Source organism: Alphaproteobacteria bacterium LSUCC0719 (assembly GCA_040839025.1).
GTDB lineage: Bacteria > Pseudomonadota > Alphaproteobacteria > Puniceispirillales > Puniceispirillaceae > UBA8309.
This window is the reverse complement of the sequence record JBFPJN010000001.1, coordinates 460,125-575,467: the sequence shown is the minus strand read 5'-3', so window position 1 is coordinate 575,467 and position 115,343 is coordinate 460,125. Positions and strand designations below refer to the sequence as shown.

Sequence of the window (115,343 nt, the reverse complement as noted above, 5' to 3'; positions counted from 1 at the left end):
GGTGGTGGCAAGTCGACCCTGGTGCTGGAAACATTGTGGAAGGGTCTGGCCAGGCGTCTGCACAAGGCGCGCGAAATGCCGGCCGCGCACAAATCCATCACCGGCGCCGAACTTCTGGACAAGGTTGTCGATATCGACCAGTCGCCGATTGGCCGTACACCGCGATCGAACCCAGCCACCTATACGGGTGCCTTTACCCCGATCCGGGAATGGTTCGCCGGTCTGCCCGAAGCAAAGGCACGCGGCTATGCACCTGGCCGCTTTTCATTCAACGTCAAGGGCGGCAGATGCGAAGCCTGCCAGGGTGACGGTCTGATCAAGATCGAGATGCACTTTCTTCCCGATGTCTATGTGACCTGCGATTCCTGCAAGGGCAGACGCTATAATCGAGAGACACTCGAAATCACGTTCCGTGGAAAGTCCATCGCTGATGTGCTTGAAATGACTGTGGAAGAAGGTGTCGAGTTCTTCAAGGCCGTACCGTCCATCCGCGAAAAGCTCGAGACCATGTTCCGGGTCGGTCTTGGCTATGTGCGGATAGGCCAGCAGGCGACGACATTGTCCGGCGGCGAAGCCCAGCGCGTGAAACTGTCCAAGGAATTGTCGCGTCGGGCAACCGGGCGCACCATCTATATTCTCGATGAACCGACAACGGGTCTGCATTTCCATGACATCGCCAAGCTTCTGGAGGTCCTGCAGGAGCTTGTTGATCAGGGCAATACGGTAATCGTCATTGAACATAATATGGATGTGATCAAGACGGCCGACTGGATCATCGATCTTGGTCCAGAGGGCGGTGATGGCGGCGGCATGATTGTTGCCGAGGGAACACCCGAACAGGTTGCCAAAGTCAAGGAATCGCACACCGGTGCCTATCTGGCGCGCATGTTGCCGACAAGGGGATGACCATGCCAAACACCGACACCAGCAAGCCGGTTGTCCATATCGTTGGTGGCGGACTGGCCGGCAGCGAAGCTGCCTATCAGGTGGCGCAGCGTGGCATTCGCGTTGTTCTGCATGAAATGCGCCCTGTCCGGAAAACAGACGCACACCATACGGACGGGCTGGCCGAACTTGTCTGTTCAAACAGCTTCAGATCCGATGATGCTGAGGCAAATGCGGTCGGTGTCCTGCATGCCGAAATGCGAATGCTGGATTCCATCATCATGAGCGAGGCCGACACTCACAAGGTACCTGCCGGTGGCGCACTTGCCGTCGACCGGGATGGATTCTCCCTCGGGGTGCAGACCCGCCTGACCGACCATCCGATGATTGAACTGGCACGCGAAGAGGTAACGGAAATTCCTGCGGACTGGGACAATGTGATCATTGCCACCGGCCCCCTCACCTCGCCCTCACTGGCGCAGATGGTGCGCACGCTTGGCGGCGAGGATGATCTTGCCTTCTTCGATGCCATTGCGCCGATTGTGCATTACGACAGCGTCAACATGGATGTGGCCTGGTTCCAGTCGCGCTATGACAAGGCAACCGATGGCGGCGATGGCAAGGACTACATCAACTGTCCGATGGACAAGCCGCAATATGAGGCGTTCATAGATGCGCTTCTTACCGGCGAAAAGATGAGCTTTCGCGAATGGGAAGAAAACACGCCCTATTTCGAAGGGTGCATGCCAATCGAGGTGATGGCCTCGCGCGGACCCGAAACACTGCGCTTCGGGCCGATGAAACCGGTTGGCCTGACCAACGCTCATGATGGAAGCCGTCCGCATGCCGTGATCCAGCTTCGTCAGGACAACGCCCTTGGCACGCTCTACAACATGGTCGGTTTTCAGACAAAGCTGAAATATGCCGAACAGGTGCGGGTGTTCCAGACAATCCCCGGTCTTGAAGCCGCCCAGTTTGCGCGTCTCGGTGGGTTACACCGCAACACCTTCATCAATTCCCCGCGCTTGCTTGATGTTCAGCTGCGGATGAAAGTCAGACCGACACTTCGATTTGCCGGCCAGATCACCGGTGTCGAAGGCTATGTCGAATCAGCCGCCATTGGATTGATGGCTGGCCTGATGACAGCCGCGCAGATTAACGGCACCAGATGGACGCCACCTCCCGTCGAAACGGCGCATGGCGCCCTGCTTTCGCATATCACCGATGGTGCCGATGCCGATACATTCCAGCCAATGAATGTGAATTTCGGTCTGTTCCCACCAATCGACGCTGCCGCGACAGGCGGCAAGCGCAAGCTTCGGGGGCGTGACCGCAAGCTGGCTTATGCCACACGGGCACTTGAGTCCTTCAAGGAGTGGTCGGCCGGGATGGCAGCCTGAAGCCACACCGCCAGCCAAGCATTTTCCATATCAGCAAGGGGTCGTCTGTGCCGTCGGCTGCTGACATTTCGTGTCGCGCCAGCTGACCAATCATCCAGATCCAGTAATGATGGGGCGTGCGAAGATCGGCAAGGAGGCCGTCATCAAGCCTGTCTGCATGCTGTGATGTCCGGAGCGCCGCGCCGACAAGGCTGGCAGCCGGTTCTGCGGCCCTGTCTTCGGCCAGCATTCCAAAGAAATCATGCCAGCAGCGGTCCGCCCCAAAGGTATCATCGCCCAGCCTGTCCTGCCATAGCGCCAGCTGGGCATGAACCGCGTCGGGGTCCAGATGTCCGCGGCCGATATGGGCAAGAAGCCGTTCCGCCAGCGGGACATTTTCATGGCGACCTGTCTCCAGGGCGTCTGACCACCATTGCAGCCGGATGGCGGCAAGCATCGGCTCGGACGTGACACGTATGGCAAGTTCGGCTTCGAGGGCAAGGCTCAGCCTGTCGGCAAGCAGAGGGCGGGTTTTTGCAGGGGCAAACAGCAGACACAACGCCAGAGACCTGTCCTGGTTGTGCAGAGCCTGCCAGCTGGCTGACATCAGATGGCAACAAGCGCCGCGGCGGCTGCACGTCCCTCGCTCATCAGAACGTTCCAGGTTCGGCAGGCGGCTGGTGTCGACAGCAATTCAAAGGCAACGCCGCGGGCGCGCAACGACTCGCCGAGGCTGGTGAACGGGTGCTGCGGTGCCTCCCCGGCTCCGAGGATCAGCAGTGGCGCTGCCGGATCGCCAAGATGCGGAAGCAGGTCGGCAGCTGTCAGATTGTCCAGCTCATTGGGTGGAGTCCATGCAGTGGCGAGGCGCGGCAACAGAAACAGGCTGCCACTGTGGCGTGTGCCAGACACACGAAATCCGCCGTCGCCATACCCGTGGATGAGCTGGAGATCACTTCCCTCGCCAAAGGTTTTGATATCAACCATGCGGCGGTCAGACGTCCTCGGCCACTGCGCCTGGATCGTCATCCTCATCAAGGTTTCGTTTCAGGTCGAATGAGGCAAGCAAGCCAACGGCGACAAAGATCGACGAATAGGTGCCGATCAACACGCCCCACATCATCGCAAGCGCGAAATCACGAAGCACCGCACCGCCGAAAAACACAATCGCCACAAGGGCCAGCATTGTGGTGACAGATGTCATGACGGTCCGCGACAGCGTTTCATTCAGCGACATGTTCAGGATTTCGCGCTGCTCGTAGGATTTGTAGCGACGCAGATTTTCCCTGACCCGGTCGAACACCACCACCGTGTCATTGATCGAATACCCGGCAATGGTCAGGATCGCCGCTACCGTCGCCAGATTGAATTCAAAGGATGTCAGCGAAAACAGACCAATTGTCGTCAGGACATCATGTGCAAGTGCCAGAATGGCGGCAATCGAGAACTGCCACTCGAAGCGGAACCAGATATAGACCATGATGGCAAGCAAGGCGCAGACAACAGCCAGAATGCCCTTCTCTGCAAGCTCGGCGCCGACCGTCGGGCCGACAAATTCCGTCCGTCGGATATCATATCCGGACCCAAGCGAATCTGTGATCGCCTTGATCGCCGCGATCTGCGCCTCTTCATCGCCTTCCTGACGCTGCACCCGGACAAGAACATCGGTTTCGCTGCCGAACCCCTGAATGCTGATATCGCCAAGGCCAAGCTGATTGAGATCAGACCTGATATCGCCGATATCCGCCGGGCCGTCGGCATTTCGCGCCTCGATGAGAATACCGCCTCGGAAATCAATTCCGAGATTGAGCCCGACAAGCGAAAACAGCGCCACCGACGCAAGCACGAGAAGAGCCGAAAACATGATGGCAGGCTTGCGAAGCCGCAGGAAATCAATGCTGGTTTCGCTGGGAACTAGCTTCAGACGCATCGGTCGTCTCCCTTACAGAACCAGCTGGCGCGGACGTTTGCGCTCGAGCCAGATAATGATCAACATCCGCGTCACCATCACCGCTGTGAACAGCGAGGTTGTAATGCCAATGGACAATGTAACGGCAAATCCCTTGATCGGGCCTGATCCGAAGATATAGAGGAACAGCGCGGCAAACAGAGTTGTCAGATTCGAATCGATGATTGTCGATATGGCGCGGCTGTACCCGCCTTCGATCGCCGCCATAACGCTCCGACCACGCCGCAATTCCTCGCGAATGCGCTCAAAGACCAGCACATTTGCGTCAACGGCCATGCCCATTGTCAGAACGATACCGGCGATACCCGGCAATGTCAGCGTGGCCTGGATGGCTGAAAGGGCACCGAGGATCAGAATGACATTCACCGCCAGCGCCACATTCGCAAGCACCCCGAACAGGCCATAGCTGGCAACCATGTAAATGATGACAAGCAACAGACCGACAAGCGCCGCTATCTCTCCTGCGGCAACCGAATCTGCGCCAAGCCCCGGACCGATGGACCGTTCTTCCATGACAATAAGCGGGGCCGGCAGCGCGCCTGCCCGCAGGATCAGCGCAAGCTCATTCGTTTCGGCGACACTGAACGTGCCGGTAATCTGGCCACTGCCAAAAATCTGTGACTGGATTGTCGGCGCGGACACGACCTTGCCATCAAGAATGATCGCAAAAGGCCGGCCGATATTCGCCCCGGTGACGCGGCCAAACCGCTTTGCGCCGGTCGCGTTGAGGGTGAAACTGACAGCCGGGCGATTGTTCTGGTCAAAGCTTGCCTGTGCGGAGTCCAGCAGCTCGCCACTGACCATGACGCGTTTTTCAACGACATAGAACTGTCCGTCATCACCGTCACTTGGCAACAATACGCTGCCGGGTGGTGTGCGGCCACGGTCGATGGCTTCCTGCGCGCTCATCGACAAGTCGACAAGCTGGAAGGTCAGTTTTGCGGTCCGGCCAAGGAGACGCTTGATCTCCTCTGGATCATCAACTCCGGGAAGCTGGACAAGTATTCTGTCCTGACCCTGGCGCTGAATGACAGGCTCTTTTGTGCCATCAGGGTCGATCCGGCGCCGAATGATTTCCATCGACTGTTCGATTGTCTGTGCCTGCAGCGTTGTCAGGCCAACTTCGTTGAAGAAGATCCGGAAATCCGGAGATTGATCAACAATCTCGAAATCACGACCAAGGTCTGTGAAAATCTGCCGGGCCGCGGCGTTGTCATCATCCTTGCGAAGGGTGACCCGCACCTCGTCATCAGCAACGTCAAGCCCACTGAACCTGATTTTCTGACCGCGGAATTCCTGGCGTATGGTCTCGGCGGCACTTTCCAGACGTTCCTGTGCCACGACATCCATATCGACCCGAAGCAGCAGATGCGATCCCCCCTGCAGGTCAAGGCCAAGATTGATCTTCTGCCCCGGCAGGATGCCGCCACCAAATTCTTCATCTCCCGACAACAGGTTCGGGGCCGCATAGGCGACACCAAGGATGGTGATGAAGATCACAACTAGCTTTTTCCAGCCTTCAAACTTTAGCATGGCGGCGGGCTTTCTTCGCAGATGGATGTGGGCCAAGGCAACGCCACGGCCCCGTCGTCGGTTACGACTTGGCTTCGGTCTTGCCGCGCACGTCGGCGATCATGGTACGGACGACATTGACCTTTACGTCCTTGGCAATCTCGACCTCGATTGTTTCGCTGTCATCAACCGCCTTGATGATGGTGCCTGTCAGGCCGCCATTGGTCACGATCTTGTCGCCGCGTTTCAGGGCCGACAGCATTTCCTTATGCTGCTTGGCACGCTTCTGTTGCGGGCGGATCAGCAGGAAATAGAAGATCACCATCACAAGGATGATAGGCATCAACCCAAGGCCACCTTCGGCAAAGCCGCCGGACTGGGCAAAAGCTGGGGAAATAAGCATGTCGTTTCAACTCCAGACTGCGCTCGAATTCATCGGTTCCGCACCATAAACACCAAGACACGGTTGAGCAATCATCAACGCCACCTGTTTGCATGAAATCGCACCAAAAATGGCTTGCTTGGTAGTTGTTAGCCGTCTCCAGCCCTGTTAGATTTCCGGCATGAACAATTCAGATACCGATTCCGAGTTCCTGCGCCAGCTTTCGCGCATTGCCGATGCACTCGAAAAACACAGTCCCACCGATCCGACAGCCGCCGATGTGGTGCCGGCCGAGGCCTATGTGTGGAACCGCGCCAGTCGGCGTCTTGTAGCGGTTCCGAAGATCAACCGTGTGGAGTTGGGATTGCTGCGCGGCGTCGACCATCAACGCGACAGCCTGCTGTCGAACACCATTGCCTTTGTCAGGGGCTTTGCCGCCAACAATGCGTTGTTGTGGGGTGCCCGCGGCACTGGCAAGTCATCTCTGGTCAAGGCCGTTCACGGCACGGTTACAGAGCGTGGGATGGATTGTGCGCTTGTCGAGGTTCATCGCGAGGATATTTCCGACCTTCCCTTTCTGATGACATATCTGTCACAGCTTGACCGTCGTTTCATCGTCTTTACAGATGACCTGACCTTTGATCATGGCGACAGCAGTTACAAATCCCTGAAAGCGGCGCTGGATGGCGGGGTCGAGGGCCGACCCGACAATGTCATTTTCTATGCAACATCAAACCGCCGGCACCTAATGCCACGGCAGATGATTGAAAATGAAAGATCAACAGCCATCAACCCGTCTGAGAGTGTTGAGGAGAGCGTCTCACTTTCGGACAGATTCGGTCTCTGGGTTGGCTTTCATTCGATTGATCAGGATACATTTTTTGCCATTGTCGAAGGCTATGTCGCACATTTCGGGATCAATACGGCAAATGTCGATGTGCGCCGCGAGGCGCTTGCCTGGTCGATGGAACGCGGATCCCGTTCGGGTCGCGTGGCGTGGCAGTTCATCGTCGATCTGGCCGCACGCACCGAAACCGACCTGACCAAACCGACCTGACGACCCCGGCCTTGCAGGCAATCGCCAGCCTGCCACACCCCTTCAGGCGATCAATGACCGCGGATCGATCGGTTTGCGCGAACGGCGTATTTCGAAATGCAGCTGCGGCGTGTCGACCTTGCCTGTCTGGCCGACGGTGGCGATTTTCTGTCCGGCATCAATGACATCGCCTTCCTTGACCAGCACCTCGCCAAGATGCGCATAGGCGGTGATGATGCCACCATCATGCTTGACCAGGATCAATGTCCCGAAGGATTTGATTTCCCGTCCGACAAAGGCAACGGTACCGCGCGCCGCCGCGCGAACCTCGGTTCCCGCCGCTGCCGCGATATTGACCCCATCATTGTGAACACCCCGCGCCGCCGGGCCAAATTCCGCGACGATTTCACCTTCGATCGGCCAGCGGAAGGGACCGGTTCCCGATGGGGCGACAAAGCGTTTCCTGACTGCCGGGGTAGATGGCGTCGGCGAAATGGTGGCAGCCGCAACGGTCGTGGCGTCAGGCGACACATCAAGAACCGAAAAATCCAGCCTGTCGGGAAGGATCAGACGTTGGCCAACCTGCAATGTGAACGGCGCCTCGATACCATTGGCCTCCGCCAGCTGATACTGGCTGACAGCATAACGCTGCGACAGTGAATAGATGGAATCTTCTGGCCCCACCACATGCACCCGAGGCGGGGTCAGTGTCAGCACCTGCCCGACCACCACCGCATAGGGAGGGCCAATCTGATTGTCCCGTATGATCGAGGTCGGCGGCACCCCGTAGCGTGCGGCGACAGCATAGATATTGTCACCATCGCGCACCGTAACCTTGCCGTTCGGCGGAATGGCTTCCCGAGGCTGGCGAAGCGGTGCGTTGAGTACAGGAGCCGGTGTATCCCTGGTGAGCGAGAGGTTGGGTGCCTTACAGCCAGCCATCGGCAACAGCCCTGCCACCAGCGCCACTGTTGCCAGAGATCGCAAGCTTTGCTGTCGTGGTACCATTGTCTAGTCCTCTACCAACGGAACGAATTTCACAGCAAGAAGTTCCTGTTTTTCAAATCCGGTTTCTGTCCGACGCACCGTGACCAGTTTCTGCGACCGGTCCCGGCCTTCCGGTGCCACCATGATGCCGCCAGTTTTCAATTGATTCAACAGCGCAACAGGAATTGATACCGGCGCGCATGTCAGAATGATCCTGTCAAAGGGCGCGCCTTCGGGCCAGCCGCGCGCACCGTCACCAACTTTGGTCGTGATATTGGTGATTCGCAGCTTTCGAAACTGCGTCTCTGCCTCGACAAGAAGGGGACGCAACCGTTCGATGGAATAGACCCGGCGGCACAGAAAAGACAGGATGGCCGCCTGATATCCGCTGCCGGTGCCGATTTCCAGAACCCGCTCCCGACCTGTCAGCTGCAGCGCTGCCGTCATCCGCGCGACGATATAGGGCTGGCTGATTGTCTGCTCCATCGCAATGGGGAGCGACGCATTTTCATAGGCGTGATCACGAAACGTCACCGGAACGAACATTTCGCGTGGCACCTGCTCGATCGCAGACAGGACATCTGCCTCGACGACACCCATCCCCCGAAGGGTCATGGTCAGCTGTGCTTTTTCCTGTTGAAAGTCAGTCATGCCCCTGCCCGACCGCGAACTTCTGGCAGGATCCATCCACACCCTTGACGGCGGGGTCAGAAATCAACAGCTGTCAGCCCGGCCTGAATGTCGCCTGCGGTGATATCCATACCCAAAGCCGTCAGCGATATCCACCCCTCGTCCATCACCGCACGGTCACTTCCGGGAATTGTCTGCTCTCGGCTCATCAACGGGCCAAGACGATAGGAATTCGGACTCTCACCATCAATCACATGATCCCCGAATTTGTGGCGATCTAGCGTTGCCGGCCTGATGCCAAGAATGTCTGCTCCGCGAACCGGTGGAAAATTGACATTCATCACGGTCCGGTCGGGTATTCCAGCCTCGAGTATTGTGCGGATCACGGTTTCTCCATGGATGATGGCAGCGTCATATTCGGATTCCTCGATGCCACCATTGCGCTGCGACAGCGCAATCCCCGGTACCCCCATCAGCGCCCCTTCCATGGCGGCGGCAATGGTCCCGGAATACAGCACATCATCAGCCGCGTTCATGCCGGCATTGATACCGGACAGAACCAGATCCGGCTTGCCGTCCATGACCCGTGACGTCCCCATGATCACGCAGTCGCTTGGCGTGCCCGAACAGGAAAACCTTTTGTCTCCAAGCGGGGTGATCACCACGTCACGACGCAAGGTAATGGCGCGCGACATGCCGGACCTGTTGCTGTCAGGCGCAATCACCCACACATCATCGCTCAGCCGCAGGGCAATATCATGCAGAATTCTGATGCCAATGGCGTCGACCCCATCATCGTTGCTGATAAGAATCCGCCCGGGCGACATCGAAGAAAATGGAGACATTGGCTACCTCGGCAATACCCTAAAAAAAACAAACAAACTCCGCCTTTCGACACCGGAACCGGGCATCACATCGGCGTGATAACGTCGCATCCCATATAGTCATGCAGGGCTTCAGGAAGACGCACGGATCCATCTTCCTGCTGGCCTGTTTCAAGCACCGCGATCATCGTACGACCCACAGCCAGTCCGGACCCGTTCAGGGTGTGGACATACTGCGTTGATCCCTCCTTGTCGCGGAAGCGGGCTTTCATCCGGCGTGCCTGAAACGGTCCGCAGTTCGAACACGAGGAAATCTCGCGATACTGGCCGCGTCCTTCGTCCTGACCGGGCAACCACACTTCGAGGTCATAGGTTTTCCGGGCACCGAATCCCGTATCTCCGGTACACAGCATCATCACCCTGTAGGCAAGACCAAGCCGCTGCAGGATTGTCTCGGCGCAGCCTGTCATACGCTCATGCTCTGCCGCCGACTGGTCGGGATGGGTAACGCTGACAAGTTCTACCTTTGAAAACTGATGCTGGCGGATCATGCCGCGCGTGTCACGCCCCGCCGCGCCCGCCTCGGACCGGAAACAGGGAGTGTGCGCGGTAAAGCGCATCGGCAGGCTGTCTTCCGGCCAGATTTCATCGGCAACCATATTGGTCAGCGGCACCTCGGCTGTCGGGATCAGCCATTTGTCATCGGCGCGGAACAGATCCTCGCCAAATTTCGGAAGCTGGCCGGTGCCAGTCATCGCCGTGCTGTTGACCAGCACAGGTGGCAGGGTTTCCTGATATCCGAACTCGGAGGTGTGGATATCCAGCATGAAGGCTGCCAGCGCCCGCTCCAGCCTCGCAAGCTGGCCACGAAGAACGACAAACCGTGCGCCGGCAAGCTTTGCGGCGGCGGCAAAATCCATCTGCCCAAGCGACTCGCCAATGGCAACATGGTCACGCGGGGTAAAGTCATATGACGGTATTTCACCCCATTCACGGACCATCTTGTTGTCCGTTTCATCGCTTCCAGCCGGTACATCCATGTCGAGGATATTGGGAAGTCCCAGAAGATGTTCTTCAAGGGCGGCGGCAAGGCCTGCCTCTTCACCTTCCAGACCCGGCATGCTGGCTTTGATGTCGTTAACCTCGGCGATCAGGTCATCGGCATCTTCGCCCTTGCCCTTGCGCATGCCTATTTCCTTCGAAGCCTGATTGCGTCGTGACTGCAATTCCTGAATTTCACCCTGCAGAGCGCGGCGGCGCGAATCTATCTCCAGAATCGCGCTGGCCAGCGGGTCAATGCCGCGGCGCGCCAGTGCCGCATCGAAATCTTCAGGATGGTCACGGATAAAGCGGATGTCATGCATCGGATGGCTCGTTTCAGATGATCAAGGCGGTAGAGATACCCCGGCTTAGTCTGCCGCCTCGTCGGTTGCCTTGGGCGCAATCACCTTCGCGCCAAAAATGGAAATCTCGTAAAGGGCGATAATGGGAAGTGCCAGCATCAGCTGAGACACCACATCGGGCGGTGTCAGGATCGCGGCGGCGACGAACGCGATCACGATCGCAACCTTGCGTTTTTCCGCCAGCCCTTCGGGAGATACAAGCCCTGCTCGCACCAGCAGCAACAGGACAACGGGAAGTTCAAACGCCAGACCAAACGCAAAGATCAACCGCATGATCAATGACAGATATTCGGAAATGCGCGGTTCGATCTCGATCGCCAGCGCACCGTCGGACCCGGCCATTTCAAAACCGACAAAGAAGTTCCAGGCCATTGGCGTGACAATGTAATAGACCATGGCTGCGCCAAGGGTGAACAGAACAGGTGTGGCGATCAGAAATGGCAGAAAGGCACTTTTCTCGTTTTTGTAGAGAGCCGGCGCGATGAATTTCCAGATCTGGATACTCAGGATCGGGAATGTCACACAAATTGACGCAAAGAACCCGACCTTGATCTGGGTGAAAAACCCTTCATGAAGCGCGGTAAAGATCATTCTACCGCCGCCCTTTTCCTCAAGAATTTCAGCAAGTGGCGCCTGCAGGAAGATGAAAACGTGGCTGGCCAGACTGTTGTTCATCCCGCCGCCCGGCATCGGTGCGACGATAATCAGAAACAACACAACAAAGGCAAGCAACGCCACCCCGAGCCGATTGCGAAGCTCAGTCAGGTGTTCGATCAGCGACATTTGTGCGCCACCACCCTCGTTTTGCTGTTCTTCGGCCATAGCTCGTCAGCTCTTGTCCGTCCGTTTGGACTTGTCGTTTTCACTATTGTTGTCTTCAGGCGCAGCGTCACTGTTGGCGTCCGCCGCAATGCGATCACCCGCCTCGGAGGCAAGCGTGCCGATTTCCTTCAAATCGTCGGATGCGCCAGTGCCACTGACACTGTCCTTCATCTCGCGGACGGATTCGCCAACCTTGCCGGACGGGTCGATGACTTCCGCAAGTTCGTCGAGATCACCGGATTTGGCCTTGTTCATGGCTTCTTTGAGATCGGCCACCTCTGCATCGGCCGCAATCTGGTTCATGCCATCGGTGAATTCCCGGGCCATTCGCCGCATCTGCTTTGTCAGATTTGTAAAGCTGCGCAACATTTTTGGAAGCTCCTTCGGGCCGACCACCATGATCAGCACGAAGGCAACAACCAGAAATTCCCAGCCACCAATGTCCAGCATCACGTGGCCCTGTTTAGCTTTTCTTGGCGGCTTTTTTCTTCGCTGCGGCTTTTTTGGCTGGTGCCTTTTTCTTGGCGGCAGCCTTTTTCTTGGCAGCGGCCTTTTTCGCAGGGGCCTTCTTTTGCGGTGCCGGAGTCTCTTCGATGACTTCGACCTCCTCAACCTCCTCGGCCTCGGCTGCTTCGCCTTCGCCTTTCAGGCCGGTTTTGAAGTTGCGCAATCCCTTGCCGAAATCGCCCATAATCGACGACACCTTGCCGCGCCCGCCGAAAAGCAGCAGAACGACCGCAAGTACGACAAGCCAGTGCATGATGCTGAACGTACCACCAAACATTTTGTTTCCCCTGGGTTATGAAGCGGCACGCCTGATGTCCGTGCCGCGCTGGATTCATCGAGAATATAGACAGGGAGTTTAAGATGAACAAGCAATCGTTACGGCCCCTGCGTCAAAGACACCCAGGCCGATGCCAGTCAGCCTCGCCCTGTCCTGTCACCGCCTTGGGGTGTCATTCATTGGCCGGAAAAACAAACGCCTGGGCGGTATCAACAGTTATCCGCACCGGACTGCCGGTCTGCAGCGAATTCAACCCCGGAACCCGCGCATGAAAATGCAGCTCCTTGGTTCCTGTCGGAACCGACAGGTGGATCAGTGACGCGCGCCCCAGAAGACGCGCCTCCATGACAAACGCGTTTGTCTGCGCCTCTGATCCATGCGGTTCGATATTCAGCGCCTCATGCCGGATCACTATGCTCGCCGGATCCCCTTCCCGCATCGAATCCGGGGCCTTGAAATCACCCAGAACCGTTTTGATACAGCCATTTACAACGCGACCTTCAAGTCGATTAACTTCGCCAAAAAACTCCGCCACAAAGGCACTGTTCGGCTGGCAATAGAGATTGACCGGGCGCCCGGTCTGCTGCACCTCACCATCACACATGACAATGATGTTGTCCGACATGAACATGGCTTCTTCGGCGTCATGGGTTACCATCAAGGCCGCTGTACCTGCCGCCTTCAGGACATGCAGCATCTGGTCACGGATCCGTTCGCGCAACCGGCTGTCAAGACCAGCATAGGGTTCGTCCAGCAGGATCACCGATGGCCGTGGCGCCAGCGCGCGTGCCAGTGCAACACGTTGTTGCTGCCCGCCTGACAATTCATGCGGATAGGAATCGGCAAGCGTTTCGATATTCGCCTCGGCCAGCACATCGAGACCGCGCCTCGTCGCCTCACTGCCGCGATTGCGAAGCCCGAACAGAACATTTTCAAGCACCGTCAGATGCGGGAACAGCGCGTAATCCTGAAACATGTAGCCAACACCCCGTGTTTCGGGGGGCACCGCCTGAACAGGATCGGAAACAAGCTTGTCATCAAGCCATATTTCACCTGATTTCGGGCGTTCCAGCCCGGCGGCAAGACGCAGCAATGTCGTCTTCCCACAGCCTGAAGGACCAAGAAGCGTCACGACCTCGCCGGCATCGACGGAAAAGCTGACATCCTTTACCGAATCATTCCCGTTATAGGCATGCGAGATATGGCGAAATTCAAGCATTGATGTTGTCTTCCCCGTCATCGTCGATACCCATGCCGGCATCGATCATGGCTTCTTCAAGAAGATCAGGCTCATCTTCGCCAATCATATCCTCAGCCTCGTCATCGTCGGCTGACACGCCGTCGATCAGCCCACCGATCACCTGTCCCTTGCGCAGCAATCCCGCTGCCTTCAGATCGTCAAGCCCCGGCAGGTCACTCAACGATTCAAGTCCGAAATGATCCAGAAATGCCGGGCTGGTTCCCCAGGTCAGGGGGCGCCCCGGCGTGCGACGGCGGCCCCGCGGCTTTATCCAGCCAAGTTCGAGCAGGATATCGATCGTGCCGCGCGACAGGCTGATGCCACGGACTTCCTCAATCTCCGCACGGGTGATCGGTTGATGATAGGCAACGATGGCAAGCACCTCCAGCGCTGCCCGTGACAGCGGGCGCTCGACCTGACGGTGAGTGTTCAACCTCTCGGCAATCTCGGGGCGGGTGCGAAAGGCAAAGGCATCGCCAACGCGGCACAGCTCAATGCCGCTTGTCGCATCAAAGCGCGCTTCGATCAGTGGCAGCACGGATTCAAGCTCAACACCATCTGGAAGCTGCGCCTGAAGTTCAGGGCCCCGAACCGGTTTTGATGCCGCAAAGATGATCGCCTCGATGGCAGCGGCCCATTGGCTAAGCGAAATCCCGCCCGTCATGCTTGATCCCTCGACCTGAGAAAAAGAGGTGCAAATCGACTGTCCTGACGCAAGCGTACCATTCCTTCGCGCGCCAGTTCCAGCGATGCCACGAAATGAGATGCTGTCGCCGAGCGACGGTCCAGGTCAGTTTTCAGATTGGGTGGCAGAAAGGATTCAAGGACCGTCCATTCGGGAACCTGCCCGACCAGCGCGCGCAGTCTCTGCGCTGCCTCCTCGACCGAAAAGAGCCTCGTTGCGGCAATTGTCAGGGTCCGGTTTTCAACACCCGACTGGATGGCACCGTAACAGGCAAGAAGGTCATAGAGGCTCGCCGTCCAGACAGGTTCAGTGACCGTTTCAAAGGTTTCGGGTTCACCGCGCGCAAACCGCTGATGGCCAAGCCGTGGCAGCGATATCAGCCGTTTGGCCGCCTGCTGCATCGATTCCAGCCGCAACAGCTGATATTTCAGCGCGTCGGTCATGTCGATAACCTCTTCGGCCTGTTCCGGTTCCGGATCAGGAAGAAGAAGCCGTGATTTCAGATAGGCAAGCCATGCCGCCATAACCAGATAATCCGCCGCGACTTCCAGATCGAGGCGTCGTACCGTATCGATGTAACTCAGATATTGTTCGGCAAGCGGCAGAATCGCGATGCGCGACAGATCGACCTTCTGCTCGCGGGCCAGCGACAGCAACAGATCAATCGGCCCCTCAAACCCGTCAAGATTGACGAACAGAGACAGTTGCTCGGGCGCTTCGCGTGGCGGTGCCCCTTCGTCAAATGGCTCGTCGATGGTGTCGGTATCATTCATGCTGGCAGAGTGTCCGCGGTCATCATGATGAAGACTGATTGTCGAATTTGCGAAGGATGCAGTCCTGTCCGGCACGTTTCAGAGCCGAGCAGAGGTTGTCGGCGTCAACCCGCTGAAGCGGCTCGGTAATCACCCGCCAGAAGATACCGTTCTCGCCGGCATCGACCTTCATCGTACCAAGTTCAACCCCGCTCAGACGGGACTGATGCTTTCCCCCAAGCATAGCTGCCTGTTCGCGCGCTGTGGCGGCGTTCCGAAAGGCGGCAAGCTGCACCAGATAAAGCGGCTCGTCACCTTCCACGGCTGGGCCTTTTGGCCGTTTGGATTCGGCGGGCTTGGATTTTGGCATGGATTGCAGCGAGGCCGTGTCTGAGGAGGCGCTGTCCGTTTCAGAACCCTGGGCTCCCGCAATCTGTGTTTCCGTTTGATCAGCGTCGCCAGGCCTGTCTGCCGGCCCTGTTTCGCCCTCTGTTTTGCCGTCTGTTTTGCCTGCTGCACCGGCATCACTGTCACCGGTTTCAGACGGGGTTGCGGTCTGGTCGGTAGCCGAGGCAATCTTTGCCAGATCGACAGGACCATCCGATGTATTGGCATCAGGTGTCTGGACTTTCGGGGCCTGACCATCGGCCGGCACGACAGGTGCAGGTTCAGGCGCCATGACAATTGTTTCATCTGCGGCTTTGGGAAGTGGCGGCATTTCCGGCACATCGGCAGGAGGTTGCAGAATTTCAACATCCTCCTGTTTTTCGACCATGCCGCCAAGCATGCCCATTACCGTACTGTCCGTATGCGGGATTTTTGCACCACCTGGTGATACCGGTTTTTCCCTGAACGGCCCGGGTTCTGCCTTGATCAACACAACATCGGACGCCGGTGTCACGAGCATTGGTTGAAGAATGATCGCGGCAGCCCCGATACCCCCGATAGCAAGCACACCGAAAAGCAGCGTTTTCAGCCAGATACCGCCGCTTTTTCCAGCCGGGTTACGTGCCATTCGCCTTACATTTCCTCTCGTGCGTCGATCGCCAGAACACCAAGGCCCGATCTAATCACCAAAGCCGTTGCCTTGACAAGGCGGAGGCGTGCCGCGGTCAGCTCTGGCGCATCGTCACGGATGAACCGCAGGTCAGGGTTCTCACGTCCGGCGGTCCACAGGGCATGGAAGGCCGCAGCCAGATCCATCAGATAGAAGGCAACACGATGCGGTTCATGCGCGCGCGCCGCAGACACCACCAGCTTCGGCCAACCTGCCAAGTGGCGGATCACCGCCATTTCAGCAGGGTCGGTCAAACGCTCGAGCGCTGCACTGTCTGGCATCACGTCCCCGGTCTGCCGCAACACCGAACTGGCGCGCGCATGCGCATACTGAACATAGAATACGGGATTGTCGCGTGATTGCTCGGTAACCCGTGCGTAGTCGAAATCCAGTGTCTGTTCGCTGCGGCGGGTCAACATGATGAACCGGATCACATCAGCGCCAACGGCATCAATGACATCCCGAACCGTCACGAAGTTTCCGGCACGTTTCGACATTTTCACCGGCTTGCCGTCAGCCATCAGATTGACCAGCTGGCACAGCTGAATGTCAAGCTGACCCTTGTGACCTGACAGCGCTTCAACAGCCGCCATCATGCGTTTCACATAGCCGCCGTGGTCAACGCCGAAAATATTGATCAGCGGACCACCGGTGCGGTCGAGCTTGTCCATGTGATAGGCAACATCCGACGCGAAATAGGTCCAGCTGCCGTCGGATTTCTGAAGCGGCCTGTCAGTATCGTCACCAAATGCCGAAGCACGGAACAGCAGCTGTTCACGTGGCTCCCAGTCTTCCGGTTCCTTGCCCTTCGGGGGTTCAAGAATGCCCCGGTAGACATGGTCGGCCGCCTCCAGCCTGTTGATTGCCGTCTGCACGGCACCATTGTCGACCAACGCACGCTCCGACGAGAACCGGTCCATGTTGATGCCAAGCGCCAGCAGGTCTTCACGAATGCCGGCCATGATGGCGTCGATGGTGAAACTGCGGACAGGTTCAAGCCATTCCTGTTCGTCCTGATCGAGGAAGCTGTCGCCAAATTCCGCTGCCAGGGCCGTGCCTACATCAATCAGATAGGCACCGGGATACAGTCCCTTCGGAATTTCGCCGATGTCGCGTCCCTTCGCTTCGCAATACCGTAGATAGGCGGACCGTGCCAGCACGTCGACCTGCGCGCCGGCATCGTTGATGTAATATTCACGGGTTACCTTCCAGCCGCAGAAATCAAGCAGACTTGCCATCGCGTCGCCAAGAACGGCGCCACGGGCATGTGCCGCGTGAAGCGGACCTGTCGGATTGGCCGACACATATTCAACATTGACCGGCATGCCGCCGCCACTGTCATTGCGACCATAATCGACACCTGCCGCTATGATGGCGTCGATCTCCTGTGCCCAGAGACGCGGTTCCACGCGCAGGTTCAGAAACCCGGGACCCGCGATCTCAACATCCGTGACACCGTCGATGTCGGCCAAAGCCGGTGTCAGCAACCCGGCAAGGTCACGCGGTTTCATCCCCGCCTGCTTGGCAAGAACCATGGCAGCATTGCAGGCGAGATCGCCATGTGACACATCACGGGGCAGTTCAAAGACAACACGGCTCGTATCCAGGCCGGCCGGTAACTTTCCGGACGCCTGAAACGACCCGACAATAGTCTCGAATTCAGCCTCGAATAGGGTGAAAATATTCATGCTTATCTCAGGATAGGGCCAGGTTCGAAAAGACGTTCATGCTCAAGAATTGCATAGCGATCGGTCATGGACGCGATGTAGTCGGCGATGATTCGGGCGCGAACATCCTCCGGCATCGCGTCAATCCCGATCCCCCCGCGGGATTGCCATTCATCGGGCAGTGTGTTGGTCTCGGACATAAACAAATTGAACAAATCTGTCACCACCCGTTTCGCCTTGCTGGTCATACGGTTGACCTTGTAATGACGCCACATGTTGGTGAACAGGAAGCCACGAATGGTTTCAAGATCCGCCGCCATCCGGGAACTGAAGGCAATCACGGGATGTCCGGCCTGACGAATATCGTCGGCGCTGGCGGCTGGCAACGCTGTAATATTCTGTAAAGACTGCCCCAGAAGATCCTGTACAAAAACAGAAATCAGTCGTCTGACAAGCTCATGAGTAAGGCGGGACAAGGGCAGCGAGCCATATCTTGCATCAATGTCGGTCAGAATTGCGTCGACCTGTGGCAAATCACGAATGGCATCTATGTCAAACAGCCCGGCACGCAGGGCGTCATCGAAATCATGCGACAGATAGGCGATGTCATCTGCGAGATTGGCCAGCTGTGCCTCTGCCGAGGGATAATTGCCCAGATCGAGATCGAACCGCGAATCAAGATCGCGGATCGCCGGGCGGATGTCGTCCCGGCCGGCAAGAGGGCCATTATGCTTGACCACGCCCTCCAAGGTTTCCCATGTCAGGTTCAACCCGTCGAACCCCGCATAGCGATGCTCAAGCGCCGTTACCACGCGCACGGTCTGTTCATTATGGTCGAACCCGCCATGCGTCTGCATGGCGCGGCCCAGCGCATCCTCGCCGGCATGGCCAAAGGGGGTATGGCCAAGGTCGTGCGCCAGCGACACGGCCTCCGCCAGATCATCGTTCAGGCGAAGCGCGCGCGCCATCGATCTGGCGATCTGTGCCACTTCGATGGAATGGGTCATACGGGTGCGGAAATAATCGCCCTCGTGATAGACGAAAACCTGCGTTTTATGTTTCAGCTTGCGAAACGCACCGGAATGCAGAATGCGGTCCCGATCACGCTGGAACGGTGTCCGTGCGGCCAGATCGGCGGGTGCGCCCCTGCCCTCGTCCGGTTCAGCGTGAAGCCGTCCACGACTTGCCGGCCCGTGACTGGCATAGGGCGCGAGTTCACGGGTTTCATATCCAGTGGATGTGTTGTCTTGCGACACGGCGGGCCGATCCGGCTATTGGCTGAGGACAGCCGTCAATGTAGGCGCGGAAGGCTGTTTTCTCAATCGGAAAGCGTTTCAAGGCGTGGCATCGCTGCGTCTTGATTTGGGTGTCATGTCACTTCATATTGAAATATGACCGTCACCGGACATCACTGCGGGGAACCCCATGACCACGACAACAGCCACTGCTGAGACACTGCCCGGCTCTTTCGGGTTGAGCGCATCGGCGGCGCAACGGATCCAGAGCATGCTGTCCGGCGAACCCGATGGCAGCTTTTTCCGAGTGGCGGTAAATGGCGGCGGCTGCTCCGGCTTTCAATATGAATTCAGCATCGACACCGCACGGCAGGATGATGATCTGAGCTTTGTCAGCCATGATGTCGAGGTTGTCATTGACGAGATGTCACTGGAACTTGTCGACAATGCAGAGCTGGATTATGTCCAGGATCTCATGGGGTCATATTTTTCGGTCAGCAACCCGAATGCCACAGCATCCTGCGGGTGCGGCACGTCCTTTTCCGTCTGATTCATGCGGATCGCCAGCTGGAACGTGAATTCGGCCAAGGCAAGGCAGGACCATATCCTGTCCTATCTGTCATCAGGCGCGTGCGATGTGCTGCTGATCCAGGAAACCAAGACCCAGGATCAGAATTTCCCGGTTGAGCTGTACCGTGACATTGGCTGGAACGTCGCGTTCCACGGTCAGAAAAGCTATAACGGCGTTGCCATTGCCGCACGCGCGCCCTTGACCGACATCGTCTGCGGCCTGCCGGGTGACGAGGCGGACGAGCAGGCACGCTATATGGAGGCCACGGTCAACGGCGTGCGTGTTGCGACCATCTACCTGCCGAACGGCAACCCGGTTCCCGGACCGAAATTCGACTACAAGATTGCCTGGATGGCGCGCCTGAGGGATCGCGCGGCCACGCTGCTGGAAGACGAAATGCCGGTTGTTCTCGGTGGTGATTTCAACGTCATCCCCCAGGATATCGATTGTTATGACCCTGCGGGATGGGAAGGCGATGCGCTGACCCGCGATGAAAGCCGCGCAGCCTTCTTCCGCATCTGCCATGACGGGTATGTTGACGCGATCCGGGCCTGCCACCCACAGGATGTCATCTACAGCTATTGGGACTATCAGGCAGGAGCCTGGCAAAAGGACAATGGCGTGCGGATTGACCACCTGCTGCTGTCGCCAGAGGCGGTGGACAGGCTGGAAGGATCAGGCGTCGACAAAGGCCCGCGCGGCCTCGAAAAACCGTCGGACCATACCCCTGTCTGGGTTGCGCTTCGCGACTAGCGGTGGCGATTGACCGGTGTGAAGTCGGAAGATACCGGCGAGCGCGGATCATTGACAAACAGATCACCGCCCGGATGCATGCCCGCCCCCTGAACCGCTGATACCGCCGAACAGCGCATCCTGTTCAACAGCCGGGTATTGGCATCGCCAACAGATGGATGCGTGCCGCCATTGGCATCAACAGCCGCCTGCCAAGCCGCGCGGCGTGTTTTCAACACCGACGAATCTTCCAGTTGCGGGCAGTTCAACTCGTTGCTGTTCAGATCGACGATAACCTGGTCGCCATCCTCAAGCAGACCGATTGGCCCGCCAACTGCAGCTTCCTGGCCAACATGACCGATCACCAGACCGACCGACCCACCTGAAAAACGACCATCTGTCATCAGGCCGACAACAATGCCGCGTTCCCGGCACAGCGCGGTAATCCGCGATGTGGAATCCAGCATTTCAGGCATGCCGGGTCCACCGACAGGGCCTTCATAGCGAACCACGATCATGTCACCATCCTGAAAATGATCGGGACTGGTATCGAGCATCTCGAGCAATTTCTGCTCACCGTCGAAAATCCGGGCCGTACCGGCGAAGATATTGTTCTCCAGCCCACCTTCAACACCGGCAAGCTTCAGCACGGCGCTGAATTCCGGTGACAGGTTGCCGCCAAGCACGCGCAGTCCGCCGGTTGGCTTGTAAGGGGTTGCCACGGAATGGATCACATCGCCATCGGGCGCCGGTGGATCAAGTCTGGCAATCTGTTCGGCCAGTGTTTCACCGGTACAGGTCAGCACATCACCGTTCAGCAATCCGGCATCAAGCAGATCCTTGACAAAGACCTGAACCCCACCCTTGGCATCGATATCAACCATCGAGAACCTGCCAAACGGACGGGCATCGACAATCACCGGAACGACATTCTTCGACAGATGATTGAATTCCTCGGCACTCATCACATCCTGCGAGAAATTCCTGTAGCCAGCGGCACGGGCGATTTCCGGCGCATGGAGCATCACATTTGTCGATCCACCAACCGCCATCGCCACAATGATGGCGTTGCGGATTGACTGGCTGGTCACGATGTCGCGTGGTTTGATATCCTTTGCGATCATGTTTTCCAGACAATCGATAAGCTGGTTTGGAAACTCGGTCAGGCGGCGCTCATCCTGCGAGGCGGGCGATACCATATGCAGCGGCTGCATGCCGACAACGCCGATGAATGTTTGCATTGTGTTGTAGGTGAACATGCCACCACAGCTGCCAAACCCGGGGCAGGATTCAAGCGCAATCCGCCGTTTCAGATCCTCGTCCGGGCTGCCGGCAAGCTGGTAGCTGGTGATGATGTCGATCGGCTCGCCAGTCGCGGAATCGGTGCCGGGACGGATTGAACCGTCCGACATGATGATGGCCGGCCTGTTATGCTCAAGAACAGCGGCGAGCGTTCCGACAGGCGGCTTGTCACAGGCGACAACCGCAATCACACCTTCAAGCCCGGAGGCGCTGAGATGTTCGCACAGCGAGTCGTTTGTCACCTCACGCCCGATCAGGGAATAGCGCATTTCCTTTGTGCCGTTGCGAATGCCGTCCGAGGTGGCAATGGTGAATTCCGGCTGCACAAGACGCATCGACATCTTGCCTTCATCTTCACCGATCCGGGCCAGAAGCGCCTGGTGAATGCTGTTCACCTTCGCACTGACCCCAAGATAGCACTGGGAGTCACCCTTGTTGCCGACAACGCCGACAGACGGCTCGTGAATGAGGTCCACAGAGGTGCCAAGTTCACGAGCCACACCGAATGTCTGGCAGTTGCGGCCTGGATTGGTATCGATCAGAACGGTCTTTGAATTTTTCATGTCAGCCCTGGCTGTTTCCAGCTTTCCTGTTCATCCATTTATGTCAGACGGAATGTAAACTTAGGCAGTTTATCCCTATCCCGCAATGTCATCCCGTGGCGATCCCAAAAGGACGATCCCCGAAGACAGAATCACGCAAGCCGTGCCAATGCAGCTTCAAGCGCTCCACGGCGGGTTACTTCCTCGTCAAGTCGACGCCTGTTTTCTGCCACAACATCCTCCGGCGCCTTGGCCATAAAGCCGGGATTGTCCAGCTTGCGTGAAATCTTTGTGATCTCGCCATCCACCCCGGCAATCGCTTTTTCCAGACGCGCACGTTCGGCATCAAGATCCAGAATGTCGGCAAGCGGCAAGCCGATATCAGCGCCATTCACCGTTCCGCGTGCCGTTCCCTTGCCAAAGGTTTCGACCGTTTCCACGCTGCCAAGCCGAGCCAGGCGTAACAGCGCGGCATGGTTGGTTTCGACAGACCGTGCCTGAAGTTCTGAAGCCCCGCGGAGCTGCAGCACTGGCTTTGCTGAAAGCGGCACATTCATTTCAGACCGTATATACCTGATTTCACTGATAAGACTAATCAGGTGTCTGATTTCATCAGGCGCGTCGGTCTCCGCCAGATCAATCACACCAGGCCATGCCTGAGTGATCATCATTTCGCGGCTGGCAAAGATCTTTTCATTCAACTCCTCGGTCAGGTAGGGCATGAACGGGTGTAGCAGCTGCAACGATCCGCGCAGAATGGCGGCAGCTGTGGCACGTGTCTCACGCGCCTCCTCGCCAAGCTGTGGTTTGATCAGCTCAACATACCAGTCGCAATAGGAATGCCAGACAAAGCTGTAGAGCGCGTCGGCGGCTTCATTGAACCGATAGCTTTCGATGGCCGTCGTCACACGTGTGATCGCCTGATTATATTCGGCAACGATCCACCTGTTCACCGGCTCATCAACCGTTGCGAGATCAAAATCGCTACCGCCGCTGGTGCAACCGTTCATCTGCAGGAAGCGGCAGGCATTCCAGATCTTGGTTGCAAAATTGCGATAGCTCTCAAGGCGTGTTGTCGACATCTTGATGTCGCGGCCCTGTGCCGCCATCGCCGCGAGCGTAAAGCGCAGCGGGTCGGCGCCATACTGGTCGATCAGATCCAACGGATCCATGACATTGCCCTTCGACTTGGACATTTTCTGGCCCTTCTCGTCGCGGACCAGGGCATGGATATACACATCACGGAACGGCACTTCGCCCTGCATGGCATACATGCTCATCATCATCATTCTGGCGACCCAGAAAAAGATGATGTCAAATCCCGTGACAAGAACATCCCCCGGATAATAGCGGGCAAGGTCATGCCTGACCCTGTCGGTGTCGTCAGGCCAGCCAAGCGTGGAAAAAGGCCACAGGCCACTGGAAAACCAGGTGTCCAGCACATCTTCGTCACGGCGAAGTTCTACGTCACGGCCGTAATGCGCTCGCGCGGCAACCTGCGCTGCCTCGTCATTCTCTTCGACAAAGATGTGATCATCAGGACCATACCATGCCGGGATGCGGTGCCCCCACCAGAGTTGGCGTGAAATACACCAGGGCTGGATGTTCCGCATCCATTCGAAATAGGTTTTGGACCAGCGTTCGGGAACAAACCTTGTCCGCCCCTCTTCCACCGCCTTGATCGCAGGTTTGGCAAGCTCGGCGGCGTTGACATACCACTGGTCCATCAACCATGGCTCGATAACAACACCTGAACGGTCACCGTGCGGGACAGAGTTCAGAACCTTCTCCTCACGCTCAAGAAGACCCTCCGCCTCCATATCGGCAAGGATCTGGCGGCGTGCCTCATAACGGTCGAGGCCCTGATATTTTTCCGGTATCTCGGGGATGGCTTCCATCTGTGCATGCGCTGTCATCAGATTGATCAGCGGCAGATTATGACGTCTGCCAACCTCGAAATCGTTGAAATCATGCGCCGGCGTGATCTTGACCGCGCCCGAACCCTTTTCCGGATCGGGATATTCATCGGCAATGATCGGAATGGGCCGGTTCGACAGCGGCAGGATAGCCATCCGGCCGACAAGATGCCGGTAGCGGTCATCATCGGGGTGAACCGCAACAGCACCATCACCAAGCATCGTTTCCGGCCTTGTCGTGGCGATGGAGATGAATTCGTCCTCGGTACCCTCAATCCGATATTTCAGGTGCCACATCGAGCTTTCCTGCTCACGCTGCTCGACCTCGAGATCGGAAATGGCGGTCAGCAGCTTTGGATCCCAGTTCACCAGCCGCTTGTCACGATAGATCAGCCCGTCCCGGTGCATCTGAACAAAAATCTTCACCACAGCACGTGACAGGCCTTCATCAAGGGTGAAGCGGTTTCGCTCCCAGTCCGGAGAAGCACCAAGACGCCGCATCTGGCGCTGAATCGTGCCGCCGGATTCGGCTTTCCATTCCCACATCCGCTTGAGAAACGCATCACGCCCCATATCACGGCGATCAATATTCTTTTCGGCGAGTTGACGTTCGACAACCATCTGGGTTGCGATGCCGGCATGATCCTGACCGGGTTGCCACAAGGTGTCGCGCCCCTTCATGCGGTTGAACCTGATCAGCAGATCCTGCAGCGTGAAGGTCAAGGCATGCCCCATATGAAGGCTGCCCGTGACATTTGGCGGAGGCATCATGATGGTATAGGGCGTGGCCTTTGAAGACGGGTCACAGGCAAAGGCACCGCTGGTTTCCCAGCGATCATACCAGCCTTCTTCAATGGCCGTTGGATCGTAAGTCTTGGCGAGTTCGTTATCTGACATGATCGGTTCTGAAACTAATGGGGCGCGGCAATCTATAAACAACCCGCCGGATGATCCGGGACGGACCATATGCGTGAGGCATGATCAATCCTGATCCTGCGGGCCTTTCTGAGCGGTGGTTTTACGCAAATCAGCGCGCTCGCGCAACGCATCTCGTATCTCTGACTGCGAATGCGTCGCAAGCCAAGCGTCAATCTGCGCCCGAACCATCGATTTCAACTCGTCTTCGGGAATGGTAATTCGCCCTTCGGCATCTATCTTGCCCTGCTGCCGGAGCGACTCGGCAAGCAAGGCATGGATTGCCGACTCGGCCTTATCAAGGGAAAAGGATGGTGGGGTGCGGTCGGTGTCGGCCCGCGCTTCGGCCCGGGTTGGACCGGGGCCTGACACCAGATCGGGCGGCGCGCGCAGGATGGCGGCCCGTGGCGGTTGCGTTTCGGCACCCAGCGCCACCTTGTCTGCTTCCTCGGCAAGTCGGGAAATGGTGTCTGTCGGGTCAATGGCCAGCCGCGACGGGCTCCGCCACACAACATCTTCAAGATCGAGAATGCCGACTTCAAGCCCCGTCTCCAGACCGGCCAGACTCTCGCGATTTGCCTCGACAAGGGCACGGATGGCTTTCATTGCCTCTTCAGGGTGATCCGGTTCCCTGTCGTCATTCATATGATCAGGTGCCTTCCTCTGGCCTTGTCATGCAAAACCGCATGTCAGGGTCTTGTCGTCCTGATATCCCAAATGATGCCGTCAACTTCCACGAGCTGCGATGATGCGGGTGCCGTTACCGCGACGGTCTCAATCACCGGTGCCGGCGTCAATATGGGCGCAGCCACAGGCGCCACGGCGACCGGGGCAGCCGGGGCCAAGGCAACCTGAGCCGAGTCAGGGGCTGACGGCGTTGCAGTCGCAGCGGCAGGTATCTGCGCGAGACCCGGACTGACATCGACCGGCACAGACTGGCCACTTGATACGTCGTTGGCTGTCCCTTCCGGCCATTCGATCTCAAGCGGAACCCACCTCTTGAACCGGGGTTCAATGGGTTCCATCCCATCAAGGGGGCCATAGACATCATCCAAGCCAAAGCTGCGCGCCGACAGGGTGCCACTGGCAGCGCGAAGACGGAAACTCGCCATCAGCACTGCATGGTCGGCATTCACCCGCCGCATCTCTGCATCATTGACGTCCTGTTCTGCATCAAGAAGATCGAGCGTCGTTTTCTGACCGAACTGGAATTCATTGTTGATCCCTTCGGCAACAAGTCGCAGCGCCTTCAGCTCCGACTGCACGGCTGCAAGCTGCGCTCTGGCGGTTTCCAGATTGCGGAAGGCATTTCGAACATCAAGGCTGACCTGACGGAAAGTATCGTCACGCCGCAGTCTGGCAGCCTCGAGACTTGCTGCCAGTCCCCGTGATTTGGCGCGGATCGACAGGGTTGGCATCAAGGGCGTTGACAGCTGAAGCTGCGCGGCGAATTCGGTCTTGTCGCTGGCCTTTCCTTCCGCCATCGATTCGGTGGCCTTCAGGGAAAAGGCAACGCTTGGCCTGACGCTGGCAAGCAGGGCGTTGAATTGCTGTTTCGCAATATCAACCGAGAGCCTCGCGACAGTAACCGACGGGTTGTTCTGGCGTGCGGATTCATCCGCCTCGAGAAGGGTCGGCAGAAGGACTCCGGGATCAATGTCACCACTCACCTCGCCAGCTTCGATACCTGTTTGCGTCAGAAAGGCATCCTCTGCATTGCGCATGGCGGTCAGGGCCGCAATCAGCGTTGTCCGTGCCCGTGACAATCTGGATTCGGCCTGTGCCAGCGCCGTCTGGGTTGATGCACCCGCCTCGAGCCGCACGCGGGCGGCGGTAACATGTTCCTCAAGCCGCCCGACATTTGCCCTGTTGAGATCAACTTCCTTGCGGGTTTTCACAACCTCAAGATAGGTGTCGATCGCCTCGATCAGGACCTGTTGCTCCGCAACGCGGTATTTGGCCTCGGCCATGTCGGCCTGGATCTGCCGAAGCTCGGTATTTTCCCTGGTCTGTCCGCCATCATAGAGATTGCGTGACAAGCTCAGCGTGGCGCTGGCGCTCTGTGAGTCGAGAAAACCCGTTTTGCTGGCGTTCGCGGCGTCCTTTTTGGTTTGTGTCCCGGTAACCGTGCCATTTGTGCGCCATTCGGATGTCGACACGGCAACGCCGATATCCTCATGCGCCGCAAGCCAGTCCTGCCGCGAGGACTGCAATGTCAGGCTGTTGCCAAGGGCGGCACGCAGTGCCGTGTCGAGCGATGTAGCCGATACCGGAGAGACCGTTGAAAATAGCAGGAAAATGGCCGGTATAATGGCTCTATGCGAGGCTGATCTGTGCATCTTGTTCCATTTCAAAGTGAACGAATGCCGGCACCCTGCCCCGCCGACAAACTGTTAAAAGACAAATTCGCGCTTTGCGCGGAATTCGTCAAGCAAAGGTACCTGCGCGTCAAACAACGGTTTGCGCGAAAAACCGCTTCCGGCCTTGCGCCACTGGCTGGCAACACCAACCGGGTGACCCGCCGGCCGCCAGACCGCGACAAGCGTGCCGCCAGAAGCGAGTTGTTCAAGCAGCTGGTCCGGTATCGTTTCCACCGCGCCTTCCACGAGAATGCCGTCATATGGCCCTTCCTTGGCGAACCCGTCTGTCAGCCTGCCCTTGATGGCAACGGCATTGTCAATGCCGGTGGCGACAAGTGTTTCCTGCGCTTTTTCAACCAGTTGCGCACGTGTTTCCACGGCAATGACCGAACCCGCAAGCTGTGCCAGAATGGCCGCGCTGTAGCCCGTGCCACAGCCGACCACAAGAATGTTGTTTCCGTCTTCAACTGCGAGCGCCTGTATCATTCGTGCCAGAACCATAGGCTCCATCATGCAGCGGCCGCCCACCACGGGAAGATCCTCGTCGATATAGGCGATAGCCCGCTGATGGCGACCAACAAAATCTTCACGCGGAATTGTCCCAAACGCATCAAGAACCCGGCTGTCGGTAACCTTAGTAGGCCTGATCTGGCAATCCACCATCATTTTGCGCGCCTGCGCGAATTCAGAATCGTCCATGTCCCCCAATCCAATACTGAAAACGGATCATGAACCGGTTATATGGCCATAATCACGCAAAAACAATGGCCGCTTTGGCACCACCACGCCATCAAGCCTGCACCGGACCCGCGGTCTGGCAATGCCCGGGTCACGATCCCTGGCAGAACTCCCGAAACCGTTCCATATTCACTGTCAGTTTTTGTCCAAGAACCGTGCCGGCTGGCAAGCCGACCGTGTCGAATTCCCGGTAATAGCCACATACCGAATGGTTCTGCGATGAATCACAGGTTGTTATGCTGCCGGGCATACTGACCCAGGTACCATCACGGTTCATGTGACCATGGACGGCAATCGCCGTGCCGTTGGCCGTCACCAGCGGTTCACAGAGTTGCCCGCGTCTGGCGGCACTGATCCCGGAGCGTGAATCACAACTCTCGGTGTCCGTGCCTCCCATCCAGTTGGTATAGCGATAGCGTGTCGTATTCGCGCCCTCTCGCCTTATCAGCATGCGTTTGCGATGACCGGTTATTCCCGGTTTCTGATCAAATTCAAAGGACGACGCGGCACTGGCCGGCGCGCGCTGACCGGTCATCATGTCATAGGGATACCCCGCCACCCCTGTGCCCTGCCATATCGGCATGGGTGTTGTCTGCGTCGGCACCTCCCACGCAAAGGTCTGACCCTGCCTGATCACACCGCCGATCCAGCCACTCTGCCAAACGCCGGAACTCCCGGACATCATCACATCCTCAAGATGATCCTGCTCGGCTTCGGACGTGATGGCGGCAAGATAGGATCGCATGCCGCAGGGCGAACCGGTGGATGACTGCGCCGCAACAGTCGCATTGTCAAAATTCATTGGCGGCGATGCCGTGACAAACTCGTGCAGGGAATAGGTGACACCCTCAAAGAACGGCAAACCTCCTATGCCAAATCTGAATGTTATGGTGGCATCTGATGATTGCGGCGAACCGGATATCCGGGATTGTCCCTTTGGCCGATAAAGTGTCTGGCTGATGACCCTGTTCCAGATCCGGGTTTCCAGAGGCAGCGGGCTGCTGAATTTCATCACGCCAATCCGCGGGTACCATGTCGCGGTCACGTCCGGCGGCATGTTGGGCAGATTTGATGCACTCCTCACAAAACCTGACGACTGCCATGTCACAAATTGCATGTCCAATTCACCGTGCAGACCGGGCACATAGTCATCAATCGCGATAAAGGCCGTGGACAATGTGCAATTCGGACTCGCCAATGAAGGTGTGGCTGAGATCGCGCAGAGTTCAGGGCGTTTTTTCACCCGCGTCGATGCCAATGCCTTGGACTCGGTCTTTTGCTGCCTGTTCGGCTGGTTGAGGACTCCCTTCCCGATGGCAAAATTGGCGATGACCGATTCCGGATCGCGGCCAACGACCTTGAAAAAGCCAGCCTGTCCAGGGACGAAAATATCGTCAGAGCGGTTCTGCCAGCCCTGCGCATTCAACTGGGCGGGCGTCCCGAATGGCAGGTCAGGCAGGGTCTTTGATGAACCGGATTCCCACAATTCGTAAAGCAGGTCATTGTCGACATCAAAGAAACAGAATGAATTGTAGGTCGTGGTGTCCGCAAAGGTCCGCACTACCGGTGACTGCCCTTGGGTATTGAACAATGCCGCCGTAGAGGCCACGGACCAGCTCCCTCCGGTCGCGATGGCACCTCCAGAATAGCCTGTCAGCGGAAATCTGGTCACCAGCCCCACGACATTCTGGTCTGCGGCGGGTTCGCGACCATTGATATTCCTGATTTCCGCGACGGCAAGCGATCTTTGCCAGATCCGCAGGTCAGAGATCAAACCCTTGAAGCCACTTTGCCTGTCGGAAAGGTCCCGCCCGATATGCAGAGCTGATTGTGTGGTGGAAATCACGTTTCCGGGCTTGGCCAGACATTCAACGAAATTCAATGGGGTGGCGGCTCCATCAACATACATTCTTGTTGTACTGGTGGTCACATTGCCACCAGCTGATGCCGCAAATGTCACGGCAATATGGTGCCAGGCGCCGTCACGAAGGTCCACTGCCTGCTGGGGGCGCATGCTGGCGCAGTTGAAATTCACCACCGGCACGGCAATCATCTGCGTCCCCTGCCGTACGAGTTCTATATCCAGGCCAAACTGCGATTTCTGGCCATTTCCCCACATCACCACAGTGCCGCGACCCGCGTGGTCGGGGTCCACCCGCACCCAGACCGAAATCGTGCGCGGACCGGCTCCAAGGATCGGAAAATAATCAGACGGGCCATCAGATGTCCGCAGAAACTGGTTGCGACCGTCAAAGCGATACCCGGTTCGTTCATACTGCTGATAGGATTTCAGCCGGAGACAGGCCTTGTCCAACGGCGAACCAGGCACAGAGACCACTTCGACATCGTCCGAGGCCCCCAGCTTCACCTGCACCCGGCGCAGCGCCAGATCGCCCTTTGCGTAATTGTCGGCATGGCTGACCAGAGTGATATTGGATGTTTGTACCTCAAGGATCATTTGCATGATCCCGACGCTGATCAGCGACAGAATGGCAAGGTAGATCATCAGCTCGACAAGGGTAAGTCCCTGCAAAGTGACGTGTTTCCGAGGGCTGGAGTGCCGACAACCGCGTTTGCGTAACAAGGTAATAAACATCTAACAAAACATTATGAAAAGCTGGATAATATCAGCATTAATTAATTAAATATTATCCTTTGGAACAGCCACTTAAAATCAATTTTCATGAATTATTACAAATGGTTCCATAGCACGCCCCGGCCACCAGGGCAGCACAATCAAGCTGTTAAGAAAAGGGACCGCCCCATGTCACAAGACATGTCACAAGACATGCAACATCTGGGCGTCTTACCCACCGGGAAATCGTCCATCATTTCTCAGGATGGAATTGCCCTGCTGTCGGTTGTGCTGATCATCGTTCTGCTGAGCATCATGGCCGCCCCGATGATGGAGGTCACGCGCAAGACACAGGAGCGTGCCATAAAGCAACAGCTGCTGACGGTGCTCAACAAGGAGGCAAAGGAATATCTGGAAATCGGGATCTTTGCGGTTCAGCGAGCCGGTGGCGTCCCGGATTCATTTTCCAGATCGCAATCGGCCAAGCTTCGCGAACTTGCTGTCATATGCGACCGGCGGGTGCGCACCATTGACCCCGATATTCTCGGCGGTGCGCGATTGAGTGACAACACCACCGTGCATAATTCGCAGGTTACCGTCTCCAAGAACCGGCAGGTTGCTCAGTTCATCGTCGAAAAGACCAAGACAGGTGACAATTACCAGCGCTTTGCAATCGTATCCTGTGCCACCGCAAATGACGGCAGCCTTGGCGTCTATGGTGCCGAGATCGCCGCAATGAAACGGTCCTATTACACTCTCAAATTCGGACGTTTCTGACCTCGGCCCGTCACGCACGCCTTTTGATCAGGAGCATGGTTGCGATCCGGAAATCTTCAGCTGGATATCAGCCTGACGCCCTGTACTGCTATCGTTGAAATTCACCCTTTTGAAAATGACAGATTTTCCATCATCCGCGGTGGCGCGGATATTCCAGCCATCCAGGCCACTCCAGCTTTGCATCTGCAAGTTCGGGTCGACCACCCCGTCACCATCCGGGTCATGATTGTAATGTCTCAATTCATAAAGGTTCGTCGCCGCATTCAGGGCGGACGGTGACAGCCTCAGCGGCACAACAATGCCATCGCTTGGTTTCTTCCAGTCCACACTTGATGACAACGTGCCATCCCCGCCTATTTTTGTCGGCAACTTGGGAGACAATTTCGCCGCTTCCAACTGTTCCTTACTCAGCAGCTGACCTGTGTCGGGATGAACCTTGGGAAAGAATTCGGTGGTGTCGTCAAGAAAGGTGAATGGATCGGTCCGGTCCGAAAGAACGCGGTCCTTTTCGATATTGTTCAGCGTAAAGGCAACAGAACCATAGCTATCGTCATAGCTGTCGAACTGGAAAAACAGGGAAAACCTGTTTTCTGTCGTGGGTTTCAATCTTGCAACATCCGCAGCTGGCAAAGAGGTCGAGGTCTGTTCATACAGGAATACGGTGACATGATCTGGGTACTGGATGCCGGGGTGCTCTCTCCAGCGCGATTTCGGGGAAAAGTAAACGTAAGGATAGCCATCCTGCTTCAAGTTGTTGATATCACCATAGCTCACTTTGCTCGCCAAGGCGCATTCGCCGGTGGAATCACCGTTGGGATAACGCCGTTCCAGACCATCCTCACGGTCAAATTTGAATTTGGTGCCGCAATAACCGTAATAGGTTGACGGCAGTTCGTTGCCACAGATGGAGACACTGGTGATATATTGGCGCACCGTGAACTTTCCGGTACTCGCATCAAACTCGCCAAGATCGAACCGGGTGCCGGTCCCACATCTCTGCCCCCCGCAATTGACAGCAACATTGAGGGTGGTGTTATCGGACTGGATCAACGAGCCGCTGCGCATCTTCCCATACAGTTTGTCCTCGCCCATGTACCCGCTTGGCGAGCGGTATTCCAGCTTTTGCAGGGCCAGCCGCACATCCTTGACCGGCCCTTCGAGGGACAGTTTGCGTGAATTCTCCCCCACCAGACGAACAGTGCCAGGCGCATTCGGCAGCGATAGTTTCGATGTCGCCACATCGGTTTTGAGTTCAAGGAAAACATCGGTCATCGGATCATTCGCCAACGCATCGACAAAACTGACGACATTCAGGCCGCCATGCCCGACAACGGCATATTCATCCGGCATTTCCAGCCCGATGCCGGGCGTGGAAAGATCTGGCGGCTCGATCATCGAGGTGTGAAATCTGCCGGGACTGGCCGTGTCATAGGCAACAAAGCGTGGCAATAACACCTGTTTGCCGGTCGTTACACCACGCGACGGGTTCACCCCATCCGCAAGGCAGGCAGGATCATCAACATTGATCGTGGCGATACCTGTAGACTGGTTAATGAAGATCGGTCTGCTGATCGAACAGCGGCCAACCCCATCTTCGATACCCAGGGTCAGAACCACCCCCTTCGCAATCAGCGCGTTCATCAATTTGGCGATGCTGTCACCACCCCTTGTCATACAGTCATGCTTCATCTGGAAGGTGCCGGCACTTACATTGGCGTTTGCAGCAAGGGTGCAGCGCGGATCAATGCCGTCAAAACGACTGATGTTGCCAAACAGCGCAACCAGCGTCATGCCGTCACCATCCTGCAGGTCCTGTGGCAGCTCTGCATCGCTGTAGACCTGTGGCCCTACCGGTTCGGCAAGTGTCCGTGACGAGAATTTCTTGTATATGTGGGCCGCGATGGCTTCGCTTTGCTGTTGATTTGTCAACTGCGTCTGTTCGCCGAACATCGACTGTTCATTGACCTGAATGAATTGCAGCGCCGCCACGCTGATCATGCCAAGAAGCGCAACCGCAACAAGCAACTCGACAAGAGACATGCCACTGTATTCAAATAGTTTTTTTTTCATATTGACATAAAAATAACGATATAAAATGTAAATAAACGGTAAATGCCTTTACCAAATCGGTCAAATATCCGATTGGCCGTGATATCCGGTTGATACCGGCACGCCGGATTCGCGGATTGACGAGGGCAAACACCTGGTTTATCACGCTTGCAGACGGCCCGATGGCAGAGTGGTTATGCAGCGGTTTGCAAAACCGTGTACGTCGGTTCAATTCCGGCTCGGGCCTCCATTTATCTTGTAATGCCTGATAAGTGCCTCCTGGTCGGCAAGCGCGCATGACGTCGCGACCCGGCCCAACCGGCAATCAGGTTACGGTGTTGCCCGCATGCGGCTCCTGATCTCCTTATCCGCGCTTCTGATTTCCACTCTGTTCGTGCAGATGGGCATTGGCGCGTTGCGTCCTTTCGATGCCATTTCCGGTCAGGCCCTCGGCTTCACACCGGTCGAGATCGGTCTTCTTGCATCCGGGCATTTCGCGGGCTTTCTGCTTGGGTGTGTGTTCGGACCGCTGCTGGTGCGGCGTGCCGGTCATTCCCGTGCCTTTGCGGTCATGGCCGGGGCGGCTGTCATATCGATCATTGCGCATCCATTGATACCTGACGCGCTGTTCTGGGCGGCCATTCGGGTGCTGTCCGGCTTTTCTGTGGCTGGATGCTATACGCTGATCGAAAGCTGGCTACAGGCCAAGATCACTAACGATATTCGGGGGCGGGTTTTCAGCATTTACCGGCTTGTCGACATGTCGGGCCAGATCATGGCCAACGCCATCATCGCCACCCTGACCCCGGCAAGCTATGTGTCCTATAATCTGATCGCCATCATCATGTGTCTTGCGATTCTGCCGCTGGCCCTGACACAGAGCAAGGAACCCGAACTTCCCGAGCGTTTCAGCTATCAACCCTTCTTTGCGCTCCGCATTTCACCGCTTGCCGGTCTCGGGGTCGTGGTGGCCGGTCTGTCAACGGCCACCTTTGGCTCCGTCGGCCCGATCTATGCCATCGCAGTAGGGTTGGACCTGTCACAGATAGCCCTGTTTCTGGTTGTATCCACGGTTGGCGGCATGGCCTCGCAACTTCCAGCCGGCATTCTTGCAGACAAGATTTCACGACGCACGGTTCTGCTGGTGTTCAGCATTTTGGCAAGCGCACTGTGTCTTTTGATGATGCTTCCAGTCGCTGACATCACCATTGGCGGGGTGCCGCTTGTCTATGTCATGTCGTTCCTGTTCGGCTTCACGACCTTTCCAATTTATTCGATTTGTGCCGCCCATGCCTCTGATTTTGTTAGTCAAGACCAGATCATCACCCTTAGCGCCTCGTTGATCTTCATGTATGCTTCAGGTGCGATTGTGTCTCCGCTTCTGGCCGGCGTGATTATCGAGCAGTTTGGCGCGTCGATGATGTTCAGCATGATTGCCGTGGCACATATCATGCTGATGCTGTTCACGATCTATCGCAATTTTGTTCGTCCTGTCGAACAGCGTCGCCGCTATGCCTATATACCGCGAACATCAATGTTCATTGCCAGCATCCTTCGCCCCAGACGGCATGGACATGGCAAAACCGGAACCCCGGAATAGCAACCGGTCAGCGGCAGAACCTCGGCCGGTACGGGAATTTTTTACAGTTTTGGCTTTGCCGCCAAAAATGTCGCACCTATATGGGGTGGCAATGCTATGCTTGCCGTAACAACAGGCGGCATCTGCAAGGATGACGATTGAACAGGAACAAGAGATGGAATCGGTAGTGTCGGTCGACGCCAAATCAAATGATCTTTCGCAGGCAGCAGCATCGGTAACCGCTGACAGGTTCCGGTCTGCCATGGGGCATTTTCTGACCGGCGTCACAATCGTCACAACCCGCGGCGAATCCGACATGCCCTATGGGCTGACGGTCAGTTCATTCAATTCGGTGTCACTGGACCCGCCCCTGATCCTGTGGTCACTCGACCTTGGCAATGACCGGGCATCGCTTTTCCGCGCCTCGGCCGGATTTACCGTCAATGTGTTGCCGGCCGGCTGCGAGGATCTGATCAGAACCTTTGCCGCGCCCGACGCCGAACGGTTCGCCGACACGGCCTGGCATTGGGGTGTCACTGGCCAGCCGGTACTGGACGATGCCATTGCGTCCTTTGAATGCCGATTGTGGGCAGAATATCCAGGCGGTGACCATGCAATTTTTGTTGGCGAGGTGATGGATCTCGCCACCCGTGACGGCGAAGCTGCGGCATATTTCAAGGGGCGTCTGGGCACCTATTCGACCTGATGCGCGCCGCCGAGACAACAACTGCGGAACTGGTACTGGCCGGCGGCGGCCATGCCCAGGTTGCCGTCTTGAAATCTCTTGCCATGAAACCGGTTGCCGGTCTTCGCACGACCCTGATCTGTCAGGATGTCAACACCCCCTATTCAGGCATGCTTCCCGGATTTGTCGAGGGTGTGTGGCCGGCACAGGACATCCACATCGATCTTGCACGACTTGCCCAGATGGCCGGTGCGCGGTTTATCAACGCGCGCGTCACCAACATGGATGTCGTCGAACAGCTGGTACATCTTGAAGGTCGACCACCCCTGCCCTTTGACGTGCTGTCCCTGAATATAGGTGGCCAGCCCGACATGACGGCGATTGACGGCGCGGGCGAGCATTGCATTCCGGTCAAGCCGATCGGCAGGTTCCGCGACAGGCTCGAATTGCTTACCGCCGGTGGTCATCCTAGCAGAATAGCCATCATCGGCGGCGGTGCAGCAGGTTGCGAACTGGCACTGGCGCTGTCAAAACGCTGGCTTTCCGCGACCGGAACCCGTCCCCAGATCGACATTTATGCACGCAGCGCAAGGCTGGTTCCCGAAATGCCGGCGCGTGCTGCACGATTGATCTATGAAACACTTGCCGCCGCCGGAATCACCGTTCGCTGCGGCCAGACCGTTACCGGGGTCATGGCAAACGCACTTTATCTGGAAGATGGCAGCCAGCATGGCTTTGACGTCAGCTTTCTTGTCACCGCAGTGGCGCCGCCGGACTGGCTCGCCACCACCGGTCTTGCCCTCGATGATCGTGGGTTCGTTGCCGTCAACAGAACGCTGCAGTCGGTATCTCACAAGCATGTCTTTGCTGCCGGCGATATTGCGACATTGACTGATGATCCCCGGCCAAAGGCGGGGGTCTATGCTGTGCGGGCCGGCCCCGTACTGGCCGACAACCTTCGCCGTTATCTCAATGGCAAGGCGCTTCGTGGCTGGTCGCCTCAAAAACGTGCGCTGGCGATCCTTGGCACTGCGGACGGGCATGCCATCGGCATCCGTGGCACACATGCCAGCAAGTCGCGCCTCTGGTGGTGGGCCAAGAAATGGATCGACCGCCGCTGGATGGCGAAATACACAAAGCTGAAAATGTCGCCCCCGCCGGCGCCAAAGATGTTTCCTGGACTGAAAGAGCGTGCAGCGACACCGACAGACCCGGCATTCGAAGCCATGCGTTGCCTCGGCTGCGGCTCCAAGACCGGACATGAAACGCTTGCCGCTGCGATGCGCGATGCCACAGACAGGGCGGTGGCGCTTGGCGCGGACCCCCGTTTGATGCCGCCAGACGGGGTGGCGGAAGATTCTGCAGTCCTCCCAATCCCTGAGGCCGGCGAACTTGTCCAGTCTATCGACAGCCTTTCAGAAATCGTCAGCGACCCGTTTCTGCTTGGCCGGATCGCCGCCATCCACGCTATGAGCGACATATACGCTGCCAATGCTGTACCGGTCTGGGCCATGGCCAATGTGACCATGGGCATGGCGCGTCTTGATCTGCAACAACACCAATTGACCCAGCTCATGACAGGCGCGCTGCTGGCGTTGAGCGAGGCCGGGGTGCAGCTTGTCGGCGGTCACACGGGTGAAAGCCGTGACCTTGGCCTTGGTTTTTCCATCACCGGGTGGCGACAAGGGCCGCCAACGCCGCCAGCTGCCGACACAGACACCGCCCTGATCCTCACAAAACCCCTTGGCACGGGTGTCATCATGGCGGCGCAGATGCAACTCGCGGCACGTGGTGACTGGGTTGCCGCCGCGACCGCCAGCATGGCACAGGGCAATGGCAGGGCCGCACAGCTATTGGCCGACTACAATCCGGTGATGACCGATGTCACCGGATTTGGGCTGGCGCGCCATGCATTGAACCTGGCCGAGCGGTGCAATCGCAAAGGCGTGCTGATCGAGTTGTCCAGCCTGCCCTGTCTGGATGGGGCCATCACCTTGCTGGACGCTGGCCACCGTTCAACCCTGCATGGCCAGAACAAGGCCGCTGTCAGGCTCGCCGCCAATTCACCGACGTCAGGCATCATGAATATTCTGTTCGACCCGCAGACAAGTGGCGGCCTTCTGGCCGCACTTCCGGCGGTGGACGCCGCGCCGATTGTCGAACAACTGAATAGTGACGGCATAGCGGCCGCGATTATCGGACAGTTTGAAGACACTACACCTGGCCTGCGGGTCAGGGCCTGACAGGAGTACCACCCATGTCACCCCCGATCACCCGCGCAACGACCTGGCTGGACACATCCTGTGACATGATCATCGATGTGCGCTCGGAAGGCGAATTTGCCGAAGATCACATTCCCGGAGCGGTCAGCATGCCGGTGCTGAATGATCGTGAACGCGACGAGATCGGCACCATGTACAAGCAGATCGGCGCGTTCGAGGCAAAACGTCGTGGCGCTGCACTGGTTGCGCGCAATATCGCAGCCCATATCGACACCCGTCTTGGCGATGCACCGCGCGATTTCCGTCCTCTTGTCTATTGCTGGCGTGGTGGTCAGCGAAGCGGGGCCATGGCGCGGATTCTCAGCGAAATCGGGTGGAAGGTTATCCTGCTTGAAGGCGGCTACAAAACCTATCGCAAGGCGATACTGGACGGGCTTGACTCCCTCCCCTCGACATTGCGGGTCATCATGCTGCGGGGCCGAACAGGAACGGCGAAGACACGCATTTTGCGGGCTGCGGCTGAAGCCGGCGCACAAATCATCGATCTTGAAGGTTTGGCAAGTCATCGTGGTTCACTTCTTGGTCCGGAACCGGGCCAGCCCCAACCCTCGCAACGCCATTTTGAATCGCACCTTTTTGCGGCGATGCACCGGCTCGACCCTGCACGCCCCGTCTTTATCGAGGCGGAAAGCAACAAGATCGGTGATCTGCATGTGCCACGCGCCCTGTGGCACCGGATGCGCGATGCGCCGGCGCTGCAGGTTGTTGCGCCATTGGCGGCGCGCGTCAAATTCCTGCTTGCCGATTATGACCATATCATTGCCGAACCGGACCGGCTGAAACCCTTGCTGAGCTGGGTGGTGACGCGCATCGGCCATGAGCGCGTTGACGACTGGCGAAGCTGTGTGGATGCCGGGGATTGGGCCGGCTTTGTCAGACGTGTTCTTGAGGATCATTATGACCCGGCCTATGACCGCTCGGCGGCGGCGCGCCAGCATGCCGATCTTGGTGAACTGGCGGTCGACAGTCTGGATGACAAGGTGATTGCGGGGCTGGCACGCGACCTTGCCGCGCATGTCTGAACCGCATCAGGTCCAGAACATGAAAAAACCCTGTTGCATCGTCGAATTAGTAATGTATAACGCTCCGCAGGCGTTTCCCCGGTAGCTCAGCGGTAGAGCAAGCGACTGTTAATCGCTTGGCCGGCGGTTCGAATCCGTCCCGGGGAGCCAACCTCCTTAAAGCAAGGTCCGTGGACCGTGGTTCAAGTGACTGTTTCCAAACGATTAACGTTCTGGAACAGGAGCTTGTGTTTCCATGGTGTGGGTAAGGTCTCCGGTATACTTTTACAATCGTAACGGCACGTACTACTTCTCTCGTGCGGTTCCTTCTGATCTTCGGTATCGCTTTCCCAAGCGGAAAATCGAGGTCTCCCTTCGTACAAAATCAGAATCCAAGGCTGCCAGATCTGCTGCCGCCCTGTCTGACAGGCTGGAGCGATACTGGGATAGTTTGCGGATGGAAATGATCTATTCGAAGGAGCTTGGCCTGACGGTCCTGCCAGAGACCAGAACGGTGGCGGCTGACAGTTTCAGTTTGACTGACGCGCTGGCGCTCTATCACCGGCTAAAGGGTACAGGTAAGACCAGCCTGTTCTTTGAATCATCAGAGCGAAGCATCCGCTATCTGATCGAATGCCTCGGGCATGACAGTCTGACATCACTCGAGGTGTCAGACGCAGGACGTTTCAGGGACTATCTGTTCGAGCGCGGCATGTCCTCATCATCCGTAAAGCGTGTCTTCTCATCTGTAAGGGCAGTCATCAACCTTGCCATCAGGGAACATGGTCTATCGATGACTAATGTGTTCAGCGGCACCTTCATCCCGGATGATGAGGTAAAGAAGAAGCGGCTGCCGATCCCTACTCCTGATCTGGTCAAGATCCAGCAGGAGTGCATGGCACTGGATGATGAGCCACGCTGGCTTATCGCTCTGATCAGCGACACAGGCATGCGCCTGTCAGAAGCCTGCGGCTTGCCGGCTTGTGACATCCATCTCGATAGCGATACACCCTATGTCGATCTTGTCGAGCATCCCTGGCGACGTCTGAAGACGTCGTCCAGCAGCAGACAGGTGCCACTGGTGGGAGCATCACTCTGGGCAGCGCAGAAGATCAAGGATGCAGGCTCTACCCTCGCCTTCCCAAAATACTGCAGCGACGCCAAGTGCAATGCGAACTCAGCCAGTGCGGCGCTGAACAAATGGCTGAAGCTACGGGTGCCTGATGGATGTGTTATCCACTCCTTCCGACACAGCTTGCGTGACCGCCTCCGTGCCATTGAATGCCCAGCCGACATCATCGATGCCATCGGCGGTTGGACAACCGAAGGCATCGGCCATCAATATGGCCAGGGACACAGCCTTACTGTCATGCATGGGTGGATGAAGCTGATAATAAAATAGTGACCATCGGGTGTCCCCCCAGCCATAAAGCACGGTTAAGCACACACGTTTGCTGAGAGGACTTTGATAACGATGCGCTCAATAACGCTGTCTGTCCAACGAATCAGGCGCGGCATTAGCGCACTATCATTCTAGGGGAAGATCGTGTTCTGCAGGAATGGGGCTACGAACTCTGATGGTTCATTGCCAAAGGCACCCACACACTCTGCAGAACGCGTGCAACTTGGCACATCGCGTCTAGAACATCACTGCGTCACCACCGCACATGAGCGAATGGCTGAGATAGATTCCAAAGTCCAAGAACCGTGATCCTTGGAAACAGTCACTTGAACCACGGTCCACGGACCTTGCTTTAAGGAGGTTGGCTCCCCGGGACGGGGTTCGATGCCTATCCGTGGCGCCATCCAGTAACTGATTCCAGCTATATCAATAGCTTAGCAAGCCGCCCTTACAGGTCAACTGTCAAAACCTTACCTGTAACCTTGCCTGAACCCTCGACCATGGTCCGAGTTCCAAGGCCCAAGCAAAAAGGTCCGTGGTCCACGGACCTTGAGCCGCGGATCGTGGGCTTTGGCTCACAGTCCGAGTTCCGAGCTTCGAGTTCCAAAAGCATCACCGTTGACCAGATCACGCTCCGAGAGCCGCGAAACACGGTTCTATGATCGCGGCGCTTGGAACGTGGCGCATAAGCTTCAGTAACACCCGTCCAAGTGCCGCGTTCAGGGAGCCGAGATCATAGAATCGTGTCACGGTCCAAGGACCGCAAAAAGTGTTGACATTTGCGGCAAAAATGTCGACACTTTTTGAGAAAATTGATTTTAATGCAGTTAGTGAATGATCTTGCAGCAAGATTGGTCAGACAGTTTCATCGGCATTTACCACTCTCCGGATGACTTGGTAGCCGGGTCCTTGGGCGACCGCGCCCTCGCGCTCTTGCGATGGCGCATTCTGAATGGCGTTTTCGTTGGTGGTGACAAGATCCGGGAACAGGTCGTGGCGCGGGAGCTTGGCGTCAGCCGCGGAACGATCCGCGAGGCGACGCGCAGGCTATACGGTGCCGGTCTGGTGGAGATCGACGCGCAGCGTGGCGTGTTCGTGCGCACCTACACACTGGAACAGATCATCGATATCATCGAAGTCCGAAAATCACTCAGCGACCTCATCGCAACTTTGTTCCTTGAGCGCGCTACCGAAGCCGACCACGACCGTATCAAGGCACTTTACGCACGACTTCTGGAATCGAAGGTCACAAGCTATTGCAACGGCGACTACATCACCAGTGTTCAATTTACCGAAGCCTTCGTACGGGCAGCCAACAGCGACCGGGTGTACACGTTGGAGCGTGAAGCCTGGCAGCAAATGCGCATCTTCAAACTATTTCTGAGACGCCAGATCGGGGGGCCTGTCGATTTCGAAGCCTTCAACCGATCAATGTTCGTGCAGGGCACCAAGCACCGGCTGGCACTATACAACGCGATCTCGTCCGGCAGCCGGTCGCAAATCGCCGGTGCAATGCGTGACGCAGCCGACGCCTCGCTTAATCGCGCGCGGGTGCTTTTTGATGATTTTCTTGAATTACGAGGAAGAAACTGGCCATCGCTTGTTGATCGCGCGAGGCCGAAATCACCCAAAATCGACGGATTTCAAGCAACTACCAACATTGGGAGGGAAAACAAATGAAAGCCTTGAAAAACTTCATGCTGGGCGTGGCGGTGATCGCCATGGCGGCCTTTGGTGCGCCTTCTGCGAACGCTCAGGTCGACTTTTCGGGACAAACCATCACAGTCGTTGTGCCCTTTGGCGAAGGCGGCGGAACAACGCGGGTGTTTGGCTACTTGCTGCCATTCCTTGAGCGGCATCTTCCTGGCAACCCACTGGTGCAGATGCTAAATATCCCGGGTGGCGGTTCGATTAAGGGTGCCAACCAGTTCCACAACAACCAACTGGCCGATGGAACCTATCTGCTGGCAACCTCAACCTCTACCGTCGTCAATCAGGCAACGCGCAACTCGCTGGTTGAATACGATCTGTCGGCCTATCAGCCGGTCGTGCTCATCGGTTCGGAGACTCATTGGTTCACCAGTTCGGCCGTTTCGCCCGAGCCTTACGACTTCGGTCCGTTGATCGAGCGTCCGCTGGCGCTTTATGCGCTGAACTCGCCAAGCTCGGCGGACCTGTTCCACGTCTGGGTCTTCGACAAGCTCGGGATCAAAGGCGCAAAGCCGATCCCTGGACTTTCCTCCGGCAACGGGTTCCAGGCCTTTCTGCGCGGTGAGATCCAGATCAGCTCGCATGGCTCGGCAAACTATCTGAAACGTGTGGTTCCCGGCATTGAGAGTGGTGAGTTCAGCGACCTGATGTCACTTGGGCTGGTCCAGGCGGACGGGACGGTTCAGCGCACCCCCTACTCGCCAAACACTCCGACTTTCCCTGAACAGTACGAGCGCATCCACGGCACGCCGCTTGCAGGGGCAGACCTTGAGACATACCTCGCAATCAACGGGATCTGGAACCGGGCCAGCAAGGCATTGTTCCTTCCTACTGATACACCTGCCGACGTAGTGGCTGCCTGGCGCGACGCGTTTGACAAGATCATCGCCGACCCGGAGTTTATTGAGACAGCCGAGGCCAATCTTGGGCCGTCTGACCTTATTATCGGTGACCTCGCGGGAGAAGTCGTTTCAGGCGCCGCTGTTCTGTCGGACACCGCTATCGAGCAGTTGAACGCAGTGTTGGCGGCAAACCGATTCACGTTCCGGATCGAGTAGATAAGAAAACCGCCGGCCGTCATGGCCGGCGGGCCGAACGACGGGTGATTGGTTAATGGAACTGTTCCTAGATGTATTGCTGCGCCTGTTTGAGCCCAGCCATATCCTGTTTCTGCTTGCAGGTGCGGTGCTGGGAATGACCGTAGGTATTCTACCGGGTCTAGGCGGAACCACCGCCCTGGCGATCCTCCTACCGTTCGTGTCGAACTTCGAACCTACGCAGGCGCTTGCGCTGATGATTGGTGTGCTGGCGCCAACGACCACGTCGGACACGTTTCCGGCGGTGCTTATCGGCATACCCGGCACAGCCGGGTCTCAGGCCACCGTGCTCGACGGTTATCCGATGGCGAAACAGGGTATGGCATCGCGGGCACTGAGTGCCGCCTTTCTGTCGTCACTGACTGGTGGTGTCTGGGGCGCAATCATTCTGAGTTTTTCGATTGTTTTCGCAAAGCCAATCATCTTAGCTGTGGGGTTTGGAGAGCAATTCTTATTGATCATCCTTGCACTCGTCATGGTCGGTGCGCTGACCGGTGCCAATATCATCAAGGGGATAGCGAGTTGCGCCATTGGGCTGGTGATCGGTGCGGTCGGGTTGGCCCAAATAACCGCCGACCCGCGACTGACCTTTGACACGCTCTATCTTGTTGAAGGCGTGCCACTAGTGGTCGTTGGGATGGGGCTATTCGCGATTCCCGAAATCGTGGCGCTCTTGCATTCTAAGTCTTCAATTACCGGCGACATGGCGCTGAAAAACCAATGGATGCAGGGGTTCCGCGATGTTCTCAAGAACTGGTTTCTGGTTTTCCGCTGTTCGTCAATCGGGGTGCTCGTCGGCGCGCTGCCGGGGCTCGGTGGCACGGTGGTTGACTGGATTGCCTACAGCCACATGCGGCAGACCGAACGACGCGACACCGAAAAACTGGGCAAGGGCGACATTCGCGGGGTGATTGCACCCGAGTCCGCCAACAATGCCAAGGAAGGCGGCGCGCTGATCCCGACGATCTTGTTCGGGATTCCGGGATCTGGCAACAAGGTGTTGCTTCTGGGCGGGTTCTTGCTGGTGGGCATAGAACCCGGTATCGAGATGGTCACGACCCGGCTGGACCTGACCTACACCATCATCTGGTCGCTGGCGCTGGCCAACATATTCGCGGCGGGGATCTGCATATTTCTCGCGCGCCCGATGGCTAGGATAACGACCGTTCCATACTACATCCTTGCCCCGATCCTGATAGCATTGGTCTTTTTCGCCAGCTACCAGGTTAATCGCGAGTGGAACAATTTCGCCGGCCTTCTTTTCTTTGGCCTGCTCGGCGTCATGATGAAGACCTATGGATGGTCGCGACCGGCGCTTCTAATTGGCTTCTTCCTGTCCTCAAAGATCGAACTTCTGAGCTACCAGACGTCCGCAGTCTACGGCTTCAGCTTCCTATGGCGAACAGGTTCGCTGATCCTAATCGCAGCGACTGCGATTACGCTTTGGTTCCTTGTCCGCCAGAAAATCGGCGGCGAAGAACAGACCACGGACACGCGCGAACAGCGAAACCAGATCTTCCTCACGCTTGGATTTCTGGTTCTTCCCACGGCAATGGTTGCCGGTGTATGGGGGCTTGACCCGCGCGCGTCATTATACCCGCTGATGTTGTCGCTGCTTCTTGCGGCTATGCTGCTTTTCGTTGCCTACGCCCAATATCTGACACGCCGCGCGACGCTTTCTGGCCAGCCGTTGCCGGCATCGATTCTACTTCGCGACGTATTTGCCCATGAGGGGAACCTGGGCGAGATTCTGAAGGAATTCGCCTACCTGCCGCTGTTTCTTCTGATGATCTTCATTTTCGGCTTTCCGATCGCAATGCCTATCTTCATTATCGGCTTTATCAGTTTTCGGAACCCGCGGCATTTGCCGCTGTCGATCCTGCTTGGTCTTGGCCTCTTTGCCATCACCTGGGCGCTCGCCAATATGCTAACATTGCAGTACCCAAGCGGCTGGATATCTGGCCTGGTGGATATGCCCTGGTGGCTGGCTGGACATTAGGCCGTGCCGCAAGAACACTGGAAACGACACAAGGGATAGACATGGACAACGACAATGCAATTGCAAGGAACCTGCCCTTCGCGGATCGGCGGCCGAAGCCGCGGACAAAAGGTCTGAACTATGTTCGTGCCCCCGCGGTACTGGGCGCGACTTTGCAGGACACGCTGGATGCCTACGCGTCCCATATCGATATCCTGAAACTTTCGGGGCATCAGGCATCGCTTGCGACCGAGGCGGCGTTGAGGCGCGCAATCGACGCCTGTGCACAAGCGGGCGTACGGGTCGCCGTGGGCAATCCGCCGATTGACGCCGCTCTGACTGGCGGGCGTGCCAGCCTCGAGGCCGTGTTTGGGGTGCTCGCTGAATGGAATGTTGGCCTTGTCGAGATTTCAGGCATAGCGCGAACGCTTGACGACGAAGATCTGGCAATGGTCATAGGACTGGCCAGGGCGAGGAAATTGGAAGTCATCTACGAGATCGGCGTCGACTTCGCTCATACGCGTTCCGCTGATCATGAGCTGTTTCTGAAGCGCCGGGCCAGTCTTGCGGCTACCGCATTGGCCGCCGACGCTGCTTTTGTATTGGTCGAATCCGAAGGTCTCACCGAGAACCGCGGCCACGAACCACCGCACTGGGACGCACTCGACGAAATTGTCACCAACCTCGACTCCGCGCAGGTGATATTTGAGGCGGACGATCAGGACGTAATGTGCAAGCTGATTGACATCTACGGACCGAAAGCCAACCTGATGGTGGATTATTCCCGGATTGAAAAGCTCGAAGCCGCGCGGCGTGGTTTTCCGCCCTCACAGTCCCTTTGGGGCAAGGTCGCGTCGCTGGCATCGGACGGCTGATCCGCGAATGGTGAAAAGGCCGAACATCCTTTTCATAATGGCCGACGATCATGCGTGCCGCGCGATCTCGGCGTATGGGTCGGGATTGAACGAAACACCCGCGATCGATCGGATCGCGGCCCAGGGTATGCGACTGAACCACTGCTATGTCACCAATTCGATCTGCACGCCCAGCCGCGCGGCAATCCTGACAGGCACGCACAACCATCTCAATCGTGTCCAGACGTTGCGCACTTATCTCGACAACCGGTTGCCGAACCTGGCTAAAGAGCTGCAAGCTGGCGGCTACGCCACCGCGATTGTCGGAAAGTGGCATCTGGGTGAAGGCCCAGCTCACGAACCCGCGGGCTTTGACTATTGGAACGTGCTGCCGGGTCAGGGCCGCTATTTCGAACCCCAGCTGATCGATATGGGTCAGCAGACGACCAGATCGGGCTACGTTTCCGACATCATCACCGACATTTCACTTGAGTGGCTTGGGAACCGTGATCCTGATAAACCGTTCTTCCTTATGTGCCACCACAAGGCGCCCCATCGCTCATGGGAGCCCCACCCGAAGTATAACCAATTGTATCAAGACGATGTTGAAGTTCCCGACACCTTCGATGACGACTACAAGAATCGCGCCCGCGCCGCGGCAAAGGCAAAGATGCGGATTCGCGACGACCTCACATATCAGGATCTTGGTCTAGTGCCGCTTGACCTTGGCGAACCGACCGGGCGCGACGGGCGCGAACGAAAGGTACCCAATCCAACGGATCCAACCGGACTTGAACTGACTGACGCGGTCACCGGCGAGGTGTTTCGTTTCGCGGATCGCGAGGCGCTGGGTCGGTTCAAATATCAGCGCTACATCAAGCGGTATCTGCGCACGGTCGCGTCACTTGACGAAAATGTCGGGCGCATGCTCGATTGGCTCGATACGTCGGGACTCGCCGAGGACACGATCGTTATCTACACCTCGGATCAGGGCTTTTTCCTTGGCGAACACGGCTGGTTCGACAAGCGGTTCATCTACGAACAATCGTTCCAGATGCCGTTTCTTATCCGCTATCCCTCCAAGGTGGCCGCCGGTGCTGTCTGCGATGACATCGTCTGCAACGTTGATTTTGCACCGATGCTGCTTGATTTCGCGGGCTTGCCGGTGCCCGACTACATGCAAGGTCGTAGCTTCCGAAGGATTCTCGAAGGTCAGCCGGTCCCGGATTGGCCCCAGATTGCCTATCATCGTTACTGGATGCACCGCGATGCGACCCACAATGTCTATGCGCACTACGGCGTCCGGGATCAGCGCTATAAGTTGATCTACTGGTACAACGAAGGCTTTAATCTGCCCGGAACCCGCGAAGGCGGTCAGGACCGTGAGTGGGAGTTTTTTGATCTGGAGGCCGATCCGCTTGAGCTATTCAATCTGATCAACGACCCATTATATCGAGACCCTATTCTTGATCTCTACGAAAGGCTTGACAATCTACAGTCAGAGATAGGCGATACGCCGGAGCATAGCGAACCACCTTGATCATCCAATCAAAACTGACCGGAAGTGCGGCGACAAATTTGGATAAGTGCGTGCGCCGAAAATGACCGCGACTTGAACGGGCAAAAACAAAGTTAAAGAAGGAAAGTACGCCGACGAGACCACCCCGAACCTACGCCCCCCCTCGAGCCAATTCGATTCAGATCCAGCAATCATCCCAAGTAACCCCCGTTCAAGATCCGAGGTCCAAGCACCGCGTTCCGAGCACCGCGATCATAGAGCCATGTCTCGCGGCTCTCGGAGCGTGATCAGGTCAACGGTGACGCTTTTGGAACTCGAGGCTTGAACCTCGGAACTCTGTCCACGGATCACGGCCCAGAGCTGTTATCCAGACTGTACCGTGGGTTGGAGTGCTAAGTCTGGGCTTTTGCGAGATACGACACGCCATCATTTAACGCGTTGTCACAGCCAGTCCGCGGACTATGTCAGCGAATTGCCTTGAAGCCCCAGAAAGGGCTTCGTTGGTGCGGGTTGTCAGGCCGATCACCGTATGGAGGGTTGCATGCTCTAACGGCAAGCGTGCGAGTGTGCCATTTTCAATATCCTGCTCTGCAAGACCGGCAGGGGTGAACCAGATCGCCTCGGTCAGCATGGTATGGCGACGTGCAAACCCGTCCCCCAGCGTTTCGATCAGCAGTGAACGCGGCCGGATCCCGGTAGCGAAAAAGAAATCGTCGACCGATTGCCGTACAGTCGAGCCGGTCGGCGTGACGATTATTGGATAGCCAGAGATTTCGCTGGGCGCACTCAATCCTGACGAGGCAAGCGGATGCGAGGCGGAGACAACTGCAACTACGCTTTCCTCATAAAGTTGTTCGAAGGAAAGTCCGGCAGTGTCCCGCGTTATGATCCTGCCAACGATGAGATCCACCTCGCGCGACCTCAGTTTCGCCGCCAGGTCCTCGTAGTGGCCGGTCATAACCCTTATATTGGCTCTGCGGGTCGAGTCGTACATTTGGGCCAGCGCCTCGGGCACCACAGAGCCAGCAGCCGTTGGCAATGCGCCGATGCTCAAGCGCTCTCTCTCGACATCGGTTTCCGTCGCCGATGCAACGGCCTGATTTAAGGACAGAAGGCTTTCGGTGATGTGTTCGTGGAAACGCTCGCCCGCGAGCGTAGGTTTCACGCCCTTCTTGCTGCGCTCCAGCAATCGGACACCGATTTCCGTTTCAAGTTCACGCAGCGACTTTGAGACAGCCGCGGCGGTAACGTGCAAAGCAGATGCGGCACCGGCAAGGCTGCCGACCTGGAGGATCGCAGCGAAAACACGCATATGGCGCAGCCTGACATTGGGTTGGCGGTCCATACATCTCTATCCAATACCTTTTGGTTAACTATGACGTTACCAAAATTCGTTTTACATATCTATTAGGTTTCGTTTGGTTTGATAGACTTGCGTTGTTGATTTGGAATTTTGCCCGCCAAATGGATGATAACAACCTACACGGCCAACTGATCGACACGTCGATACCGCGTCGCATGCCCGAGTTCATAATAGGTGCCTGTCTGCTACTGGTCTTTGTCTCGCTGACAGTTCTACAGGTAGTCACCCGCTATGTGCTGAACGCGCCACTTCCCTGGACCGAAGAGCTGGCGGCGTATCTGTTGATCTGGATGGTGTTCATTGGCGCCATTGGCGTGCACCGGAAGGACACGCATCTGCGTGTCGAAATGCTGGACGAATGGGCGCCGCCTCCCGTGGTCGCCGCCATCCGGCTGATCTACGACATCATTATCTTCGCGGTGCTGGTTCTGCTCGTGAAGTCTGGCTGGGACCTCTATCAGTCAATGCGCTTCGACAAGTTGCCAGCGTTGCGCTGGCCTATCCGCAACATCATCATCATCGCGCCAATCGCCTCGGCCATTATGGTGCTCTACACGATGGGCCACGTCTGGGAGCGGGTCAAATTCCTTATGGGGCGCGAGAATGGATAGCCTGATCCTTTACCTCATCGCCCTAAAGCTCCTGATGCTGTTTTTGGGCTTCCCAATTGCCTTTTCGGCCATCTTCATCTCGATGCTTTACATCTTCATCGAGGGCATCCCCCTGTCGCTTGTGGCGCAGAAGATCTCATTTTCGCTGGCCAATTTCACGCTGCTGGCGATCCCGCTGTTCATGCTAGCTGGAAAGATCACCACCGCCTCGGGCATATCGGACAAGATCTTCGATTTTGCCCTGCGGGTCGTCGGACGCATCCCTGGTGGACTGGGGCACGTCAACATCGCCTCCAGCCTGATCTTTTCTGGCATGTCCGGCTCCGCCCTAGCTGACGTCGCGGGGCTGGGCGAAATCGAGTACAAGGCTATGACGCGCAAGGGCTACGACCCCGACTTCTCGGTAGGGGTGACGCTGGCCTCGTCCGCACTCGGGCCCATCCTGCCTCCCAGCCTGCCGATGGTGGTCTTTGGCGTGGCGTCGGGCGTGTCGATCACGGGGATGTTCGTGGGCGGTATTCTGCCCGCGTTCTTCATCTCCGCAGCCCTGATGACTTACGTGTTTATCATCGGCAGGCGCAAAGGCTATGTCGACCGCAGTTGGGATGGTTGGATCGCCCTGGCGCGGGCCTTTTTCAACGCTCTGCCTGCGCTTATGACCCCGGTTTTGATCGTTGGCGGCATGCTTTCTGGCGTCTTCAGCGCGACAGAAGCAGCAACAGCGGCTGTCCTTTGGATACTCTTCACATCCTTCGTGATCTATCGGCGGCTCAACCTGAAAGGGCTTTACGCGGTGATGTACGAGTCAGTGATCGAGACGTCGCGGCTTCTTTACTTGATCGCATGCGGGCTTTTGCTGGGTTGGGTGCTGACGGACGCGCATCTGCCGCAGATAATCACCGCCTGGACCTCGGAAACCTTTGCATCGCCTTGGGCCTTCTTCCTTTTCGTCATTATCCTGCTGCTAGTTCTGGGTGCGATCATCGAAAACGCCATCCTGATCCTTGTCCTGGCACCGATGCTAACGCCGGTTGCACTCGACCAGTTCGGTATCGAGCCGATCCATTTCGGCGTCTGCGTGGTCTTTGCGATCATGCTGGGGCAGTTCACGCCACCCATCGGGCTTTCGCTTTTCGTGATGCGCGGCATCACCGGATGGAAGCTCGGCCGAGTGTCGCTGGCAGTGGCGCCATTCCTTATCCCTCTGATCTTCAGCCTCGTGATGATGGTGCTGTTTCCTGCCATCACCATGACCATTCCAAAGGCCTTTGGGCTTTGAAGCGGAAACAAACAGGGAGGAACACATGTTTCTGAAAAAAATCGCAATCGGGGCTGCGTTGGCCCTCTCCTTGGCCTGGCTGCCGGCATCGGCTCAGGACGTCACGCTGAAACTCGGCTATGTCGACAAACCGAACCAGCCGCGCGGCATGGGCTTTGCCCGGTTCGCCGAACTGGTGCCGGAGTACACTGGCGGAAGGGTAGCAATCGAGTTGTTCGACAGCGGACATCTGGGCAACGACCGCGAGATGTTCAGCCAGCTTCTGACCGGTGCCATCGACATGGGCAAGCCGAGCTATCCAATTCTGTCCGATGTCATTCCGGAACTTTCGGTATTCCTGGCAGGATATTTCTTCGACAGCTACGACGACCATTTGCGCCTGATCGCGGCCCCGGAGTTTGGCGGTGAATGGAACAAACGCCTGCTGGACGAGGCTGGTCTGCGCATCATCGGCAACAGCTATCAGGGCGTGCGCAACGTCACACTAAACGGCATCCAACCGCGCAGCCCGGCCGATATGGCAGGCGTCAAGCTGCGTGCAGTTCCGAACCCGATGGCGCTGTCGGTTGTCTCGGGCCTGGGGGCCAACCCGACGCCCGTACCGTTCCCAGAACTGTTCCAGGCGCTCAGCCAGAATGTCGTCGACGGGCAGGAAAACCCGCTGCCGACGATCTGGGCCAACAAGTTCTATGAAGTCCAGGATACGCTTGTCCGCACCGACCACCAGCTCGCCAGCGCGCCCGTTATTATCAACGACGCCAGCTGGCAGAAACTGTCGGCCGAGGATCAGGACGGGGTTATCAAGGCACTGAACGAGGCCATGGACTATGCTCAGCAACTCGGCATGGAAATGGAGGCCAATCTGGTCGAAGAGCTGAAGGGCAAGGGCATGACCGTCGTCGAGTTGACCGACGAGGAAAAGGCCGCCTTTCGTGCTTCGGTGCAAGCATCCGTCATGGCCAAATTCGATGGCGAGATCTGGCCCGAGGGCTTTGCCCAGAGCGTAATCGACTTCGCGGCTGTCGAATAGGCTGCGACCAAGAACGCGCAGGGCCGGCCTCTTGCCGGCCCTGTGACTTCCAGTTAACAGCGTGTTTCAAACAGGTTTCCATGCGCACAATTTTTGTTCTTTTTGACTCGCTAAACCGCTCGGCACTCGGATGCTACGGCGGCTCAATTGACACGCCGAACTTTGACCGGTTGGCAGAAAAGAGCGCGGTCTTTGACAATCACTACATCGGTTCAATGCCTTGCATGCCGGCGCGCCGCGACATGCATACCGGCCGACTTAATTTCATGCATCGCAGTTGGGGGCCGCTGGAACCATTCGATGAAAGCTTTGTCTGCAAGATGCGCGAGAATGGAGTCTACACCCATCTGACAACCGACCATAACCACTACTTTGAAGATGGCGGCGCAACGTATCACAACCGCTTCAACAGCTACGATTTTATCCGAGGGCAAGAGAGCGACGCGTGGGTTGCCATGGTTAAGCCGCCGATGGAGCGTTTCCGTGAGACCTATCACGAACGTCAGTTCGGTGGCGCCCGATCGCCCCAGCGCATTCAAGGTATGGTCAACGAAACCCGGTTCAAAGCTGACAAGGATTTTCCGGTCCACCAGTGCTTCGACGCCGCGCTTGAGTTTCTGGAAGTAAACGGTGGAGAGGATAACTGGTTTCTGCAGCTCGAGTGCTTTGACCCGCACGAACCTTTTGCCGCGCCGGAGAGTTTTCGCGAAAATTTCCAGACAAATTACACAGGACCGATCTACACGTGGCCACAATATCGAAATTCTTCGGACGATTCTAATGATGAAATCGCCGAAATCCGCGCCAACTATGGGGCGCTCGTTGCCTTTTGCGATCAGCAATTAGGCCGATTAATCGACTATCTAGATGATCATGACATGTGGACGGACACCTGTGTCGTCCTAACGACCGATCATGGCTTCATGCTGGGTGAGCATGACTGGTGGGGCAAACTCCGGATGCCCTTCTTCAACGAAATCGCCAACATTCCACTTATGATTCACGATCCCCGGGCCTCCGTAAGCCGGGGGGGCAGGGTCAGCGCCTTGACGCAAGTGATCGACTTGGCGCCGACTCTGCTCGATATTTTCGGCCTTGAGCCTAGTGAGCACACACTCGGAAATTCGATGCTTCCGTTGCTACACAACGAGTTCGACAACATCCGAGACTTGGCAATCTACGGCGTCTTCGGTGGCGCGATTAACGCCACGGATGGGCGTTATTCCTATTTCCTGTACCCCGACGACATGGAGGAAAAACCGATCTTCGAATACACGCTAATGCCAATGCATTCGACCAGCCTGTTTGAAGTGCGTGAGTTGGAGCGCGCCGAACTGGTGCGCGGGTTCAATTTCACCAAAGGCGTCCCCTTGTTGAAGGTCCCAGCCCTGAAGGATGCCAAACGGCCGCCGATGCAGGGCGGCGGTTTTGCTGATACGAACACATGCCTTTACGATCTATCGACCGATCCTAGGCAGGACAGCCCTTTCCGCAATTCAGAAATTGAGGGCCGTTTCCTTCAAGCAATCACACAAGAACTGCATCTGCAGGATGCGCCGGGTGAGTTGTTTGAAAGATTCGGACTGAAGACCGCTGGGTGACATCACACCGGTCCCGTGGTATGCAGCGGAACATGATAATGCCCACGATGGACTTCAAGATCGTAAATCTGCCCAAAGCTCAACCCCTTGTGGCCTTCCTCTGCCCATGTGTATGCACATGGGCAATAGGTGCAACGCACCTGAAACACACTAGGTGAGACGATATATTCCCCCCCGGAACACATAGGCCAAGGTGTTTGGGTTTCGTTTCTGCATGGTCTCGAACCACGTTTCAAAGTTGAGCGGTTTGCCTTCTGCTAAGTCCGCGTGACGCATGCCCTGCGCGTTCGAGCCCGAAGGCATAGAGTGCCTCACGCAGCACTTTTTCATCAGTGGCATCGAAGCGGTCCAATAGAGCCTTACCCGTATACATCGTCATAGAAGCGAAATTGCCAAGCGTCGAGCGGGGACAGGCCGATGCATGTGGCAGGGTCGGCGAGCGTGTCGCTCGGTGTAGCCTCTGCCCAGTTGGCGGTGTCGCCGGAATAGGCGACTTCAACAGCGCGCCTGTTCAGGCTGATCTTCACTTCTCCGTCAAACCCTTCGGCAACCCCTGAGAAGACCGCGTTCCAGTATCTTTGCAACAGATCAGTGGAGGTGCTGACAGGGCCATATTCGTCGCGTGGGATGCGGCTGAGTTTGGCAGTAAATGCCTGCGGTGAACCCGTCACCTTCATACATTCGCCATCTGAGGCCAGCATCAGATCGGCCACGTCCCAGGCCTTAGCTAATAATTACTGAAAGCCGAGTTGAAGGATGGGGACTCACATTGGATGTTGGGGGCATACTAATTTACATCTTTGTTTCGGGGGATGATTTTGAGCCACTCCGCCTCTGCCCATCCATCACCCTCCCAAGGTCCGAGCAACAGCCACCCCGAACCTACGCCTCACCCCCTCGACCCAATTCGATTCAGATCTAGCAACCAACCCAAGTAACCCCAGTTCGGCGACCGAGAGGCACGAGCCGCGAAGCTTGAACCTCGAGATGCTGTCCAAGATCCGCGGCTCAAGGTCCGTGGACCACGGACCTTTTTGCTTGGGCCTTGGAACTCGGACCATGGTCGAGGGTTCAGGCAAGGTTGCAGGTAAGGTTTTGACAGTTGACCTGTAAGGGCGGCTTGCTAAGCTATTGATATAGCTGGAATCAGTTACTGGATGGCGCCACGGATAGGCATCGAACCCCGTCCCGGGGAGCCAGCCTTCTTCTCACATCTTCAGATATGGTCAAATGGTCTGGCCGCGCCTGGACAGGATGGCGCGCGCTAACCGCCAAACGTCCCGCGTAAACCGCTGGTAACCCCATCTTGACGTTCACCAAGCGAACAATCTGCTGTTACCCGCTGGAACGCCGCCGCCCTGAACATTGTCCCGCTATACTCCACCTGATCATAACGTGAATCCAGCGCCAGCGTCAGCTGCTCGCCCTCTTTGATCTTCAGCTGGACCCGGTCGCCGGAAAATCGAAACCGGCGCCCCGTAGACACCTGCTCAACCGCAAAATAGCGATCCGGCACTTCACAATTGTTAACAAGAACGACCTCTGCAGTGATCATTCTGGCCGGCGCATTTGACACCGATATTTGCATCACCAGATAGGCGACGACAGCCACCACTATCGGGACGCCAAGGAACAGATGTTTCTTCACTTGGGCACCATATTCACAAAAACAGACACGCTGTTCTGACTAGCGTATTCCTCCCCATATCGCCAGCGTGAAGACATCGCACCACCGAGCATTACCGTACACCCCATCCATAGGAAGACCCAGATCCGCCCGGAGTGTCTGAGCAGACAGAAAAAAAGGCCCTCTCGATTGGGGATGTGCGAGAGGGCCTTGCAAAGTCTCTAACGGAGGAATCGAGACAATGGAGGTGTAACACAGCCTCTGATGCACAACAGATCAATGATTTGCCAATGATGATGCAATTTTTGCACCAGCCTTTTGAAAGGGCCATAATGCTGCAAATTTAACCTGAAATTGTACCAACTATTGGGCCGGCAATTGACCTGACCAATTTAGCACCGTTTGGCGTGTTATCTTTTTAACCAGGACTGTTGCCTATGCCCTCCAAATCGGCTAGACGAGGCGCTGTGACATTGGTCTGGCACCGTCTGCGCTTTCGACAGGCCCGACCATCACGCCCCAAGGAGAGGTGCCGGAGTGGTTGAACGGGGCGGTCTCGAAAACCGTTGTGGGCGCAAGTCCACCGAGGGTTCGAATCCCTCTCTCTCCGCCATACATTCTTTACAGTTCATTACAACGCATGGCGTGCCCCATGCATGTCCCTGTTTTCAGGGCTTGGTTCCGATAGATGACATCCGCCACGCCACCAGGCGGTGACTATTGTCCAAAACGTTTCGCCGAATAGCCTTTGAGGCTGACATTCGGGCGATCACCACATACAAGCTGCGCAACCAATTCGCCAGAGGCCGGCGACATCATCAGGCCAAAATGCGAATGGCCGAAATTGGTGAACAGTCCCGGTTGGTCTTCAATCCTGTCGATCATCGGCAGGCTGTCGGGAAATGATGGTCTGCATCCAGTCCATAGTGACACATTGTCTGTCTGCAGATCGGGAAAGGTCGCCTTGGCAAGGCGAATAAACAATTTTTCCCGGCGTTTCGAGGGCGGCGCATCCGGCGGTGCGAATTCAGCGTGGCCTGCCACACGCACCCCGCCTTCCATGCTGCTGGCAATGAATTTCGCATCCGCATCCATGACCGAATTATTCAACTCGATACCAGGTGTCGCAAACTCGGCGTGATAGCCCCGTTCTGATATCAGGGGAACCTTGAACCTGATGTCCGGCAGCAAATCCGCACTCCAGGCTCCCAGACACATCACGATGCGGTCTGCCCGATGATCGCCATCCTCGCAATGGATGATCCAGCCTGTTTCGGTCCGTCGAACACGCCTGATATTGGCCTTGATGAAGCTGGCGCCCATTCTGGCCGCCTTGTCCGCAAGGACAGTCGCCAGCCGGCCCGGCGAACGCACCCTCGCCGTTCCCTTGACCAGCATGCCCGCCTTGAAGTCGGAACTGACAGCCGGCTCAAGCCGTGACAGCTCGTCTTGGCCCAGAACCTCCATCTCGGCGCCCTTCTCAGCCCGAATTCTGTAATCAAGTGAGTCCAATGCCGGTTTGCTGCCATCGCGAAACAGCTGTAGATACATCGTGTCCACAAGCAGTCCCTCGTGCCCGGTCCCGTTCAGATGTTTTCTGAAAAGGTCAATTGAGGGTCCACAGAGATTGGCCATCGCGTCCGATGCCGCGCGGACCCGATCCTCTTGTCCCTGGTGCAAGAAGCGTGCGCCCCAGGACAGCATCTTCAGGGCATATCTTGGATGAATGGACAGTGGGCGGGCATAGCCCATCATCAACTTCGGTATAGTCTGCCACATTCCCGGTAATGATTGCGGGATGAACGAGACTGGCGAGACGACTCCCGCATTGCCATAGGACGTTGCCTGCCCGGGATCACCACGGTCAATCAACGTGACGGGCACGCCGCGCTCCAGCAAAGACAGCGCTGTACAGATTCCAACGATGCCAGCGCCAAGAACAATGACCGGCGTTGACGGGTCTGGCGGTCGCATGGCTTCCACGTCAGGCCATCACCCGGTTGTCGTCCGCCGCGCGTTTTATTTGCCAATGGTCGCGGAAGCGATACCACCGTACCACTGATGGCAAGAACCACGGCTTGCCGAAATACAGTGGCCGCGTCGGAAATTGCAGATTGTCGAAAGCTGTCGCGCCTTCCGGGTTGCCGACAAGTTGCTGGCCAAGACGCATGCCAAGGTAACTGGCCATCCCGATTCCGGATCCACAATAGCCCATTGCGTAATAAAGCCCCGCATGCTGGCCAAGATGGGCCAGTGTGTCGAAGGTAAAGGCAACCTTGCCTGTCCATGAATGGGTATAGCCGTAATCTTTCAGCTCGGGAAAGATCCTGCACATGTCATGATGCAGCTTGGGACCGCTGATCGCGGGATTCGTTTCATCAGCCGACACCCGGCCACCAAACAGGATCCGGCTGCGATCCGGCGACGGACGGTAGTAATAGATGACCTTGCAGGTATCACTGGCCACACGGTCGGTGGGAAACAATTTGTCAATGAGCGCTTTTGGCAGAGGATCGGTTGCGATCATGTAGGTGCCGATCGGAATGACCCGTCGCTGAAGCCACGGCACCAGATCGGTTGTATATCCATTGGTCGCGATCACAACATTTTCAGCCCTGATGTCACCTTGCGGCGTGGTCACGACAAAGGCTTTGCCCTCGCGCCCGATGTTCAGGGCCGGACAGTTATCGGTGACCGCAACACCGGCCCTTTTCGCAAGATCAAGCAATCCGCTGTAGTATTTTGCCGGATCCAGCGACGCATGCTGTTTCAGCACAACACCTCCAAAATAGGCGTCTGTTCCCAGCTCTGTGTGCTGGTTGGCGCGGGAGACCACTTCAAAGGGCACATCCTCCTCACGGCCAAGTCTCTCGGTATCGCGGACAAGGGCATCAAAATGTGCAGGCGTATGCGCGGCATGAAATCTGCCGCAACGCTGATAGTCACAGTCCAGCCCCTCGGACTTGATAAATGAGCCAACCCATTCCAGTGACCGGTATCCCTCATTCCGGATCGCTCTGGCACGGTCGGCGCCATAGCGGCGAGTAAGCGCAACCAGCGAGGGCTTTATGCTTGGACTTATCTGCCCTCCATTTCGCGTGCTGCACCCCCAGCCCAATTCATGCATATCGATGATCTGGGTCGTGCGACCGTCACGCGCAGCCGCAATGGCGGCATGCAGACCGGTATATCCAGCGCCGATCACCGCCACATCAACCTTGGTCATGGGGAAGGTGCTTGTCGGAGACAGCGCGGCGATGCCGTCATGCCAATAGACGTTGCCTGCACCGGAATTGGCCGCCCCTGCAGCCCGTACAACATGTCTCGACATTATCGTTCCTGGCACCTGATCACTTGAAGGCTAACTTAATTAGAACCCTGATCCAGCGGTCTTCGTCAAATGAAACCTTGGCGATAACCGATTTGTATGTTTACGATAACTTAAACAACAAGAGATGGGGAGAAAATGATGAGATCTCTGTTCAAGATGAAGACCGTTGCCATCGCCGCTGCCGCAGTGGGATTTGCCAGCCTGTCGACGGCAAGCCTCGCTGAGGACACACTTCGCATTGTGTCCTGGGGTGGTGCCTACCAGAAAGGCCAGTCGGTTGGTATTTTCCAGCCTGCAGCCAAGGCTATGGGTATCAATGTAAAGGAAGATACCTACGGCGGCATTTCCGACGTCAAGCTTATGGTCAAGTCCGGCGCGGACAAGTTTGACATTTTCTCCAGCGGCGCTGGTGGCTGTGCGTCCGGTGGTGCCGAGGGCATCCTGGAAAAGCTTGACTACTCAGTGATCGACGTCAGCAACCATCTGCCGGGCATGTACAGCGATTATTGTGCCGGCGCGGATATTTTCTCTGTCGTCGCCGCGTGGAACACCGACACCTATGGTGACAATGGTCCCCGGTCCTGGGCCGACTTTTTCGATGTAGAAAAATTCCCCGGTACCCGCGCGATGCGCGCCAAGGTGGATGCACAGCTTGAAGCCGCCCTGCTTGCGGACGGCGTTCCGATGCAAGACGTCTACAAGGTGCTTGACAGTGAGGAAGGCATCGATCGCGCTCTCGACAAGATCAGGTCGATCAAGCCACACATCGCTGTCTGGTGGACATCGGGTGCGCAGCATGCACAGCTGATGAAAGATGGCGAAGTCGACATGACAACAGGCTGGAATGGCCGTTTTGATGTCGCCAAGCAGGATGGCGCAAAAGTGTCCTATGACTGGAAAACAGGCATCATGGACTGGGAAGGCTACGGCATTCCAAAGGGGGCCAAGAACAAGGATCTGGCGATGAAGTATATCGCCGAGATGATGAAGCCTGAATATATGGCCGAGTTCGCCAAATACATCACTTATGGACCGACCAACAAGAAGGTCTATGAACTCAACCTGATGGAAAAGTCCCGGGCACTTCAGATGCCTTCGCATCCGGACAATGCCAAGCATCAGTTGACTCTGCGGACAGAGTGGTACGCCAAGTGGAGAACCATCGCTGCCGAGAAATATACTGAAATGATGACTGAATAGGTCGTCTTGTGTTGGAGGGTGGCAATCACCCTCCAACAGCCTTTTGTTTCCGAAAATTTTGTTCCAGCCGATAGACGCTATTCATTCCATGGCGGTGCCTTGATCCATGACAGACAGTTCACTTAACATTTCGATCCACGACGTAACGAAGACCTATGGCGACTTTTATGCGCTGAAGAATGTGAGCCTTGAGGTCACTTCCGGGGAGTTCCTGACATTGCTGGGGCCTTCAGGGTCGGGCAAGACGACGTTGCTTATGGTCCTTGCCGGCTTTACCAGCCCTGACTATGGCAGTGTCAAATTCGGTGACGAGGAAGTCATCCTGAAGCCGCCTCACCTGCGCGGCATTGGTATGGTGTTCCAGAACTATGCGCTGTTCCCGCATATGAACGTGGCGGAAAATGTCGGCTATCCCCAAAAGCTGCGCGGCGTCAGCAAGGAAGATACACGAAAAAGTGTCGACGAGGCGCTGGCCACCGTCAAACTGGACGGACTTGGACATCGCCGCGTTGATGAACTGTCCGGTGGTCAGAGGCAGCGCGTTGCGCTGGCACGCGCCATCGTTTTCAAGCCAAAAATCCTGCTGATGGACGAGCCTTTGTCCGCTCTCGACAAGAAGCTGCGCGAGGAAATGCAGATCGAGCTGCGACAGCTTCACGACAGCTTGAACATGACCACTGTCTATGTGACCCATGACCAGAAAGAAGCGCTGACGATGTCGGACAGAATTGCCGTCATCAATGACGGGCAATTGATGCAGCTTGGTACGCCCAACCAGATTTATCAAAGTCCGAACAACGCCTTCATCGCAGATTTTATCGGCGAATCAAGCTTGCTGCCGGCAACAGTCAAAAATGGCGTTGCCAGCATCGGGTCGTCAAAATTGCAGGTCGCCAGCAAACTGGAAAAGGATGGCGATTTCCTGCTGGTCATTCGCCCGGAAAAGCTGTTCATTGCCGGTACCAAAGCCCGCGATACCAATCATTTTCAAGGTGTGGTCGAGGATTCGATCTTTCAGGGCGAAAGCCAGCTGATGGTCATTAAACTGGACCCCAAGACATATGGCGATCAATCACTGCGCATGAGGCTGCCAAACAGCAGCGTGGCCCAGGACGAATTGCCGGGCATTGGCGAGAAAATCACCGTCGGTCTGAAGGTTGTCGACAGCTATTTTGTGGAACAGGCAGATGTCGGCGCTTGAACAGAATGTGAATGAAGCAGCGCTGAGCCAGTTTGCGCGGCGCGAGCATTATACCTTTTTCGGCCTGACCCTGCCCTATCTGGTTCTGGTCGGGGCGATGATCATCATCCCGATTGGCTGGCTGTTCTTCCTGTCCTTTATCGGCAGAGACGGATCCTTCTCGTTCGAAAATTACGAACGGATGATGAATTCGAAGGCCTATATCCGTATTTTTGTGACCACCTTCAAAATCAGCATGCTGACGACATTGTTCTGCGCGCTGCTTGGCTATCCGCTGGCATATTTCATGTCACAGATACCTCGAAAATGGGCCAATATCTGTATGATTGGCGTACTGATCCCATTCTGGACAAGCCTACTTGTGCGGACATATGCATGGCTGGTCCTGCTGCAGAAAAAGGGTCTGGTAAACAGTATCGCCATTGATCTTGGCCTGATCAGCGAACCGATCAAATTTGTACACAACACCTCGGGGACATTGATCGGCATGGTGCACATCATGCTGCCGTTCCTGATCCTGCCGCTATATGCCAATATGCGAGCCATAGATCCGCATTGCGTCAAGGCAGCTGCAAGTCTTGGTGCGACACCGACACGTGCTTTCTGGACGGTGTTTTTCCCACTCAGCATCCCCGGCCTGCTCGCAGGACTACTGATTGTTTTCGTGCTGTGCCTTGGTTTCTATGTCACGCCAGCGGTTCTCGGTGGTGGCAAGGTCATCATGGCGGCAATGAAAATCTCCAGCAATATCGAGCTTTATTTCAGCTGGGGTGCGGCAAGTGCGCTTGGCGTGGTACTGCTGGTTGTCACCATGGTGATACTGTACATCGCATCAAAACTGGTCTCGCTGGATCAGTTCGGCCAGCGGAGCTAGATCATGGGTGTTCTCGACAGACAGGTCTCCGACACGCAGATCAAGCTTCGCAGCCGACTTTGGCTATACATCTTTTCGGTGGTTGTGCTGTTTCTGCTGATCGTGCCGTCGCTGATTGTGATTCCGATGTCATTTTCCGACAGCCAGTATCTGGAATTCCCGCCGAAAGACTGGTCTTTCCGCTGGTATGAGAACTACTTCTTCTCGTGGAAAGTGGAAAACGGCTTCAATGACTGGATGGCCGCAACGCGCACCTCTCTGCTGGTCGCCGTCCTGACGATTTTCGTGGCGACACCGATCGGCACTCTGGCCGCCTATGGCCTGGCCAACAGCACCTCACGGCTTCGCGCGGTTCTGTTCCCGATCATGATCTCACCAATGATGGTACCGATCATCCTTGTTGCCATCGGACTGTTCTATTTTTATGTCCAGTTCAAGATGGTAAACAGCATCATCGGCCTGGTTCTCGGCCATTCGCTTGTGGCCATGCCGCTGGTTCTGATCATCGTCATGTCAGCCCTGAAAAATTACGACATGAACCAGGAAAAGGTCGCCCGCTCTCTTGGTGCCAGTCGGCCCCGCGCCTTTGTTGAAATCACGTTGCCACAAATCAAGTTTTCGCTGATCTCGGCATCGCTGATCTCATTTCTGACGTCGTTTGACGAGATCATCATCTCGCTCTTTGTCTCGGGTGGTGACAATTCGACAATCACGCGGAGCATGTTTCTGGCATTGCGTGATCAGATTGATCCAACGATTGCAGCCATCTCGACAATCCTCATCATCATTTCATCAGGCTTGTTGATTGTCTCGCAGATGCTGGGCAGCAAGAGCCAATAGCCGAGGCGTCAGCCCCCTCACCGATGCTGCCTAGCTGTGATGTGCGCCTTCACCCGGACTGGTTCCGGCTGTTTGGCACCACAAGACAATCGACGGCAAAGATCCCGTCTGCGCTGCAGATCAATGGATTGATATCAATTTCGGAAATCGCATCGTCAAGCGCAGCCACCATTTGCGAAAACCGAACAATCTGTGCCACCACAGCCTCCATGTCGGCTGGTGGCTGGCCGCGATATCCTGCAAACAGCCCGGCAATACGCAATTCTCCAATCAAATGCCGTGCCTCAACTGCCGCGACTGGTGCAAGTGCGGCAACCTTGTCAGCCAGAAATTCGATCATCACACCACCGGCTGACACGATCATTACGGGACCGAAACCGGGGTCATAGATGGCACCAAGCGAAAGTTCGATGCCGGATGGTGCCATCTCCATCACCAGAGCGCGTGGTCCCAGTCGATCCGCCATGTCCAGATAGGCAGCCCTTGCCTCATCCGCTGTGCTGATATTGAGCATGACACCGCCAACATCGCTTTTGTGGGCATGGTCCTCGGCGGTTTTCAGAACCACCGGAAATCGGAGTGTTGGCAGCGCCGGGTCAAGGTCGTGAACATTACCAACCCTTGCCATCGCCGGCGTGACAAGCCCGAAATCGGCAAGCATCGCGAGGCCTTCCGATTCTGCAAGCGGCTGATTGCCACCAAGGCGGGAGCGCCACTGCTTTACCACCTTGTCGTCGAATTCCACACTGCGGGGGCCATCCGCACATATTTTTGCATGGCGGTCACGATAATCTCTGTCATTCATGACATGGCGTATGGCAAGCAAGGCGTTTCGTGTCCCGCGCAGCAACGGTACCCCTGCCTGTCGCAGCCTGATGGCAAGATCCCTGTCGTCAGCCATCGAATAGTTGGACACCAGCGCCAACGGCTTGTCGGTCATTCGTGCCGCGTTCATCACAGCCCTGCTGTAGCTTTCCGCATAGGCGTAGTTGTCTCGGGGGTTTGACATGAACAGGCCGAGGCTGACATTCGGGTCATTGACCAAGGTGGAAATCAGCATCGAAAACCGGTTTTCAAGGTCATTATGCGTGCCATAGGCATCAAGCGGATTTTCGGCCACCAATCCGGGTTCAAGATGCGCCGCCAGCGCCGTGCAGGTGGCCGGCTCCAATGTCGCAAACTCAATGCCGTAATCCTCGGCAATATCGACAATCAGCTCGCGTTCGCCGCCGGAATCATGAATTGTACCCAGATGCCCACCCGCCGGTTTGCGCGGGGACTCGAACATGGCCAGAGTCGCCGCCATTTCGTCCATATCCGCAACACGGTGAACACCGTAGGACCTGAACACCGCCTCATAGACCGCATCATTGCCGGCGATCGCCCCGGTGTGCGAAACCGCCATCTGGGCACTTTTTGCGGTCCGGCCAACCTTCAACACCACCACCGGAATTCCTCGCTCATGGGCAACCGCAAGCACGCGCAAAAATCCGGCAGGATCGCGGATTGTTTCGACAAACAGACCGATGACCCTGGTCTCTGGCTGATACAACGCCCAGTCCATGTAGTCGACAAGGGTGGTGACAAGTTCCATGCCGGTGGACACCACCAGCGTAAACCCAAGCCGTCTGTCGTTATGCGACAGCGCACCAAAGGCCGAACCAGACTGTGCAACCCATGCGATGCCGCCCTTCTGCAACCCTTCGGGTGATGCGGCGCTGGCAACCCGCAGGCCGACAGTCGGTGTATAGAAACCCATACAGTTCGCACCACAGAGCGACATGCCCGCCGCCACGGCCTTTTCGGCAATACGGGCTGGCAAGGCCGGGTTTTCATCATCATCCAGATAGCAGGAGGCGAAGATGGTTGCCGCCTTTATGCCAAGCTCAATCGCCTGATCAAGGATGGCCTCGACAAACCTGCTGGCGACCCCGATGACCACATGGTCCGGCACTTCAGGCAGGGCGGCAAGATCGGGATAGCATGGCGCACCGTCAAGTTCCGTGAGGCGCGGATTTACCGGATATATGTTTCCCTCAAAGCCGTCGATCCGGCACATCGCCAGCATCGCCGCGCCGGTGGTGTCCGGACGGTCTGACGCGCCGACAAAGGCGATTGACCGGGGACGAAGAAGAGGGTCAAGAGGGTGTTGTGTCATGCCGTCGCCACACCAGAAATTCTATCTACCATAAACGCTCATAAAACGGCGTTCGTCCAGCACCCTTTGCGCAGAATCCGTCACTCAGCCGAAATTTTACATACCCTTGTTGCGTGCGGCTTGTTAGCCTCGGACACTAGGCCCAAACAAGGATCCGTTCGATGTCAGATCAAAGCCCAGTTAACACCCGCATTGATGGCCGTATCGGAATCCTGACCCTGAACCGACCCCAGGTGATGAATGCCTTCAACAGCGCACTTATCGAGGCGACAAACAAGGCCATGACCGCTTTCATGAAGGATGACACGGTACTGGCAATCATCGTGCATGGCGAAGGCCGATGTTTTTCTGCTGGCTTCGATATGAAAGAAAGCGCTGCCCGCGGGATCAGTGGTGAAGATGAATGGCGCGAGGTTCTCACCAACGATTTCGATTTCATCATGCAGTTCTGGAACGCGCCAAAACCGACCATCGCAGCCGCGCATGGCTATTGCATTGGCGGCGCTATGGAACTGCTGATGGCATGCGACCTTGCCGTTGCGGCGGAAACCACATTGTTCGGAGAGCCGGAGGTGCGGTTTGGATCGGGCATTGTGGCCATGCTTGCGCCCTATGTGATCGGCCCCAAACAGGCCAAGGAGCTGTTGTTGACCGGCAATGACCGGATTCCGGCACAACGGTGCTTCGAGATGGGAATTCTGAACCGTGTGGTCGCAGATGGTGAAGAGATGGATGCGGCAATGGAGCTGGCACACCAGATCGCCAGTGCCGCCCCGCGTTCGGTGCAAATGACCAAGGCCGCCATTCACCGCGCCTATGAGTTGGCGCAGATGCGAACCGCCCTGCTCGACGCACTGGAAACCGACATTCGTATCGAAGCTGACGAGTCACCCGAAAGAGTGGAGTTCAACCGCATTCGCACCGAACAGGGCCTGAAGGCAGCACTGGCATGGCGGGACAGTCGCGTGTAACCGTCAGCACCCGTTTGGACTAGCTTTCGCTCGACCTTGCCCACAGATTGATCCCAGATTCGACGGCATATGTGTCGATTTCAGCCAGTTCAGCCGCGCTGAAATCCAGATTGTCCACCGCGCCGACACAATCGATCACCTGTTCAGGTTTTGAGGCACCGATCAGAGCTGATGTGACGCCGTTGCCCCGCAAAACCCAGGCAATCGCCATCTGCGCAAGGGTTTGCCCTCGACGTTCAGCAATCTCATTGAGTTTTCTGATGTTCTTCAACGACTCCTCATTCAGGAATTCGGGAAGAAATGATTTGCCCTGGGTGGCGCGACTGCCCTTTGGCTGCCCTTTCAGATATTTGTCGGTCAGCATCCCCTGTGCAAGCGGGGTAAAGGCGATAGACCCGATGCCCAGTTCATCCAGTGTATCCAGAAGACCATCGCTCTCCACCCACCGGTTCAACATGTTATAGCTTGGCTGGTGGATCAGGCATGGCGTTCCGAGATCATTGAGAATGGCAGCGGCCTGACGGGTTTTTTCAGAATTATAGGACGAAATTCCCACATAGAGCGCCCGTCCCGACCGCACGATATGATCCAGTGCCGCCATGGTTTCTTCAAGAGGGGTATGGGGATCCAACCGGTGCGAATAGAAAATGTCGACGTAATCAAGCCCCATCCGCTTCAGGCTTTGGTCACAGGATGCGATCAGATATTTCCGGCTTCCCCATTCACCATAGGGGCCCGGCCACATGTCATAGCCGGCTTTCGACGAAATGATCATCTCGTCACGATAGGGTGCGAAATCCGTTCGCAGAATGTCCCCGAATGCGGTCTCGGCACTGCCATAGGGAGGGCCGTAATTATTCGCCAGATCAAAATGTGTGATGCCAAGGTCAAACGCGGTGCGGCAGATGGCCTGTTTTGTGTCATGCGGCGTGTCGCCCCCAAAATTATGCCAGAGCCCCAGGGACACGGCTGGCAATTTCAGACCGGATCTTCCAAGCCGGCGATAGGGCATCCTGTCGTAACGAGTCTCAGCCGCAAGCCACATGATCAAACCTCTCTTTTCCAAGTCCGTATTTCCGGGTGGACGGTGACATCACACCACCCCGACACACATAATCATAGACCATCAGCCATCAAGAAAACAAATCCCGATCAGAGGCTTACCTTCCTTAACGGGCAACATTCTGCCGGCTGAACCCTGCCTGAAAGCGTATCCGGTGCTGACGGAATGAAGGTGGCGGGATCACACCACAACTCGGACCTTTCCTAATCGACACACACATTGTAGGTTGCCGCTGGGCTTCACAGCCCCCTCACCTGCATAAAGATCAACCCTCGTGCCCCAAGAGAGATCGATGGCGCCCATTCTTTCCATTCGCGACCTGCGAAAATCCTATGACAACGGCGCTGAAGCGCTGAAAGGCATAACGCTTGATATCGAGGAAGGAGAGGTTATTGCCCTTCTTGGCCCGAACGGAGCCGGCAAGACGACGCTGATCTCGACCATTTGCGGATTGATCCGTCCAACCAGTGGCAGCGTTACCGTCAATGGATACGATATTGTCAGGGACTATCGGAAGACACGCTCTCTGATCGGGCTGGTGCCGCAGGAAATCATGCTGGAGAGCTTTCAGAAGGTAAAGGATGCCCTTCATCACTCGCGTGGCCTGTTCAACAAGTCCCGTGACACCGCCCGTGTCGATACCCTACTGAAGAAACTGTCCCTGTGGGACAAGCGTGACGCCCAGAATATGACACTGTCCGGCGGCATGCGGCGGCGTGTGATGATTGGCAAGGCGCTGAGTCATGAACCGCGGATCCTGTTCCTTGACGAGCCAACGGCCGGCGTTGATGTCGAATTGCGCAAGGAAATGTGGGACATCGTCAGCGAGCTGAAGCAGGACGGCGTCACCATCATCCTGACCACCCACTATATCGAAGAGGCCGAAGCCATAGCCGAACGTGTCGGCGTCATCAATGGTGGTGAGTTGTTGATTGTCGAGGACAAGGACACCCTGATGCGCAAGATGGGATCGAAAACCCTGCGAATTGATCTTCAGGATCCGATCGAGACAATTCCGGCTGCGTTGGCAGAATATAACCTTACGCTGGAAGGGGACGGTGGGACATTGTTCTACACCTATGATTCCAGTGAAAAACGGACCGGCATCACCCGCCTGCTCGCGGCGGTAAATACAAGTGGGCTGCGTATCCGCGATGTCCAGACATCGCAAAGTTCACTTGAAGATATCTTTGTCAATCTGGTGCGGGAGTGACGCTATGAACCTTCACGCAATGAAAGCAATATATGTCTTTGAAATGGCAAGGACATTCCGCACAATCGTGCAGAGCATCGTATCTCCGGTCATTTCGACATGTCTATATTTCGTCGTCTTCGGAACGGCGATCGGATCGCGTATAGAACAGGTGGACGGCGTCGCCTACGGATCGTTCATTGTGCCGGGACTGATCATGCTATCGGTGCTGATGCAAAGCCTGACCAACGCCTCGTTTGGAATCTATTTTCCAAAATTCATGGGCACAATCTATGAGCTGATGTCAGCGCCGGTATCCCCTTTTGAAGCAGTGGTCGGATATGTCGGCGCTGCGGCAACAAAATCACTGATGATCGGCCTGATCATTCTTGGCACGGCACATCTGTTTGTTCCCATCAAGATTCTGCATCCCGTATGGATGCTGTCCTTTCTGGTTCTGACCTGCGTGTCCTTCGCGATGTTCGGCTTCATCATCGGCATCTGGGCCAAGAATTTTGAGCAGTTGAATCTCATACCGATGCTGATTATCACCCCACTCGTGTTCCTTGGAGGCAGTTTCTATTCGATCGATATGCTGCCACCGATCTGGCAGAAAATCTCGCTGTTCAACCCTGTTGTCTATCTTGTATCGGGGTTCCGATGGGCCTTCTTTGGCACAGCCGATGTTGCTGTCGCCATCAGCCTCGGAGCGGTATCCGGGTTCATGCTCGCATGTCTGGCCGTCATCTGGTGGATCTTCAAGACAGGATATCGACTGAAATCCTGAATTGTCAGCACCTGAATGGGTATCAACGATGCGCCGGGTGGTGACGCCGAGATTGAATGCCTGCCAAGCTGTGTTGGCGAGGGCGCCAAATACCCGCCAATCACCGCCGGTGGCCATATTCGCGCGAAAATCGAGGCATCTCATAAAGGCTGATGTTTGGCCTGTATGACCAATACCCTGACCAATGGACTATTCATCAACCGATGATTGCATTACGATGCTGACGCAATACCACTTGTCGAAGTTCAGCATGCGTTTTGGTGGGGCCCCTTTATCAACATGTCATCGTCAAGCGCCCAGACTGAAACAATAGAACGGCTGTTCGCGGCATATAGCAAACAGGGCATCAAAAAGGACAAGGCCATAAAGCTGATCGCCTCGTCATTGGGACTGCCACGAAAACAGGTGCTGGAAACCCTGCAGAAGCCTAATGGCAATGATGACTAGCCATGACAGAAACGCGCGATGTTGTGATTATTGGTGGCGGGGCGGCCGGCCTGATGTGTGGTCGCGTTGCCGGCCGCAGGGGTCGCTCGGTTCTGATACTTGATCACGCCAGCAAACCAGCGGAAAAGATTCGAATTTCCGGGGGTGGGCGCTGTAATTTCACCAATCTGCATTCCAGTCCTGCCGCCTTTCTGTCCAACAATCGGCATTTCTGCAAATCGGCCTTCACCAATTACACACAAGACGACTTCGTACAGCTTGTTACACAGCACCAGATTGCGTTTCATGAAAAGAAACTTGGTCAGCTATTCTGTGATGACAGTGCCCAGCAGATCATCGATATGCTGCTGGCCGAATGTCATGATGCCGGCGCAGAGCTTCGCCTGAATACCGCTGTAAACAAGGTCGAGGCCACGGATGATGGCTATCTTGTCCATACTGCCGGTACCACGATCTCGTGCCAGTCACTTGTCATCGCCACCGGTGGATTGTCGATCCCGAAGATCGGTGCAACACGGTTCGGATACGACCTTGCCAGACAGTTCGGGTTGAAGGTCACCGCGGTCAAACCGGCGCTTGTTCCCCTCACCTTTCAGGCGGATTTCCTGACCAGATGCCGGGCGCTGTCCGGCCTGTCAGTCGATGCCGAGGTTCAGTATGGCAAGACGATGTTCCGTGAAGGGCTGCTATTCACGCATCGGGGCCTGTCCGGCCCCTCGATACTGCAAATCAGTTCCTATTGGGAGGAAGGCAAGGCCATCCAGATCAATCTTCTTCCGGACATTGACCTTGCCGGATGGCTGATCGCCCGCAAGACGGATACACCACGACAGGAAGTGCTGACAGCCTTGAGTGAATTGCTGCCACGCCGTCTGGCAGCCGACATTCTGGACGAAATATCGGTTTCAGGACGTCTTGCCGACCAGCCGAACGCAGCCTTGAACAGGCTGGGTGAGCGAACCAACCGGTGGTATGTCACCCCGAGCGGGACCGAAGGCTACCGCACTGCCGAGGTCACGCTTGGCGGCGTCGATGTCGGCGAGCTGTCATCAAAGACAATGGAAGCACGCTCACAGCCCGGCCTGTTCTTCATTGGAGAGGTTGTTGACGTAACCGGCCATCTTGGTGGCTACAACTTTCAATGGGCCTGGTCTTCAGGCTTTGTCGCCGGCGAAGCCGCCTAGCCTGCTCATCCCGTCTGACGCGACAGCCATTGATCAAGCGCCTGGGAAAACCGTCCACGGTCCGCCTTTGAGAAAGGTTTTCCCTTTCCCTGATAAAAAGGATCGGCAGCGCGCATATCCGCCATCAGGTCGCGCGTCGCCAGAATCCCTCCAATGTTCGCAGTGGTAATCGGACTGCCATCCGGACGCAACACGGCTGCGCCGTTTTCGACTGTTCGTGCAGCAAGCGGAATGTCATTGGTAATCACGATATCATGCGGCGTCACATTGTCGGCGATCCAGATATCGGCAGCATCGGGTCCATCATCGACAACAACAAGGTCAATCAATGGATGCTGGTTTGGCCTGATCCCACCATTGCAGACCATAACCGCACGCCGCCCATGACGTATCGCAACCGTGACGATTTCGTCCTTTACCGGACAGGCATCGGCATCAACATAAATCATGGTCATCGGCTGACCTTCCTTGATTGTCCGCATCCACGACAGCGCGATGCGATGAGATACGATCAGATACGTCATCCTGAACGCCGCATTCGGTCCGCTGGCCGGGTCAGCGCTTGATGTACCCTGATCGCGGAATTCACCGCAAGAGCCATGATATCGCCATTTTGGGTGGCAAGGCACCTGTTCATATGGCTAGGCTGATCAACCGGACTGCGCCACATATGCAGGTCATCACTTTCAGGATTCAGCCAGACAGGACGACAATGAACAACACCGGATCAGCCGACAAGCTAGATAAAATTACGGCGGCGCGCCTTACCACCTTCAGCAACGCAGTCCTGACAGAGGCTGGCGCAGAAGAGCCGACAGCCCGCGATGCCACGCGCGCGATGCTTCATGCCAGCCTTCATGGCGTTGACAGTCATGGCTTCAGACTGCTGCCACATTACCGGAAAGCCATCCTTGGCGGCAGGGTGAATGGAACTCCCGCCATGACCTTTACCGCGACAAGACATGGGTCCGGAACACTGGATGCCGATCACGCCCATGGCGCGCGCGCTATGTATCAGGCCGCTGCCCACGCCAGCGAAATGGCGCGCGAATCCGGGATAGCGGCTGTCGGCATTCGCAACAGTTCGCATTTTGGGGCAGCTGGTGCCTATGCACTCGACCTCGCCGAAAGGGGGTTTGGTGCATTAGTGTTCGGCAATTCGGACAGTCTGGTCCGGCTGCATGATGGTGCGGTTCGCTATCACGGCACCAACCCGATTGCGGTTGGGTTTCCAGCCGACGGCAATCCTTGGCTTCTCGACATGGCGACAAGCTCGATCCCCTGGAACCGTGTTCAGCTTTACCAGTCTCTTGGTGAAACCCTGCCGGTCGGCATCGCCTCTGACGCATCGGGAGCAGATGTGACAGACCCGAACACAGCCGACATGCTGGCACCTCTTGGCGGTGCCTTCGGATTCAAGGGAGCCGGGCTTGGCGGCGTTGCCGAGATTTTCTCGGCAGTCATGACGGGCATGCGGATTTCACCTGAACTCATGTCGATGGATGATCCGGATATGTCCACACCGCGTCATCTTGGCGCCTTCATCATCGCGCTGGATCCATCCGCCTTTGTGGCAGCAGAAATCTTCAGCGCCGGGATGCGCAATTACCTGTCGTCGCTTCGCAACAGCCCGCCACGGGAGGGCGCGCGTGTCATGGCACCGGGCGACCGTGAATGGGACGAGGCAGACCGCCGCCGGGTTGACGGCATTCCTATTGATCCGGCAACACAGCATGCCTTTGATGATATTTCCGGCATGACGGGTATCGCACTCTAGCACCGGGTCAATTGTGATGCGTCACGACCCGTCGGCACCGGAGCCATTGGCTGACAGGACACCCCCAACGATCACGGCGCATGCGCCAAGCGTTTCATCAAGGCAACTCAGACTGGCCGGCCGCCCCGGCTCGATTCGTCCATGACTGTCCGCAAGACCTAGAATATTGGCCGGGATCCCGCTTGCCATATCAAGCGCCTCGGCAAGCGATACGCCCGCCCTCGTCACCATTGTCCGGACAGCCTCGTCCAGACCAAGATGCGCGCCGCCAAGCGTGCCATCATCAGCTTGCAGACGACCGTCGATCAGGCTGACCTGCCTGCCGGCGACACTGAAGGAGTCAAGGGTGCTACCATAGCTCGACATGCTGTCCGAAACAAGGCACAGCCGCCCCGACATCAGGCGTGCCGCAAGTGCCAGATTGTCAGGATCAACGTGATGACCATCCGCGATAATGCCGGCCACCAGCCTATTGTCTATGAACGCCGCCCCGACGACACCAGGCTCGCGGGCGGTGATCTGTGAACAGGCGTTGAAGAGATGCGTCACCCCCCGCAGCCCATGATCAACAGCCCGGGACATTTCTTGGGCGCTGGCATCGGTATGGCCGGCAAACAGGATGATCCCTGCGTCGTGAAGCTGTTGGAGATGCGCCGGTGTCGCCTCTTCCGGTGCCAGTGTCAGCATCACACGACCGGCAAATCCTCCGGCAAATGCGCACAGTCTGGCAACATCATCGTCAGTCATGGGCCTGATCGCATCAGGAGGATGGATACCCGGCTTTTTCCGTGACAGGAAGGGGCCTTCAAGATGAATGCCCAGGATTTCAGGGCCATCCCATGCCGCAACCGCATCAAGCGCGGCCATGTAAGAGGTGCCGGGCGCGGTAATGAAGGTTGGCAGAAGATGGCAGGTACCCCCCTTGCCTGCCGCTGCCGCCATGCAGGCCAGTGTCGGCATATCGGGCGTGTCATTGAACATCGCCCCACCGGCCCCATTGATCTGCAGATCGATAAATCCCGGAGCCACAATCTCAAAATGGTGAAACGCCGCCGGACCATCCGCTGCATCACGCACGTCGGCAAGCGGCAGAATGCGGCTGATCACGCCGTCACTGATTTCGATGATCTGATCCAGAAGCGGCGCTTCGCCGCCACCGGGAAACAGTCTGTTTGCCTGTATCCGATAGCTGGCGTGAATATTGGGGTCATCCGGTGTCATTCTTGGTGCCATGATCTGTAGCGTCCTGTTGTTCTGGTATGGCGTACAGTCAGCCGCCGGTCAATTCCCACCAGCCAAACACCACCGGCCAACCACCAGCCAACCACCAGCCAACCACCGGCCAACCGCCGGGACAACTCCTGCACAGGATCAAGGCAAATCTGGCCATGAAATGCGGTCGAGCCTGTCCATTCTTCCTATCAGGACTAGGGGGAATAGCGGTTTTTGTTATATCCTGAACGGGTTGGAACCTCGTGCCTGCCAGACTTCTGGCGGATCCGAGGGTGTTGACCTCATCAGGAACAGGGCTACCACTTGATGCCGCGAAAGCACCGATCATGATGACGCCGGGATGGTTTGCCGGACTGATGACCGGCACGGTACTCGACGGCCAGATCGACATTGCCTTTCTTCATACCGATGGCGATATCGTGTTGGAATTCGGCCCGGCGGCACTGGTTCCCTATCCAGACAATACCCGCAAGCTGATCGCGGCGTCTGTTGCGGCAGCGCAGGACTGGCAGTTTGAGGGTCCGGAACCAGCCATATTTGCGGAAACCGAGGCGGCGCTGACAATCGCGCAGGCACAGGCCGTAATCGACACCGCCCGCAGTCATGACCTTCCGATGGAAGCTATATCCGCCGTCGGGTTTCACGGTCAGACCGTTCTGCATCACCCTCCAGACACCACCACAAAGGGCCGCACACGCCAGCTTGGCGATGGCGCACTTATGGCGAGTATGATTGGACGGCCTGTGGTGTTCGACTTTCGTACCGATGACGTTGCCGCAGGTGGGCACGGCGCGCCTCTTTGCCCCTGTTACCACGCCACGCTGCTGAAGCGCGCCAATGCCGACCCATCGGTTGCAGTTCTCAATCTTGGTGGTGTTGGCAATATCACATGGCAGGGGGATGATGGACGTCTGATCGGATTTGACACCGGCCCCGCGAATGCGCCAATTGATGACTGGATCAGGATGCACGATGCCGGCTCGATGGACAAAGATGGTCTGATTGCCGCAAGTGGCACCGTGGACAAGGATCGGCTTGCCCAAATCATGAATAAATCCTATTTCTCACTTAAGCCCCCAAAGTCACTGGACAGAAACGATTTTTCAGCATCTCTTGCAAAGGGACTCTCTCTTGCTGACGGGGCGGCCCTGCTGACCGCGCTTGCTGCGGCAGGTGTGGCGCGGGCCCTTGCAATGCTGCCGGTAAACATCGACAGGCTGATCGTCTGTGGGGGCGGTCGCCATAACAGGACGCTGTTACGCGCGATCACCGAACAGGCTGGGGTTGCCCTGGACCCGGCAGACAAGCTTGGCTGGCGTGGTGATGCCGTCGAAGCCGAATGTTTTGCCTATCTTGCGGCACGCCATGTCGCCGGTCTGCCGGCAAGCTATCCAGAGACCACCGGCGTCCCCTCGCCCATGCCGGCAGGTCGGCTTGCGGTATCGAATGCGTCTGCTAGGCTGGCAGGGTCAGGAGACCACGCATGACCCGTTCGCCCCCCTCTCGCCGGCAGCCGATAGATGGCCTTCTTGAAAGCGATGCCATTGAATTGCTTGTCGTGCATTGCTCGGACACGCCTGATGACGAACCCTTGCGGGCACGCGACATTCAGGCGATGCATCTTGGTTTTGGATGGGATGGCATTGGCTACCACAGGGTTATCGGGCGTGATGGCCTGTGCGAGGCGGGGCGACCCGAATATTGGCGCGGCGCGCATGTGAAAGGCGCCAATGAGCGAAGCCTTGGCGTATGCCTGATTGGCCGCAACAGCTTTACCGCAGCGCAGATGGACAGTCTGGCCAACCTTCTTGCCCAGTGGCAAAGCCGGTATCCAAAGGCCCGTATTGTCGGCCATCGCGATGCCGTCGACACACACAAAACCTGTCCCAATTTCGAGGTCGCCGAATGGTGGCGGGACCGTCAGTGCCAAGAGCATGGAACACAGATGATGGTCTGCGCCGCCTCATTGCCGCTACGGCGCGCCACATCCGAGGACTCCCCCCTGGAAACGGAAGCCTTGTTCGGGGAATTGGTCGAAATCCTGGAACAGAATGGGACTCATACCCGTATCCGTCTGCTGGTGGATGATTATGAAGGCTGGATCACCAGCGAGGGGACATTGGGGCCCGTCATCAAAGGAACGCATCGGATCAGCGCGGCGTCAATCCACGCGCAATCCGCGCCGGATGTAAAATCACCGGCAGTGATGCGGCTATCGATGGGGGCATGTGTGACCGTTTCAGCAACCACCGGTGACTGGCACGCCATTTCCCTTGGCAATGGCACCACAGGATATATTCCTGTTCGGTCCACCCTGCCGGTCGACGAGGTGGAGGATGATTTTGTCAGGATCGCCGAGCGCTTCATCGGCACGCCCTATCTGTGGGGCGGGCGAAGTGCAGCCGGGATAGATTGTTCGGGACTGCTGCAGCTTGCTCTGCAGGCAACCGGCATTGCCTGTCCACGCGACAGCGGCCCGCAATTCGAATGGTTTCAGGCACAAAGCCGGACAATCACCGTCGACCCAACAGCGGCTCGACGCGGTGACATTGCCTTCTGGCCGGGTCATGTCGGGATATTTCAGTCACCGGACAGGTTCTTACATGCCAACGCACATCATCATGCCGTGGCAAGCGAGGCGGCATCAGACGCATTGATACGCGTTGACGCCGCCTCTGCCGCACCTGCGATCATTCTGCGGCTTGATGGTCGGTCTTTGAAAACAGCTTGTTCCTGAGCATCCACAGAACCGCCAGAGCCGGAATGACCATTATGGCGGTGATGATAAAGAAGATGCCCCAGTCGCCATTCAGCCAGTCAACAAGCGCCCCGGATGACGATGCCAGCAGGGTCCGCCCCAGCGTGCCGATCGAGGCCAGAAGTGCATATTGCGTTGCCGTGTAGTTACGGTCGACAAGAAGCGATATGAACGTCACAAAGGCAACAGTGGCAAATGCGGCGGCAAGATCATCGGCAATCACCGCAATGGCGAACATGATCTCGTTCTGTCCGACCCAGTGCAGGACGCTGAACAGGATATTCGTTGCCGCCATGGCGATGCCGGAGATCAGCAACGCTTTGACAACACCTGTGCGCAGCGCGAAAAGCCCGCCAATCAGCGTAAAGGCGACGGTTGTGATCCAGCCAAGCCCCTTGGAGTAGATCGCGATATCCGATTTTGAGAAGCCAACTTCCTTGTAGAAGATGATCGACATCTTGCCCATGAAGGCTTCACCGATCTTGAACAGGAAGATAAAGGCCAGGATCATTACCCCGATCTGGATGCCGTTCTTGCGGAAGAATGACCAGAGAGGTTCAATTACCGTTGTCGTGACAAAGCTGATCAGCTGGACAATCGCGCCCTGCCCTCCCATGCGCTCGGCCATTGCCCGCTGGGCGTTGCGCTGATCGGCGGCACGTTCCTTTGTGCCGGTTTCGGGAATGAACACAAGCCCGACATTGAACAGCACGACAAGAACCCCAAGCGCGACAAATGTCATCTGCCAGTAGTTCTCAACCCCGCTTGTCTGCAAATGGTCGGCAAGAAACAACGCGATCATCCCGCCAAGCTTGTAGCCTGACCACCAGCCGACTACCGCCACAGCCGCGCCGGCAGCCATGCCCTTGGCGTCATCCTTGTCGATCTGTTCGATCCGCAACGCGTCGATGGTGATATCCTGCGTTGCCGAACAGATGGCGATGATCAGACCGGCACCAATCACCAGCGCCAGCGACGTGGTTGGATCGATCGTACTCCACAACAGAAGACAGGCCAGGATTATCGCCTGAAGCGTGATGATCCATGCCTTGCGGTGGCCAAGCCTGTCAGTCAATACCGGCACACGAAGCCTGTCGATCAGTGGTGCCCACAGGAAGTTGAAGGCATAGACACCGAATATAAGTCCGGCCCACCCGATGGCGCTTCTCGACAGGCCATCCTCCTTGAGCCAAAGTGACAGGGAACTTCCGATCAGAACCCAGGGAAAGCCGCTGATCATCCCCAGCAGGAGAATGCGTGCCATCCTGCGTTCAAGATAGGATGTGATCATATCTGACATGAAGCCCGAAGACTGGGCCGTTTTCTGGTGAACCACTTACCCCTCCCAACACCTGAATGTCTTTATGGTTGAGATCAGGCTATGCCGTGTTGTCCAATAAAGGCAAATTATATTGAGTCGGGATGTGCGACAGCCCGGCCCGCAATTGAGGAGGCATGACAGGGTGACAGACTGGACCGTGACCATCACAGGCACCGGATATGGCCTGACAGCCCCCCATCACCGCTGTGACTGCCTTGTCGGCAGGACAGGTTTTGTTGCCGGTGATGCCAAACGTGAAGGCGACATGGCAACACCGCTTGGAACCTGGCCCTTGCGCTATCTATATTATCGGCCCGACCGTATGTCTTGTCCCGAAACCGGGCTGCCGACCATTGCGTTGACGCCTGACATGGGCTGGTGCGACGACCCGGAAGATCCGGCCTATAACAGGCCGGTCGACCTGCCCCATCCGGCCAGGCATGAAAGACTGTGGCGTGATGATTCTCTATACGACCTGATTGTTGTGCTTGGACATAATGATTCGCCACCAGTCCCCTATCATGGCAGCGCCATCTTCCTGCATCTTCGCGAGGCGGACACAAGCCACACCGCCGGCTGTATCGCCGTGACAAAGCAGGACATGCTGGCGCTGCTGCGCGCGGCAACCACCGATACAGCCATCCACATTGCCGCTGACGCCCCGTCGGCAGACCAGAACAGCCTGCCATGAACAATCCACAGCAGATATTGGGACCACATCTCCCGGCAACGCCAATCCGTGGTTATATCGAAGGCTACTACGGTCGTCTGCTGACCTGGCAGGACCGCAACAGGATCATAGAGCGGATGGCCGGACTGGGTCTGAATGCCTATCTCTATGCGCCGAAGGAGGATCTCCGGCACAGGGTTGAATGGCGAACCCCGTGGCCAGAGGAATGGCTTCAGCACTTCACCGCCCTGTGCAAGGCCGCGGCAATGCGTGATGTGATGATTTTCGGCGGAATCGCGCCGGGGCTGGATTACGACTCCCGACGCGACAGCGCGGAATTCGACCTGCTGCTGGCCAAGGCACAGGCGCTGCAGTCAGCTGGTGCAACTGCCATCGTGATAATGTTTGACGATATTGAGCCACCACCATCAACGCTTGATTCCGCCCTGTCTGACGAAATCGCACTCCATGCCGGCATCGCCACCCGCCTTGCCGCCCGGCTTGATGTGCCGACCCTGATCGTGCCCCGCATCTATGCCGACGAAATCAGCAACGCCGCAGCTGACAGCTACCGGGCCATGACCGCCGCCATTCCCGAGGATATGGCGGTCTTTCATTGCGGATCACACATTGTCGCCGGTGCCAACCCACTGGCGCCGGAATCGACACCGGCCGGCAGCATCTTTGGACAGCGGCTGATCCTGTGGGACAATGTCTATTGCAACGACTACTGTCCACGGCGGTTATTCGTTGGACCTCACGCGAACCGTGCCACAACGGGTGATCTGATGTTGAATGGCACCGGCATGATCGAAACAGATCTGCTTCTTCTGGAAATCATCGTGGCAGGCGACGACGAGGCCGCCTGGCGCTGCGCGCTTGCAAAGGCCGGTGTTCCGGACGATTTCCACAAGATTGCCGCCTGGTTCAACATGCCGGTGATGAATGACCGGATTCCCGCAGCGCCCCCACAACCTGACGACAGCAGCTTTGCCGCCATTGAAACCCTGCTATGGCGGTGGAAAACACCGCTGGCACGCGAATGGTATCCGTTCCTGTTCGGACTGAAGCATGATCTGTTGCTGGCGGCCGGCAGGCTTCCAGAACTGCGGATTGCGAAGACGCAGACAGCCGCGCTGTATGAAAAGCTTGCCAGCACGCAGACCGGCAATGATCCTGTCGGAGATGAAGGAAACCGCGATGATGAAGGATAGGGCACCGACGCCAATCTTTGATGGACACAATGATGTCCTGTCAAAACTGCACGCAATGCGTCCGCTGGACCCTGCTTCCGCTTTCACTGACGGGTATGAGGCCGCCATCGACCTGCCAAAGTCCCGCGCCGGAGGATTTGCCGGCGGGTTCTTTGCGGTCTATGTCCCGCCAAGGGACGTCGACCACGGGCTGCGTCTGGAAGCGATGATGGCTGAACACTATGAACTGCCCCTGCCACCCCGGCTTGACTGGTCCCATGCGGTATCTGTGACCATGGCGCAGATCAACATCCTGCTGGAACTTGAACAGCATGGGGCGCTTGCCATCTGCCGCAATGTCGGCGATCTGAGCGCTAGCATGAAGGCCGGCACAATCGCCGCCATCATGCATATCGAGGGCGCCGAGGCGATCGATGCCGATTTGACCATGCTGAACGTGCTGCATGCTGCCGGGCTGCGGTCACTGGGGCCTGTCTGGAGCCGTCCCACGATTTTCGGTCACGGCGTTCCCTTTGCCTTTCCCTCGGAACCGGATACCGGACCCGGATTGACTGAGGCCGGACTGCGACTTGTGAAACGATGTGACGAGCTTGGCATCCTGATTGACCTGTCACACATGAACCAGGCCGGGTTCCACGATGTGGCCAAACATTCTGGCAATCCCCTTGTTGCCACACATTCCAACGCCCATGCCATCTGCCCGCACGCCCGAAACCTGACCGACGACCAGCTTTTTATGATCCGTGACAGTGGCGGCATGGTCGGGCTGAATTTTGCCACAGCCTTTCTGCGCCCCGATGGCAAGATGATGCCGGATGTTCCGGCTGAGGTGATGCTTCGTCACCTTGACCACCTGATTACGATCCTTGGCGAGGATCATGTCGGACTTGGTTCGGATTATGATGGCGCCATGATGCCTGATTGGCTTGCCAGCGCGGCCGACCTTCCACATCTGGTCGACGCCATGCGTGACCACGGGTTTGGCGAAACGCTGATCTCAAAGCTGTGCGTGGACAATTGGATTTCCATTCTCAAAAAGATATGGAAATAGTTTTATTTCAGAATCTTGAAATCCAAACTTTACATACAGATTAAATCTGGAACCAGTCTTTAGACCGGGCACAGATCACTCTGCCGACCGTTCCGCCCAGCCTGCAAAGATCTTTTCAAGCATCACGACAACGTAATAGAGCGCGATCCCCAATACCGCGAGCGCGATCAACACCGCGAACATCAGCGGATAGTCGGAATTCGTCTTGCCACTGTCAAACAACGCGCCGAGACCACGACCATGCGGCGACACGATTTCCATCAGGTTTGTGCCAATGAAAGCAAGCGTTACCGCCACCTTCAGGGCACCAAAGAATTCAGGCAATGTCTTTGGCAGGGCAATCTTCCAGAAGATCGTGAGCTTCGATGCGCCAAGCGAGCGCAGAATGTCACGATATTCAGGCTCGAGAGTGGACAGGCCGATGGATACAGACACGGCAATCGGAAAGAACGAAATCATGAAGGCGATCAGAACGGTGTTCAGATCATGCTGCCCGACAAACATCAGCGCCACGATAGGAACAACGGTTGCCTTTGGAATGGCGTTGAAGCCAACCAGAAGCGGATACAGCCCCTCGCGCATGACCTTGGAAAACCCCATGACCATGCCAAACAGCACGCCAACAATAATGGCGATCAACAAACCGACAACGGTACGCCACAGCGTTTCCCATCCAAAGGTCAGGAACAACCCCTTGAACCGCCAGAACGCTGGCCAGAGATCACTCGGTGACGCCATCTTGTAGTTCGGCCAGCCATTGACCCATACCAGGGCTTCCCAGAAACACAGGAAGATGACGATGGCCAGGAGCGGCACAAATACCTGTCTCATTGGGTTGCCTCCTCGCCTTCACGGGCAATCCTGATCTGGTCACGAAGCACATTCAGCGTTTCCGTCGCCTCGCTGGTGTAAAGATGGTCCAGCGTGCGTGGTCCGGTATTCGGAAGTTGCAGGCTGTATTGAACCGTTGCCGGGCGACCGGACAGAACAACAACCTCGTCAGCCAGGAAAATGGCCTCGCGGAGATCATGCGTAATCAGCACGCCGGTAAACGGCTCTTCGGCACGCAGCCGGTGCATGGTCAGCCACAGATCCTCGCGGGTGAAGGCATCAAGCGCACCAAACGGCTCGTCAAGAATCAACACTTCGGGCTGATGGACCAGTGCCCGGCACAGCGAGGCGCGCTGACGCATGCCGCCGGACAGCTCGGACGGGCGTTTGTCTTCGAACCCGGCAAGACCAACAAGTTTCAAAAGGTCGCGCGCGCGCCGCTCCTTGGCGGCGGCATCAAGCCTTGTTGGCACGATCTCCAGAGGCAACATGACATTCTTCAGGATACTCCGCCATTCAAGAAGGACGGGATTCTGGAACGCCATCCCGACCGTTGACCGTGGAGAGGTCACGCGCTCTCCCTGCAGCCAGACATTGCCGGTGTCAGGCTTCATCAATCCAGCGACAAGACGTGTAACAGTGGATTTGCCACACCCGGACGGGCCAACAATGGCGCTGAAACCATGCCGTGGCACGCTGATCGTCAGATCGTCGAGAACCTGAAGCGGGCCTGTGTTTGTCTTGTAGGTATGCGAAACACCATCAATGACGATAAGATCGCCGTCACCTGTGCCGGAAGCTGAATTGTCTGCCATTTATTTTGACCATAAAAGCTGTTCAGGCATGGCGGTCATTCCGCCATGCGCACGCCAGACTGCCATGAAGCGGGGCAGCGCACCACATCATAGTGCCCTGCCCCCCTGTTCATGACAGGTCTAGTTCAGTGAGAACCCGCCAGCCGGCAGATAGGCATCTGTAAAATACAGCGCCGCATCTGGCTTGGACTTGTACTCGTAGGTTTCACTGAGCTGCTCGATAGCGGCGGCGAACCGCGCGTTATCGATGGTGCCCATGCCATTGGCCTTTACATGGTCGGTCAGGACATTCGCCTCGATCGACAGGATCAGACGACGCTCTTCGAGCGCGGCATCGGCTGCCGGATTACGCTTGACCAGCGATGCCGCCGCATCTGACGGGCTGGCAATGGCGTCTTTCCATCCTGCGGCCACCGCACCAAGGAAATCCTTGATGGTGTCGGCGTTGGCTGCCGCGTATTCGGTATTCACGATAATGGCGTTGCCATAAAGCTGCAGCCCGTGATCCGCCATCAAAATGGTCGAAATATCATCCTCCGGTACACCAAGACGAACCAGATTCAGATAGGAAGAGAACGAGAATCCGGTGACTGAATCAACCTTGCCTTCGGCCAGCATCGGCTCGCGGGTCGGGAAACCGACAGGTTCGACCTTGATCTTGTTCATGTCGAGATTGTTGGCCTTGGCAAAGGATGGAAACTGCGCCCAGGCACCATCAGGTGGCGGTGCGCCAAGAACCGAACCCTCGAGATCGGATGGTCCCGAAATGCCAAGCGACTTGCGGCCAACAACGGCGAAGGGAGGCTTGTCGTAAACCATCATCACCGCGGTGACCGGCGCACCGGGATTCTGGTCAAGGAATTTGATCAGCGAGTTGATGTCAGCAAAGCCGACAGGAAAGGCGCCGGTGGCAACCTTGGGAATCGCATCCAGCGACCCCTTGCCGGGGGACACCTCGACATCCAGCCCAACAGCGGAAAAATGGCCATTGTCAATGGCCAGAAAATAAGGGGCGGATGGACCCTCGAATTTCCAGTCCAGCGCGAACTGGATCTTTGTAGCGGCGAAACTGGACGCCGATGCCATGACCCCGACAAGGGCCATCGCAAATGTTTTACCGATTATTTTGATCATCTTGTTAACTCCCACGTCTCGGCACCCTGCGATTGGTGCGTTATGCTGACCATAAGACTGGATTCATGCGGTGATTGACAGTGCTGTTTTGTTGTCACGACTATGCAATATTCTGTCTTGGGTGAAAACTGGGATTTTGATGATGAAGATAGCTGACCTTGTCGCGGAAATGCTGATCGCCAACGGTATTGACCAGCTTTACTGTCTTCCAGGGATCCAGAATGATGGTTTCTTCGACGCGCTGTTCGACCGCACCGACCGGATCACACCCATTCAGACCCGGCATGAACAGGGCGCGGCCTATATGGCGACGGGCGCGGCACTTGCCACAGGCCGTCCCCAGGCTTTCTGCGTTGTACCGGGACCGGGTTTTCTGAATGCCACGGCGGCCCTGTCCACCGCCTATGCGGTCAATGCACCTGTCCTGGCGCTTGTCGGCCAGATTCCGCTTGCCGCACAGGGCAAGGGACATGGGCTGCTTCATGAAATCCCCGACCAGTTCGGCATTCTTGAACGGCTGACAAAATCAAGTCATCGCATTACCGGCCCACAGGATGCTGTCGCAGCCATAAAGGCGGCGTTGCGCGACCTGAAATCGGGCCGCCCTCGCCCCGTCGGGCTTGAGGTCGCGGTCAATCTGTGGGGACAGACGGCACCCGATGAAGGAACCGCACTGGACGTCGGCCCAGATGTTCCGCCTTCGGCAGACACCGACGCCATTGAACAGGCGGCACACCTGATTGCCTCGTCACGTTCACCGCTGATTGTCGTTGGCGGCGGCGCTCAGGATGATGCCGAGACGGTGCGCCTGTTCGCGACACGAATTGGCGCCCCCGTGGTCGCCTTTCGCACCGGCCACGGCATTGTGCCAAGTGACGAGGCGCTGGCGATCGGCATGCCGGTTGCCCATAGCCTGTGGGCCGATGTTGATCTGGTGATCGGCCTTGGCACACGTCTTCAAAGCCAGATCATGGCGTGGGGTCAGGATGACAAAATGAAGGTCATCCACATCGATATAGACAGCACACAGATTGGCCGCAGCGCCGCAGTTGATGTTGGAATCCACGCGCCACTTTCCGATGCGTTGCCACTGCTGCTGCACGCCATTGACAAAGACACAGCCCCCAACGCGGCATGGCTTGAGCGTATCGCCGAGGCGAAGAGCCGACGCGCCGGCGAATATGCACAGCGTCTTGCCCCGCAACTGGCCTGGCTTGGTGCCATTCGCGACGCGCTGCCACCGGAGGGTATCTTTGTCGATGAATTGACGCAGACAGGCTATGTCTCCCGCTTTGCCTTCCCAAGCTATGCACCACGAACCTTCATTTCGACAGGCTATCAGGGAACATTGGGGTATGGCATCGCCACCGCGCTTGGGGTTGCCCACGCCAGGCGCGACGTTCCGGTTGTTGCGATCAGCGGTGATGGCGGCGCGTTGTTCACCATCACTGAACTTGCGACAGCCGTGCATCATCAGATTCCCCTGACTGTCGTCATTTTCAATGATCATGCCTTTGGCAATGTCAGACGCCTGCAGATCGACAATTATGACAGCCGTCTGATCGCATCGGATCTGAGCAGCCCGAATTTTGCGGCGCTGGCTACGTCTTTCGGTGCGCAGGGACTGATTGCCTCGACGCCCGAGGATTTGCGCAGCAACCTTGAAATTGCGATGGCCTATGACGGGCCCAGCGTCATCGAGGTGCCAGTCGGCGAGCTTCCGTCACCATGGGATTTCGTCCTGATGCCAAAGGTACGATAATGAAAACCCGGTTGGCCCTTGCCCTGCTGTTCTTCCTGACCAATACCGGCGCGGCCTTCGCCACTCCGACAAGCGAAATGGTCTGTGACTGGGTGGCCGCGGCCGTGGCGGCACCCGACGGCTCATACAGGGTGGATGATGCGGCCGGAAAGGTTACGGTCAACCTGCGTCCGCCGGGGCCAGCCTGGCGGCTTGCCACCATCGACATCAGGGACATGTCCGAGCGGCCGCTGATGCAGATCAGGGTGCTGCCATCCTGCCAGCCTCTGGAGGCGCGTCGGCTGGTGCGAGCCCCGGACGGATCCGTCGACAGAATTGAAGTGCTGGCACCGGACTTCAAACGACCTGTCGCCATCGAGCCGCAGAACCCACCCCTGCCCCGACTTTCGGCAGGCACCGGCAGCGCCGTGCTGGCCCTTGTCGATACAGGGGTCAATTATCTTCTGCCGGCGCTGCATCCGCATCTTGCGACAGGCGCAGATGGACGCCCGCTTGGCCATGATTTCTGGGACGATGATGACCGGCCCTATGATTCCGATCCACGCGCGAACCCCTATTTTCCAAGACATCACGGCACAACAGTGTTCAGTGTTCTGGCACGGGAAGCCCCGGACACTGATATCGCCATATACCGCTTTCCAGCACCGGATATGTGCCGCTTTGAGGAGCTGATCAATCATATGGCAAGTCTGTCGGTGCGGATCGTCAGCCTGTCGATGGGATCCGACGATCGGTCTGACTGGCATTGTTTCGAACGCGCGGCCCAGTTGCATCCGCAGATGCTGTTTGTCGTCTCGGCTGGCAATGATGGGCGCGATCTGGATCAGATGCCCGTCTATCCGGCTGCGTTGGCGTTGACGAATATGGTCGTTGTCACATCTTCGGATAATTTCGGCAGGCTGGGACGCGGTTCCAACAGCGCAGCGGTGTCGGTTGACGTGATGGTGCCAGCCGAGCAGATCGAGGTGATCGACCATCGCGGCGCATTTGCCGAGACCGGCGGAACAAGCTATGCGGTGCCTCGCGTTGCCGCGCTGGCCGCACGTTTTCTTGCCGCCAACCCGGATGCTGTGACAGCTGACATTATCGGCTTTCTGGCGTCACGGGCCATCCCGGCGCCAGGGGTCCGGCTTGGGTTTGGCTGGATCCCCGACCCGACAGACGATTTTGGGTTCTAGTCGCCAAATGCCTGTTTGAGAAAGGATTCGGCAAGCGGCACCGCGGCCGGGTTGTGACGCCGCATCAGATCAAGCGCCTGTTCACCAAACTCACGATCACCTACACCACCGGCGACCTGAACCGCCATGCGAAGCGCCTGCGCATTGGTCGGATCAATCGCCAGATACCGCTTCAGCAATGGCAATTCGCCGGCAAGATCACGGTCAAGATGCAGCGTCACGGCAAGTGACATCAGGCTGTTCGGACTGTCGGGGTCGAGATCGAGACTGCGTTCAAGAAACGACCTCGATTGTGCAAACATCCACCACCTGCCGAAACTCTGTCCGGCCTGATCCAGCAATTGCTTGTTTCCAGACTCCAGACAGCGCGTTTCAATCACACTGACAAGATCAGCCGGCGGATCACGCTGGATCGACGCGCTGTCATACAGCGCATCGGCGCATTCACGGATGGCACGGCCAACCCTGCTAAAGGGCACGGCGTGGCTGGCCGACATTCGATCGGCGGTAGCAAATATATGTACAGCGGGAATGACTTCGCTGATCTTGCCATCGCCAGAGGCCAGTATCCCGACAAGGGCTCCCTCGGCATCGACAACGGCCCCACCGCTGTTGCCTGGCAATGCGTTTGCATTTGTATGGATCCGGGCCCGAGTAGACGCACCGTCTTTTGGATATTGTGCCCAGTCACCAGGCCGGTAGACACGCGGGCCATTGCGGCCCTGGTCAAAGGCCACGACAAACAGCTGTTGCCGACCGGCCGACAGCGTAACCTGTTCGGGCACGGGCGGCGTCACCTCTGCCCCCTGCACCCGCAGCAGAACAAGATCGACGTCCACATCATGTGGTTGCGGTGTCGCCCGCGTGATGACGCCACCTGCATCACGCGTGATGACCTGTGCGTGATCCTCGGCTACATGGTGGTTTGTGACAATGTACCCGCCAGGCAAAACCGTACCACTGGCAATCATATTGGGAGTCTTTATCCCAACAATGCGATCCTGCCAGTCACACACGGCTGCCGGCGCATCACACGCCGCTGCAACGGCAGGCGAAAGGGTGCCCGTTACAGCTGCAACCCCGAGGGCAATCAGCAACGACAGACTGTAAAGCAAGGGTGGAAACATCACACGGCTGTTCATGAGCGTAGTCTGCGGCCGACACTCACGCCGCACAAGGTGCCATTCCGCCGCGCCCGGATGACAGGCCGGTGGATGAAAACGTCTTCTGCAGCAGGATCAGGCCAGAAGATGCGATACCGGGCTTTCATCCATCTGGCCTGTCAGCAGATGCGCAAGCTGAAGGGTCATCTCAGCCCTGATGCCGGCATGCGCGGCACTGTCCCACAGATTATCGGTTTCCCGGGGGTCGGCCTCAAGGTCATAGAGTTCACCCCAGGGTTCGTCCTGATACAGTGTGAAACGCCATCTGGCGCTGCGCAGGCTTCGTACCCGCGCCGGTCTGGCAAACCCAAGCCGCTTGCCAAGATCGTTGAATTCGGTCAGCACCACATCGCGATGGACATCCGCCCCCTTGATCACGGGCAGGAAACTTTCCCCCTGCATGCCGTGATAGGGCGTCAGTCCGACGCGATCAAGAATGGTTGCCGAAATATCAATGGTCGCCGCTAGGGCGTTCGTGACACGTTCCGTGCGGTCTGCCGGGTCGGACCAGATCATCGGCACCTGCGTGATCGACCTGAAGGGCATCGCCCCCTTCAGCAAAAACGAGAAGTCACCAAGATAATCACCATGGTCGGCATTGAAACAGATCACCGTGTTGTCGTACTGGCCATTGGCCTTGAGCGTCTCGACAAGCCGCCCGACCTCATCATCAATCATCGTGATCATACCGGCCGTCAACGCCATCGCCTCGCGAAGATGCTGCTCGTCAACGCGGCACGCTGTCGTCGGGCTGAGCGGCTTTTCACCGGCCTGCCACTGTTCAGTCATCCATGTCATCGGTGGTGTCGGGTTGCGATGCGCTTCGAAAGGCAGGCTGACATCAAACTGGTCCGGGTGATACAGGTCCCAGTATTTGCCGGGTGGATTGAACGGGTGGTGCGGGTCGGGAAAGGAAACATATGCAAAGAACGGTGCGTCCGCACCCGCCTGCGAGGTGATCCAGTCGGCAGCCTGAATGCCGACATAGCGCGTGGGATAGAATTCTTCGGGAATGGGCGTTCGATATGCCTGCGGGCAGCTGTAATTATGCGGCAGTTCACTGGCCGGATCCTGCAGATCCCGCCAGTTCGGACAATGGGACCGGAACCATTGTTGATAATGCCCATTACACTGGTCACCATGACCAGTAACCATGTCGACATGCTGGAACCCATAATAGGACCCGGTGAATTCATAGCGATCATCACCAGCATATGACGACGGCTGCTCATGGCTATGGATCGCTGTGGGGTGACGCCGCGCTTCCTCGATCAGGCGTGTCTTGCCATCATCGCTTCGCAAGGGCGGTTTTTCGGTAAAGGGTTGCAAATGGCTTTTGCCGATCGAGGCTGTCCGGTACCCGGCCGCCACCAGCACATCGGTAAAACAGTTGCTGTCGGTTGGCAGAACGCAACCATTATAGCGAAGACCGTGGGTTGACGGATAACGTCCGGTCATGAAGGACGCCCTGTTGGGCATACAGACCGGCGAGGTTACCTGAAAATTCGCAAAGCGCGTGCCCCTGGCGGCCAGAGCGTCAATATGCGGGGTCTTCACCACCGGGTGCCCGGCACAGCCAAGCCAGTCCCAGCGGTGCTGATCGGTCATGATAAACAGGAAATTCGGTCTTTCTTGGGAAGTCATCGTGGCACCCTGTGAACTCGTCATGGACAAAAATACAGCCATGACCGGGTGGATAATGCAACATCATTGGCCGGTACGGTTCTTGCCGGACCGAAGCAGCTGCATCCACAATCAATAGAAAATTAGTAATTAATATATTAGTGACAATTAATATTAATGATGTGACCATCACTTAGTTTTATGACGTTTTTTAATAGATTTTTTTCTGGGATATACGATGCCCCATTCTTTATTTCGCAGTGAACGACCATACCCCCCGCTTGTCAAAACCATATCATGGCGCATCAGGACTTGGCGCTGTGTTCGTCGCCCTATGTTATCATGCCTTGCGCTGGCCTCACTGGCCGTGGCGATAGCGGAAAGTGCCATCGCCGCCGATTTCATTGGCGTGGCCGCAGCGCTCCGAGGCGACGTCGTCAGGGTGGCGGCAAAGGATGGTGGCGGTGACATAGGCCCTGTGTCGTCCGGTACCCGCATTTTCCTTGGCGATCAGATCGAGGTCGGCCAAGGCGGCAGAATGCAGATCATGCTTCTTGATGAAACGGTGTTTACATTGGGAAGCGGCGCCAGACTGACGATGGACGAATTCATCTATGACCCGGCATCCCAGACCGGTTCGATGGCAACAAAGATCACCAAGGGGGCGTTTCGGTTCGTTTCCGGCAAACTTGCCAAGTCGAGCCCCGAGGCGATGAAGGTAAGGCTTCCTTCGGCCAGCCTCAGCATCAGAGGCACCCAGGTTGCCGGGATTGTTGACGATCAGGGCGGCAGCCAGATTGTTCTTGTCGGCCCCGGCCCCAATGCAAGCGGCGCTGCCCTGGGCGCCGTCACCGCCAGCAATGCGTTTGGCAGCGTGGAGCTGAAACGCGCCAACTTTGCGACACGCATTGCCCCTGACAGGGCTCCTGCCCCTCCTCAGGCAGCCACACCGGAAACAATCCAGCAGATTGAGCAAAGCACCGGTGAGGACGCCGCCATCGAAATCGCCGAGGCTATAGGCGTTGAATCGCTGGATATTGTTCCGGCCATCGATACCGATGATGATGGTATTCCGGATACCATTGCCGGCAATGCGGAACTTGGCAGAAGCATCGCCGCCGCAACTGACGGAACAGCCGTGACAAACGACCAGGCCATCCTCGATGCCGTATTTGCGTCGCTGTCGACGGTTGTGACCGAGGGCGAGCCTGACGAGGATGATTTTGGCACGCTTGGGGTCAATCTTGGTGGCGGCGCAACAGCACTGTTCAGCGGCGGCGCACAATATCGCGGCGATACGACGATCAGTCAGCTGCTGAATTACGGTCTCACAGGCAGCACGACCTACACCGCCACCGATGTGGCAATATCCTGTTCCAACAGTTCAGCTTCAGGATGCGGCGGCAGCTATGACATCGCCGACACCTGGGACTTTGCCACCGGCTCGGTCCAGATGGTGCTGTCCGACGGCACCGCCGCGCTGGATTATGATGGTGATGGGACGGTTGATACCTCTGTTGCGTTCTCGATGGACGTCACTTTCGAATATGGCCCAAACGGCCCGCTTGGCACATCGATCCAGACAGCCAACGAGGGTAGTGATATTCCCGGCTACATTCACGTCGCCGCCGAATATGACAGCTCGCTCTCACTCCAACCCTTTGGCTCAAGCGAGACATCATCGCATATCGGGGATGACGAAGCGATCAACCAGGTCAACTGGACGACTGTCAACGGCAACAGCATGACTGTAACCGACCAGGGATCCGGCATCCCGGGAAGCCTGATCTTCCGCAATGACGCCTTCCTGTCGAACTTCACACTTGGAAATGATGAAGCCTCCGCATCAAAGGTCGGCAACATTGCCAGCCACGAGCTGACTATCGAAAGACCCGTCGCTGGAGACGATCCTGCCGAACTGGCAACGGGCACCGTCCATGGGATGGTCACCCAATGAGCGCGAAATCACTGTCACCTGTCGTTCGCCTGGCAGGCCTGTCGACCATTCTGGCATGTTTTGCAATGATCCGTGCCGCGCATGCCGAGGTCACCTGGGCCGATCTGCTGTCCGACCCTGACAATGCCGGGCTGAACCAGCAATTCGTTGCCGAGCGGCTGGCAAAAGGTGATGTGCCGGCAGCCCTTTCGGCGGTTGAGCGGTTGATCATCCAGCGCCCTACAGACATCCCGGCTCGCATTCTGCGGGCTGAACTTCTGGTCGGACTGGGCAATGACACGCTTGCCAGAGGCGAACTTGACGCGCTTGCCAGATTGCCGCTTCCAGATGACCAGAAGCAAAGGATCAAGGAGCTTCAGGACACCATTGACAGACGCGCCAGCCGGTGGCGCAGCACAGCCTCGCTGTCATTCGGTGTGCGGGGCAGCGACAATGCCAACAACTATCCCTCTTCAGGCCTGCTGGATTTCAAGCTGAATGACGCCGCGTCCCCTGCAACCCGCCAATATGAAAGCTTTGGCGGCGCCACGAAAACAACGCGCGAGGTGGCCGGAACGGCCAGCATCACCATGGCCACCACCTATGAACTGCCAAACCAGGATCGGGACACGCTGACCGCCGGCATTTCGCACAGCGAGGCACGGGGGCGGAAATACCACTATCTGTCAAACAGCACCACAACGGCCTTTGCCGGTGGGAATATGCGGGTTGGTGGCATCACCCTGCTACCTGACCTGCGGTTGACCGAAACACACAGCAAGACGGCCCCCTCCAGCAATATCTCGCTTGTCAGCCTGACTGTCGGCTCTATGCTGCCGTTCAAAATCCGGGGCTATGTCGGGGCTGAATACAGCGTTGTAAACCGCATACCGTCAACCAGCTTCAGCACCGCAAACCAGAATGATGGCCATTCACGCGGCTACAGGTTGGGCCTGTCGCGATCACTTCTATCGCGGCTGCTGGTATATGCCGAAGGAAGCTATGACACCTTCAATCCGATGGAAACGCGTTTCAGCCAGAACACCATTCCCTATGCACAGGCGCTGGCAAACCAGAACCGCCAGCAATCCGGAACCATTGGTGTGGTGTACACAGCGACACCACATGTCCAGCTGCGGGCAAGCGTCGATGCATCCGACAGCAAATATGAAGCCAGGGATCCAACAAGCAAGAAATTCCGCCGTGACAAACGCACCCGCAGCAGCGTCGGCATCAGGATCGCTGGAGGTGCTGCCAGCCAGAAGCTGGAAAAGTTCAGCCTCGGTTTCAATGCCTCGACAACGCGTAACGATTCAAATCTCAGGCAAAATGACTACAAACGGTCAGAGGCCTCACTGACGGTGAATTATCAGCTCGCCAACTGATGGACCTGCGGATCACACCACCGCAAGGTCCATCACCCCCTTGGCAAGCAGACGAAGGCCGGCCAGTGTCACCAGGATGCGGAACACCATACGGAAGCGCTGTTCGGGAATTCTGTCACCCAGACGTCTTCCCATCAGCGTGCCGGCAATGCCGGCAACCGCGCCGCAGACGATATGCAGCCAGTAATCCGCATAGACAAATCCAAAGCTGACATATCCTGTCGCCTTCATGATTTCGAGACCAAGCAGACAGATGGCCAGCGTGCCGGTAATCTGCTGGCGATCAAGGCCCGTTCGCAGGATTGCCGGTTGCAAGAACAACCCCACCCCGAAAATCGTGCCGAAACATCCATGCAATCCGCCAACATACAGAAACTGTCGTGGCAGGCTCAACGTCACGCCCTTTGGCACGAGCCAGACCAGGGCCAGTAGCAACGCGCCAAGCAGCAACGCAATCATCCCTTCATCCAGCGATACGAAGATCTGCGCTCCGACAACCACGCCAAGGGCCGCGGCAGGGGCGAACATCAGGAAAATGGGCCAGTTTATATGCCGCCAGAAGGTGAGGATCCGGGCAATCAGTGACGGCGCGGCAAGAGCCGACTGCATGGGGATTGCCGCAGCAAGAGGCAGTACGGCCGAACTTGCCGCCAGCATGATATAGACACCGCCTGTTGCGACCGCTGCATTGACAAGCGCTGCAACGAAACACCCAACAGACACAAACAGAATTTCCACCAGCATGGAAACAGCATAGACACGGTTGAGGTGCCTGACCATCGCAACTGTCACGTCGTATCAGTTGCCCATGATCGGCCACAGCTGTGTCTTGACCGTGATCGGACGCCGGCGCAATGTGCGACATGATCCTGGATCGTCCCATCATCGGCATTGCCTTCATGCTGGGATTTTGCGTCTTTGCGCCGATGGGCGATGCGGCGGCAAAATCCATCGCCCTGGCAACCCCGCTTCTGGTGCTTCTTCTGGCCCGGTATCTGACACAATGGTTGCTGCCATTGCCGCTGATCATGATCAGTGGCAGAACACTGAAGATGACGTCAAAGGTCGCGCGGATCATTCTCGCGCGAAGCGTTGTCCACATTGCCGGGGTGGCGGTAATGTTTACCGCCTATCGCTATCTGCCGCTTGCCGATGCACTGGCCATTGCCTTTGTCTTTCCCTTCATCATGCTTGTCATGGGAAGATTCTTTCTTGACGAGCAGGTCGGCATAAGGCGGCTGGGGGCCTGTACTGTCGGCTTTCTGGGTACGCTGTTGATTATCCAGCCAAGCTTTGCGGCGGTTGGACTTCCTGCGTTGCTGCCGCTTATCGTGGCGTTCCTGTTTGCGTTGCTTGTGCTTCTTACCCGGCAGATTGCCAAGGATTACGATCCAGTATGCCTGCAATCTGCAAGCGGCCTCGTCAGCGCGGTGATCCTCATGCTGGCTTGGGCATTGACACGACATCTGCAGATTTTCGACCTGCAGCTTGTTATGCCAACCTCTGGGCAGGCGCAAACGCTTGCCCTTGTCGGCGTTTTCGGCACGCTGGCGCATCTCGGCATGACCTATGCGGTGCGCTTTGCGCCGTCTGCGACGCTGGCACCGATGCAATATATCGAATTGCCGATTGCCACGGTCATCGGATGGGTGATGTTCAACGAACTTCCAAACGGCCTTGCCGCGGTGGGGATCACGATCACCATCCTGGCAGGCCTTGCCGTGATCTATTTCGAACACCGGGCGCTGGCACGCGAGGCGCATGGCTGACGGCGCTTGCGACGCCTGGTCAACTGACCTAGGGTCACCATATCACCTACCAACAGCAGGAAACGGCCTCAGATGCGGTATGACGAGATGTTCAGTTCCGAGGCGCGAACAATCGACGATATCCGCATCGCGTTTCGGCGTGCTGGCGACGGTCCACCATTGCTGCTGTTACACGGGTACCCGCAGACAAACATGATGTGGCACAAAATCGCGCCGGCGCTGGCCGCCCATTTTACCGTGATCGCCGCCGACCTGCGTGGCTATGGTGACAGTTCCACCCCGGACAGCGATGCCGAACACAGCCCCTATTCCAAACGGGCCATGGCAGCCGATATGGTCCGTTTGATGGGCGATCTAGGTCATGATCGTTTCATGGTTGCCGGTCATGACCGTGGCGGGCGTGTAGCCCACCGCATGGCCCGTGATCATGCTGACCGGGTGACCCGAATAGCCGTCCTCGACATCGCACCAACAGCGGCAATGTACAGCCAGACCGACATGCGTTTTGCCACCGCCTATTACCACTGGTTCTTTCTGATCCAGCCAGCCCCCCTTCCGGAACGCATGATCGGTGCCGACCCGGAATTTTTTCTGCGCAGCAAATGCGGACAATGGGGGCGCACCGAAGGCGCCATTACAGATGAAGCCTTTGCCGAATATCTGCGATGTTTCCAGCGCCCTGAAACCATTCACGCCATGTGTGAGGATTATCGCGCTGCGGCGGGCATCGACCTGATCCATGACGCCGTCGATGCAGATACTCCCCTCGCCATGCCGTTGCTGGCGTTATGGGGGATCGACGGGTTTGTGGGGACCAATTATGACGTGCTTGCCGAGTGGCGACAGGTTGCCAAAGATGTCAGCGGCCACGGCGTTCCCGGCGGCCATTATCTGCCGGAAGAAGCCCCGGATGAAACGCTGGCGGCACTCGTGACCTTCTTCAGCTGACGAAAGACCGGCACCCGCATGTCACAAAACAGCCTGATTTCAGGGACGCCAAACCCCACTGCAGGGCTGATCATGGCGCTTGCCGGGGCGCTGCTTATCACCCCGGATACGCTGTTGATCCGGCTGTCCGGGCTGGAAGAATGGGGATTGACCTTCTGGCGCGGTGTGCTGATCGGCGGCGGTTTATGCGCACTGTGGGTTTTGTTCGAGGGACGCCGTGTCATGACCCAATATCGCGGGCTTGCCACGGTGCCGGCTCTGGTGATTGTCATGGCCAACCTTGTCAACGCCATGGCATTCAATTTCGCGACGATGGAAACATCGATCACCGTCGTTGTCACGGCCCTTGCCACCGCGCCATTGATGGCCGCCGCGCTTGGCTATTTCATTCTGGCAGAACGCACGACGCCTCGTACATGGATCGCCATTACACTGAGCATGATCGGCGTGCTGACGGTGATCATGAATGGCGACGGGGCCTTGCTGGCCCCTGAGGGCAATGTATGGCTAGGTGGCTTTCTTGGCTGCCTTGCCGCGCTTGGTATTGCCGTGGTCTTCGTGATCACACGCCGACATCCAGATGTACCGGTGCTTCCCGCCGCTGGTATCGGGTCCATCCTGTCGGGGCTGGTTGGATTTGCCATGGCACCCGCAGGCGCGATCATCACCGGCAATGCAATCGCCATCGGGCTTATGGGGCTGATCGTGATGCCGGTTTCATGGGGCCTGCTGACACTGGCACCACGCCATACCAGCGCGACCATTGTCAGCCTGTTCATGCTGCTGGAAATGGTGCTGGCCCCCTTCTGGGTATGGCTTGGCACTGGCGAACGACCAAGCATGCCGATGATTGCAGGTGCGGCGCTGGTGCTTGCAACGCTGATGATGTATTTCCTCAACGCCATCCGCGAGGCGGCACCGGAACAGCGTTCTAGCTCTGGCGAAGATGCGCCTTGACCGCAAGGTCGGGACCAGCAAGCCGGTAGGCCTGAGCAAAGCCGAGAACCATCACACCGCCCGTCGGACGAAGCCGCAAAAGATGAAAATCGGTAAAATCACGGATCAATCCCATGGTGGGGCCATGGCGTGACGCAAACGCATCACAAACAACATCAAAAATCTCAGTTTTTCGATCAATTTCAGAAAGTTCCGCATCAAACTTTATGCGTTTTCTGGCCCAGATATTCTGTGCCTGGCCTTCATCCTCGATCACAAGAAACGCCGCCGTTCCGGCATTGAGCATAGCTCGGACATGCGCCGAAAGACGGCTTGGATAGATGAACATCTCCCCATCATGCCAGACCAGTGGGGTTACACCCATTTCGGGCATGTCATCATCGCCGGGCGCTGCCATCAAAATGGTCTGCGCCGCCGCGAACAGCGCGTCACGCTCTGCCTCCAGTCCGGCAACATCGATATCACCCATTTCGCGTCCTTGCGTCATCCCGGCAGCATCCATATCCTTGCAGCGTCATTGCGTCGCCTGTATGTGCTTAGATATGACCGATCGCGCGGCGTGCAAGCAAGCCAAGACGGGCAATTTGCGCTACAAATTTGCGCCACAGGGGACAGGCAGATGCAGGAACAGTCAGCCCAGACAGACATCAGAACCGTAGCGGTAGAGGTGTTTGCCGATGTCATCTGCCCCTGGTGCTATATCGGCAAACGTCGCCTTGACATGGCTTTCGAGTCGCGGCCGGACATCAGACCATCCTATATCTGGCGTACCTTCCTGCTGAACCCGACCATGCCGCACGAAGGGATGGAACGCGACGCCTATCTGAGCGCGAAATTCGGCAACTCTGCGGCGGCAGTTTATGGACGTGTGGCGGCGGCAGGCCTCGACAGTGGTATCGAATTCCGGTTTGACGCGATTTCACGCACGCCAGACAGCAGGCCGGCACATCGTATGCTGATTGCCGCCGGACATGACAGCGCCGAGCTGTCTGAAGCTGTTTACAGGGCCTATTTCGTGGAAGGACAGGATATCAGCGACCCGCAAGTGCTGGAAAATATCGCGGTTGCGTTCGGTCGTGCAGACCTGATCGACATGGCCGCGGACGAAACCGTGGCGCGCCAGCTCGATACCCATCTTGCAACCGGCAACAGGATGCGACTTGACGGCGTGCCATTCTTCATCTTTGGCGGCAAATATGCCATTGCCGGCGCCCATCTGCCCGAACATCTGGTGCCGGCCATCGACGCGGCGGCGGCGCTATAGGCGCTTTAGGCACTATCCGCCAAGCGCCAGCAGTTCCTGAACAATCTGCTTGCAAATCGCCGGCCGGCCATCTGCTGCCGGCATTGTACGCTGCATGACAATCTTGTGGTCGGCACGCAGCTGGACCTCGCCAGCCTTGCTGGAAATCCAAGCGACAAGCTGTTCGGGTCTGGAGAATTCATTGTTGCGGAAGGCCAGCGACAGGCCTTTTGGACCGACGTCGATACGCTCCACCCCGATGCGTCGGCACAGCTGCTTCAGTTCGATTACCGCTAGCAGGTTGCGCACCGAATCCGGCACCGACCCGAACCGGTCGACAAGCTCGGCAATCAAACCATCGGCCTCGGAGGCGATATCAAGATTGGCAATCCGTCGATAGAGTGACAGCCTTACCGTAAGATCGGTGACGTAATCCTCGGGTATCCGCACCTCAAGTCCCAGATTCAGCTGCGGTGTCCAGTCCGGCTCGGTGCTGTCGGTATCACCACCGGCGCGCGCCGTCTCGACGGCCTGACGCAGCATCTCCTGATACAGCTCGACGCCAACTTCGCGTACATGGCCCGATTGCTCATCGCCCAGTAGATTGCCAGCACCACGAATATCCATGTCATAGGATGCAAGCGTAAATCCGGCACCAAGCGTATCAAGCGTCTGCATGACTTCAAGCCGACGCCGGGCATGTGGCGTCAAAAGACGGTTTGGATCCGATGTCAGATAGGCATAGGCACGCTGGCGACCACGGCCGACCCGTCCGCGAAGCTGATAGAGTTGTGATAGGCCGAACATATCCGCACGGTGGATGATCATGGTGTTCGCGGTCGGAATGTCGATCCCGGATTCCACGATATTGGTCGACAGCAGAATGTCGGCATCACCGTCGGCAAAGCGGGTCATGACGTCATCGAGTTCGGCAGCAGGCATACGGCCATGCGCCGATAGGATCCGTGCATCCGGCACAAGAACCGTCAGCCGGTCATAGACACGTTGCAGATCCTCAATGCGCGGACAGACGCAGAATACCTGACCACCCCGGAACATCTCGCGCTTGATCGCCTCGCGCAATACAACCCCGTCCCAGGGACCGACAAAGGTGCGCACCACCAGCCTGTCGACAGGCGGGGTGGCGATCAGCGACATCTCACGAACGCCCGACAGAGCCATCTGCAGCGTACGCGGAATCGGAGTTGCGGATAATGTCAGCACATGGATATCACCGCGAAGTTCCTTCAGCCGTTCCTTCTGACCGACACCGAAATGCTGCTCTTCATCGACGATCAGCAGACCGAGATTGTTGAAATTGATGGACTTTGCCAGAAGCGCATGCGTGCCGATGGCAATCTGCACATCTCCCGAAGCGATGTCGGTGCGGATCTGTCTGGCATCAGCCGCCGATGTCATCCGTGACAATACCCCTGTCTTTACCGGAAACCCGGCAAACCGGTCGGCAAAGAGCCGCCCATGCTGGCGTGCCAGAAGCGTCGTCGGCGCGACAAGCGCCACCTGATAGCCCGACATCGCGGCAATGAATGCGGCACGCAGTGCCACTTCAGTCTTGCCAAAGCCGACATCCCCGCAAATCAACCTGTCCGTTGCCCGCCCCGACGCAAGATCACCAACGACATCTTCAATCGCGCCAAGCTGGTCATCTGTCTCGACAAAGCCAAAGCGGGCGCAGAATTCCGCATAGCTTCCCGCCTCAGGTTGCAGCGGCTCGGCCTTGGCTGTCTGGCGCTGTGCCGCGATATTGATCAGCTGTTCAGCCATGATCCGGACCCGCCCCTTGATCCGCGCCACACGCGCCTGCCATGCAGCACCGCCAAGCCTGTCGAGCTGCGCGTCCGTGCCGGCACTGCCATATCGCGACAGGATCTCGATATTTTCAACCGGCAGATACAGCTTGTCGCCGCCGGCATAGACGATCTGCAGACAGTCATGCGGGCCGCCGGAGGAATCGATGATCACCAGCCCCTCATACCGGCCGATGCCATGCTCGGCATGAACGACAAGGTCTCCCTCTTCAAGCGCGCTGACTTCACGCAGGAAGTCCTCGCCGCGCCCACGACGCGCCCGTGGTCGCGACAGGCGCTGACCGAAGATATCAGTTTCGGTGATGACAACAAGCTGATCCGTTTGAAACCCGGCCTCAAGTGGCCATTCAATGAGATGAACGGCACCGGCCAACAGGTCATCAAGGCTGTCGGGATTGAGTATCTCGACACCAAGATGTTCGCGCGCCAGCTCTCCGAGCCGCGCCATCGCGCCATCACCGGCCCCCGCGATGACAATCATACGACCATCACCCTTGCGTTCGGCAGCAATGAACGCAGCGATTTCCGCCATGACGGACTGGCTTGTCTGGGAATTGGTCAGGACAATGCCCGCCCGTCCACCGGCATCATTGCCACCCTCGGCGTGTGGGTCCGGCGGCGCGGCATAGGGCATCAGACGAGCCGCAGAGGCCAGCACCCCATCCAGCTCGCCGGCATCAAGATACAATCTGTCCTGCGGCAGAGGCCGATAGGCCATGCTGCCATCCTCTTCTGCCGTATCCTGCCGCGCCGTGAAAAAATCACCAATCTGGGTCAGCCGTGCGGCGATGGCCGCATCAGCCTCATGATCGAGAACCAGTTGCCATTGCGGGCAATAATCGGTCAACCGTGCCAGTGATTCATGAAATAGCGGCAGCCAGTGTTCAGCGCCGGGATGCATCCTGGCCGCAGAGATGGATTCATACAGCGCATCACGGCTTGCCATCGCACCGAAAGCAGCGCGATACCCTGTGCGGAACCGTTCGACCGCGTCTTCATCAAGCTGGAATTCGGCAACGGGGCGCAGCACAAGCTGTTCAATCGGGGTGGCACCCCGCTGTGTGGCGGCGTCAAAGACGCGAAGCGTTTCCAGCTCATCACCGAAGAAATCGAGCCGCACAGGGGCATCACAGCCAGGCGGAAAGATGTCGAGAATTCCGCCCCGAAGTGCAAATTCGCCGGTTTCACGAACCGTATCGGTACGAAGATAACCCTGCCCGGACAGGAATTCGGCAAGCCGTGCCGGCCCGGTGCTGTCCCCGGGCCGCAGGATCAATGACCGGTCGGCGAAATATTCGGTTGTCGGCACACGTTGCAGCAACGCATTCACCGTTGTGACGAGAAGCGAACCACCGCTTGCGGAATGATCGGTCTCGGCAAGACGCGCCAATGTTTCGACCCGTTGTCCAACAAGCGCGTTCTGCGGGGACAACCGGTCATAGGGAAGACAGTCCCACGCCGGAAAGACATATAGCGCGGCAGTATTGCCGAGCCGCGCCATGGCATCGCGCATGGCGAACATCCGGGCATCGTCACGGGCGACATAGACGATGCGGCGCCCCTCGGCAAGCCAGCGTTTCATGGCCAGCATGCCGACCCCGTCAGGGACGCCCCATACTACCCCTTCAGGCTTTATATAATTAATTATATCAGACAATTATAAAACGTTCCTAAACTCTTTAATCAATTCAAGCACCGCGGTGTCATACCGTGCCGGCACCACCTCTGTACCGCTGACCCACAAATAGATCTGACCGTCACCCGCATCGAGAAGATCCTCGTAAAGGTCGAGGTCATCATCGGAAAGGCCGGCAAGGTGGTCTGCCGCAAAGCGTCCGAGAAGAAGGTCGGTTTCCTTCATGCCTGTATAGCTGGACTGGTAGACCAGTCGGCGAATTCTGGTGGCGCGGGATTCGGACATTGTTATCGACTTCCAGACATCTGTTGCTTCGGACAGGACCCGGCCTGTCGGGGCAATATGGCGCTGTTCGTCGACAAAGCAATGGTTTTTCCCTGATCCGGGCGGTTTCCTTCCGGCCATTTTGTCACGGCAGGCAGTCATCCAGTGGCGATGGCGTTTTGTCATGAGGCAGCTTTCCTGTAGTCTGGAAGGCACCCAGCGCGCGAATGACAAGCCATGCATCCGAAACGACCAACGGAAATTTTTGCCCTGTTCGCCGCCACCACGGTTCTTCCCGGGGTGGGGCCGAAATTGGCTGGAATTCTGGAAAAGCGCATTGGCGCACATGTCATTGACCTGCTTCGCCATCTCCCGGTCGGGTTGATCGACCGCCGGTCCCGTCCGTCGCTTGGCGAGGTTGTTGACGGCAGCACCGCTACGTTTGAAATTCTGGTGGTCAAGCATGATCGCCCCCCACCCGGAACACGCAGACCATGGCGGGTGATCACGGAAAACGAAACAGGCAGGCTGGACATCATCTTTTTTCACGCCCGCGATGATTATGTGGCGCGGGCATTGCCGGCGGGCGAAAGGCGGATTGTCAGCGGCCGCGTGGAAATCAGGCAGGGCCGCGCCCAGATGGCCCACCCGGATCATATCGTCGACCCGGATAACAAGGCCGAGATGCCGCTGATCGAGCCCGTCTACCCTCTTACCGCCGGCCTGACACCAAAACCGTTGCGGCGCGCCATCGAAGGCGCACTGACCCGGGTTCCGAAATTGCCGGAATGGATACCTGACAGCCTGATGAAGGAACGGAACTGGCCGGACTTTGCCTCGGCCATGCACAAAGTTCACCACCCGCAGACAGGTGATGAGCTGTTGCCGCTGGCAGCCGCGCGAAGCCGCCTTGCCTTTGATGAACTGCTTGCCAACCAACTGGCCCTCGCGCTTGTTCGCCATGCCGCCGCCGAAGCCATGCCGGGTCGTTGCTTTGCCGGCACAGCTGCGCTGACACAGGCCCTGCTCGACAGCTTGCCTTTTGCGCTGACCGGCGCGCAGCGCCGTGCCATCGACGAAATCCGCGCCGACCAGATATCCGCGCAGCGAATGCTGCGGATGCTGCAGGGGGATGTTGGGTCGGGCAAGACGCTGGTGGCGCTGTTCGCGATGCTTCATGCCGTGGAGTCCGGCGCGCAGGCGGCGCTTCTTGCCCCCACCGAAGTTCTGGCGCGCCAGCACCACATCACCATCAACAGGTTTCTGGCACCACTGGGCATTGAGGCAAGGCTGCTGCTTGGCCAGGGTCGCGGCGGCGACCGCAAATCGGTGATCAATGATCTTGCCGACGGAACAGCGCAGATCGTCATCGGCACGCATGCGCTGATTTCCGAGAATGTCATCTATCACGATCTTGGGCTTGCCGTTGTCGATGAACAGCATCGCTTTGGCGTGCGTCAGCGGATTTTGCTTGGGCAGAAGGGTCAGGGTGTCGATGTCATCGTGATGACGGCGACGCCGATCCCGCGATCACTGGCCATGACTGCCTATGGTGACCTCAACCAGTCGCGGCTTGATGAAAAACCTGCCGGCAGACTGCCAATCGACACACGCGCCCTGCCTCTGGACAGGCTTGGGGATGTGGTGGCGCGTCTGCGTGCGGCACTGGCGTCGGGCCGCCGCGCCTACTGGATCTGCCCGCTGGTCGAAGAGTCGGAAAAAATCGATGTTGCCGCCGCCGAAGACCGTTTCGCCGCCCTGGCAACCACGCTTCCCGAAATCGGTGTCGCCCTTGCCCATGGAAAAATGAAAGCAGGCGAACGTGATGATGCCATGCAGCGTTTCCGAAGCGGCGAGGTACAATTGCTTGTCGCAACAACCGTTGTCGAGGTGGGGGTCGATGTTCCAGAAGCCAGCGTCATCATCATCGAACATGCCGAGAGGTTCGGGCTGGCCCAACTTCACCAGCTTCGCGGGCGCGTTGGCAGAAGCGATACGGCGTCATCCTGTCTGTTGCTCTATCAGCCGCCCCTGTCAGAGACGGCGACGGCGCGGCTTGATGTCATGCGGCAGACCAATGACGGCTTCGTCATTGCCGAGCGGGACCTGGAGCTTCGTGGCCCCGGCGAATTCCTTGGCCAGCGCCAATCCGGCGTCCCGGAATTCATCCTTGCCGATCTGGCAGCACATCAGGATTTGCTGGCATTGGCGCGCGATGTGGCGCGCGGCATGGTCGGACCGGACAACCGCCCTGTCGACCAGGCCCAGTGCGATCTTCTGCTGAGCCTGTTTGAACGCGACAGCGCCGTCAGGTTCCTTGCCTCTGGCTAGCGTGCGCTGCCTGTATTTGGTGGACGGCGCGTGGCGGCCTTCTTGGCGCGGGTTCGGCCAGTGGTCGAACGACCTGATGCAGCCTTGGCCGTTGCCTTCGTTTTTGTCTTAGTTTTTGTCTTTGACGCTTTCCTACCGGTCTTGGCGGCACGTGTCTTGGCCTGACCGTTCGTCGCGGCACTATCACCCTTGTCACCGCGCTTGCTGGCGGCGGCATCCGAAGGGTGGACGATGCCACCCGACACCACCAGTTTCACCGCATCCTCAACCGACATTTCGAGATAGATAATCTCGTCCCGCGGGCAGAACAGCAGAAACCCGGATGTCGGATTTGGTGTCGTCGGAATAAAGACATTCACCATCTCGATGTCGATATTCTCGGCGACCTCGCCTCTGGTACTTCCGGTCACAAACCCGATGACCCACAAGCCCCGCCGCGGATATTCCACAAGCACGGCGTCACGAAACGCATCGGACTGGGTCGAAATGACCGTTTCAAGTATCTGTTTGCTGGCCCCATAGATTGACCGCACGATGGGCATCCGGTTGAGGATCGATTCACCAAGCCGGATGATCCAGCGGCCAAGAAACCCGGCCGCGATCGCACCGATCAGCGTGATCAGCAGCAAACCGATGATCAGCCCGGCACCTGGAACATTGGCAAAGATAAGCTGATTGAAACCGGGCAGGATGCTGGCGACCTGGCCGTCGATCAACTCGATGGCGGCCCAGGTAATATAAACCGTCAGCAAAACCGGGGCGGTAACAAGCAGCCCGGTCAGGAACCAGGACCGCAAACGCGCCAGAATCCCGGTGCGTTTCACCGGTGTCTGTCCAGGTGCCTTGGTCATGTCGGGATCCTTTCGATGGGGTGACGGCGATGATAATGCTGAGAAATAACATTTCGCGCAAGGGGATGACGCGATATGCGCGAGGATGATTGCCGGGCCTCGTCAAACAGGCCAGAATACAGAAACTTCACAAGCAGGATTTTGCACCAATGGCAGCCGGCCACCCACCCGTTTCCTCGTCTGAAATGCTTCACCAGCTCGACCGCATCATCGAAATCATGCGCCGGCTTCGTGATCCCGAAACAGGATGCCCCTGGGATGTGGAACAGGATTTTGCGACCATCGCGCCCTACACGATCGAAGAGGCATATGAAGTCGCAGATGCCATTCACCGCGAAGACGTGGATGACATTCGTGATGAGCTTGGTGACCTGTTGCTGCAGGTGGTCTTTCATGCCCGTATTGCCGAAGAGGCCGGCCTGTTCACACTTGCCGATGTGGCCCGTGGCATCTGTGAAAAGATGATTGAACGCCACCCCCATGTCTTTGCCGATGAAGCACGTCCGGAATCAGCCCAGCAGAGCCGCCGCTGGGAAGATATCAAGGCCGCAGAACGGGCACGCCGCGGGCAGACAGGCGTGCTTGATGATGTTGCCGCCGGACTGCCGCCGATGCTCAGGGCCTTGAAGCTGCAGAAACGTGCCGCCAGGGTCGGGTTCGACTGGCCGGACATTGCGCCGGTGATCGACAAGCTTCATGAGGAAACAAATGAACTTCGTGACGAACTTGCGCGACCACAGGTGGACAAGGCCAAGGTCGAGGACGAGGTCGGTGATGTCCTGTTCGTCGCCGTCAATCTGGCGCGCCAGGCCGGCATCGATCCCGAAACAGCCTTGATGGCCTGCAACAGCAAGTTCGAAAAAAGATTCAGATACATAGAACAACAAGTTGAAAAATCAGGAAAAAACATGCGCGAAACATCTCTTGATGAGATGGAGGCACATTGGCAGGACGCAAAACAGGTTCGCTAGGTCTGAATCAGAGCCAGATCCGATCCCGAAGAGATTCCCACGATCGCCGATCCGGCGCGACCATGAAGCCTCGCTGATATCCGGCGTTGAAAGCCGCGTCATCATCGATCATGGCGGCGTGGGCACCGGCTTCCCGGCACAACAGGTCTACCGGCGCATGATCCCACGGTGTACAGGAGCAATGCAGCAGGAATTGCAGCCTGCCGCTGGCAATTTCCGTTCCCATTATGCCCGTGCTGCCAACAAACCACCGACCGGGCAGACCACGAAGCCGCGTGCGCAGGATATCGCGGCGCGGCTGTACGGTTCCAATGATATTGGCACCGCCCGTCATTTCATCTGGATGCCAGTTTCGTGGTGCAAGGTTCAGCCGTTGCTGGTGGCCATCACTATCGGCAACAAAGGCACCGCCGCCAGCCATTGCAGAATAAAGCCGGTCCTGAAGCGGAACATAGATCCAGCTGCGGACCGGTCTGCCATGTTCCAAAAGCGCCACCATGCTGCAGAAGCGGTCGATTCCCTTGACGAAATTGCCAGTTCCATCGACGGGATCAACTGTCCACGCAACCGGCGCTGTGGCACGTTTGCGAACGTCCGGATCGACAGCGCAGGCCTCCTCGCCGACCACTTCACCATCGATCAGATCCCGAAGCCGGGGGGTAAGAAAAGCTTCAGCCTCGCGGTCAGTGACGGTAACAAGATCCGTCGGGCTGGATTTTGCCTCGACATCACCCTGTGACAGCTGGCCATAGCGGGGCATGACGAACCGCGCGCAGGCGTTACGCATAAGCGCGCCGATCGCGGTATCGAGATCATCCCCAGAATGTGTCAACGAAACAGGAACCTGTTAGTCCTCGTCCGGCTCTGCCAAGGCGTCTTCGTCGTCAAGCTCATGAAGCTGAATGGGCGCCATCGGCATGATCGTCGAGATGGCATGCTTGTAGACCAGCTGCACATGCTGGTCGCGCTTGAGCAGGATCGAAAAATTGTCAAACCAGGTGATGATGCCCTGAAGCTTCACCCCATTAACAAGAAAAACTGTGACAGATGCGTGTGATTTGCGGACATTATTCAGAAAAAGTTCCTGCAGGTTCCGGCTCTTATCGTTGGCCATTGATCGCCCTCCTGATTCCACTCTAACCGGAAGACGGACGCGACACAATGCCGCGCATCAAATAGAACCCGGCAACAGGCCGCCAGCCTTGGCAAACAGGCTTGGCAACCGGGGCAAAATCGACACAGCCGAGATCAGAAGAAATCGAGGCGGACCGACAAAAGTTTCTCGACAAGCGGGATCCGACCCCGGGCGGCAAATATGGCAACCGTGTCACCAGCCTCGATGACCGTATCACCGCGCGCCGGGATGACTTCGTCACCCCGCATGATCCCGCCAATCGCGACACCCTTGGGAATTTTCGCCTCTCGAAGCGACTTCCCGACCAGAAGCGATGATGGCAACGCTTCTGCCTCGATAACCTCGCCAAGATCCTCGACAACCGGGTGAACATCCCTGATCTTGCCACGACGCACATGTTCGAGGATCGAAGAGACGGTGATCTGGGACGGGTTGATCACGGCATCGACGCCAAGTGCCGACACCAGAGGAATGAAACCAGGCGTATTTACCAGAGCCACCGCATGCATGGCGCCATTTCGTTTCGCCAACAACGCGGACAGGATATTCACCTCGTCATCATCGGTAACCGACACGAATGTTTCGGTCCTGTGAACACCGGCTTCGGCCAGAATGCCGCTGTCGAGCGCGTCACCATGCATCACCCCGCCGACCCGCAGCCCTTCGGCAAGCAACCTGGCGCGGACAGGATCCTTTTCGATGATCTGCACCCTGGTATTCTCGAACTCCGCCTCGATCCTGTTGATCAGCATCTGGCCAATGGCCCCACCACCGGCAATGATAACAGACCGCGCTTCTGGCTCTTCATGCGCAAATGTCGCCATGGCACGGCTGAGATGCGCCGAATCACAGACGAAATACACACGATCACCTGCCACCATCATTTCGGCGCCATCACGCGGCAAGGTCAGTTTACCATCCCTGATAATCGCAAGAATGGTCATCGACAGGTCGGGAAACAGATTGGTCAGATGCCGGATCGGCGTGTCGATGATCGGGCTTTCATCGGTACATTGAACGCCGACCAGATTCATCCTGCCGCCGCACATATCCTTGACGTCGAAGGCACCTGGAACTCGGATCTGGTTGCCAACCGCAGCAGACACTTCGGCTTCCGGCGAAATGATATGGTCGATCGGCAGCTGATCCGGTGAATAGAGATCACCATAGATCGGGTCCAGATAGGGCTGATGCCGAATTCTGGCGATTTTAACCGGGGTGTTGAAGATCGTATGCGCCACCTGGCAGGCGACCATATTGACCTCGTCCGACTCGGTCACCGCGATCAAGAGTTCGGCATCCCGCGCACCAGCCTCCGACAGGATGTCGGGATACGAGGCTGTGCCAACGACACCATGCACGTCCACCTGATCGGTTATGCGTTGAATTTTTTCGGCCGACGCATCAATGACCGTGACGTCGTTTTGTTCTTCGGCGAGATACGCGGCAATTCCGGCACCAACAAGGCCAGCACCGCAAATAACGATTTTCATCCCTCACCACCTTCTTCAGAAGACATGGACTTGTCCAGTGACACGCCAAGCGAACGCAGCTTTCGGTGCAGCGCGGAACGTTCCATGCCAACGAAACCCGCCATTCTTGATACATTGCCGTCAAAGCGTCGAAGCTGGGCACTCATATATTCCGTCTCGAAAGCCTCGCGGGCATCGCGAAGTGGCAACGCAATAAGCGCATCCATATCAGAATTGCCACCGGCAGGCGAGTTGTTCTGAATTTGCGGTGGCAGCGACGCAAGCCCCAGCGGTTCAGACCTATCGGGTGGGGCGAGGATGATCATATTCTCGATCGTATTCAGCATCTGGCGGATATTGCCAGGCCAGTTATAGCCCTGCATGGCCGCCAGAACCTCGTCACTGAACTTGATTTTCGAAAGGCCGGTTCGCCGCGACACGATGTCAACGAAATGACGCGCCAATGGCGGAATGTCCTCCCGCCGTTCAGCCAGAGCAGGCATTGTCAGCGGCACGACACCAAGCCGGTAATACAAATCGTCGCGCAGGTTTCCAGCGGCGATTTCAGCAGCCAGATCACGGCTGGATGCAGAAATCACACGGACATCGACGGACACTTCCTTGTTGCCACCAACGCGCCGAAATCGCTGTTCGGCTACCGCACGAACGATCTTGCCCTGGGTTTCCAGAGGCAAATCGCATATCTCGTCAAAATAAAGGGTTCCCTTGTGGGCTTGCTCGAACAGACCGACAATCCGTCGGCTGCTTCCCAGATGCTCCGACCCGAACAATTCGACATCGGCGCTTTCGACACCAAGTCGCGCGCAGTTTGCAACAATGAATCTGGCATCCCGCCGGTCCGAATGATGATGGATCACGCGGGCCGCCAGCTCCTTGCCGGTGCCGTTGGCACCGCTGATCAGAACGCGGCTTGCGGTTGGCGCAATCCGCTCGATCGCCGACCGGATCGACTTCATTGCCGGAGACACCCCAATCAGCGCCGGTTCGCTGTCTTCGCTAACCTTTTCCCGCAGTTCGGCATTCTCGCGTTCAAGCCGACTGACCTCCAGCGCGCGCCGCACCATCAAAAGCAACCTGTCTTCCTTGAACGGCTTCTCGATAAAATCGAACGCGCCATTGCGAATGGCCTGCACCGCCGTCTCGATGGTGCCGTGGCCTGAAATCATCAGAACGGGAACTTCGGGATAGACGCCCTTTACCCACTCGAGAAGCTCCAGCCCGTCCATGTCGGAATCACGCATCCAGATATCAAGGATGGCAAGACCAGGTGGCTTTGCAGCAAGGATGTCACGCGCCTCGCCGGCTGTTGCCGCCTCGACGGTCGGATAGCCCTCGTCGCGCAAGGTCGCGCCGATCAGCGATCGAATATCGCGTTCATCATCGACGATCAGAATGTCGCCGGTCGTCATCATGCGCCTGTCTCCGGTTCGTCATGGCACGGCAGCGAAATTACAACGCGGGCTCCGCCCTGCTCGGCATCCACAAGTTCAAGCTCGCCGGCATGGTCCTGAATGATCTTGCTCACAATCGCCAGTCCCAGACCGGTACCCTTGTCGCGTTTCGTCACATAGGGCTCAAGCAGGCTGGCCCTGTCAATATCCGGGAAGCCCGGCCCGTTGTCGGTTACACGCAGAACAAGGAACCCGTCTCTTACAGCCAGATCAATCTTCACCACAGGTGTGGCGACTTTATGTTCGGCAAGACTGTCCAGCGCGTTCTGGATGATGTTTGTAAGTGCCTGGCGCAACAATCCCGCATCGCCAATAACCAGGTCGGCCTTGTCCGGATCGCCAAGGTCAAGGTCGAACGCCACGCCCTGACCGTCGAAAAGGCCAACCTGGCCAAGCACCAGATCGCGAAAGGACAGCTGCTTCATAACCGGCTGCGGCATTCGGGCAAAGGCCGAGAATTCATCAACCATACGGCCGATATCATCCACCTGTCGGCCAATGATGGACAGATATTCCGAAAATTGCTCGCTGGCCTGTTCGTCGTCAGGCTTGTATTTGCGTCGCAGCCTGTCGGCCGCAAGCTGTATCGGCGTCAAAGGGTTCTTGATTTCATGCGCAATCCGCCGCGCCACATCCGACCAGGCGGCCTTTCGCTGCGCTGTCAGCAGGTCGGTTACATCGTCGAAGGTAACAACATAACCAATCACCCGGCCATCGACCCTTTCCGTTGCGATCCGCGCCCGCAAGGTCATCCGCGCACCGCCTCGCGTCAGGATGATCTGCTCTTCGACAATCTTGTTGCGGCGGGCGGCACCTGCCGCAGTCAGGCTTGCAAATTCGGGGACAACATCTTCCAGCCGTCGGCCAATCAATTCGGCATCATCAATCTGAAGCAGCTGTCTTGCGGCAAGGTTCGGCAATGTCACCTTGTGTGTTGCATCCAGACCGATGACCCCGGAAGACACACCACCCAGTACCGCCTCGGTGAATTCCCGACGCCGGTCAATCTGCATATTGGCCTGAACAAGCTGTTCACGACTTCGGGTCAGCTCATCCAGCATGTTGTTGAAAGACAGGCCCAGCCGCGCGATTTCATCAACTTCAAGCCCTGCCGGCACACGCTCCGACAGGTTGCCGCCACGCACCTGCTCCGCCACCGAAATGACCGAGCCGAGAGGCTCTACAATGGCGTTGGCAAGGTTCAGCCCGATCCACAGCGCGGTAATCAGAAGCAATGCCAGAATGAGCCCGAACACTGTGGCAAAGCTGACCTGAAGATCAAGCTGACGAATTCCAAGCTGCTGATAGTCGGCAGCCGCAAGACGGGTGCTATCGACAGCATCGAGAACGGACCGGTCGATGAACCGCCCGACAAACAGATAGGCATCGACAAAGCTGTTCAGCTTGACCGCAGCGCGAAGCTTGTTTGTCTGGTCACCACGCAGAATGACCACCTCGCCATTGCGCGCCTTTTCCAGCCAGTCACCCCCGATATTTGTGAATGTTACGGCAAATGCGAACCGTGACTGCGCCACGACCTGGCCTGTCCCGTCAAGAATGATGGCCTCGGACAGATTGCGCAGCGCGGTCTGGTTGGTCAGGTACTGATCCAGCAGGTTCGGCTCCGACAGCAGCTTGAACGCTTCACGATTGACATCATTGGCGATCGTCAGGACATCGCTTCGAATAGAACTCGAATGTTCCTCGAAATAGGAATCCGCCACCTGTACCGATCCGGTCACCGCAGTTGAAATCCGGTCGGCGAACCAGCCACGCAGCGAGTAATCAACCACAAACAGCGCGAACAGCGTGGTGATCACGGCCGGAAGCGCCGCCACACCGCCAAACAACAGCGCCAGCCGCCAGTGAAGCTGATAGCCGGCCATTTTCCGGCGACGTTCGGACAACAGCCGCAAGATCTGCCGGATCACGAATCCGGCAACAATCAGCACAGCCACCACATCGATCACGATCAATGTGGTCAGCAGATTGCTGTCGGTCCTGACCGGATCGAATTGCGAGAGCTGATAGATCGTCAGGATGCCGATGGCCAGCGCCACCAAAACAGCAAAATAACCGATCCGGTTTTCCGAAAACTGCAGAAGAACCCCGCGGCGGGTTGTGCCGGCAACACTGCTCATCGGCCCGACCATATGCCAAGTTCCTGGATGCGCTTGCGCAGGGTATTCCTGTTAATACCCAGAATTTCAGCCGCCTTGACTTGATTGCCGCGGGTCAATTCAAGTGTCGCGACAATCAGCGGATGTTCCACCTCGCGAAGAATACGGGCATGCAGACCGGGTGGGGGCTGCGCGCCATCAAGGGCCTCGAAATATTTGCGAATATGCTGGTCAACCGAATGCGACAGGCTCTCCACCTCGATTGGCTGTGCCTCGACTTCGCGTATGGCCGCAAGCTCACGTTCAACCATCTCGGCGGAAATGACATCCTCGCCGACAAGCACCAGGAGACGACGCACCAGATTTTCCAGTTCGCGGACATTGCCAGGCCAGCTCCACGAGGCCAGCGCCCGGATACCATCCGGCGCAAACCGCCTGACAGGCAGACCACCAGCCGCCGCCTGTTTCAGGAAATGATTGACCAGCGGGCCAATATCCTCGGTTCGTTCCCGAAGCGGTGGCAGGCGGAGCGGCACCACATTCAACCGATAGAACAGATCCTCGCGGAACAATCCCTGCTGCATCAATTGCTGCAGATTCTGGTTGGTTGCCGCAATAATCCGCACATTGGCCCTGACCGGGCGGTTGGCCCCGACAGGAAGATATTCACCATCCTGCAACACCCTCAGCAGGCGTGTCTGCGCCTCTGGCGGCATATCTCCGACCTCGTCCAGGAACAGGCTGCCTCCCTCGGCCTGTTCAAACCGACCGGACATGCGACTGTCGGCACCGACAAACGCCCCCTTCTCATGCCCGAAAAGCTCGGACTCGACCAGATTGCGGGGAATCGCCGCCATATTGATCGGCACAAACGGCCCAGCGCGCCGGGACCCAAGATCGTGAAGCGCGCGCGCCACCAACTCCTTGCCGGTGCCGCTTTCCCCGGTGATCAGCACCGTCAGATCAGTGCCGACGACACGGGCCATAGCCTTGAAGATATCCTGCATGGGCGCCGAGCGTCCAACAAGCGGCCCGCCTTCCTCGAACGCCGTCGGGGTGGCGGCTGGACGCGACTGCCCGATGCTGCTCACCGCACGGCTTGTCGCTTCGACAAGACTCCGCAATTCAAATGGCTTTGGCAGATATTCGAACACACCTGTCTGCTGGGCCTTGACCGCAGTCAGAAGCGTGGAACGCGCACTCATCACAATAACCGGCATGTCAGGGCGTTTTTGCTGGATACGAGGCAGGATATCCAGCGCATCACCGTCCGGCAGCCCGATATCGGAAATCAGAACATCACCGCGCCCGGCCTCGATCAGTTTCCACAGCCCGGCGGCGGTGCCACTCGACTGGACCGTATAGCCCTGTCGTGCCAGCGCCTGCTGAACAACAAGGCGCACCGACTTGTCATCCTCGGCAACCAGGATATGCGCCGGTTTTTCGGTCATCCCGCCAGTCCTTCTCGAGATGGTCCTTCTCCAGATGGCCCTTCCCCTGCCAGTCGTTCTCCTGCCGGTCGTTCACCTGCTGGCGGGAAATTCAGCCTGAATACGGTACGGCCCGGCACCGTATCGACCTCGACAAGCCCGCCATGGTCGGCGACAACACTTGCCACCAGCGCCAACCCAAGACCGCTGCCACCGGATTTTCCAGACACAAACGGGTCGAAGATGTGATCGCGAAGATCAGGCGCGATGCCTGGACCGTGATCAATGATTTCGACCTGAATTGGCACATGAAGACGCGCCATCCCTGTCCCGGAAAGTCGACGCCCCCGTGCATAGGATGTCTTGACGAAAATTTCTATTTTTTTATCAGTAGCTTCAAAGGCATTCTTGATAATGTTTAGAAACGCCTGAATAAGCAGATCACGATGTCCCTCAACCGGCGGCAATGACGGATCATAGCGGCGCGTCACGGTGACAGTGTCGCCAAAGCTGGCCTGTGAGACCCGCAGGCAGTGATCAAGAACTTCATGGATATTGACCGGGCTGAGTGCCACCTGCCCCCCACCGGCAAAGCCTTCCATCCTGTCAAGAAGCGCCGTTACGCGATTGGTTTCCTCGACAATCATGTTGGCGAATTCCTGATTTTCCGCCGACAGGTCGGCCTGAAGAAGCTGCGCTGCGCCCTTGATCCCGGCAAGCGGGTTTTTCACCTCATGGGCCAGCAAGGCGGCCATGGCCGAAATCGACCTTGCCGCGCCGTGAAACATCGATTGTCCGCGCAACCGCTCCGCCAATGCGCGTTCCTGAAGTGTGACAAGCATCCGCCCTTCATGCGTCCGCCGATCGCCAAACGGTGTGATCTGAACATTCAGAAGCTTCAGACCGATGCGGGGGCTGGCCACCTCAATTCCCTGATCGGCAACCGATGCCATTTGCTTTCGTGACCGTGCAAGAAGCGCCAGGAGGCTGGAATCAGCCGGTATCTGGGCCGCTACCGCAGTGCCTTGCAGCATCGCCTCGCTTGAATCAAAGAACATCTCGGCGGCATGGTTCAGAAAAATGAACCGGTCTTCATTATCAAGAACAAATACCGGGTTCGGCAGGCTGGCAAGAATATGCGCCGCGTCGGCCTGCCAGGCAGGATGGTTCACATCATCCATCATGCCGCTGCTGCCGCCTCCTGATCTTCACGAAGGCCGAGAAAGAACCGGTCCACGGCCCTGAACACCTCGATGGCATCGGTTGTGTTGTTGGCCACATCGCGCAGGTCTGCCGCCCCGGCAAGGCCATGCGCGTACCAGGCAATATGCTTGCGCGCCAGACGCATCGCCGGCGCCCCGTAATGTGTCAGCATGTCGTCAAGATGGCATTGCATCATTTCATGCCGCTCGGCGATTGTCGGGTCACGGCGTACCGGTCGGCCGGCATGGGCATCCCCCGCCTGAGCCAACAGCCAGGGGCGTCCCTGCGCGCCGCGCCCAATCATTACCCCGGCAGCTGTGCTTTGCCGCAGCGCCGATCCTACATCGTCAATATCGCGGATATCACCATTCACGATGACCGGCAGCGACACTGCCTCGACAACGCCGCGAACAGCGGCCCAGTCCGCCTCGCCGTTATACATCTGACAGCGTGTGCGCCCATGAACGGCGATCATCTGGATCCCGGCATTTTCCGCCAGACACGCAATCGTCACCGCGTTGTGGCTTTGATCATCCCACCCAAGCCGCATTTTCAGCGTGACCGGAATATCAACCGCCTTCACGACCGCCTCGAGGATGGCTCCTGCCAGCGGTTCATCACGCATCAGCGCTGATCCGGACAACCGACCGGTCACCTTCTTTGCCGGACACCCCATGTTGATATCGATGAATGTCGCGCCAAGATCGGCAGCGATGCGGGCGGCCTCGGCCATGACCTGTGGCTCCCATCCGGCAAGCTGCACAGACAGCGGCGCTTCGCTGACCGTATCGGTCCGCAATTTGCGCATTTCCGAGCGAACCTCGCGAAGGATTGCCGCGCTGGCAATCATTTCGGTGACCACAAGTCCGCCTCCGGCGCGCCTGACAGCCCGTCTGAACGGCATGTCGGTCACTCCCGACATTGGTGCCAGAATGGCAGCATGCGGCAGTTCCGTGGATCCGACAATCAAGGTCATCGCTATGTTACCCCAAACGGCATGGCGGCATTGTCATCAGCCAAACGAGCCGTTGCTTAAATTTCAGGCAATATGCACCATATCAAGGCAGGACTTCCAGCCCTTTTCCCCGTCCGGTGCGGTATTCCGCCAATCCCGGAAACCGGTGCCGGGGTTATACCGGCCATCACAACCCGAATTATCATAGACTTTGGGCCGACCTTTGGAGATAACGGGGACATGACGTCCCTCACCAGCACAGATGCGGCCCGGCGCCGGCTTGGTGCCATCATTGTTGCTGCCGGCAGCGGCAC

At 57.3% G+C, this 115,343-nt stretch carries 100 protein-coding genes and 3 tRNA genes (2 of these 103 cut by a window edge); 50 read left to right on the top strand and 53 right to left on the bottom strand.

The annotated features are described in order from the left end of the window. Positions 1 to 906: the 3' end of an excinuclease ABC subunit UvrA gene (gene uvrA, locus AB3X55_02730; GenBank protein ID MEX0502493.1), read on the top strand. 2,058 nt of this gene lie to the left of the window's left edge; only the last 906 of its 2,964 coding nucleotides appear in the window; the start codon falls outside the window, past its left edge; its stop codon occupies positions 904 to 906. A 2-nt stretch (positions 907 to 908) separates the two neighbouring features. Beyond that, entirely contained in the window at positions 909 to 2,285 is a 1,377-nt protein-coding gene (gene trmFO, locus AB3X55_02725) for a methylenetetrahydrofolate--tRNA-(uracil(54)-C(5))-methyltransferase (FADH(2)-oxidizing) TrmFO (GenBank protein ID MEX0502492.1), read from the top strand. Here the strand turns inward: trmFO and AB3X55_02720 are convergent. From AB3X55_02720 to yajC, 5 genes are all read right to left on the bottom strand, one after another. Next, the gene (locus AB3X55_02720; GenBank protein MEX0502491.1) at positions 2,254 to 2,871 is read right to left on the bottom strand and encodes a hypothetical protein; all 618 of its coding nucleotides are present in this window, start codon (positions 2,869 to 2,871) and stop codon (positions 2,254 to 2,256) included. The two genes, trmFO and AB3X55_02720, sit on opposite strands and share 32 nt — an antisense overlap. Then, the gene (locus AB3X55_02715; protein MEX0502490.1) at positions 2,871 to 3,251 is read right to left on the bottom strand and encodes an Mth938-like domain-containing protein; all 381 of its coding nucleotides are present in this window, start codon (positions 3,249 to 3,251) and stop codon (positions 2,871 to 2,873) included. Before AB3X55_02715 ends, AB3X55_02720 begins: the two co-directional genes overlap by 1 nt. 7 nt (positions 3,252 to 3,258) lie before the next feature. Further along, the gene (gene secF / locus AB3X55_02710; protein MEX0502489.1) at positions 3,259 to 4,194 is read right to left on the bottom strand and encodes a protein translocase subunit SecF; all 936 of its coding nucleotides are present in this window, start codon (positions 4,192 to 4,194) and stop codon (positions 3,259 to 3,261) included. Between the two features lie 12 nt (positions 4,195 to 4,206). Continuing rightward, a complete protein-coding gene (gene secD, locus AB3X55_02705) occupies positions 4,207 to 5,766 on the bottom strand; it encodes a protein translocase subunit SecD (protein MEX0502488.1) in 1,560 nt (519 codons plus the stop codon). A gap of 61 nt (positions 5,767 to 5,827) precedes the next feature. Continuing rightward, on the bottom strand, positions 5,828 to 6,148 hold the full coding sequence (gene yajC / locus AB3X55_02700; GenBank protein MEX0502487.1) for a preprotein translocase subunit YajC: 321 nt from the start codon (positions 6,146 to 6,148) through the stop codon (positions 5,828 to 5,830). A gap of 160 nt (positions 6,149 to 6,308) precedes the next feature. Here yajC and AB3X55_02695 point away from each other — a divergent pair, with 160 nt between their 5' ends. After that, positions 6,309 to 7,184 carry an ATP-binding protein gene (locus AB3X55_02695; protein MEX0502486.1) on the top strand — a complete coding sequence of 292 codons (876 nt, stop codon included), beginning with the start codon at positions 6,309 to 6,311 and terminating at the stop codon, positions 7,182 to 7,184. Positions 7,185 to 7,226: 42 nt separating this feature from the next. Here AB3X55_02695 and AB3X55_02690 read toward each other — a convergent pair whose 3' ends face one another. The 13 genes from AB3X55_02690 to AB3X55_02630 form a co-directional block, all read right to left on the bottom strand. Next, positions 7,227 to 8,171, bottom strand: a complete 945-nt coding sequence (locus AB3X55_02690) for a peptidoglycan DD-metalloendopeptidase family protein (protein ID MEX0502485.1) — start codon at positions 8,169 to 8,171, stop codon at positions 7,227 to 7,229. 3 nt (positions 8,172 to 8,174) lie between these two features. Continuing rightward, positions 8,175 to 8,801 carry a protein-L-isoaspartate(D-aspartate) O-methyltransferase gene (locus AB3X55_02685; protein ID MEX0502484.1) on the bottom strand — a complete coding sequence of 209 codons (627 nt, stop codon included), beginning with the start codon at positions 8,799 to 8,801 and terminating at the stop codon, positions 8,175 to 8,177. Between the two features lie 56 nt (positions 8,802 to 8,857). Then, positions 8,858 to 9,625 (bottom strand): 5'/3'-nucleotidase SurE, encoded by a 768-nt coding sequence (surE, locus tag AB3X55_02680; GenBank protein ID MEX0502483.1) that lies wholly within the window; start codon positions 9,623 to 9,625, stop codon positions 8,858 to 8,860. Between the two features lie 65 nt (positions 9,626 to 9,690). Beyond that, positions 9,691 to 10,968, bottom strand: coding sequence for a serine--tRNA ligase (gene serS, locus AB3X55_02675; protein ID MEX0502482.1), 1,278 nt, complete (start codon positions 10,966 to 10,968; stop codon positions 9,691 to 9,693). A 45-nt stretch (positions 10,969 to 11,013) separates the two neighbouring features. After that, on the bottom strand, positions 11,014 to 11,790 hold the full coding sequence (gene tatC / locus AB3X55_02670; GenBank protein MEX0502481.1) for a twin-arginine translocase subunit TatC: 777 nt from the start codon (positions 11,788 to 11,790) through the stop codon (positions 11,014 to 11,016). A gap of 45 nt (positions 11,791 to 11,835) precedes the next feature. Continuing rightward, the gene (gene tatB / locus AB3X55_02665) at positions 11,836 to 12,279 is read right to left on the bottom strand and encodes a Sec-independent protein translocase protein TatB (GenBank protein MEX0502480.1); all 444 of its coding nucleotides are present in this window, start codon (positions 12,277 to 12,279) and stop codon (positions 11,836 to 11,838) included. 13 nt (positions 12,280 to 12,292) lie between these two features. Continuing rightward, positions 12,293 to 12,589, bottom strand: a complete 297-nt coding sequence (locus tag AB3X55_02660; GenBank protein MEX0502479.1) for a twin-arginine translocase TatA/TatE family subunit — start codon at positions 12,587 to 12,589, stop codon at positions 12,293 to 12,295. Positions 12,590 to 12,785: 196 nt separating this feature from the next. Continuing rightward, the gene (locus AB3X55_02655; protein ID MEX0502478.1) at positions 12,786 to 13,832 is read right to left on the bottom strand and encodes an ABC transporter ATP-binding protein; all 1,047 of its coding nucleotides are present in this window, start codon (positions 13,830 to 13,832) and stop codon (positions 12,786 to 12,788) included. Beyond that, complete coding sequence (gene scpB, locus AB3X55_02650) at positions 13,825 to 14,517, bottom strand: SMC-Scp complex subunit ScpB (protein ID MEX0502477.1); 693 nt, start codon at positions 14,515 to 14,517, stop codon at positions 13,825 to 13,827. Before scpB ends, AB3X55_02655 begins: the two co-directional genes overlap by 8 nt. Continuing rightward, positions 14,514 to 15,311, bottom strand: a complete 798-nt coding sequence (locus AB3X55_02645; protein ID MEX0502476.1) for a ScpA family protein — start codon at positions 15,309 to 15,311, stop codon at positions 14,514 to 14,516. Before AB3X55_02645 ends, scpB begins: the two co-directional genes overlap by 4 nt. 22 nt (positions 15,312 to 15,333) lie before the next feature. Continuing rightward, complete coding sequence (locus AB3X55_02640; GenBank protein MEX0502475.1) at positions 15,334 to 16,305, bottom strand: SPOR domain-containing protein; 972 nt, start codon at positions 16,303 to 16,305, stop codon at positions 15,334 to 15,336. A gap of 5 nt (positions 16,306 to 16,310) precedes the next feature. Beyond that, entirely contained in the window at positions 16,311 to 18,035 is a 1,725-nt protein-coding gene (gene argS / locus AB3X55_02635; protein MEX0502474.1) for an arginine--tRNA ligase, read from the bottom strand. A 2-nt stretch (positions 18,036 to 18,037) separates the two neighbouring features. Continuing rightward, a complete protein-coding gene (locus AB3X55_02630; protein MEX0502473.1) occupies positions 18,038 to 19,270 on the bottom strand; it encodes a deoxyguanosinetriphosphate triphosphohydrolase in 1,233 nt (410 codons plus the stop codon). A gap of 169 nt (positions 19,271 to 19,439) precedes the next feature. On the opposite strand from AB3X55_02630, the gene AB3X55_02625 reads away from it, so the two are divergent. Both AB3X55_02625 and xth read left to right on the top strand, forming a co-directional pair. Continuing rightward, a complete protein-coding gene (locus tag AB3X55_02625) occupies positions 19,440 to 19,799 on the top strand; it encodes a HesB/IscA family protein (protein ID MEX0502472.1) in 360 nt (119 codons plus the stop codon). A 3-nt stretch (positions 19,800 to 19,802) separates the two neighbouring features. Beyond that, a complete protein-coding gene (gene xth, locus AB3X55_02620) occupies positions 19,803 to 20,573 on the top strand; it encodes an exodeoxyribonuclease III (GenBank protein MEX0502471.1) in 771 nt (256 codons plus the stop codon). On the opposite strand, the gene AB3X55_02615 is transcribed toward xth, so the two are convergent. The 6 genes from AB3X55_02615 to AB3X55_02590 form a co-directional block, all read right to left on the bottom strand. Further along, the gene (locus tag AB3X55_02615; GenBank protein ID MEX0502470.1) at positions 20,570 to 22,417 is read right to left on the bottom strand and encodes a dihydroxy-acid dehydratase; all 1,848 of its coding nucleotides are present in this window, start codon (positions 22,415 to 22,417) and stop codon (positions 20,570 to 20,572) included. The genes xth and AB3X55_02615 overlap by 4 nt on opposite strands. Before the next feature lie 131 nt (positions 22,418 to 22,548). Then, positions 22,549 to 25,209, bottom strand: a complete 2,661-nt coding sequence (locus tag AB3X55_02610) for a valine--tRNA ligase (protein ID MEX0502469.1) — start codon at positions 25,207 to 25,209, stop codon at positions 22,549 to 22,551. 84 nt (positions 25,210 to 25,293) lie between these two features. Then, positions 25,294 to 25,872 (bottom strand): hypothetical protein, encoded by a 579-nt coding sequence (locus AB3X55_02605; GenBank protein MEX0502468.1) that lies wholly within the window; start codon positions 25,870 to 25,872, stop codon positions 25,294 to 25,296. A 44-nt stretch (positions 25,873 to 25,916) separates the two neighbouring features. Continuing rightward, positions 25,917 to 27,566 carry a TolC family protein gene (locus AB3X55_02600; protein MEX0502467.1) on the bottom strand — a complete coding sequence of 550 codons (1,650 nt, stop codon included), beginning with the start codon at positions 27,564 to 27,566 and terminating at the stop codon, positions 25,917 to 25,919. Positions 27,567 to 27,620: 54 nt separating this feature from the next. Continuing rightward, positions 27,621 to 28,286, bottom strand: coding sequence for a protein-L-isoaspartate O-methyltransferase (locus tag AB3X55_02595; protein MEX0502466.1), 666 nt, complete (start codon positions 28,284 to 28,286; stop codon positions 27,621 to 27,623). A 130-nt stretch (positions 28,287 to 28,416) separates the two neighbouring features. Then, the gene (locus tag AB3X55_02590) at positions 28,417 to 30,858 is read right to left on the bottom strand and encodes a LamG-like jellyroll fold domain-containing protein (protein ID MEX0502465.1); all 2,442 of its coding nucleotides are present in this window, start codon (positions 30,856 to 30,858) and stop codon (positions 28,417 to 28,419) included. A 255-nt stretch (positions 30,859 to 31,113) separates the two neighbouring features. Here AB3X55_02590 and AB3X55_02585 point away from each other — a divergent pair, with 255 nt between their 5' ends. Next, positions 31,114 to 31,677, top strand: a complete 564-nt coding sequence (locus tag AB3X55_02585) for a hypothetical protein (GenBank protein MEX0502464.1) — start codon at positions 31,114 to 31,116, stop codon at positions 31,675 to 31,677. 27 nt (positions 31,678 to 31,704) lie between these two features. Here the strand turns inward: AB3X55_02585 and AB3X55_02580 are convergent, their stop codons facing one another. Further along, positions 31,705 to 33,747 (bottom strand): PilW family protein, encoded by a 2,043-nt coding sequence (locus AB3X55_02580; GenBank protein ID MEX0502463.1) that lies wholly within the window; start codon positions 33,745 to 33,747, stop codon positions 31,705 to 31,707. A gap of 155 nt (positions 33,748 to 33,902) precedes the next feature. On the opposite strand from AB3X55_02580, the gene AB3X55_02575 reads away from it, so the two are divergent. The 12 genes from AB3X55_02575 to AB3X55_02520 all read left to right on the top strand — a co-directional run bounded on the left by AB3X55_02575 (position 33,903) and on the right by AB3X55_02520 (position 47,854). Beyond that, positions 33,903 to 33,976: transfer RNA gene (locus AB3X55_02575), tRNA-Cys, on the top strand. Between the two features lie 96 nt (positions 33,977 to 34,072). Beyond that, entirely contained in the window at positions 34,073 to 35,326 is a 1,254-nt protein-coding gene (locus AB3X55_02570) for an MFS transporter (protein MEX0502462.1), read from the top strand. A gap of 154 nt (positions 35,327 to 35,480) precedes the next feature. Further along, the gene (locus AB3X55_02565) at positions 35,481 to 36,011 is read left to right on the top strand and encodes a flavin reductase family protein (GenBank protein MEX0502461.1); all 531 of its coding nucleotides are present in this window, start codon (positions 35,481 to 35,483) and stop codon (positions 36,009 to 36,011) included. Further along, on the top strand, positions 36,011 to 38,233 hold the full coding sequence (gene selD / locus AB3X55_02560; GenBank protein ID MEX0502460.1) for a selenide, water dikinase SelD: 2,223 nt from the start codon (positions 36,011 to 36,013) through the stop codon (positions 38,231 to 38,233). Before AB3X55_02565 ends, selD begins: the two co-directional genes overlap by 1 nt. Before the next feature lie 14 nt (positions 38,234 to 38,247). Beyond that, a complete protein-coding gene (mnmH, locus tag AB3X55_02555; GenBank protein ID MEX0502459.1) occupies positions 38,248 to 39,294 on the top strand; it encodes a tRNA 2-selenouridine(34) synthase MnmH in 1,047 nt (348 codons plus the stop codon). 75 nt (positions 39,295 to 39,369) lie between these two features. Then, positions 39,370 to 39,444, top strand: a tRNA-Asn gene (locus tag AB3X55_02550). Positions 39,445 to 39,529: 85 nt separating this feature from the next. Next, a complete protein-coding gene (locus AB3X55_02545; GenBank protein MEX0502458.1) occupies positions 39,530 to 40,675 on the top strand; it encodes a DUF6538 domain-containing protein in 1,146 nt (381 codons plus the stop codon). Between the two features lie 834 nt (positions 40,676 to 41,509). After that, positions 41,510 to 42,355, top strand: coding sequence for a GntR family transcriptional regulator (locus AB3X55_02540; protein ID MEX0502457.1), 846 nt, complete (start codon positions 41,510 to 41,512; stop codon positions 42,353 to 42,355). Then, complete coding sequence (locus tag AB3X55_02535; protein ID MEX0502456.1) at positions 42,352 to 43,443, top strand: Bug family tripartite tricarboxylate transporter substrate binding protein; 1,092 nt, start codon at positions 42,352 to 42,354, stop codon at positions 43,441 to 43,443. Before AB3X55_02540 ends, AB3X55_02535 begins: the two co-directional genes overlap by 4 nt. A 55-nt stretch (positions 43,444 to 43,498) precedes the next feature. Continuing rightward, positions 43,499 to 45,481 (top strand): tripartite tricarboxylate transporter permease, encoded by a 1,983-nt coding sequence (locus AB3X55_02530; protein MEX0502455.1) that lies wholly within the window; start codon positions 43,499 to 43,501, stop codon positions 45,479 to 45,481. Positions 45,482 to 45,522: 41 nt separating this feature from the next. Continuing rightward, on the top strand, positions 45,523 to 46,335 hold the full coding sequence (locus AB3X55_02525) for a phosphosulfolactate synthase (protein MEX0502454.1): 813 nt from the start codon (positions 45,523 to 45,525) through the stop codon (positions 46,333 to 46,335). A 7-nt stretch (positions 46,336 to 46,342) separates the two neighbouring features. Then, the gene (locus tag AB3X55_02520) at positions 46,343 to 47,854 is read left to right on the top strand and encodes a sulfatase (GenBank protein ID MEX0502453.1); all 1,512 of its coding nucleotides are present in this window, start codon (positions 46,343 to 46,345) and stop codon (positions 47,852 to 47,854) included. Positions 47,855 to 48,263: 409 nt separating this feature from the next. Here AB3X55_02520 and AB3X55_02515 read toward each other — a convergent pair whose 3' ends face one another. Then, positions 48,264 to 49,178 carry a LysR substrate-binding domain-containing protein gene (locus AB3X55_02515; GenBank protein MEX0502452.1) on the bottom strand — a complete coding sequence of 305 codons (915 nt, stop codon included), beginning with the start codon at positions 49,176 to 49,178 and terminating at the stop codon, positions 48,264 to 48,266. A gap of 119 nt (positions 49,179 to 49,297) precedes the next feature. Between AB3X55_02515 and AB3X55_02510 the strand changes: the two genes are divergently transcribed. From AB3X55_02510 to AB3X55_02495, 4 genes are all read left to right on the top strand, one after another. Continuing rightward, entirely contained in the window at positions 49,298 to 49,807 is a 510-nt protein-coding gene (locus tag AB3X55_02510) for a TRAP transporter small permease (protein ID MEX0502451.1), read from the top strand. After that, a complete protein-coding gene (locus AB3X55_02505) occupies positions 49,800 to 51,086 on the top strand; it encodes a TRAP transporter large permease (GenBank protein ID MEX0502450.1) in 1,287 nt (428 codons plus the stop codon). The genes AB3X55_02510 and AB3X55_02505 overlap by 8 nt, the downstream gene beginning before the upstream one ends. A 25-nt stretch (positions 51,087 to 51,111) precedes the next feature. Continuing rightward, on the top strand, positions 51,112 to 52,116 hold the full coding sequence (locus AB3X55_02500; protein MEX0502449.1) for a TRAP transporter substrate-binding protein: 1,005 nt from the start codon (positions 51,112 to 51,114) through the stop codon (positions 52,114 to 52,116). Positions 52,117 to 52,196: 80 nt separating this feature from the next. Further along, a complete protein-coding gene (locus AB3X55_02495) occupies positions 52,197 to 53,717 on the top strand; it encodes a sulfatase (GenBank protein MEX0502448.1) in 1,521 nt (506 codons plus the stop codon). A gap of 359 nt (positions 53,718 to 54,076) precedes the next feature. Here the strand turns inward: AB3X55_02495 and AB3X55_02490 are convergent, their stop codons facing one another. Continuing rightward, positions 54,077 to 54,430, bottom strand: a complete 354-nt coding sequence (locus tag AB3X55_02490; protein ID MEX0502447.1) for a hypothetical protein — start codon at positions 54,428 to 54,430, stop codon at positions 54,077 to 54,079. A 551-nt stretch (positions 54,431 to 54,981) separates the two neighbouring features. After that, complete coding sequence (locus AB3X55_02485; GenBank protein ID MEX0502446.1) at positions 54,982 to 55,365, bottom strand: hypothetical protein; 384 nt, start codon at positions 55,363 to 55,365, stop codon at positions 54,982 to 54,984. A 502-nt stretch (positions 55,366 to 55,867) separates the two neighbouring features. Here AB3X55_02485 and AB3X55_02480 point away from each other — a divergent pair. After that, positions 55,868 to 55,957, top strand: a tRNA-Ser gene (locus AB3X55_02480). A 104-nt stretch (positions 55,958 to 56,061) separates the two neighbouring features. Here the strand turns inward: AB3X55_02480 and AB3X55_02475 are convergent. Next, on the bottom strand, positions 56,062 to 57,318 hold the full coding sequence (locus tag AB3X55_02475; protein ID MEX0502445.1) for an NAD(P)/FAD-dependent oxidoreductase: 1,257 nt from the start codon (positions 57,316 to 57,318) through the stop codon (positions 56,062 to 56,064). A 10-nt stretch (positions 57,319 to 57,328) separates the two neighbouring features. Continuing rightward, entirely contained in the window at positions 57,329 to 58,675 is a 1,347-nt protein-coding gene (locus tag AB3X55_02470; protein ID MEX0502444.1) for an NAD(P)/FAD-dependent oxidoreductase, read from the bottom strand. Positions 58,676 to 58,813: 138 nt separating this feature from the next. On the opposite strand from AB3X55_02470, the gene AB3X55_02465 reads away from it, so the two are divergent. The 4 genes from AB3X55_02465 (at position 58,814) to AB3X55_02450 (ending at position 62,790) form a co-directional block, all read left to right on the top strand. Then, positions 58,814 to 59,875, top strand: a complete 1,062-nt coding sequence (locus AB3X55_02465) for a polyamine ABC transporter substrate-binding protein (GenBank protein ID MEX0502443.1) — start codon at positions 58,814 to 58,816, stop codon at positions 59,873 to 59,875. A 106-nt stretch (positions 59,876 to 59,981) separates the two neighbouring features. Then, positions 59,982 to 61,076, top strand: a complete 1,095-nt coding sequence (locus AB3X55_02460; protein ID MEX0502442.1) for an ABC transporter ATP-binding protein — start codon at positions 59,982 to 59,984, stop codon at positions 61,074 to 61,076. Further along, positions 61,063 to 61,950: an ABC transporter permease gene (locus AB3X55_02455; protein ID MEX0502441.1), complete on the top strand. Its 888-nt coding sequence runs from the start codon at positions 61,063 to 61,065 to the stop codon at positions 61,948 to 61,950. The genes AB3X55_02460 and AB3X55_02455 overlap by 14 nt, the downstream gene beginning before the upstream one ends. Positions 61,951 to 61,953: 3 nt before the next feature. After that, positions 61,954 to 62,790, top strand: coding sequence for an ABC transporter permease (locus AB3X55_02450; protein MEX0502440.1), 837 nt, complete (start codon positions 61,954 to 61,956; stop codon positions 62,788 to 62,790). Between the two features lie 49 nt (positions 62,791 to 62,839). Here the strand turns inward: AB3X55_02450 and AB3X55_02445 are convergent, their stop codons facing one another. Beyond that, complete coding sequence (locus tag AB3X55_02445) at positions 62,840 to 64,948, bottom strand: acetate--CoA ligase family protein (GenBank protein ID MEX0502439.1); 2,109 nt, start codon at positions 64,946 to 64,948, stop codon at positions 62,840 to 62,842. 161 nt (positions 64,949 to 65,109) lie between these two features. Here AB3X55_02445 and AB3X55_02440 point away from each other — a divergent pair, with 161 nt between their 5' ends. Further along, the gene (locus tag AB3X55_02440; protein MEX0502438.1) at positions 65,110 to 65,919 is read left to right on the top strand and encodes an enoyl-CoA hydratase/isomerase family protein; all 810 of its coding nucleotides are present in this window, start codon (positions 65,110 to 65,112) and stop codon (positions 65,917 to 65,919) included. A gap of 19 nt (positions 65,920 to 65,938) precedes the next feature. On the opposite strand, the gene mgrA is transcribed toward AB3X55_02440, so the two are convergent. Next, positions 65,939 to 66,967, bottom strand: coding sequence for an L-glyceraldehyde 3-phosphate reductase (gene mgrA, locus AB3X55_02435; GenBank protein ID MEX0502437.1), 1,029 nt, complete (start codon positions 66,965 to 66,967; stop codon positions 65,939 to 65,941). Between the two features lie 307 nt (positions 66,968 to 67,274). Here mgrA and AB3X55_02430 point away from each other — a divergent pair, with 307 nt between their 5' ends. From AB3X55_02430 to AB3X55_02410, 5 genes are all read left to right on the top strand, one after another. Further along, complete coding sequence (locus tag AB3X55_02430; protein ID MEX0502436.1) at positions 67,275 to 68,195, top strand: ABC transporter ATP-binding protein; 921 nt, start codon at positions 67,275 to 67,277, stop codon at positions 68,193 to 68,195. 4 nt (positions 68,196 to 68,199) lie between these two features. Next, positions 68,200 to 68,961 (top strand): ABC transporter permease, encoded by a 762-nt coding sequence (locus AB3X55_02425; GenBank protein ID MEX0502435.1) that lies wholly within the window; start codon positions 68,200 to 68,202, stop codon positions 68,959 to 68,961. Positions 68,962 to 68,976: 15 nt separating this feature from the next. Beyond that, positions 68,977 to 69,114 carry a hypothetical protein gene (locus AB3X55_02420; GenBank protein ID MEX0502434.1) on the top strand — a complete coding sequence of 46 codons (138 nt, stop codon included), beginning with the start codon at positions 68,977 to 68,979 and terminating at the stop codon, positions 69,112 to 69,114. Positions 69,115 to 69,240: 126 nt separating this feature from the next. Further along, entirely contained in the window at positions 69,241 to 69,408 is a 168-nt protein-coding gene (locus tag AB3X55_02415; GenBank protein ID MEX0502433.1) for a hypothetical protein, read from the top strand. 2 nt (positions 69,409 to 69,410) lie between these two features. After that, positions 69,411 to 70,592: an NAD(P)/FAD-dependent oxidoreductase gene (locus tag AB3X55_02410; protein MEX0502432.1), complete on the top strand. Its 1,182-nt coding sequence runs from the start codon at positions 69,411 to 69,413 to the stop codon at positions 70,590 to 70,592. Positions 70,593 to 70,597: 5 nt separating this feature from the next. On the opposite strand, the gene AB3X55_02405 is transcribed toward AB3X55_02410, so the two are convergent. Then, on the bottom strand, positions 70,598 to 71,041 hold the full coding sequence (locus AB3X55_02405) for a YaiI/YqxD family protein (GenBank protein MEX0502431.1): 444 nt from the start codon (positions 71,039 to 71,041) through the stop codon (positions 70,598 to 70,600). Between the two features lie 263 nt (positions 71,042 to 71,304). On the opposite strand from AB3X55_02405, the gene AB3X55_02400 reads away from it, so the two are divergent. Continuing rightward, a complete protein-coding gene (locus AB3X55_02400; GenBank protein ID MEX0502430.1) occupies positions 71,305 to 72,369 on the top strand; it encodes an Ldh family oxidoreductase in 1,065 nt (354 codons plus the stop codon). Positions 72,370 to 72,390: 21 nt separating this feature from the next. Here AB3X55_02400 and nagA read toward each other — a convergent pair whose 3' ends face one another. Then, complete coding sequence (gene nagA, locus AB3X55_02395) at positions 72,391 to 73,602, bottom strand: N-acetylglucosamine-6-phosphate deacetylase (protein ID MEX0502429.1); 1,212 nt, start codon at positions 73,600 to 73,602, stop codon at positions 72,391 to 72,393. A 329-nt stretch (positions 73,603 to 73,931) separates the two neighbouring features. On the opposite strand from nagA, the gene AB3X55_02390 reads away from it, so the two are divergent. Together AB3X55_02390 and AB3X55_02385 are read left to right on the top strand one after the other, a co-directional pair. Continuing rightward, entirely contained in the window at positions 73,932 to 75,089 is a 1,158-nt protein-coding gene (locus AB3X55_02390) for an anhydro-N-acetylmuramic acid kinase (protein MEX0502428.1), read from the top strand. Further along, a complete protein-coding gene (locus AB3X55_02385; protein ID MEX0502427.1) occupies positions 75,086 to 76,339 on the top strand; it encodes an N-acetylmuramoyl-L-alanine amidase in 1,254 nt (417 codons plus the stop codon). The genes AB3X55_02390 and AB3X55_02385 overlap by 4 nt, the downstream gene beginning before the upstream one ends. On the opposite strand, the gene AB3X55_02380 is transcribed toward AB3X55_02385, so the two are convergent. Then, positions 76,293 to 77,624 (bottom strand): MFS transporter, encoded by a 1,332-nt coding sequence (locus AB3X55_02380; protein MEX0502426.1) that lies wholly within the window; start codon positions 77,622 to 77,624, stop codon positions 76,293 to 76,295. The two genes, AB3X55_02385 and AB3X55_02380, sit on opposite strands and share 47 nt — an antisense overlap. Positions 77,625 to 77,823: 199 nt before the next feature. Here AB3X55_02380 and AB3X55_02375 point away from each other — a divergent pair, with 199 nt between their 5' ends. The 3 genes from AB3X55_02375 to AB3X55_02365 are packed head-to-tail and all read left to right on the top strand — an operon-like array spanning position 77,824 to position 80,616. Then, entirely contained in the window at positions 77,824 to 78,372 is a 549-nt protein-coding gene (locus tag AB3X55_02375) for a L,D-transpeptidase (GenBank protein MEX0502425.1), read from the top strand. Next, complete coding sequence (locus AB3X55_02370) at positions 78,369 to 79,565, top strand: beta-N-acetylglucosaminidase domain-containing protein (protein MEX0502424.1); 1,197 nt, start codon at positions 78,369 to 78,371, stop codon at positions 79,563 to 79,565. The genes AB3X55_02375 and AB3X55_02370 overlap by 4 nt, the downstream gene beginning before the upstream one ends. After that, complete coding sequence (locus AB3X55_02365) at positions 79,555 to 80,616, top strand: dipeptidase (protein ID MEX0502423.1); 1,062 nt, start codon at positions 79,555 to 79,557, stop codon at positions 80,614 to 80,616. Before AB3X55_02370 ends, AB3X55_02365 begins: the two co-directional genes overlap by 11 nt. A 75-nt stretch (positions 80,617 to 80,691) precedes the next feature. On the opposite strand, the gene AB3X55_02360 is transcribed toward AB3X55_02365, so the two are convergent. The 3 genes from AB3X55_02360 to AB3X55_02350 all read right to left on the bottom strand — a co-directional run bounded on the left by AB3X55_02360 (position 80,692) and on the right by AB3X55_02350 (position 83,366). Beyond that, a complete protein-coding gene (locus AB3X55_02360) occupies positions 80,692 to 81,447 on the bottom strand; it encodes an ABC transporter permease (GenBank protein MEX0502422.1) in 756 nt (251 codons plus the stop codon). Further along, complete coding sequence (locus tag AB3X55_02355; GenBank protein ID MEX0502421.1) at positions 81,444 to 82,262, bottom strand: ABC transporter ATP-binding protein; 819 nt, start codon at positions 82,260 to 82,262, stop codon at positions 81,444 to 81,446. Before AB3X55_02355 ends, AB3X55_02360 begins: the two co-directional genes overlap by 4 nt. 120 nt (positions 82,263 to 82,382) lie before the next feature. Then, positions 82,383 to 83,366: an ABC transporter substrate-binding protein gene (locus tag AB3X55_02350; protein MEX0502420.1), complete on the bottom strand. Its 984-nt coding sequence runs from the start codon at positions 83,364 to 83,366 to the stop codon at positions 82,383 to 82,385. A gap of 169 nt (positions 83,367 to 83,535) precedes the next feature. Between AB3X55_02350 and AB3X55_02345 the strand changes: the two genes are divergently transcribed. Then, the gene (locus AB3X55_02345) at positions 83,536 to 85,158 is read left to right on the top strand and encodes a thiamine pyrophosphate-dependent enzyme (GenBank protein ID MEX0502419.1); all 1,623 of its coding nucleotides are present in this window, start codon (positions 83,536 to 83,538) and stop codon (positions 85,156 to 85,158) included. Next, the gene (locus AB3X55_02340; GenBank protein ID MEX0502418.1) at positions 85,158 to 86,336 is read left to right on the top strand and encodes a S8 family serine peptidase; all 1,179 of its coding nucleotides are present in this window, start codon (positions 85,158 to 85,160) and stop codon (positions 86,334 to 86,336) included. The genes AB3X55_02345 and AB3X55_02340 overlap by 1 nt, the downstream gene beginning before the upstream one ends. Here AB3X55_02340 and AB3X55_02335 read toward each other — a convergent pair. After that, the gene (locus AB3X55_02335) at positions 86,333 to 87,478 is read right to left on the bottom strand and encodes a trypsin-like peptidase domain-containing protein (GenBank protein ID MEX0502417.1); all 1,146 of its coding nucleotides are present in this window, start codon (positions 87,476 to 87,478) and stop codon (positions 86,333 to 86,335) included. The genes AB3X55_02340 and AB3X55_02335 overlap by 4 nt on opposite strands. Before the next feature lie 96 nt (positions 87,479 to 87,574). Continuing rightward, the gene (locus AB3X55_02330; protein ID MEX0502416.1) at positions 87,575 to 89,143 is read right to left on the bottom strand and encodes a sulfatase; all 1,569 of its coding nucleotides are present in this window, start codon (positions 89,141 to 89,143) and stop codon (positions 87,575 to 87,577) included. A 313-nt stretch (positions 89,144 to 89,456) separates the two neighbouring features. On the opposite strand from AB3X55_02330, the gene AB3X55_02325 reads away from it, so the two are divergent. Beyond that, positions 89,457 to 91,079 carry a FecR domain-containing protein gene (locus AB3X55_02325; GenBank protein ID MEX0502415.1) on the top strand — a complete coding sequence of 541 codons (1,623 nt, stop codon included), beginning with the start codon at positions 89,457 to 89,459 and terminating at the stop codon, positions 91,077 to 91,079. Continuing rightward, positions 91,076 to 92,443: a hypothetical protein gene (locus AB3X55_02320; GenBank protein ID MEX0502414.1), complete on the top strand. Its 1,368-nt coding sequence runs from the start codon at positions 91,076 to 91,078 to the stop codon at positions 92,441 to 92,443. Before AB3X55_02325 ends, AB3X55_02320 begins: the two co-directional genes overlap by 4 nt. Positions 92,444 to 92,455: 12 nt before the next feature. On the opposite strand, the gene AB3X55_02315 is transcribed toward AB3X55_02320, so the two are convergent. Then, the gene (locus AB3X55_02315) at positions 92,456 to 93,235 is read right to left on the bottom strand and encodes a sulfite exporter TauE/SafE family protein (GenBank protein MEX0502413.1); all 780 of its coding nucleotides are present in this window, start codon (positions 93,233 to 93,235) and stop codon (positions 92,456 to 92,458) included. Between the two features lie 62 nt (positions 93,236 to 93,297). Between AB3X55_02315 and AB3X55_02310 the strand changes: the two genes are divergently transcribed. The 3 genes from AB3X55_02310 to AB3X55_02300 all read left to right on the top strand — a co-directional run bounded on the left by AB3X55_02310 (position 93,298) and on the right by AB3X55_02300 (position 96,117). Next, entirely contained in the window at positions 93,298 to 94,212 is a 915-nt protein-coding gene (locus AB3X55_02310) for a DMT family transporter (protein MEX0502412.1), read from the top strand. A gap of 87 nt (positions 94,213 to 94,299) precedes the next feature. Further along, the gene (locus tag AB3X55_02305; GenBank protein MEX0502411.1) at positions 94,300 to 95,160 is read left to right on the top strand and encodes an alpha/beta fold hydrolase; all 861 of its coding nucleotides are present in this window, start codon (positions 94,300 to 94,302) and stop codon (positions 95,158 to 95,160) included. 18 nt (positions 95,161 to 95,178) lie between these two features. After that, positions 95,179 to 96,117, top strand: coding sequence for a DMT family transporter (locus tag AB3X55_02300; GenBank protein ID MEX0502410.1), 939 nt, complete (start codon positions 95,179 to 95,181; stop codon positions 96,115 to 96,117). On the opposite strand, the gene AB3X55_02295 is transcribed toward AB3X55_02300, so the two are convergent. After that, positions 96,092 to 96,604 carry a hypothetical protein gene (locus AB3X55_02295; GenBank protein MEX0502409.1) on the bottom strand — a complete coding sequence of 171 codons (513 nt, stop codon included), beginning with the start codon at positions 96,602 to 96,604 and terminating at the stop codon, positions 96,092 to 96,094. The two genes, AB3X55_02300 and AB3X55_02295, sit on opposite strands and share 26 nt — an antisense overlap. Positions 96,605 to 96,736: 132 nt before the next feature. Here AB3X55_02295 and AB3X55_02290 point away from each other — a divergent pair, with 132 nt between their 5' ends. Further along, positions 96,737 to 97,381 carry a DsbA family oxidoreductase gene (locus AB3X55_02290; GenBank protein MEX0502408.1) on the top strand — a complete coding sequence of 215 codons (645 nt, stop codon included), beginning with the start codon at positions 96,737 to 96,739 and terminating at the stop codon, positions 97,379 to 97,381. A gap of 12 nt (positions 97,382 to 97,393) precedes the next feature. Here the strand turns inward: AB3X55_02290 and mfd are convergent, their stop codons facing one another. Together mfd and AB3X55_02280 are read right to left on the bottom strand one after the other, a co-directional pair. After that, positions 97,394 to 100,780 carry a transcription-repair coupling factor gene (gene mfd / locus AB3X55_02285; protein ID MEX0502407.1) on the bottom strand — a complete coding sequence of 1,129 codons (3,387 nt, stop codon included), beginning with the start codon at positions 100,778 to 100,780 and terminating at the stop codon, positions 97,394 to 97,396. A gap of 66 nt (positions 100,781 to 100,846) precedes the next feature. Next, a complete protein-coding gene (locus AB3X55_02280) occupies positions 100,847 to 101,275 on the bottom strand; it encodes a succinate dehydrogenase assembly factor 2 (protein ID MEX0502406.1) in 429 nt (142 codons plus the stop codon). A gap of 51 nt (positions 101,276 to 101,326) precedes the next feature. Between AB3X55_02280 and recG the strand changes: the two genes are divergently transcribed. Continuing rightward, a complete protein-coding gene (gene recG, locus AB3X55_02275) occupies positions 101,327 to 103,420 on the top strand; it encodes an ATP-dependent DNA helicase RecG (protein ID MEX0502405.1) in 2,094 nt (697 codons plus the stop codon). Here the strand turns inward: recG and AB3X55_02270 are convergent. Beyond that, complete coding sequence (locus AB3X55_02270; GenBank protein ID MEX0502404.1) at positions 103,417 to 104,271, bottom strand: DUF502 domain-containing protein; 855 nt, start codon at positions 104,269 to 104,271, stop codon at positions 103,417 to 103,419. The two genes, recG and AB3X55_02270, sit on opposite strands and share 4 nt — an antisense overlap. A gap of 149 nt (positions 104,272 to 104,420) precedes the next feature. Here AB3X55_02270 and mazG point away from each other — a divergent pair, with 149 nt between their 5' ends. After that, complete coding sequence (mazG, locus tag AB3X55_02265; protein ID MEX0502403.1) at positions 104,421 to 105,242, top strand: nucleoside triphosphate pyrophosphohydrolase; 822 nt, start codon at positions 104,421 to 104,423, stop codon at positions 105,240 to 105,242. 7 nt (positions 105,243 to 105,249) lie between these two features. On the opposite strand, the gene AB3X55_02260 is transcribed toward mazG, so the two are convergent. From AB3X55_02260 to dusB, 8 genes are all read right to left on the bottom strand, one after another. Further along, entirely contained in the window at positions 105,250 to 106,074 is an 825-nt protein-coding gene (locus AB3X55_02260) for an inositol monophosphatase (GenBank protein MEX0502402.1), read from the bottom strand. Between the two features lie 15 nt (positions 106,075 to 106,089). Then, complete coding sequence (hfq, locus tag AB3X55_02255) at positions 106,090 to 106,356, bottom strand: RNA chaperone Hfq (GenBank protein MEX0502401.1); 267 nt, start codon at positions 106,354 to 106,356, stop codon at positions 106,090 to 106,092. A 134-nt stretch (positions 106,357 to 106,490) separates the two neighbouring features. Next, positions 106,491 to 107,870 carry a Trk system potassium transporter TrkA gene (trkA, locus tag AB3X55_02250; protein MEX0502400.1) on the bottom strand — a complete coding sequence of 460 codons (1,380 nt, stop codon included), beginning with the start codon at positions 107,868 to 107,870 and terminating at the stop codon, positions 106,491 to 106,493. Beyond that, positions 107,867 to 109,282: a sigma-54-dependent transcriptional regulator gene (locus AB3X55_02245; GenBank protein MEX0502399.1), complete on the bottom strand. Its 1,416-nt coding sequence runs from the start codon at positions 109,280 to 109,282 to the stop codon at positions 107,867 to 107,869. The genes trkA and AB3X55_02245 overlap by 4 nt, the downstream gene beginning before the upstream one ends. Beyond that, entirely contained in the window at positions 109,279 to 111,462 is a 2,184-nt protein-coding gene (locus AB3X55_02240) for an ATP-binding protein (protein MEX0502398.1), read from the bottom strand. Before AB3X55_02240 ends, AB3X55_02245 begins: the two co-directional genes overlap by 4 nt. Continuing rightward, positions 111,459 to 112,892: a nitrogen regulation protein NR(I) gene (ntrC, locus tag AB3X55_02235; protein ID MEX0502397.1), complete on the bottom strand. Its 1,434-nt coding sequence runs from the start codon at positions 112,890 to 112,892 to the stop codon at positions 111,459 to 111,461. The genes AB3X55_02240 and ntrC overlap by 4 nt, the downstream gene beginning before the upstream one ends. Then, complete coding sequence (locus AB3X55_02230; GenBank protein MEX0502396.1) at positions 112,889 to 114,055, bottom strand: nitrogen regulation protein NR(II); 1,167 nt, start codon at positions 114,053 to 114,055, stop codon at positions 112,889 to 112,891. Before AB3X55_02230 ends, ntrC begins: the two co-directional genes overlap by 4 nt. Then, positions 114,052 to 115,050 (bottom strand): tRNA dihydrouridine synthase DusB, encoded by a 999-nt coding sequence (dusB, locus tag AB3X55_02225; protein ID MEX0502395.1) that lies wholly within the window; start codon positions 115,048 to 115,050, stop codon positions 114,052 to 114,054. The genes AB3X55_02230 and dusB overlap by 4 nt, the downstream gene beginning before the upstream one ends. 219 nt (positions 115,051 to 115,269) lie before the next feature. On the opposite strand from dusB, the gene ispD reads away from it, so the two are divergent. Continuing rightward, a protein-coding gene (gene ispD, locus AB3X55_02220) for a 2-C-methyl-D-erythritol 4-phosphate cytidylyltransferase (GenBank protein ID MEX0502394.1) crosses the window boundary here: on the top strand, positions 115,270 to 115,343 show its beginning. It continues 1,168 nt past the right edge of the window; the window shows 74 of its 1,242 coding nt (coding positions 1-74); it begins with the start codon at positions 115,270 to 115,272; its stop codon lies beyond the right edge, outside the window.

Bases quoted from the DNA above. Each gene is read 5' to 3' on its own strand.
- ntrC (MEX0502397.1), bottom strand. From the start codon at position 112,892: ATGACCGAAAAACCGGCGCATATCCTGGTTGCCGAGGATGACAAGTCG.
- AB3X55_02580 (MEX0502463.1), bottom strand. From the start codon at position 33,747: ATGAAAAAAAAACTATTTGAATACAGTGGCATGTCTCTTGTCGAGTTG.
- xth (MEX0502471.1), top strand. From the start codon at position 19,803: ATGCGGATCGCCAGCTGGAACGTGAATTCGGCCAAGGCAAGGCAGGAC.
- AB3X55_02500 (MEX0502449.1), top strand. From the start codon at position 51,112: ATGTTTCTGAAAAAAATCGCAATCGGGGCTGCGTTGGCCCTCTCCTTG.
- secF (MEX0502489.1), bottom strand. From the start codon at position 4,194: ATGCGTCTGAAGCTAGTTCCCAGCGAAACCAGCATTGATTTCCTGCGG.
- AB3X55_02390 (MEX0502428.1), top strand. From the start codon at position 73,932: ATGACGCCGGGATGGTTTGCCGGACTGATGACCGGCACGGTACTCGAC.
- AB3X55_02475 (MEX0502445.1), bottom strand. From the start codon at position 57,318: ATGCGACCGCCAGACCCGTCAACGCCGGTCATTGTTCTTGGCGCTGGC.
- AB3X55_02525 (MEX0502454.1), top strand. From the start codon at position 45,523: ATGGACAACGACAATGCAATTGCAAGGAACCTGCCCTTCGCGGATCGG.
- AB3X55_02585 (MEX0502464.1), top strand. From the start codon at position 31,114: ATGCAACATCTGGGCGTCTTACCCACCGGGAAATCGTCCATCATTTCT.
- AB3X55_02615 (MEX0502470.1), bottom strand. From the start codon at position 22,417: ATGAAAAATTCAAAGACCGTTCTGATCGATACCAATCCAGGCCGCAAC.
- AB3X55_02425 (MEX0502435.1), top strand. From the start codon at position 68,200: ATGAACCTTCACGCAATGAAAGCAATATATGTCTTTGAAATGGCAAGG.
- AB3X55_02400 (MEX0502430.1), top strand. From the start codon at position 71,305: ATGAACAACACCGGATCAGCCGACAAGCTAGATAAAATTACGGCGGCG.
- AB3X55_02380 (MEX0502426.1), bottom strand. From the start codon at position 77,624: ATGGCACGCATTCTCCTGCTGGGGATGATCAGCGGCTTTCCCTGGGTT.
- AB3X55_02720 (MEX0502491.1), bottom strand. From the start codon at position 2,871: ATGTCAGCCAGCTGGCAGGCTCTGCACAACCAGGACAGGTCTCTGGCG.
- AB3X55_02465 (MEX0502443.1), top strand. From the start codon at position 58,814: ATGAGATCTCTGTTCAAGATGAAGACCGTTGCCATCGCCGCTGCCGCA.
- AB3X55_02695 (MEX0502486.1), top strand. From the start codon at position 6,309: ATGAACAATTCAGATACCGATTCCGAGTTCCTGCGCCAGCTTTCGCGC.
- selD (MEX0502460.1), top strand. From the start codon at position 36,011: ATGCGCGCCGCCGAGACAACAACTGCGGAACTGGTACTGGCCGGCGGC.
- AB3X55_02455 (MEX0502441.1), top strand. From the start codon at position 61,063: ATGTCGGCGCTTGAACAGAATGTGAATGAAGCAGCGCTGAGCCAGTTT.
- tatC (MEX0502481.1), bottom strand. From the start codon at position 11,790: ATGTCGCTGATCGAACACCTGACTGAGCTTCGCAATCGGCTCGGGGTG.
- AB3X55_02335 (MEX0502417.1), bottom strand. From the start codon at position 87,478: ATGAACAGCCGTGTGATGTTTCCACCCTTGCTTTACAGTCTGTCGTTG.
- AB3X55_02690 (MEX0502485.1), bottom strand. From the start codon at position 8,171: ATGGTACCACGACAGCAAAGCTTGCGATCTCTGGCAACAGTGGCGCTG.
- AB3X55_02450 (MEX0502440.1), top strand. From the start codon at position 61,954: ATGGGTGTTCTCGACAGACAGGTCTCCGACACGCAGATCAAGCTTCGC.
- AB3X55_02360 (MEX0502422.1), bottom strand. From the start codon at position 81,447: ATGAGACAGGTATTTGTGCCGCTCCTGGCCATCGTCATCTTCCTGTGT.
- AB3X55_02535 (MEX0502456.1), top strand. From the start codon at position 42,352: ATGAAAGCCTTGAAAAACTTCATGCTGGGCGTGGCGGTGATCGCCATG.
- AB3X55_02370 (MEX0502424.1), top strand. From the start codon at position 78,369: ATGAACAATCCACAGCAGATATTGGGACCACATCTCCCGGCAACGCCA.
- AB3X55_02610 (MEX0502469.1), bottom strand. From the start codon at position 25,209: ATGTCAGATAACGAACTCGCCAAGACTTACGATCCAACGGCCATTGAA.
- recG (MEX0502405.1), top strand. From the start codon at position 101,327: ATGCATCCGAAACGACCAACGGAAATTTTTGCCCTGTTCGCCGCCACC.
- mazG (MEX0502403.1), top strand. From the start codon at position 104,421: ATGGCAGCCGGCCACCCACCCGTTTCCTCGTCTGAAATGCTTCACCAG.
- AB3X55_02405 (MEX0502431.1), bottom strand. From the start codon at position 71,041: ATGATTTATGTTGATGCCGATGCCTGTCCGGTAAAGGACGAAATCGTC.
- secD (MEX0502488.1), bottom strand. From the start codon at position 5,766: ATGCTAAAGTTTGAAGGCTGGAAAAAGCTAGTTGTGATCTTCATCACC.
- AB3X55_02330 (MEX0502416.1), bottom strand. From the start codon at position 89,143: ATGACTTCCCAAGAAAGACCGAATTTCCTGTTTATCATGACCGATCAG.
- hfq (MEX0502401.1), bottom strand. From the start codon at position 106,356: ATGGCCAACGATAAGAGCCGGAACCTGCAGGAACTTTTTCTGAATAAT.
- AB3X55_02460 (MEX0502442.1), top strand. From the start codon at position 59,982: ATGACAGACAGTTCACTTAACATTTCGATCCACGACGTAACGAAGACC.
- dusB (MEX0502395.1), bottom strand. From the start codon at position 115,050: ATGACCTTGATTGTCGGATCCACGGAACTGCCGCATGCTGCCATTCTG.
- AB3X55_02445 (MEX0502439.1), bottom strand. From the start codon at position 64,948: ATGACACAACACCCTCTTGACCCTCTTCTTCGTCCCCGGTCAATCGCC.
- AB3X55_02655 (MEX0502478.1), bottom strand. From the start codon at position 13,832: ATGCTTGAATTTCGCCATATCTCGCATGCCTATAACGGGAATGATTCG.
- yajC (MEX0502487.1), bottom strand. From the start codon at position 6,148: ATGCTTATTTCCCCAGCTTTTGCCCAGTCCGGCGGCTTTGCCGAAGGT.
- AB3X55_02245 (MEX0502399.1), bottom strand. From the start codon at position 109,282: ATGATGACGACCGGCGACATTCTGATCGTCGATGATGAACGCGATATT.
- AB3X55_02685 (MEX0502484.1), bottom strand. From the start codon at position 8,801: ATGACTGACTTTCAACAGGAAAAAGCACAGCTGACCATGACCCTTCGG.
- AB3X55_02520 (MEX0502453.1), top strand. From the start codon at position 46,343: ATGGTGAAAAGGCCGAACATCCTTTTCATAATGGCCGACGATCATGCG.
- AB3X55_02280 (MEX0502406.1), bottom strand. From the start codon at position 101,275: ATGACAAAACGCCATCGCCACTGGATGACTGCCTGCCGTGACAAAATG.
- surE (MEX0502483.1), bottom strand. From the start codon at position 9,625: ATGTCTCCATTTTCTTCGATGTCGCCCGGGCGGATTCTTATCAGCAAC.
- AB3X55_02505 (MEX0502450.1), top strand. From the start codon at position 49,800: ATGGATAGCCTGATCCTTTACCTCATCGCCCTAAAGCTCCTGATGCTG.
- AB3X55_02295 (MEX0502409.1), bottom strand. From the start codon at position 96,604: ATGACGCAAGGACGCGAAATGGGTGATATCGATGTTGCCGGACTGGAG.
- AB3X55_02230 (MEX0502396.1), bottom strand. From the start codon at position 114,055: ATGATGGATGATGTGAACCATCCTGCCTGGCAGGCCGACGCGGCGCAT.
- AB3X55_02300 (MEX0502410.1), top strand. From the start codon at position 95,179: ATGTCACAAAACAGCCTGATTTCAGGGACGCCAAACCCCACTGCAGGG.
- AB3X55_02530 (MEX0502455.1), top strand. From the start codon at position 43,499: ATGGAACTGTTCCTAGATGTATTGCTGCGCCTGTTTGAGCCCAGCCAT.
- AB3X55_02565 (MEX0502461.1), top strand. From the start codon at position 35,481: ATGGAATCGGTAGTGTCGGTCGACGCCAAATCAAATGATCTTTCGCAG.
- AB3X55_02570 (MEX0502462.1), top strand. From the start codon at position 34,073: ATGCGGCTCCTGATCTCCTTATCCGCGCTTCTGATTTCCACTCTGTTC.
- argS (MEX0502474.1), bottom strand. From the start codon at position 18,035: ATGAATATTTTCACCCTATTCGAGGCTGAATTCGAGACTATTGTCGGG.
- AB3X55_02325 (MEX0502415.1), top strand. From the start codon at position 89,457: ATGTTATCATGCCTTGCGCTGGCCTCACTGGCCGTGGCGATAGCGGAA.
- AB3X55_02290 (MEX0502408.1), top strand. From the start codon at position 96,737: ATGCAGGAACAGTCAGCCCAGACAGACATCAGAACCGTAGCGGTAGAG.
- AB3X55_02715 (MEX0502490.1), bottom strand. From the start codon at position 3,251: ATGGTTGATATCAAAACCTTTGGCGAGGGAAGTGATCTCCAGCTCATC.
- AB3X55_02385 (MEX0502427.1), top strand. From the start codon at position 75,086: ATGACCCGTTCGCCCCCCTCTCGCCGGCAGCCGATAGATGGCCTTCTT.
- tatB (MEX0502480.1), bottom strand. From the start codon at position 12,279: ATGCTGGACATTGGTGGCTGGGAATTTCTGGTTGTTGCCTTCGTGCTG.
- AB3X55_02440 (MEX0502438.1), top strand. From the start codon at position 65,110: ATGTCAGATCAAAGCCCAGTTAACACCCGCATTGATGGCCGTATCGGA.
- AB3X55_02350 (MEX0502420.1), bottom strand. From the start codon at position 83,366: ATGGCCCTTGTCGGGGTCATGGCATCGGCGTCCAGTTTCGCCGCTACA.
- AB3X55_02320 (MEX0502414.1), top strand. From the start codon at position 91,076: ATGAGCGCGAAATCACTGTCACCTGTCGTTCGCCTGGCAGGCCTGTCG.
- AB3X55_02365 (MEX0502423.1), top strand. From the start codon at position 79,555: ATGAAGGATAGGGCACCGACGCCAATCTTTGATGGACACAATGATGTC.
- AB3X55_02305 (MEX0502411.1), top strand. From the start codon at position 94,300: ATGTTCAGTTCCGAGGCGCGAACAATCGACGATATCCGCATCGCGTTT.
- AB3X55_02415 (MEX0502433.1), top strand. From the start codon at position 69,241: ATGTCATCGTCAAGCGCCCAGACTGAAACAATAGAACGGCTGTTCGCG.
- AB3X55_02470 (MEX0502444.1), bottom strand. From the start codon at position 58,675: ATGTCGAGACATGTTGTACGGGCTGCAGGGGCGGCCAATTCCGGTGCA.
- AB3X55_02625 (MEX0502472.1), top strand. From the start codon at position 19,440: ATGACCACGACAACAGCCACTGCTGAGACACTGCCCGGCTCTTTCGGG.
- AB3X55_02345 (MEX0502419.1), top strand. From the start codon at position 83,536: ATGATGAAGATAGCTGACCTTGTCGCGGAAATGCTGATCGCCAACGGT.
- AB3X55_02515 (MEX0502452.1), bottom strand. From the start codon at position 49,178: ATGGACCGCCAACCCAATGTCAGGCTGCGCCATATGCGTGTTTTCGCT.
- scpB (MEX0502477.1), bottom strand. From the start codon at position 14,517: ATGACGGGCGGGATTTCGCTTAGCCAATGGGCCGCTGCCATCGAGGCG.
- serS (MEX0502482.1), bottom strand. From the start codon at position 10,968: ATGCATGACATCCGCTTTATCCGTGACCATCCTGAAGATTTCGATGCG.
- AB3X55_02545 (MEX0502458.1), top strand. From the start codon at position 39,530: ATGGTGTGGGTAAGGTCTCCGGTATACTTTTACAATCGTAACGGCACG.
- AB3X55_02270 (MEX0502404.1), bottom strand. From the start codon at position 104,271: ATGACCAAGGCACCTGGACAGACACCGGTGAAACGCACCGGGATTCTG.
- AB3X55_02340 (MEX0502418.1), top strand. From the start codon at position 85,158: ATGAAAACCCGGTTGGCCCTTGCCCTGCTGTTCTTCCTGACCAATACC.
- AB3X55_02510 (MEX0502451.1), top strand. From the start codon at position 49,298: ATGGATGATAACAACCTACACGGCCAACTGATCGACACGTCGATACCG.
- AB3X55_02410 (MEX0502432.1), top strand. From the start codon at position 69,411: ATGACAGAAACGCGCGATGTTGTGATTATTGGTGGCGGGGCGGCCGGC.
- nagA (MEX0502429.1), bottom strand. From the start codon at position 73,602: ATGGCACCAAGAATGACACCGGATGACCCCAATATTCACGCCAGCTAT.
- trmFO (MEX0502492.1), top strand. From the start codon at position 909: ATGCCAAACACCGACACCAGCAAGCCGGTTGTCCATATCGTTGGTGGC.
- AB3X55_02310 (MEX0502412.1), top strand. From the start codon at position 93,298: ATGTGCGACATGATCCTGGATCGTCCCATCATCGGCATTGCCTTCATG.
- AB3X55_02240 (MEX0502398.1), bottom strand. From the start codon at position 111,462: ATGAGCAGTGTTGCCGGCACAACCCGCCGCGGGGTTCTTCTGCAGTTT.
- mfd (MEX0502407.1), bottom strand. From the start codon at position 100,780: ATGCTGGCCATGAAACGCTGGCTTGCCGAGGGGCGCCGCATCGTCTAT.
- AB3X55_02605 (MEX0502468.1), bottom strand. From the start codon at position 25,872: ATGAATGACGACAGGGAACCGGATCACCCTGAAGAGGCAATGAAAGCC.
- AB3X55_02430 (MEX0502436.1), top strand. From the start codon at position 67,275: ATGGCGCCCATTCTTTCCATTCGCGACCTGCGAAAATCCTATGACAAC.
- mnmH (MEX0502459.1), top strand. From the start codon at position 38,248: ATGTCACCCCCGATCACCCGCGCAACGACCTGGCTGGACACATCCTGT.
- AB3X55_02540 (MEX0502457.1), top strand. From the start codon at position 41,510: ATGATCTTGCAGCAAGATTGGTCAGACAGTTTCATCGGCATTTACCAC.
- AB3X55_02660 (MEX0502479.1), bottom strand. From the start codon at position 12,589: ATGCACTGGCTTGTCGTACTTGCGGTCGTTCTGCTGCTTTTCGGCGGG.
- AB3X55_02355 (MEX0502421.1), bottom strand. From the start codon at position 82,262: ATGGCAGACAATTCAGCTTCCGGCACAGGTGACGGCGATCTTATCGTC.
- trkA (MEX0502400.1), bottom strand. From the start codon at position 107,870: ATGAAAATCGTTATTTGCGGTGCTGGCCTTGTTGGTGCCGGAATTGCC.
- AB3X55_02595 (MEX0502466.1), bottom strand. From the start codon at position 28,286: ATGGACGATTCTGAATTCGCGCAGGCGCGCAAAATGATGGTGGATTGC.
- AB3X55_02600 (MEX0502467.1), bottom strand. From the start codon at position 27,566: ATGCACAGATCAGCCTCGCATAGAGCCATTATACCGGCCATTTTCCTG.
- AB3X55_02420 (MEX0502434.1), top strand. From the start codon at position 68,977: ATGGGTATCAACGATGCGCCGGGTGGTGACGCCGAGATTGAATGCCTG.
- AB3X55_02640 (MEX0502475.1), bottom strand. From the start codon at position 16,305: ATGGCACGTAACCCGGCTGGAAAAAGCGGCGGTATCTGGCTGAAAACG.
- AB3X55_02645 (MEX0502476.1), bottom strand. From the start codon at position 15,311: ATGAATGATACCGACACCATCGACGAGCCATTTGACGAAGGGGCACCG.
- AB3X55_02495 (MEX0502448.1), top strand. From the start codon at position 52,197: ATGCGCACAATTTTTGTTCTTTTTGACTCGCTAAACCGCTCGGCACTC.